General features: G+C 40.8%; 81 protein-coding genes, 7 tRNA genes and 2 rRNA genes. 46 read left to right on the forward strand and 44 right to left on the reverse strand.

Going from position 1 to position 93,757, the window contains the following annotated elements:
* A 5S ribosomal RNA gene (gene rrf / locus E4S40_RS16445) occupies positions 1-89 on the forward strand; the annotation flags it as partial.
* A gap of 295 nt (positions 90-384) precedes the next feature.
* On the opposite strand, the gene E4S40_RS16450 is transcribed toward rrf, so the two are convergent.
* The 6 genes from E4S40_RS16450 to lpdA all read right to left on the reverse strand — a co-directional run bounded on the left by E4S40_RS16450 (position 385) and on the right by lpdA (position 8,430).
* On the reverse strand, positions 385-2,427 hold the full coding sequence (locus tag E4S40_RS16450; RefSeq protein ID WP_135076841.1) for a M16 family metallopeptidase: 2,043 nt from the start codon (positions 2,425-2,427) through the stop codon (positions 385-387).
* A gap of 26 nt (positions 2,428-2,453) precedes the next feature.
* Positions 2,454-3,782 (reverse strand): M16 family metallopeptidase, encoded by a 1,329-nt coding sequence (locus tag E4S40_RS16455; protein WP_135076844.1) that lies wholly within the window; start codon positions 3,780-3,782, stop codon positions 2,454-2,456.
* A 240-nt stretch (positions 3,783-4,022) separates the two neighbouring features.
* Entirely contained in the window at positions 4,023-5,288 is a 1,266-nt protein-coding gene (locus tag E4S40_RS16460) for a replication-associated recombination protein A (protein WP_135076847.1), read from the reverse strand.
* 85 nt (positions 5,289-5,373) lie between these two features.
* The gene (locus tag E4S40_RS16465; protein ID WP_135076850.1) at positions 5,374-6,387 is read right to left on the reverse strand and encodes a threonine aldolase family protein; all 1,014 of its coding nucleotides are present in this window, start codon (positions 6,385-6,387) and stop codon (positions 5,374-5,376) included.
* 73 nt (positions 6,388-6,460) lie between these two features.
* The gene (locus tag E4S40_RS16470) at positions 6,461-6,913 is read right to left on the reverse strand and encodes a DUF2721 domain-containing protein (RefSeq protein ID WP_135076853.1); all 453 of its coding nucleotides are present in this window, start codon (positions 6,911-6,913) and stop codon (positions 6,461-6,463) included.
* 119 nt (positions 6,914-7,032) lie between these two features.
* Entirely contained in the window at positions 7,033-8,430 is a 1,398-nt protein-coding gene (gene lpdA / locus E4S40_RS16475; protein ID WP_135076856.1) for a dihydrolipoyl dehydrogenase, read from the reverse strand.
* 295 nt (positions 8,431-8,725) lie between these two features.
* On the opposite strand from lpdA, the gene fabG reads away from it, so the two are divergent.
* The gene (gene fabG, locus E4S40_RS16480; protein ID WP_135076859.1) at positions 8,726-9,472 is read left to right on the forward strand and encodes a 3-oxoacyl-[acyl-carrier-protein] reductase; all 747 of its coding nucleotides are present in this window, start codon (positions 8,726-8,728) and stop codon (positions 9,470-9,472) included.
* 176 nt (positions 9,473-9,648) lie between these two features.
* Here fabG and E4S40_RS16485 read toward each other — a convergent pair whose 3' ends face one another.
* From E4S40_RS16485 to E4S40_RS16505, 5 genes are all read right to left on the reverse strand, one after another.
* Positions 9,649-10,713: a DUF4221 family protein gene (locus E4S40_RS16485; RefSeq protein WP_237563212.1), complete on the reverse strand. Its 1,065-nt coding sequence runs from the start codon at positions 10,711-10,713 to the stop codon at positions 9,649-9,651.
* A gap of 89 nt (positions 10,714-10,802) precedes the next feature.
* Positions 10,803-11,810 carry a DUF4221 family protein gene (locus tag E4S40_RS16490; protein WP_135076865.1) on the reverse strand — a complete coding sequence of 336 codons (1,008 nt, stop codon included), beginning with the start codon at positions 11,808-11,810 and terminating at the stop codon, positions 10,803-10,805.
* A 292-nt stretch (positions 11,811-12,102) separates the two neighbouring features.
* Positions 12,103-13,737, reverse strand: coding sequence for an L-glutamate gamma-semialdehyde dehydrogenase (gene pruA, locus E4S40_RS16495; RefSeq protein ID WP_135076868.1), 1,635 nt, complete (start codon positions 13,735-13,737; stop codon positions 12,103-12,105).
* 71 nt (positions 13,738-13,808) lie between these two features.
* Positions 13,809-14,504, reverse strand: a complete 696-nt coding sequence (locus E4S40_RS16500) for a YjjG family noncanonical pyrimidine nucleotidase (RefSeq protein ID WP_135076871.1) — start codon at positions 14,502-14,504, stop codon at positions 13,809-13,811.
* A 5-nt stretch (positions 14,505-14,509) separates the two neighbouring features.
* The gene (locus E4S40_RS16505; protein WP_135076874.1) at positions 14,510-14,893 is read right to left on the reverse strand and encodes an ArsR/SmtB family transcription factor; all 384 of its coding nucleotides are present in this window, start codon (positions 14,891-14,893) and stop codon (positions 14,510-14,512) included.
* A gap of 161 nt (positions 14,894-15,054) precedes the next feature.
* Between E4S40_RS16505 and E4S40_RS16510 the strand changes: the two genes are divergently transcribed.
* Positions 15,055-15,645: a carboxypeptidase-like regulatory domain-containing protein gene (locus E4S40_RS16510; protein WP_135077072.1), complete on the forward strand. Its 591-nt coding sequence runs from the start codon at positions 15,055-15,057 to the stop codon at positions 15,643-15,645.
* A 44-nt stretch (positions 15,646-15,689) separates the two neighbouring features.
* On the opposite strand, the gene E4S40_RS16515 is transcribed toward E4S40_RS16510, so the two are convergent.
* Positions 15,690-16,073, reverse strand: coding sequence for a GxxExxY protein (locus E4S40_RS16515; protein WP_237563213.1), 384 nt, complete (start codon positions 16,071-16,073; stop codon positions 15,690-15,692).
* 46 nt (positions 16,074-16,119) lie between these two features.
* A complete protein-coding gene (locus tag E4S40_RS16520) occupies positions 16,120-17,718 on the reverse strand; it encodes an aminopeptidase P family protein (protein WP_135076880.1) in 1,599 nt (532 codons plus the stop codon).
* Positions 17,719-17,828: 110 nt separating this feature from the next.
* Here E4S40_RS16520 and pafA point away from each other — a divergent pair, with 110 nt between their 5' ends.
* Both pafA and E4S40_RS16530 read left to right on the forward strand, forming a co-directional pair.
* Positions 17,829-19,457 carry an alkaline phosphatase PafA gene (gene pafA / locus E4S40_RS16525; RefSeq protein ID WP_135076883.1) on the forward strand — a complete coding sequence of 543 codons (1,629 nt, stop codon included), beginning with the start codon at positions 17,829-17,831 and terminating at the stop codon, positions 19,455-19,457.
* A 122-nt stretch (positions 19,458-19,579) separates the two neighbouring features.
* Positions 19,580-19,993, forward strand: coding sequence for a transposase (locus E4S40_RS16530; RefSeq protein ID WP_161971821.1), 414 nt, complete (start codon positions 19,580-19,582; stop codon positions 19,991-19,993).
* 33 nt (positions 19,994-20,026) lie between these two features.
* On the opposite strand, the gene E4S40_RS16535 is transcribed toward E4S40_RS16530, so the two are convergent.
* Positions 20,027-21,190 carry a homogentisate 1,2-dioxygenase gene (locus tag E4S40_RS16535; protein WP_135076889.1) on the reverse strand — a complete coding sequence of 388 codons (1,164 nt, stop codon included), beginning with the start codon at positions 21,188-21,190 and terminating at the stop codon, positions 20,027-20,029.
* 112 nt (positions 21,191-21,302) lie between these two features.
* Entirely contained in the window at positions 21,303-21,500 is a 198-nt protein-coding gene (locus E4S40_RS16540) for a CsbD family protein (RefSeq protein WP_135076892.1), read from the reverse strand.
* Between the two features lie 69 nt (positions 21,501-21,569).
* Here E4S40_RS16540 and E4S40_RS16545 point away from each other — a divergent pair, with 69 nt between their 5' ends.
* Positions 21,570-22,385: a glycoside hydrolase family 16 protein gene (locus E4S40_RS16545; RefSeq protein ID WP_135076895.1), complete on the forward strand. Its 816-nt coding sequence runs from the start codon at positions 21,570-21,572 to the stop codon at positions 22,383-22,385.
* Between the two features lie 76 nt (positions 22,386-22,461).
* Entirely contained in the window at positions 22,462-23,115 is a 654-nt protein-coding gene (locus E4S40_RS16550; protein WP_202615385.1) for an MCP four helix bundle domain-containing protein, read from the forward strand.
* A gap of 64 nt (positions 23,116-23,179) precedes the next feature.
* On the opposite strand, the gene gcvP is transcribed toward E4S40_RS16550, so the two are convergent.
* The gene (gene gcvP, locus E4S40_RS16555; protein ID WP_135076898.1) at positions 23,180-26,074 is read right to left on the reverse strand and encodes an aminomethyl-transferring glycine dehydrogenase; all 2,895 of its coding nucleotides are present in this window, start codon (positions 26,072-26,074) and stop codon (positions 23,180-23,182) included.
* Positions 26,075-26,270: 196 nt separating this feature from the next.
* Between gcvP and E4S40_RS16560 the strand changes: the two genes are divergently transcribed.
* The gene (locus E4S40_RS16560) at positions 26,271-27,767 is read left to right on the forward strand and encodes a M28 family metallopeptidase (RefSeq protein WP_135076901.1); all 1,497 of its coding nucleotides are present in this window, start codon (positions 26,271-26,273) and stop codon (positions 27,765-27,767) included.
* Positions 27,768-27,799: 32 nt separating this feature from the next.
* On the opposite strand, the gene E4S40_RS16565 is transcribed toward E4S40_RS16560, so the two are convergent.
* The 3 genes from E4S40_RS16565 to E4S40_RS16575 form a co-directional block, all read right to left on the reverse strand.
* Entirely contained in the window at positions 27,800-28,933 is a 1,134-nt protein-coding gene (locus tag E4S40_RS16565) for a hypothetical protein (protein WP_135076903.1), read from the reverse strand.
* A gap of 2 nt (positions 28,934-28,935) precedes the next feature.
* On the reverse strand, positions 28,936-30,054 hold the full coding sequence (locus tag E4S40_RS16570) for a DUF4221 family protein (RefSeq protein ID WP_135076906.1): 1,119 nt from the start codon (positions 30,052-30,054) through the stop codon (positions 28,936-28,938).
* Between the two features lie 67 nt (positions 30,055-30,121).
* The gene (locus tag E4S40_RS16575; protein ID WP_135076909.1) at positions 30,122-31,471 is read right to left on the reverse strand and encodes a DEAD/DEAH box helicase; all 1,350 of its coding nucleotides are present in this window, start codon (positions 31,469-31,471) and stop codon (positions 30,122-30,124) included.
* A gap of 38 nt (positions 31,472-31,509) precedes the next feature.
* Between E4S40_RS16575 and E4S40_RS16580 the strand changes: the two genes are divergently transcribed.
* The 5 genes from E4S40_RS16580 to E4S40_RS16600 all read left to right on the forward strand — a co-directional run bounded on the left by E4S40_RS16580 (position 31,510) and on the right by E4S40_RS16600 (position 37,775).
* Positions 31,510-32,850, forward strand: a complete 1,341-nt coding sequence (locus E4S40_RS16580; RefSeq protein WP_135076913.1) for a dihydroorotase — start codon at positions 31,510-31,512, stop codon at positions 32,848-32,850.
* Positions 32,851-32,933: 83 nt separating this feature from the next.
* Positions 32,934-33,009: transfer RNA gene (locus tag E4S40_RS16585), tRNA-His, on the forward strand.
* 340 nt (positions 33,010-33,349) lie between these two features.
* The gene (locus E4S40_RS16590; RefSeq protein WP_135076917.1) at positions 33,350-35,266 is read left to right on the forward strand and encodes an amylo-alpha-1,6-glucosidase; all 1,917 of its coding nucleotides are present in this window, start codon (positions 33,350-33,352) and stop codon (positions 35,264-35,266) included.
* A gap of 11 nt (positions 35,267-35,277) precedes the next feature.
* Positions 35,278-36,567, forward strand: coding sequence for a glycosyltransferase family 4 protein (locus E4S40_RS16595; RefSeq protein WP_135076920.1), 1,290 nt, complete (start codon positions 35,278-35,280; stop codon positions 36,565-36,567).
* A complete protein-coding gene (locus tag E4S40_RS16600; protein WP_135076923.1) occupies positions 36,564-37,775 on the forward strand; it encodes a glycoside hydrolase family 57 protein in 1,212 nt (403 codons plus the stop codon). The genes E4S40_RS16595 and E4S40_RS16600 overlap by 4 nt, the downstream gene beginning before the upstream one ends.
* A gap of 16 nt (positions 37,776-37,791) precedes the next feature.
* Here the strand turns inward: E4S40_RS16600 and E4S40_RS16605 are convergent, their stop codons facing one another.
* The 3 genes from E4S40_RS16605 to E4S40_RS16615 all read right to left on the reverse strand — a co-directional run bounded on the left by E4S40_RS16605 (position 37,792) and on the right by E4S40_RS16615 (position 41,733).
* Complete coding sequence (locus E4S40_RS16605) at positions 37,792-38,235, reverse strand: DUF1569 domain-containing protein (RefSeq protein ID WP_135076926.1); 444 nt, start codon at positions 38,233-38,235, stop codon at positions 37,792-37,794.
* An 81-nt stretch (positions 38,236-38,316) separates the two neighbouring features.
* On the reverse strand, positions 38,317-40,713 hold the full coding sequence (locus tag E4S40_RS16610) for a ribonucleoside-diphosphate reductase subunit alpha (protein WP_135076929.1): 2,397 nt from the start codon (positions 40,711-40,713) through the stop codon (positions 38,317-38,319).
* Positions 40,714-40,752: 39 nt separating this feature from the next.
* On the reverse strand, positions 40,753-41,733 hold the full coding sequence (locus E4S40_RS16615; protein WP_135076932.1) for a ribonucleoside-diphosphate reductase small subunit: 981 nt from the start codon (positions 41,731-41,733) through the stop codon (positions 40,753-40,755).
* A gap of 603 nt (positions 41,734-42,336) precedes the next feature.
* Here E4S40_RS16615 and rplU point away from each other — a divergent pair.
* The 3 genes from rplU to E4S40_RS16630 all read left to right on the forward strand — a co-directional run bounded on the left by rplU (position 42,337) and on the right by E4S40_RS16630 (position 46,160).
* Positions 42,337-42,648, forward strand: coding sequence for a 50S ribosomal protein L21 (gene rplU / locus E4S40_RS16620; protein WP_135076935.1), 312 nt, complete (start codon positions 42,337-42,339; stop codon positions 42,646-42,648).
* A 34-nt stretch (positions 42,649-42,682) separates the two neighbouring features.
* Positions 42,683-42,943, forward strand: coding sequence for a 50S ribosomal protein L27 (gene rpmA, locus E4S40_RS16625; protein ID WP_135076938.1), 261 nt, complete (start codon positions 42,683-42,685; stop codon positions 42,941-42,943).
* A gap of 151 nt (positions 42,944-43,094) precedes the next feature.
* Positions 43,095-46,160 carry a WD40/YVTN/BNR-like repeat-containing protein gene (locus E4S40_RS16630; protein ID WP_135076941.1) on the forward strand — a complete coding sequence of 1,022 codons (3,066 nt, stop codon included), beginning with the start codon at positions 43,095-43,097 and terminating at the stop codon, positions 46,158-46,160.
* Between the two features lie 34 nt (positions 46,161-46,194).
* Here E4S40_RS16630 and E4S40_RS16635 read toward each other — a convergent pair whose 3' ends face one another.
* Genes E4S40_RS16635 through lipB form a run of 6 tightly spaced genes read right to left on the reverse strand, consistent with a single transcriptional unit; the run spans position 46,195 to position 51,926 of the window.
* Positions 46,195-46,824: a rhomboid family intramembrane serine protease gene (locus tag E4S40_RS16635; RefSeq protein ID WP_135076944.1), complete on the reverse strand. Its 630-nt coding sequence runs from the start codon at positions 46,822-46,824 to the stop codon at positions 46,195-46,197.
* A gap of 3 nt (positions 46,825-46,827) precedes the next feature.
* Positions 46,828-47,814 carry a polyprenyl synthetase family protein gene (locus E4S40_RS16640; RefSeq protein ID WP_135076947.1) on the reverse strand — a complete coding sequence of 329 codons (987 nt, stop codon included), beginning with the start codon at positions 47,812-47,814 and terminating at the stop codon, positions 46,828-46,830.
* A complete protein-coding gene (rnr, locus tag E4S40_RS16645) occupies positions 47,777-49,975 on the reverse strand; it encodes a ribonuclease R (protein ID WP_135076950.1) in 2,199 nt (732 codons plus the stop codon). The genes E4S40_RS16640 and rnr overlap by 38 nt, the downstream gene beginning before the upstream one ends.
* Positions 49,976-50,021: 46 nt before the next feature.
* Complete coding sequence (locus tag E4S40_RS16650) at positions 50,022-50,771, reverse strand: 3'-5' exonuclease (RefSeq protein WP_135076953.1); 750 nt, start codon at positions 50,769-50,771, stop codon at positions 50,022-50,024.
* A gap of 7 nt (positions 50,772-50,778) precedes the next feature.
* Positions 50,779-51,180: a hypothetical protein gene (locus E4S40_RS16655; protein WP_135076956.1), complete on the reverse strand. Its 402-nt coding sequence runs from the start codon at positions 51,178-51,180 to the stop codon at positions 50,779-50,781.
* A gap of 29 nt (positions 51,181-51,209) precedes the next feature.
* Positions 51,210-51,926, reverse strand: a complete 717-nt coding sequence (gene lipB, locus E4S40_RS16660) for a lipoyl(octanoyl) transferase LipB (RefSeq protein WP_135076959.1) — start codon at positions 51,924-51,926, stop codon at positions 51,210-51,212.
* Between the two features lie 80 nt (positions 51,927-52,006).
* Here lipB and E4S40_RS16665 point away from each other — a divergent pair, with 80 nt between their 5' ends.
* Complete coding sequence (locus E4S40_RS16665; RefSeq protein ID WP_135076962.1) at positions 52,007-52,363, forward strand: YraN family protein; 357 nt, start codon at positions 52,007-52,009, stop codon at positions 52,361-52,363.
* 11 nt (positions 52,364-52,374) lie between these two features.
* A complete protein-coding gene (locus E4S40_RS16670; RefSeq protein WP_135076965.1) occupies positions 52,375-52,902 on the forward strand; it encodes a YSC84-related protein in 528 nt (175 codons plus the stop codon).
* On the opposite strand, the gene E4S40_RS16675 is transcribed toward E4S40_RS16670, so the two are convergent.
* Positions 52,899-53,753: a toxin-antitoxin system YwqK family antitoxin gene (locus tag E4S40_RS16675; protein WP_237563214.1), complete on the reverse strand. Its 855-nt coding sequence runs from the start codon at positions 53,751-53,753 to the stop codon at positions 52,899-52,901. The genes E4S40_RS16670 and E4S40_RS16675 overlap by 4 nt on opposite strands.
* Positions 53,754-53,884: 131 nt before the next feature.
* Between E4S40_RS16675 and E4S40_RS16680 the strand changes: the two genes are divergently transcribed.
* Both E4S40_RS16680 and E4S40_RS16685 read left to right on the forward strand, forming a co-directional pair.
* Complete coding sequence (locus tag E4S40_RS16680) at positions 53,885-55,087, forward strand: pyridoxal phosphate-dependent aminotransferase (RefSeq protein WP_135076968.1); 1,203 nt, start codon at positions 53,885-53,887, stop codon at positions 55,085-55,087.
* Between the two features lie 78 nt (positions 55,088-55,165).
* Positions 55,166-55,876, forward strand: coding sequence for a glycosyltransferase family A protein (locus tag E4S40_RS16685; RefSeq protein ID WP_135076972.1), 711 nt, complete (start codon positions 55,166-55,168; stop codon positions 55,874-55,876).
* Here the strand turns inward: E4S40_RS16685 and E4S40_RS16690 are convergent.
* Entirely contained in the window at positions 55,873-56,706 is an 834-nt protein-coding gene (locus E4S40_RS16690; RefSeq protein WP_135076975.1) for an FkbM family methyltransferase, read from the reverse strand. The genes E4S40_RS16685 and E4S40_RS16690 overlap by 4 nt on opposite strands.
* 145 nt (positions 56,707-56,851) lie before the next feature.
* On the opposite strand from E4S40_RS16690, the gene E4S40_RS16695 reads away from it, so the two are divergent.
* The 7 genes from E4S40_RS16695 to E4S40_RS16725 all read left to right on the forward strand — a co-directional run bounded on the left by E4S40_RS16695 (position 56,852) and on the right by E4S40_RS16725 (position 61,412).
* Positions 56,852-57,568, forward strand: coding sequence for a hypothetical protein (locus tag E4S40_RS16695; protein ID WP_135076978.1), 717 nt, complete (start codon positions 56,852-56,854; stop codon positions 57,566-57,568).
* A 265-nt stretch (positions 57,569-57,833) separates the two neighbouring features.
* Positions 57,834-58,856, forward strand: a complete 1,023-nt coding sequence (locus E4S40_RS16700) for a DUF4421 domain-containing protein (RefSeq protein ID WP_161971822.1) — start codon at positions 57,834-57,836, stop codon at positions 58,854-58,856.
* Between the two features lie 67 nt (positions 58,857-58,923).
* Positions 58,924-60,468 carry an L-piperidine-6-carboxylate dehydrogenase gene (gene amaB, locus E4S40_RS16705; protein WP_135076984.1) on the forward strand — a complete coding sequence of 515 codons (1,545 nt, stop codon included), beginning with the start codon at positions 58,924-58,926 and terminating at the stop codon, positions 60,466-60,468.
* A 111-nt stretch (positions 60,469-60,579) separates the two neighbouring features.
* Positions 60,580-60,654, forward strand: a tRNA-Val gene (locus tag E4S40_RS16710).
* A gap of 24 nt (positions 60,655-60,678) precedes the next feature.
* Positions 60,679-60,753 (forward strand) — tRNA-Val (locus E4S40_RS16715).
* A gap of 36 nt (positions 60,754-60,789) precedes the next feature.
* A complete protein-coding gene (locus E4S40_RS16720; protein WP_237563215.1) occupies positions 60,790-60,978 on the forward strand; it encodes a GIY-YIG nuclease family protein in 189 nt (62 codons plus the stop codon).
* Between the two features lie 179 nt (positions 60,979-61,157).
* Entirely contained in the window at positions 61,158-61,412 is a 255-nt protein-coding gene (locus tag E4S40_RS16725) for a GIY-YIG nuclease family protein (protein WP_135076987.1), read from the forward strand.
* Between the two features lie 116 nt (positions 61,413-61,528).
* Here the strand turns inward: E4S40_RS16725 and E4S40_RS16730 are convergent, their stop codons facing one another.
* A complete protein-coding gene (locus tag E4S40_RS16730; protein ID WP_135076990.1) occupies positions 61,529-63,355 on the reverse strand; it encodes a TonB-dependent receptor in 1,827 nt (608 codons plus the stop codon).
* Between the two features lie 163 nt (positions 63,356-63,518).
* Here E4S40_RS16730 and E4S40_RS16735 point away from each other — a divergent pair, with 163 nt between their 5' ends.
* A complete protein-coding gene (locus E4S40_RS16735) occupies positions 63,519-65,474 on the forward strand; it encodes a M1 family metallopeptidase (protein WP_135076993.1) in 1,956 nt (651 codons plus the stop codon).
* 40 nt (positions 65,475-65,514) lie between these two features.
* On the opposite strand, the gene E4S40_RS16740 is transcribed toward E4S40_RS16735, so the two are convergent.
* Complete coding sequence (locus tag E4S40_RS16740) at positions 65,515-65,949, reverse strand: VOC family protein (RefSeq protein WP_135076996.1); 435 nt, start codon at positions 65,947-65,949, stop codon at positions 65,515-65,517.
* A 117-nt stretch (positions 65,950-66,066) separates the two neighbouring features.
* Entirely contained in the window at positions 66,067-67,719 is a 1,653-nt protein-coding gene (locus tag E4S40_RS16745) for a S41 family peptidase (protein WP_135076999.1), read from the reverse strand.
* Between the two features lie 163 nt (positions 67,720-67,882).
* Here E4S40_RS16745 and E4S40_RS16750 point away from each other — a divergent pair, with 163 nt between their 5' ends.
* The 5 genes from E4S40_RS16750 to E4S40_RS16770 all read left to right on the forward strand — a co-directional run bounded on the left by E4S40_RS16750 (position 67,883) and on the right by E4S40_RS16770 (position 72,817).
* Complete coding sequence (locus E4S40_RS16750; RefSeq protein ID WP_135077001.1) at positions 67,883-68,641, forward strand: hemerythrin domain-containing protein; 759 nt, start codon at positions 67,883-67,885, stop codon at positions 68,639-68,641.
* On the forward strand, positions 68,641-69,054 hold the full coding sequence (ruvX, locus tag E4S40_RS16755) for a Holliday junction resolvase RuvX (protein ID WP_135077004.1): 414 nt from the start codon (positions 68,641-68,643) through the stop codon (positions 69,052-69,054). Before E4S40_RS16750 ends, ruvX begins: the two co-directional genes overlap by 1 nt.
* A complete protein-coding gene (gene def, locus E4S40_RS16760) occupies positions 69,051-69,605 on the forward strand; it encodes a peptide deformylase (RefSeq protein ID WP_135077007.1) in 555 nt (184 codons plus the stop codon). The genes ruvX and def overlap by 4 nt, the downstream gene beginning before the upstream one ends.
* The gene (locus E4S40_RS16765) at positions 69,602-70,402 is read left to right on the forward strand and encodes an amidohydrolase (RefSeq protein WP_135077010.1); all 801 of its coding nucleotides are present in this window, start codon (positions 69,602-69,604) and stop codon (positions 70,400-70,402) included. Before def ends, E4S40_RS16765 begins: the two co-directional genes overlap by 4 nt.
* A 183-nt stretch (positions 70,403-70,585) precedes the next feature.
* Complete coding sequence (locus E4S40_RS16770; RefSeq protein ID WP_135077013.1) at positions 70,586-72,817, forward strand: NADP-dependent isocitrate dehydrogenase; 2,232 nt, start codon at positions 70,586-70,588, stop codon at positions 72,815-72,817.
* 50 nt (positions 72,818-72,867) lie between these two features.
* Here E4S40_RS16770 and E4S40_RS16775 read toward each other — a convergent pair whose 3' ends face one another.
* Positions 72,868-73,740: a S1 family peptidase gene (locus tag E4S40_RS16775; protein WP_135077016.1), complete on the reverse strand. Its 873-nt coding sequence runs from the start codon at positions 73,738-73,740 to the stop codon at positions 72,868-72,870.
* 255 nt (positions 73,741-73,995) lie between these two features.
* Between E4S40_RS16775 and gap the strand changes: the two genes are divergently transcribed.
* Both gap and E4S40_RS16785 read left to right on the forward strand, forming a co-directional pair.
* The gene (gene gap, locus E4S40_RS16780; protein ID WP_135077019.1) at positions 73,996-75,000 is read left to right on the forward strand and encodes a type I glyceraldehyde-3-phosphate dehydrogenase; all 1,005 of its coding nucleotides are present in this window, start codon (positions 73,996-73,998) and stop codon (positions 74,998-75,000) included.
* 102 nt (positions 75,001-75,102) lie between these two features.
* Complete coding sequence (locus E4S40_RS16785) at positions 75,103-75,711, forward strand: LON peptidase substrate-binding domain-containing protein (RefSeq protein ID WP_237563216.1); 609 nt, start codon at positions 75,103-75,105, stop codon at positions 75,709-75,711.
* A 4-nt stretch (positions 75,712-75,715) separates the two neighbouring features.
* On the opposite strand, the gene E4S40_RS16790 is transcribed toward E4S40_RS16785, so the two are convergent.
* The 5 genes from E4S40_RS16790 to E4S40_RS16810 all read right to left on the reverse strand — a co-directional run bounded on the left by E4S40_RS16790 (position 75,716) and on the right by E4S40_RS16810 (position 79,014).
* Positions 75,716-78,274 carry a M1 family metallopeptidase gene (locus E4S40_RS16790; RefSeq protein WP_135077022.1) on the reverse strand — a complete coding sequence of 853 codons (2,559 nt, stop codon included), beginning with the start codon at positions 78,272-78,274 and terminating at the stop codon, positions 75,716-75,718.
* 242 nt (positions 78,275-78,516) lie between these two features.
* Positions 78,517-78,589 (reverse strand) — tRNA-Lys (locus E4S40_RS16795).
* Between the two features lie 40 nt (positions 78,590-78,629).
* Positions 78,630-78,703, reverse strand: a tRNA-Arg gene (locus tag E4S40_RS16800).
* Between the two features lie 11 nt (positions 78,704-78,714).
* Positions 78,715-78,789: transfer RNA gene (locus E4S40_RS16805), tRNA-Pro, on the reverse strand.
* A gap of 152 nt (positions 78,790-78,941) precedes the next feature.
* Positions 78,942-79,014: transfer RNA gene (locus E4S40_RS16810), tRNA-Lys, on the reverse strand.
* Between the two features lie 121 nt (positions 79,015-79,135).
* Here E4S40_RS16810 and E4S40_RS16815 point away from each other — a divergent pair.
* Positions 79,136-79,861, forward strand: a complete 726-nt coding sequence (locus E4S40_RS16815) for a tetratricopeptide repeat protein (RefSeq protein WP_135077025.1) — start codon at positions 79,136-79,138, stop codon at positions 79,859-79,861.
* Positions 79,862-79,951: 90 nt separating this feature from the next.
* Here the strand turns inward: E4S40_RS16815 and E4S40_RS16820 are convergent, their stop codons facing one another.
* Genes E4S40_RS16820 through E4S40_RS16835 form a run of 4 tightly spaced genes read right to left on the reverse strand, consistent with a single transcriptional unit; the run spans position 79,952 to position 83,408 of the window.
* The gene (locus E4S40_RS16820) at positions 79,952-80,701 is read right to left on the reverse strand and encodes a 3-keto-disaccharide hydrolase (RefSeq protein ID WP_135077029.1); all 750 of its coding nucleotides are present in this window, start codon (positions 80,699-80,701) and stop codon (positions 79,952-79,954) included.
* A 4-nt stretch (positions 80,702-80,705) separates the two neighbouring features.
* Entirely contained in the window at positions 80,706-81,134 is a 429-nt protein-coding gene (locus tag E4S40_RS16825) for a c-type cytochrome (protein ID WP_135077032.1), read from the reverse strand.
* A 20-nt stretch (positions 81,135-81,154) separates the two neighbouring features.
* On the reverse strand, positions 81,155-82,207 hold the full coding sequence (locus tag E4S40_RS16830; RefSeq protein WP_135077035.1) for a sugar phosphate isomerase/epimerase family protein: 1,053 nt from the start codon (positions 82,205-82,207) through the stop codon (positions 81,155-81,157).
* A 31-nt stretch (positions 82,208-82,238) separates the two neighbouring features.
* Positions 82,239-83,408, reverse strand: a complete 1,170-nt coding sequence (locus E4S40_RS16835) for a Gfo/Idh/MocA family protein (protein ID WP_135077038.1) — start codon at positions 83,406-83,408, stop codon at positions 82,239-82,241.
* Between the two features lie 221 nt (positions 83,409-83,629).
* Between E4S40_RS16835 and E4S40_RS16840 the strand changes: the two genes are divergently transcribed.
* Genes E4S40_RS16840 through E4S40_RS16855 form a run of 4 tightly spaced genes read left to right on the forward strand, consistent with a single transcriptional unit; the run spans position 83,630 to position 88,021 of the window.
* Complete coding sequence (locus tag E4S40_RS16840; protein ID WP_135077041.1) at positions 83,630-84,865, forward strand: nucleoside permease; 1,236 nt, start codon at positions 83,630-83,632, stop codon at positions 84,863-84,865.
* The gene (locus E4S40_RS16845) at positions 84,862-85,740 is read left to right on the forward strand and encodes a hydroxypyruvate isomerase family protein (RefSeq protein ID WP_135077044.1); all 879 of its coding nucleotides are present in this window, start codon (positions 84,862-84,864) and stop codon (positions 85,738-85,740) included. The genes E4S40_RS16840 and E4S40_RS16845 overlap by 4 nt, the downstream gene beginning before the upstream one ends.
* A gap of 25 nt (positions 85,741-85,765) precedes the next feature.
* Entirely contained in the window at positions 85,766-87,445 is a 1,680-nt protein-coding gene (locus E4S40_RS16850; RefSeq protein ID WP_135077047.1) for a GMC oxidoreductase, read from the forward strand.
* Positions 87,446-87,463: 18 nt separating this feature from the next.
* Entirely contained in the window at positions 87,464-88,021 is a 558-nt protein-coding gene (locus E4S40_RS16855) for a gluconate 2-dehydrogenase subunit 3 family protein (RefSeq protein WP_135077084.1), read from the forward strand.
* A 62-nt stretch (positions 88,022-88,083) separates the two neighbouring features.
* Here the strand turns inward: E4S40_RS16855 and E4S40_RS16860 are convergent, their stop codons facing one another.
* Entirely contained in the window at positions 88,084-89,712 is a 1,629-nt protein-coding gene (locus tag E4S40_RS16860) for a M61 family metallopeptidase (RefSeq protein WP_135077050.1), read from the reverse strand.
* Between the two features lie 136 nt (positions 89,713-89,848).
* On the opposite strand from E4S40_RS16860, the gene rpmH reads away from it, so the two are divergent.
* The 6 genes from rpmH to E4S40_RS16890 all read left to right on the forward strand — a co-directional run.
* Entirely contained in the window at positions 89,849-90,007 is a 159-nt protein-coding gene (gene rpmH / locus E4S40_RS16865; RefSeq protein WP_135077053.1) for a 50S ribosomal protein L34, read from the forward strand.
* A 45-nt stretch (positions 90,008-90,052) separates the two neighbouring features.
* Entirely contained in the window at positions 90,053-90,442 is a 390-nt protein-coding gene (rnpA, locus tag E4S40_RS16870) for a ribonuclease P protein component (RefSeq protein ID WP_135077056.1), read from the forward strand.
* Positions 90,435-92,096 (forward strand): S41 family peptidase, encoded by a 1,662-nt coding sequence (locus tag E4S40_RS16875; RefSeq protein WP_135077063.1) that lies wholly within the window; start codon positions 90,435-90,437, stop codon positions 92,094-92,096. The genes rnpA and E4S40_RS16875 overlap by 8 nt, the downstream gene beginning before the upstream one ends.
* Positions 92,096-92,782 carry a tRNA (adenosine(37)-N6)-threonylcarbamoyltransferase complex dimerization subunit type 1 TsaB gene (gene tsaB / locus E4S40_RS16880; RefSeq protein WP_135077066.1) on the forward strand — a complete coding sequence of 229 codons (687 nt, stop codon included), beginning with the start codon at positions 92,096-92,098 and terminating at the stop codon, positions 92,780-92,782. The genes E4S40_RS16875 and tsaB overlap by 1 nt, the downstream gene beginning before the upstream one ends.
* Positions 92,779-93,288 (forward strand): DUF2480 family protein, encoded by a 510-nt coding sequence (locus tag E4S40_RS16885; protein ID WP_135077069.1) that lies wholly within the window; start codon positions 92,779-92,781, stop codon positions 93,286-93,288. The genes tsaB and E4S40_RS16885 overlap by 4 nt, the downstream gene beginning before the upstream one ends.
* A 351-nt stretch (positions 93,289-93,639) precedes the next feature.
* Positions 93,640-93,757, forward strand: a 16S ribosomal RNA gene (locus E4S40_RS16890); the annotation flags it as partial.

Raw genomic sequence — 93,757 nt, forward strand, 5'->3', positions numbered from 1 at the left:
CCACCTCTTCCCATCCCGAACAGAGAAGTTAAGCCCTGCAGCGCCGATGGTACTGGGGTTACACCCGGGAGAGTAGGTCGCCGCCTCATTGATTACAAGCCCCGATCACGGGGCTTTTTTTATGTTCTTACTTCTCAGACTACCAACGTCACATTCCTTACAGAATCCCTTTTCCAACTCTCAACAAGCCCTTCTCAAAAGTTTATTTTCTTCTTTACTATAAGCATAAGCTCAATTGTAAATTGGTTAGATAGGAATGGGAGATTTAATTATTTGAATTTATTGAGAGTCTATTTGAGGATTTTTGAATTATGACTTTCTAATTTGATATAAAAAAAACGGAGGTGAATGCCTCCGTTTTTTATTGATGGATAATCTTTCTATTTACTGGAAATCTTCATCCGTCAACTCAACGTTGATGTTTAAGTTGGTTACTTTAGCCTCCATTGGAACAGGAAGCATAGCTGATTTTATTGTCCAAGTCATAGGAAGCAAAACCCCATTCTTTTCCTGGTAATCAGAGTAGAAAGTATCTCCAGATGCTGCATTTTCATTTTTGATACGTAAACCAGTGTTTTGATCATAGTAGTTGACCAATTTTGCTCCTGAAGGAGCAGAAATGATCACCTTATAAGCAGGAGTTCCGTCTACATCTTTTAAACCTTCCAATTCAAGGCTGTATCCTAATTCCTCAACCCAAGCCTCAGGAATTAAGTAAGCATTGATTTTAGCATCCTCTAATTGCTGTCCGCTAAGCTGCATGCTTTGTCCTTGAACGCTTACTGAACCAGAATCTTTATTAATGACCGAGCTTTGCATCACGTTTCCACCTACAGATGTTTTTTGGGAGTAACGTCCGCTTGCATCGAACACCATATCCAAAGCTAAAGGCGTACCCATAATCTCTGCATTCATTGTCATGGAAGCAGTTTTGATTGCTTGCGCTTTCTCTTTTCCTCCTATTGCTTGCAAGAAATTAGCAACCACCTTTTCAGCGGTCATATCAGCATCAGCTGTCAATTCCTTAGCAGGGAATCCCATGTTGTCAAAAACTTTGACTTCGCCGAATTGAGCAAGTTTTTCCTTGATTTCATCACCATTTCCAACTGCAGTGATGTAAACTTTATCAGGGTTGATCAGATTCTTCGCAGTTGCATTGATTTCCTCAACAGATAACCCGTTTAGAGTCTGTAGATAATTCTTGTAGTAATCTTTCGGAAGATCATATCGCTCAATATTCAAAGCGAAGTTAGCAATGGTTGATGGGCTTTCTAGAGATCGTCCAAACGAACCTGACAAATTTGCTTTTGCCTTTTGAAGTTCTTCTATGGTCACTCCTTCGTCTACAATTTTATTGATCTCATGCAAAAATTCCACAACAGCTGAATCAGTAACCTCTGTTCTTACAGAAGCATTTGCTGAAAATCTTCCGATTAATTTATCAGAACTAATTGAGGAATAAGCCCCATAGGTGTAGCCTTTATCTTCACGAAGGTTCATGAAAAGACGAGAAGAAGATCCGCCTCCCAAAATTTGATTTAACAATCGGCTAGGAATATAATCCTCATCTCCAATGTTCAATTCAATAGGCTGAGTAACATTGATAACAGTTTGCACGGATGAACTTCTATCAACCAAGCCAACCATAGTCATGTCAGTTTTTTCAGGCTTGCTATATTCGAAAGTCGGTACATCACCCGGCTGCCACTTTGCAAAATACTTTTCTGCAATAGTTTTTGCCTCGTCCAATTGCATGTCACCTACAATTGCTAGGTAGGCAATATTTGGTTTGAAGAAGGTTTCGTAGTAATTCTTTACATCAGCTACGGTGATATTTTTGATTGTTTCCTCTGTCTCTACTTCTCCATAAGGATGATCTTTTCCATACACAAGCGCAGCTGCCAATCTACTTGAAATTGCATTTGGATTATCCTTGCTGGTTGCTAGACCGGTCAAGGTTTGCTTACGAAGTCTTTCGAGCTCTTCTTCTGGAAAGCTTGGATTATATAGGACATCCGTCATGAGTTCCAAAAGTTTATCCTGATGCTTTTTGAGAGAAGAACCAAACATGGAAGTGGATGAAGCAGAAAGGCTAGCGCCAATGAAATCTACCTCCTCATCGATTTGATCTTTTGTGCGGTTTGTAGTTCCAGAGGTCATCATTTCACCTACAAAACCGGTAAGCCCAGCTTTATCTCCTTCCAAAAGAGGATCTCTGTCCAAAATCAAAGAGAATGAAACTCTCGGTAATTTATCATTTTGAACCAGGATTACTTTAAGGCCATTTTCGAGTGTGAATACCTCGGCGTCACCAATGTTGATTTCAGGTGCTGGTCCGGAATCCGGTAATTTGCTGCGGTCAACTTGCGCCCATGCTGTGGCAGCAGTTAAAACCCCAAAGAAGAATAGTATTGCTATTTTTTTCATTTTTCGAAGTGATTTATTCTAAACAATTACTCAGTTGCGTCTTGTGGCTTAGGCAGGTAATACAAGACTACTCGTCCATCTAGGTTCAAGTACTCGTTAGCCACTCGCTTAATATCATCTTGGGTAACTTTGCTATAGTTGTCCATTACCTGATTGATATAATTGGTGTCACCAAAAATGACATGAGCCTCCGCAAGGTTCTGTGCGATTCCAGCTACAGACGAATTGCTGCTGACGATATTGTTTTCAATGATATTTTGAAGCTTTGCAAAGTCCTGATCAGAAATTCCTTCTTCCTGAACTTTTTGAATCAACTTGTCCACTTCAGATTCCAAGTCTTCAGGTGCTACACCCATATTGGCGATGCCGTACATGATGAAGATTCCTCCATCTTCCAACTCCAATGGAATGGCAGCTACTGCCAAAGCTTTTTGCTGCTTGTCTACCAATTCCTTGGTCATCAAGGAAGAATTCCCACCAGTGAGATAAGTAGAAAGCATGGACAATGCATAAGAATCCGGGTGGTTGCGAGGCGGAAGATTGTAGGCTTGAATTACTGCAGGGATTTGAATGTTATCATAAATCACATCCCTAACCTCAGCGGTTTTCTTTGGCTCTTCCACATTTGGACGGTAAATCTCGCCTTCTCCTCTAGGGATTTCAGTGAAATACTGACGAACCCATCCCTCTGTCTGCGCATAATCGATGTCTCCGGCAATCACCAAAGTAGCATTGTTTGGTACATAGAAGTCATCGTAGAATTGCTGGAATTCTTCGATGGTTGCAGCATTTAAATGATCCAAAGAACCGATTGGAGCCCAACGGTAAGGGTGCTCAGTGTATGCTCTTTTCAGCGTTTCTATCAAAATAGATCCATACGGCTGATTGTCATAGCGCTGTCTTTTCTCCTCTTTGACCACTTCTCTTTGTGTTTCTACACCTGTCTGATCCACCTTAGAATGAAGCATGCGCTCGCTTTCCATGTAAAGTGCCAATTCCAATTCATTGGAAGGGAGAGTTTCATAATAGAAGGTTATATCATTGGAAGTAAATGCATTGAGAGTTCCCCCTCTGCCTTGAATGATATTCATGAATTCCCCTCTTTCGATGTTTTCAGAGCCTTCGAACATCAAATGCTCGAAAAAGTGAGCAAAGCCAGTTCGCTCGGGGTTTTCATTTTTTGATCCTACATGGTAAAGAACCGAAGTGTTGACAATGGGTGTGGAATTGTCCTGGTGCATGATGACATGCAATCCATTGTCCAGAGTAAATTCTCTGAACTCAATTTTCTTTTGGGCTAATGCCGGGAAAATCGTCCAAGCCACTAGCAAACCTAAAGCAGTGAGTTTTTTCATAATTAAAGGTTAGGGTTAGTATTCTATATTGAATCGAATTGGATCTTGATTTTGTTTCACTTGTCCATTTTCGAACATTTTTATTGGGTGAAAATCAATTCCGAATTCGTCCTCCGAAAAAATTATTTTTCTCTCAAACAAAAAAATATTTCTTTCAATTAATTCTTATTTTATCTAAAAATATCCCTTATGATTATTCTAAAGTTTAATTAAAAAAAGAATCAATTGACTTTTTCTAATTTATTCGTAACCATATTTTCCTTTCCACCTTGCAGCAAGAAATTTTCGCAATTCACGCTCTCTGGCTGAGTCTCCAGGATCAAAAAGTATTGTTCCCTTTAATTCCTCAGGTAAATACTCTTGTTCTATAAAATTCCCGGCTCCATCATGCGAATATTGATAGCCTTTTCCATAATTCAAGTCCTTCATCAACTTGGTCGGTGCATTTCTCAAATGAAAAGGAACAGAGAGGTCTCCCGTTTTTCGAACCAATTCCTGAGCCTTCCCAATTGCAAGGTAGGAGGCATTACTTTTTGGCGAGCTAGCTAAATAGGTGACACATTGGGCAAGGATAATCCTTGCCTCCGGATAGCCTATCATTTTCACAGCTTCGAAGCAATTGGTCGCCAAAAGCAAAGCATTAGGGTTGGCATTTCCGATGTCTTCTGAAGCCAAAATCACCAAACGTCTTGCGATAAATTTGACATCTTCTCCACCTTCGATCATCCGGGCTAGCCAGTAAATGGCGCCATTGGGGTCCGATCCTCGAATGGATTTGATAAATGCCGAAATGATATCATAGTGCTGTTCTCCCGATTTGTCGTAAAGCGCAACTTTTTGCTGGGCAATTTGCATTACCTTTTCATCTGTGATCACGCATGGGTTTTCATTGATCCCATCAATGACTATTTCCAGCAAATTCAACAATTTTCTTCCATCCCCACCAGAAATTCGAAGTAAGGCATCTGTCTCCTTCAATTCAACCTGGATTTTTTTCAAATCCGAATCTTTCTCCAATGCCTGCTGAATCATGGCTATCATTTCAGCTTTTCCAAGAGGATTAAGTGTAAATACCTGACATCTGGAAAGCAAGGCTGAATTCACCTCAAAAGATGGATTTTCGGTAGTTGCTCCAATCAGCCGAATGATTCCCTTTTCTACCGCACCCAACAAGGCATCTTGCTGAGATTTATTGAATCGATGGATTTCGTCAATGAATAATACGACACCCATTTGAAATTTGGCCTTTTCGATCACCTCCCGAATGTCTTTGACACCGGAATTGATTGCACTTAAAGTGTAAAAAGGAGCCTTGATTTCATTCGCAAGGATATTTGCGATCGTGGTTTTTCCCACTCCCGGAGGTCCCCAAAGAATCAAGGAAGGTACATTTCCTGATTTGATGGCCTTGTAGAGAAAAGAGCTTGGCGAAGACAAATGTTCCTGCCCAATCAGATCTTCCAATCGGGTCGGGCGCATTCTTTCGGCTAAAGGGGTGGGATTCATAGATATGGTATCAAGATTTTAGATTCAAGACTTTAGATAAATGAACGGGAACCGAACTGCTATCTAATACCCTGAAACTTTCGTCTTAAATATTTTTGATTCTTTTTCCAAATTCTTCCAAGTGCTCGTCTCCAAAATCCAAATGGGTAACAAAGCGGACTAAATCTTTTCCGAATTTGACGGATTTGATGTTTTGATCAGATAATTTTTGCATAAACACTTCTGGAGTAATTCCTTCTAAGCGAGCAATTACGATATTGGTCGCTACAGGGAAAATCTCTGAAACGAAAGGTAATTCACCTAGCATTTCTCCCAAAGAACGGGCTCGAGAATGATCTTCTTTCAATCGATCTACATGATGATCCAAAGCATAGATTCCTGCTGCTGCTAAAAATCCTGCCTGTCTCATTCCACCTCCAAATACCTTTCTTACTTTCCTCGCTCGTTTGATATCGGCTTTCGACCCAAGCAATACAGAGCCCACGGGGCAACCTAGTCCTTTACTCAAGCAAATGGAAATCGTATCAAAATGTGCTCCCCATTCGGACGGACTTTCTCCGCTTTCTACCAAAGCATTGAAAAGTCTCGCACCATCTAAATGGAGCTTCAAACCTTTTTTCTGGCAAAGCTGATGGATAGGCTTGATTTCCTCAAGTGAGTAAATACTTCCACCTCCTTTGTTCATGGTGTTTTCCAACGAAACCATCGTCGTCTCGGGAGCATGCACATCATCAGGATTGATTGATTCAGCGATTTGAGATGCCGTGATTTTTCCTAAATCTCCATCCAATAATTTTACAGAAGCCAAGGAATTGGCCATAATCCCACCACCTTCATATAAATAGATATGGGAGTATTTGTGGCAAATTACTTCCGTTTGAATTTGGGTATGTAGCCGAATCGCAATTTGGTTGGTCATGGTACCGGAAGGACAAAAAAGGGCCGCTTCCATTCCGAAAAGCTTGGCGATTTTTTCCTCCAAAGCATTCACTGTTGGATCTTCCCCAAACACATCGTCACCAACAGGTGCTGAAAACATGGCTTCCTTCATTCCTGGAGTAGGGCGAGTAACGGTATCGCTTCTTAGATCAATTAACATATTGGATATGAGTGATTAATGACGTTAAATTGGCCTTTGTTCTTTATTCAATTGAGCTTTAGGATCAAGGCTTTTATTCCTTTTTGTTTTCTTTTTTGAAAATGAAGTCCAAGCTGCTTTTTCGCTTTTCGAAAATATCTTCCATATCGGACAATTCCAGGTTTAAGGCTTTGGTGGAAATTAAGATTTCGATCAGGGATAAAGCCAAGGCTATCAATAGAGAGCCCATGCTGCTTACAAAAACCCAATTTGCTGCAGATGTATAGCCTTGAAAGAGCAAATACATACAAATGACGCATAATAAAAAGCTGAAAATTCCGAAAAGCTGCATGTTTTTGATTAGTGACAGTCTTCGACGGAGATTGTGGATTTGTTCTACCAAAATTTCCTCACCCGGTTCCTCCAAGAATTTCTTATGCAGCCCACGGATCAAACTTGCAATGGCTAAGAAGCGATTGGTGAAGGCCAGCATCAAAAGGGTTATTGCAGAAAATAAAAGAGCTGGAGTGGAAAGTTGTAATTCCATGGTTTCTTAATTCAATCAAACAAGATAAAGTTTTTGGAAGCTTTTTGCCACGCTTCAAAGGCATAAAAAAACCGGATCAATTTGACCCGGTTTTATTTATATGGACTTTATTTTAATAATTACAAATGAATCACCTCGTCATAGGCGGCAGCTGCAGCTTCCATCACAGCTTCTGACATGGTTGGGTGTGGATGAACTGTTTTGATCAGTTCATGTCCGGTAGTTTCAAGTTTGCGGATAGCTACGATTTCAGCGATCATTTCGGTAACATTTGCTCCGATCATGTGTGCACCCAATAGCTCTCCGTATTTCTTATCGAATACCAATTTGACAAATCCATCCTTAGCACCCGCTGCAGAGGCTTTACCAGAAGCCGAGAAAGGAAATTTACCCACTCGTACTTCATAACCAGCTTCTTTGGCTTTTGCTTCAGTATAACCCACAGAGGCAATTTCAGGAGAGCAATAAGTACATCCCGGGATATTGTTGTAATCCAATGGATCAGGATTGTGTCCGGCTATTTTTTCCACGCAAATAATTCCTTCTGCAGAAGCAACGTGCGCCAAAGCAGGTCCTGGAACCACATCACCGATAGCATAGTAGCCTGGCATGTTTGTTTTGTAATATTCGTCTACCTTGATTTTTCCTTTTTCAACCAAGATACCTACATCCTCAAGGCCGATATTTTCCAAATTGGAAACAACTCCTGCAGCAGAAAGAACCACATCACACTCCAAAGTTTCTTCACCTTTGGCAGTTTTCACTTTCACTTTGCATCCCGCCCCTTTGGTATCTACTCCAGTCACTTCGGAAGAGGTCATGATCTTCATGCCTGCTTTTTTGTAGATTTTTTCCAAGGCTTTGGAAACTTCTACATCTTCTACTGGTACGATACGGTCCATGTATTCCACGATAGTGACTTCAGTTCCAATAGAGTTGTAGAAATAAGCGAATTCTACACCGATAGCACCGGAACCTACCACAACCATTTTCTTAGGCTGCTTCTCCAAAGTCATAGCCTTTCGATAACCAATGATTTTCTCACCATCCTGTGGCATAGAAGGTAGTTCTCTTGATCTTGCTCCGGTTGCGATAATGATATTGTCTGCGGAATAGACAGTTTTCTTTCCGTCCTTATCAGCTACTTCTACTTTTTTACCTGGCTGGATTTTACCCCAGCCGGAGATGATTTCGATTTTGTTTTTCTTCATCAAAAACTGAACACCTTTGCTCATGCCATCGGCCACGTCCCGGCTACGCTTGACCATCCCTGTGAAATCAGCTTTTGCGTCTTTCACACTGATGCCGTAGTCGTTGGCGTGATTGATGTATTCAAAAACTTGCGCGCTTTTCAGCAAAGCTTTGGTAGGAATACAACCCCAGTTGAGACAGATTCCGCCGAGTTCTGCTGCTTCTACAATGGCAGTTTTCAGTCCGAGTTGAGAAGCGCGGATCGCCGCTACATACCCTCCAGGTCCGCTTCCCAGCACGATCAAGTCAAATTTAGATGAAGACATATCTTGTTGGATTTTAGTACGATTTTCAAACTATGCAAAAATAGGCCTTTTGGTTTCAGAAAAAAATTGAAAGAAAGGGGCTTAGTTATTGAAAATTAGGAGCGGTAAAAGGCCTTTATTTTAGTTCAGAAATTAGTTTGGGTCTTTTTAAAATTTGCATTCAAAAATTTCGTCTACCTCCAAATTCACCGTTTTTTGAAAGGTCCAAAAGGGCTTGTCCGACTAGCTGAAAAGAATCTCCTGATTCTATCGGCTTTTTTTCTAATTTTGAAACCAAACAAAAATCACGAAATCCATGGGATTACTTTCAGGAAAAACCGCTTTGGTCACTGGTGCATCTAAAGGAATCGGCCGGGCCATTGCAATTCGATTTGCTCAAGAAGGGGCGAACGTTGCATTTACCTATTTGTCCAGTGTTGAAAAAGGTCAGGCTTTGGAAGCGGAACTTGCACAATTTGGGGTAAAAGCCAAAGGTTACCGTTCCGATGCTTCTGATTTCAATGCAGCCGAACAGTTGATCAATGATGTGGTAGCTGAATTTGGAGGATTGGATATTTTGGTCAATAATGCCGGAATTACCCGAGACAACTTGTTGATGCGAATGACTGAGGAGTCTTGGGATGAAATCATGAATGTCAATCTAAAGTCATGCTTCAATACAGTTAAAGCTGCTACCCGAACTATGATGAAAGCGAAATCCGGTTCTATTATCAATATCACCTCTGTGGTGGGAGCAAAAGGAAATGCCGGTCAGGCAAATTACGCGGCTTCTAAGGCTGGAATTATTGGCTTTACCAAGTCGGTTGCTTTGGAATTGGGTTCTAGAAATATCCGATGCAATGCTGTAGCTCCTGGATTTATTGAGACAGAAATGACGGATGTTTTGGATGAAAAAACCGTTCAAGGTTGGAGAGATGCGATTCCAATGAAGCGGGGAGGAAAGCCTGAAGAAGTAGCAGATTGCTGTGTATTCTTGGGATCCGACATGAGTACTTATATCTCAGGTCAAGTACTTCATGTGAACGGAGCAATGTATACTTAAAGATCTTAGAATTACGAATTACGATTTACGAGCGGCTGGGGAGACTTAGCCGTTTTTTTGTTTGGTCCCACAGATAAGCACAGATTAAAAACACAAATTTTCACAGAAATTCTACAGCACTTCTATCCGTAGAAATCTGTGACTTTTTCTGTGTGAATCTGTGGGAAACTATTAACTCAATTCCGAAACTGACTTAAATCGATCTTGTATAGCTCATACTCATCTTCTGACTTTTGCTCAGGTTTTGGAATGAAAACTCCCTCTGGAGTAGGTATTAAATTTCCAATGGTTTGTCCCACGTCATATACAATTTCTAACTCGGCCTTTAATTCCCAATTTAAGTCATAAATCAACATCAAATAAGTGTTTCTATTTAATCCTTGACGCAGCCTTATATCAGTTACTTCTGGTTGACTTTCCTCAGTCTTCACCTTCACCATTCGAAGATATAATTTATTTACTGGGTCATAGGCTAGGTCTGAGTTTGCTGCTGACTTTGGATTTGATCTCCATGAACTATTTCTACCCGTTTTCTCGTAAATACCCGGTAGGTATTCAAACTTGGTAAGACTTGTCAATTTTAATTTTTTGATAACCTCACAATCCCTTATTTGATATAGAAAATCTGAGGGCTCAAACAATACGTAGAACTCATCTCTTTCGTGATTATACACCGATATTAAATGTGCCGCTGAGGCGCTTTTTGAATATTCCTCACCCAAGCCAGAACTAAAATCAGAAATACAAATCCAACCTTCTTGCAGATTGAACTCAGCAACCCATTCTCCGTAGTTGATATCCACATAGTCTTCAGCAAATGGATTAATAGGTTTATTTATTATTTGATAGTGACTATCTCCTATTTTTCTGAAATTATCCTTTTCATCAGCCATTTGAATTAATGCAAGGTTATCATAGGTTGACCATTCCAAATCTATTTCTGCGATCTGTTTGCCATTAACATATTGCTTTACATTGCCCAATGAGCTAATCGCTAAAAATTCTCCTGCATCAAACCCCTGAGTGGCTATTGGATATCCTTTAAGGGAAAGAGGTCCATCATCTGGAATTGTAAAGGAATAGTGTTTTTTACCACTTGATTTACTAAACAGAGAGTATCCTTTTTCTTCTTTGGAAAGAAATAAATGCTCCCCATCATACTCTACTAGCTTCTGGAGCCTAATACGTCTAGTGGTTGAGTCTTTTTCAAGACTACATTCACCCACAACAAATTCTTCCAAATTTCCTTGGTAGACTTTCTGGTTGTCTTTTTTAGAACAGGAAAAAAAAATACTGACAACAAACAGGTTAAAGAATATTCTTCTCATAATTATTTAAATCGACTCAAATCAATCTTATAAAACTCATACTCATCTTCGGACTTTTGCTCGGGTTTATTAATAAAAAGACCTTCAGAAGTCAAGAACCAATTCTCTAAATCTAATTCGGAATCAAAGTCAAATAAATACTCTCCTAAAGGATTCCATTCACCAGAGTAAATAGACAGTACATAATGTTTAGTACGCTCAAATTTAGTTTCTCCTGCTCCAGATTCATTGATTTTGGTGCATTTCAATATCAAGTCTCTATCCTCATCGTAAATCAAAAATATATTTCGAGAAGCCTCTTTGGGCAAAGCCCAGACCGTAAATTTATCACCCCATGGAATGGTTTCAGCTGGTAAATAGTTGAATTCTTGGCTAGTCATTGGAATCAATTTTTTCTTTAATGCAAAACCATCTAGCAAATAAATTTCTGGAGAGCCTGGCCAGGCTAAATAAAAAAGATTTCGCTTTGAATCTCTGTCACCAAAAAGTGTTGTTGCGGTTAGGTCATTTTTAAATTGCTCATAACCTGTAGGAATTGCAAAATCACTTTTCTGTATTTCTTCAGTTTCCAAATCCACCAAGATAATCCACTCCCGATAATTAACGGGAAATTCAGACCTCATTTCTCCAGGGCCTGGTAAGTCTTTCCAATTGGTTACTGAGTTTGGACTTAGTGAAAATTGAATTTTTGATTCATATAGGTAAATAACTCCAGCACTTCTTGACAATGGGAAAATAGAGGCTTTTTCTCCATAATTTTTTAGTGAATGGAATTCATTGATTTTTTCGCCTGACTTAGGATATTCTCCAATTTCTCCCTTTGTATTTGCTAATAAAATTCGCGAAGGACTATCAACATAATTGATATAGATTCCTCCTTTCATTGAATTTGGGCCCTCATCGGGGATTTCTATTCGGTAAACCTCTTCCCCTGTTTCAGTACTACGGAAAATGAAGGCCCATCCTTCGAATTGACGAGCAGAGGAAGTCGTAACGATAAATTCATTCATTTCATCTTTTACAACTCGAACATTATTAATCGATGTGGTCAATGAATCTTTTATAATTGAAAAATCACCTTTAATTAATTCACCAAGTTCACCAAGAAAAATTGCCTGGTCATTTTTAGAACTACAGGAAAAAAAACTACAAAGGAAAATCCAAAAAATTATTCTTTTCATATATCTATTTATATAAAATAAGAGAACTAATTTATTGTAAAAATATCAAAAGAAAAAGCCCCAAGATTATTCTCAGGGCTCATAAAAACTTTGAAGTCTTGAAAACCTCGAAGATCATTTATTAATCCTCTCCCAAAAACGGATACCTGTAGTCAGTTGGAGAGACAAAGGTTTCCTTGATTGTGCGAGGAGAAACCCAGCGCAACAGGTTGATCATAGAACCGGCTTTATCGTTGGTTCCGGAAGCTCTCGCTCCTCCAAATGGCTGCTGACCGACTACTGCGCCGGTAGGCTTGTCATTGATGTAGAAATTCCCCGCAGCATTTCTCAATTTGCTTGTTGCCATCTCAATCGCATAGCGATCCTGAGAGAAAATAGCTCCTGTCAAGGCATAAGGGGAAGTTTGATCTACTAATTCCAAGACGGTTTCGAAATGCTCAGCATTGTACACATAAATGCTCAATACCGGACCGAAGATTTCCTCACACATGGTGGTATACATTGGATCTTGAGTCAACAAAACGGTTGGCTCAATAAAGTAGCCTTTAGATTTGTCATAGTTTCCGCCTGCGATGATTTCCACCCCTGATGCATTCTTTGCATTGTCGATGTATTTGGAAATTTTATCAAATGCTTTCTCGTCGATGACCGCATTGATGAAGTTGGTGAAGTCCTCTGTTCCTCCCATTTTCATGGAGGCCAGGTCTTCTAGCAAATATTTCTTCACGTCTTCCCAAATATTGGATGGGATGTAAGCTCGGGATGCGGCAGAACATTTTTGACCTTGATATTCAAAAGCACCTCTCGAAAGCGCTACGGCAACAGCTTTTGGATCTGCGGATTTATGTGCCAAGACAAAATCCTTTCCTCCAGTCTCACCGACAATTCTTGGGTAGGATTTGTACAATTTGATGTTTTCTCCGATGGTTTTCCAGATAGTTTGGAAAACACCTGTAGATCCTGTGAAATGAATTCCTGCGAAGTCAGGATGTTTGAAAATGACATCTCCTGCGGTAGGTCCATCCACATAAATCAAGTTGATCACACCATCAGGTACTCCAGCCTCTTTGAATACTTCCATCAACACATTGGCTGAATAAATCTGCGTGTAGGCAGGCTTCCAAACGATGGTATTTCCCATCATGGCTGCTGAAGTTGGAAGATTTCCAGCGATTGCCGTAAAGTTGAATGGAGTCAAGGCAAAAACGAAGCCCTCCAAAGGTCTTTGTTCTACTCGATTCCAAACTCCATTTCCAGAAACAGGCGGCTGCTGGGAATAGATTTCAGTCATGTATTTGACATTGAAGCGAAGGAAATCAATGATTTCACATGCTGCGTCAATTTCTGCCTGGAAGGCATTTTTGGACTGGCCCAACATGGTAGCTGCATTGATTTTGGCTCGGTAAGGTCCTGCCAACAAATCAGCCGCTTTTAGGAAAATTGCAGCTCGCTGTTCCCAAGCTAAGTTTTCCCAAGCTTCCTTAGCTCCCAAAGCTGCATTGATAGCCTGTGCCACATGAGAAGCATCTCCTTCATGGAAATGACCCAAGATATGCTGATGATCATGCGGAGGGGATAAAGTTCGGGTTTTACCGGTCCGAACTTCCTCGCTTCCTATGTACATAGGTACATCTACCTGGTTGGCTCTCAATTCGGCGAGTTTTGCCTGAAGCTCCTTTCGCTCAGGGCTTCCAGGTGCGTATGATTTTACCGGCTCATTGACTGGAGTCGGAACGTTGAAAAATCCTTTTAACATGCTATTTGGAGTTTATGTGATTCTGAATGGCCAAAGATAAGATTTCCAGCCCGATTAGGCAGTGATTTAGCTTACAAAAGCGACTCTAATTCACGGAGATGTTTAATTTCATAAGTAGGGGTTAGGTCTATTTTTTTTCCTTCTGGGTTGAAAAAGACCTGATCGATTTCTGCTCGTTGCGCACCTAAGATGTCAGAAAGCGGATTGTCCCCGATCATCAGGCAGTTTTCAGCGCGGGTATTCAATTTTTCCAAGGCATAAAAAAAGATTCTCGGATCGGGCTTTTTATGTCCAGTTGTTTCTGATGTGACAACAAGCTCAAAAAACACATCCAACCCGGATGATTTCATCTTTTTGGCTTGAGATTCATTAAATCCATTGGTGATAACGTGGATTTGATACTTTTCTCGGAGATAGGTCAAAATTTCCTTTGAATAAGGAAAAACATGTGGCTTACTGGAAGTTCGATGCATGAAATCTTCTTCAAATTCAGCAGGAATTGCATCTGATCTTCCTCCGGCATAATCAAAAATTCGAGGGAATCGCTCTTTTCGAAGATTTTGTTTATCGATTTTTCCCTCATTGTACCAGTCCCAAAGTTGGAAATTGACTGCGTGAAATGACTCGAAGAATTTTTCAAAAGAAGGAATGCCTAAGTCATGCAAACCGTAAATCTCATAAAGTTCTTGAAGTGATTCGGTGACATTTCGATCATAGTCCCAGAGTGTATGGTCTAGATCAAAGAATAGGTGTTGGTACGTTTTCAAAGGAATTAGCGTCGGTATTGATTGTTTTGGATTTTGTTGATTGCCAGCTCTCGGTTGGATTTGAGAATTTCGTAGGTCTCTTGATCTTTGAGAAGACTGGGATCCTTTTGGATAAACTTAAAAATCTGCTGAATGATTTCGAGATACTCCTCCAAAATGTAATAAAATACCCACTGATCCACTCTTCGGCTGCCGAGAAGGCCTGCGTTTTTTAGGGAAATTAAATGTCTGCTAGTTTTGGTTTGGGTGAAATCCAAAATCAGCTCAAGATCTGAGATGCTCAACTCCTTGTTGAGTAGTAATAAATGGATAATTCGAATTCGAGCTTCCTCTCCTAAGGCTTTGAAAATTCGCAATCCATAATTTAAACTGATATTTTTAAGCCTCATTTGTAAGTTTTAACGCTGATTTGCTGGTGAAATTAAAAAATCAAGCGAAATTTCAGGTATTAGAATTTGTATTCAGCAAATTAGCTGAGAATTTAAGAGACAGATTTGTGAAAAAGACCGCCTTACTTTCCTCCTTTATCTTCATCCTTTTTCTTTTTGGATTGGGAAAATTACAAGCCCAAGACCGACAAGATAGAAAAGTCATTCAACTCTCAGGTATTATTTTGAATGCGGATAGTACTGATGCGGTGGCTGGGGTAAATATCTATGTGCCTAAAAAGGGTAGAGGAACGAGTAGTGGACGCTTTGGTTATTTTTCCATGCCGGTTTTGGAAGGAGATAGTGTAGTGTTCAGTTTCATTGGTTTAAAGCGACAGTCCTTCAAAGTTCCTGAGAATGTCGAGGATGATAAAATCAGCTTGATTCTGACGATGGAGGTGGATGAAATTGCCTTAGCTGAAGTGGAAGTGATGCCTTATCCTTCTGAGAAAGAATTCAAAGAAGCTGTATTGGCCATGTCGGTAGTGGACCCTATGACCATCAGTAGTTCAAATATGAGTCCAGAAATGCTACTTCGTTGGGCCGAAGCTATGCCGGCTTCTGGAAATGAAAATTTCCGTTATTTCCAACAAGGGCTCATGCAGCAAAATCAGGATCTTTATGGACCTAGGCCTTTACGACTCCTAGATCCATTTGCCTGGGCTCAATTTATCCGGTCTATCAAAAGGGGTGACTTGAAGAGTAGAGATTAGTTTGGCGCTCGCAAAGACGCAAAGGCGCTACGAATTAGGTATTTTCATAAGCCATTAACGATCCTTTTGATCCCATCCTTTAATAGGGCCTCATTAAAATTTAGAAGGAGCCCAAGTTTCAAATTTGTTAATCGGAGATAAGTTAATAATTGCTTCGCATGAACAGGAGCTAAAAGCTGGACAGACTTGATTTCAACAATTACTTTATTGTTAACAATTAAATCTGCTCTGAAACCTTTTTCGAAAACAATTCCATCCCATTCAAAGGATATTGGAATTTGACTTTCCACAGTTAGGTTCAACTTTTTTAGCTCGTGAATTAAAACTTTTTCATAGATAGACTCTAAAAGACCAGGGCCTAAATCTCGGTGAATTAAAAAGGCCCTGTCCAGAATTATTTTTGCAATATCATTTTCAGAATAATTCATTCTAATCATTCAAAACCCGTTGCGTCTTTGCGTCTCTGCGAGCTCATTAATCAATTTCAGGCAGAACCCAGTTTTCTAGCACGCTAGGGATACGCATCATCTGTTCGATGGCGGCAACTGTTCGAGGGGCATCTCCTGAAAGATTGAGTGGACCATCTGAGGAAACAAGAATATCATCTTCAATTCGTACGGCGATTCCCCACCATTTAGGATCGCAATCGCTTCCTTCCGGTATGTAAATACCCGGCTCCACCGTCAATACCATTCCTTCTTTCAAAGCCCCATAACCACCCCGGTCATGAACATCCAATCCTAAGTGATGGCTCGTTCCATGAGGAAAATAATTATGACGTTGTCCCGGCTTGATAATTCCCAATTCTGCAAGTCCTTCATTGATAATTTCACGGGTTACTCGACCAATTTCACTAAACTCAACGCCTGGCTTGCAAAGTGCAATTCCCGCTTCCTGAGATTTCAATACCAATTCATAAATAGCTTTTTCTTCCTCGTTGAATTTTCCACTTACTGGAATTGTACGAGTCACATCAGCAGTATAACCACGCCATTCGGCTCCCAAATCCATTAGGATCAATCGGTCATTGATGTGCTCCATGTCATTTTCGATATAGTGAAGGATGCATCCATTATTACCTCCTCCCACGATGGATGGATAGCCAATATCCTCAGCACCATAGCGCTTATAGATGAATTCATGAATACCTTGAATTTCCCGCTCAGACATTCCTGGCTGTGCAGCTTTCATCACCTCAATTTGGCCTACTGCTGAGATTTTTGCCGCTTTTGAGAGGAGTTTGATTTCTTCAGGAGTTTTGACTTCCCGGAGTTGATCCATCATTTGTGAAAGTGCAAAAACGTCGGTTTTATTCTCCGGTACTTTGTTTTTTACCTCCATTCGTTGTTCTGGTGTCTCAGCTTTTAAGAAATCCTGAAGAACCGGGTCATTTTCAATTTCCGGATAGCGCTGTCTGTAGCGACCGATGATTTGGGCAACATTCGCGGAATTTTCTACATCAGTAGCACGTATCAGATTGTACATCTGCAGTGCAACCTCGCTTTTATCATCTGGATAGTTTGCGTTTTTCTTAAAGGTATTGACCATTTTCCGAAGCGGAGCATTGGCAGAACTTCCCTCGATATCATTACTCAGACTAAAACTTAAAATCTTATCAAAATCCGATACTCCTAATTTGGGTTCCTTCCCGAAGTCCTCAAATAAATACACCTGATCGAATCCGAGAATTTCACGAACACCTTCCTGGCCCAAGCGTTTACCGTTCCACATTTCAGCTCGAGGATCCCGAGGCTGAACATAGATTAATTCGTCTGTTTTAATGTCTCCAATTTGTCGCTCTTCCGAAAAAATAATTAAAGCAGCATTGGGCTCGCGGAAACCGGTCAGGTAAAAGAAATCTGGATCGGGATGATAGATGAAATCAACGTCGTTGGCTCTGTTTTTTACTGGGTTATTAAAAAAGATAGCCATGCTATTCGCGGGCATCAAGTTCCGAAGAGCATCTCTTCGTTCTCTGTGCCATTCTGCTGAAAGCCCGTCTTTGAAATAAGATTGGCTGAAACTAGGGGCAATGACTAAAAATAGGATAGAAAATAATAGGATTCGTTTCATCGGTTTATGGTGAGTTTTTGTTCTAAGATGTGGGCTTTCTTCCATTTAACAAAGTATTAATAATTCAAACGGGGGATATGCTTATCTTTGACATGCTAAAAATTCTAAAAATGAAAAGATATAGCCTTTTAGTATTCATCACTTCCTTACTGTTCACCGGGCTACAAGCTCAACAAACTCCCGAAAAACCAAAACTGGTAGTAGGAATTATCGTAGATCAGATGCGCCAGGATTACCTCTATAAATTTGCCGATCGATACTCCGACGGGGGATTCAAGCGCTTGATGCGTGAAGGATTTATGATGAAAAACGGGCATTATAATTATATCCCAACCTACACAGGACCAGGACATGCTTCGGTTTACACAGGCACCACGCCTGCAACGCATGGAATTATTGCAAACAGCTGGTATGTTCGATCATTAGACCGATCTATTTATTGCGCTGAAGATTCTACGGTGTATAATATTGGAGGAAGCCTTAGTGCCGGAAAGATTAGCCCTCGGAATCTTTTGACAACAACGATTACAGATGAACTTCGTTTTTCCACCAATAAGCGATCTAAGGTTGTCGGGATTGCTATCAAGGACCGTGGAGCGAGCTTGCCTGCAGGCCACACGGGGGATGCTTATTGGTTTGATAGTGGAACGGGAGAGTTTATGACATCTTCTTATTACATGGAGGATTTGCCTACTTGGGTAAAGCAATTCAATGAAAAGCAATTGGCTCAGGAATATCTTCAAAATACATGGGAACCACTTTTTCCGGCAGATAGCTATGTCAATAGCATTGACGATAATAATGATTTTGAAGCGCCATTCATTGGAAAAGAAACACCTACTTTCCCTTACGAACTTCCAAGTTTGATGGAAAATAACGGAGGCTATGGATTGATTGCTTCAACGCCTTATGGAAATACCCTGACCTTGGATTTTGCCATGGCAGCTATTGAAGGAGAAAACCTTGGAAATGGAGAGGTGACCGACTTCTTGGCAGTGAGCTTTTCTTCTCCGGACTACATTGGGCATAGATTTGGTCCTACTTCAATGGAGCTAGAGGATAATTATTTGCGCCTGGACTTGGAGTTTGAGCGGTTCTTAAATTATCTGGATGAGAAATATGGAAAAGGCAATTATTTGATTTTTCTTTCTGCTGATCACGGCGTGGCTGATGTAGCTACCTACATGCAAAGTGAGAATGTGCCAGCAGGCAATCTCAATATAGGGTATGTGAGAGGCCAATTGATGGGATTTGCTAATCAAGCATACGGAGAAGGAAATTGGATTGAAAATGTCTCCAATGAACAGATATTTCTAAACCATACTCTGATCCGCGAAAAAGGACTTGAATTGAGCAAAGTACAAGATGACATTGCGAATTTTGTCTTGCGTTTCAAAGGTGTCAAGGAGGCTTACACAGCCTACTCCATGAAAAATGCCGAGTTTGAATCTGGCCGACCTCACCTCTTACAAATGGGCTACAATCATAAGGCTTCAGGAGATGTATTATTAGTTCTTGAGCCGGGTTGGTTGACGGGAGGAGCAAGGGGAACTTCCCATGGAACTGGCTTTACTTATGATACACATGTACCAATCTTATTTTTTGGTTGGAATGTCCCTTCAGGAAGTAGTAGCCGATATGCCACGGTGACGGATATCGCTCCGACGCTATCGATGATGCTTCAAATCCGCTTACCTAATGGAGCTACCGGGCAACCTATTCTCGAAATTTTGGAATAAAATAATTTAATCAAAAATTGAAATTCCCAAGCCTGACGAGGTTTGGGAATTTTTTTTGAATTAAGTACTGATAGTGCCCGGGATAATTTTTATACTTAAATTGAATGCTTTCATTGATGAAAATGAGCCATTCAAACTCGGAAATATGGATTCATTGGGTTTTTGTAACCAAGGATTGGAAGCCTTTAATTGATTCTTCAAAAAGAGAAGTGCTTTCCCAAACTTTAGGAAATATCATTCAAGAATTAGGAAATTCTCATGGTACGTTTTCCGTTCTGAATGATCATTTTCACTTGTTGATCAAGCTTCCATTTAATATTTCTCCCAAAGATTTTGAAAATCACCTCAAGCTTCAAATCCAAGAAAACCTAGAAAGCTCAGGTGATAAGGATGGTTTTTTGGATTGGGAAAGAAAGCCATATGCGTACTCTGTAAGTTTAAATCAATTGACCGCGGAAAAAAATAGCATTCAACGTCAGGATTTCAAACATCAAAAAGTCAGTCTATTGGAAGAGCTCAAATTCTTTGGAATGTAAAAAAGGCCGGATTTTCACCGGCCTGTAATCTTATTAATCAGTCCAACTCATTGGATAATTTTTATCTACAAATTCCAAAGCATCAGTAGTGATTTGGAGAGGTCTGAATGTATCAAGCATCACTGCATATTCCTCAGTAGCTTTTGCTCCAATGGATTTTTCAACTGTTCCAGGATGCGGACCATGAGGAAGACCACCCATGTGTATAGTAAAGGATCCTCGGTCGATTCCTCTTCGACTCATAAATTCACCCTCTGCGTAATAAAGGACCTCATCCGAATCAATGTTGGAATGATTGTAGGGTGCCGGAATTGCCAAAGGATGGTAATCGAATAAACGAGGTACAAAAGAACAAATCACAAATCCCCAAGCTTGGAAGGTTTGGTGTACTGGAGGTGGTTGATGAATGCGACCTGTAATTGGTTCAAAGTCATAAATCGATAGGGCATAAGGATATAAATACCCATCCCATCCCACAATATCCAATGGACTATGCGCATAGGAATACTGATGAAGCATCCCCTGCTTTTTGATTTGAACCAAATAGTCTCCCTTTTCGCGTTCAATATGAAGTTCATGAGGAGGACGAATGTCGCGTTCACAGTAAGGGGAATGCTCCAGCAATTGGCCTACCTCATTTCGATAGCGCTTAACCGTTTCGATTGGCCCGTGCGATTCAATGATCAACAAGCGAAGTGGACCCTCTTCTTCAAATTCAAAGCGGTAAATGGTCGTTCGGGGTATCACGATATAATCCCCTTTTCTAACTTCTAATTTTCCAAACTGAGAATAAAGTGTTCCAGCACCATCATGGATATAGATCAATTCGTCTCCATCAGCATTTTTGAAATAATAATCCATTTTTCGCTGCTCTGGAGAACAGATACCCATCATCACATCATTATTCATCATAAGCATTCGGCGTGCAGAGAGGTAATCCTTTCCCGTTGTTCCTACACCCGAAGTTTTGAGATGGGTCTGCTGCAATCCATGATCTTTAGCAATTTCCCATTTGTAGGGTTTGGGTTCACCGATGGATTTGACTTCGTTTGGATTATAGATGTGATACAAGTTGGAATAGATTCCTGAAAAGCCTTTGGAGCTGACCAATTCCTCTTTATAAAGGCTTCCATCAGGTTGACGGAATTGTGTGTGTCGCTTTGGTGGAATCTGACCTAATCTATGATAATATGCCATGTTTATTTGGGTTTATGTGGCTAATTTACAATTAGCATGTGAGACAAAAAAAGCCTAAATAAAAAGGCTGGATATTTACATAACCAGCCCTTCTATTAAATGTTAGCTCTAATTAATTGCTTTCATCTTCTGTCTCAAAAATCATTTTCCGGAGCTCTTCAATTTTTTCTCCGGTTTTTTCCTGCAACAGTCCAAGAAGTTCATCTTCCTGACCTTCTTTGAATGTTAAATCATCCTCTGTCAGAGAAGCATATTTTTGTTTTAGTTGACCTTTGAGTTGGTTCCAGTTTCCTTTCAATTGTAATGACATAAAATGTATATTTTTGATAAGATTAAAAGATTTACAATTCAATAACCTTCTCACATATAAAATAGTTCCATGATTAAAAATTTAAAAATCAGATATCTTCTTCATTTCTTTATCCTTGGCTTTTTAGCCTTTTCAAACTTAGAACCTTTGAAAGCTCAAAATCTAATTTGGTCTGATGAGTTTGACTATATGGGATTGCCGGACTCTTCCAAATGGACCTATGATGTGGGAGATCATGGTTGGGGCAATCAGGAGCTCCAGTTTTACACTGAAAAAGAACTTCGAAATGCACGGGTTGAAAATGGACATTTAATTATCGAAGCACATGCTGATGCTGAATATCCAAAGGGTTACACCTCCGCTCGTTTGCTTACTCGAGGAAAGGCTTCTTGGCAAAATGGATACATTGAAGTTCGGGCAAAACTACCAGCGGGAACGGGAACCTGGCCAGCAATTTGGATGCTCGCTGAGGAAAATCGTCATGGAGGTTGGCCAAAAAATGGAGAAATCGATGTCATGGAGCATGTGGGATATGATCCTGGAGTAGTTCATGGTACCGTACACACAGAGGCCTTCAATCATGTAAAAGGAACACATAAGGGAGCTCAGATTCAAGTGGATGATTTTGATGAGGCTTTCCATACTTATGCTATCAATTGGACAGAAAAAGGCATAGAGTTTTTGATGGATGGGGAAAAATATTTTGAATTTGAGAATACTGGAGGGGATTATTCAGAGTGGCCATTCGATCAGCCTTTCCATCTGATTTTGAATATTGCTGTTGGAGGAACATGGGGCGGTCAAAAAGGAGTAGATACTTCAATTTGGCCTCAAAAAATGATGGTGGATTACGTTCGGGTTTATGATGGCCGTCCAAATCCATAAGAACTTGCCTGAATTTTGGCAAACTGTCCAATATTGCCTAAAATAAGAAAGAAATTTAGTTAGTCATACTTACCACATGTCCGGTCAATCCATCAAACGAAAAAAAATCCAGGCGCTCTTTATCATTAGTGTGCTTTTGTTGCTGATCTATGCCAAGAACCTTATTGAAAGGAGGTCATTCCGGGAAATTAGTTCCACATTCACCGAAGTTTACAATGACCGATTGGTGGTGGAAAGCTATATTTTTGATATTTCTGAGCGGCTTTTCCAAATTCAGAAACTCATAGACCACTGCAATTTAGACTATGATTACTCCAAGGTAATTGATGAAATAGATGCACAGGAAAAAGAAATCCTAGCCATTGTCGAGGAGTTCGAAAAAACGAAACTAACCGATCAGGAGTCTAGTTATTTAGCGGATTTTCGTGCGATTATTGAAAATGACTTAGCGATCAAAAGCTATGAATTATTGTATACGGATTCTTCGGGTGTCAATATTGATCAAGTAAAGCTATACGATAATAAGATTTCACAGGCTAGAAAAGACCTTGACGACCTAAGTCAGATTCAGTTGGCAGAAGGGGATAGGCTAATTAAAAAAGCGAAAAAATTAATCAACCGATCTCAGATTTGGGCTCAGTTTGAAGTAGCCCTTCTGATTATTTTGATTGTGGTAATGTTCTGGTTGATTTTCAGAAAATCAAAGGATACCAAGGGAGTTATTTCCTAAGATATAAGCAAAAAAAGACCCAGAGGAATCTGGGTCTTTTTTTGACTTTATGTTTAGAAAGCAATTAAACTGCTTCGCTTTCTTGAGCATATTCTTCAACTGGAATACAGCTGCAGACTAAGTTTCTGTCTCCATAAGCAGAATCGATTCTTCGGACAGAAGGCCAGAATTTATGTTCTTTTACATAAGCTAGTGGATAAACTGCTTTTTCTCTGGAATAAGGTAAATCCCATTCACCAGTTAATACCATCTGAGCTGTATGAGGTGCATTTTTCAAGACATTGTTATCCTTGTCAAACTTACCTTCTTCAATCTCGCGAATTTCCTCTCGAATAGCGATCAAAGCATCACAGAATCGATCCAGTTCTGCTTTTGTCTCAGACTCTGTAGGTTCGATCATGATAGTTCCTGCCACAGGGAAAGAGACAGTCGGTGCATGGAAACCGTAGTCCATTAATCGCTTGGCGATATCCTCTACTTCTACTCCAAATTCCTTAAATCCACGACAATCAACGATCATCTCGTGTGCTGCTCTTCCCTTGGTTCCGGTATACAAAATCGGATAGTGGCCTTCCAAACGTTCCTTAATATAGTTTGCATTGAGGATGGCCATTTTGGTAGCATTGGTCAAACCATCTCCGCCCATCATTTCGATGTAAGCATAGGAGATTGGTAGGATACTCGCGCTTCCATAAGGAGCTGCAGAAATGGAAGAAACTGCCTGAGCACCTCCTGTTTTTACAATTGGGTTTCCTGGAAGGAATGGTGCCAAATGACTGGCAACACAAATTGGCCCCATGCCAGGTCCACCACCTCCATGAGGGATACAGAAGGTTTTGTGAAGATTGAGGTGACAAACATCAGCTCCGATTCTACCTGGAGATGTCAATCCCACTTGAGCATTCATGTTCGCACCATCCATGTAAACCTGTCCGCCATACTGATGAATGGTTTCGCAGATTTCCTGAATAGCCTCCTCAAATACTCCGTGAGTAGATGGGTACGTCACCATCAGGGCAGAAAGGTTCTCTGCATGCGTAGCCGCTTTTTCTTTCAAGTCAGCTACATCAATGTTTCCTTTTTCGTCGCACTTCACCAAAACGACCTTCATTCCTGCCATCACAGCAGATGCAGGGTTAGTTCCGTGGGCAGATGTAGGAATCAAAGCCACGTCACGATGTCCCTCTCCTCGACTTAAGTGGTAAGCTCTGATTACCATCAAACCGGCATATTCACCCTGAGCACCAGAGTTTGGCTGAAGGGAGGTGTCAGCAAATCCAGTGATCTCGGTTAGCCAGGTACGTAGGTTAGAGAAAAGCTCTTGATAGCCCAAGGTTTGGTCCATCGGCGCAAATGGGTGAATCTGCCCAAATTCAGGCCAAGTTACTGGGATCATTTCAGCAGTGGCATTCAGCTTCATGGTACAGCTTCCTAAGGAAATCATAGAATGTACCAGCGAAAGGTCCTTGTTTTCCAATCGCTTAATGTAGCGAAGCATTTCATGCTCGGAATGGTAGTTATTGAAAACTGGATGAGTCAGGTATTCAGATTTTCTAACTAGTGCTTCTGGAAGCTCTAGGTTTAGGTTTTCCACCAATTCATCCAAATTTAAGGTATGCTTACCTTCCTCTGAAGCAAATATGGAAACGATGGTTTTGACATCTTCCAATGTTTTGGTTTCATCAAAAGAGATGAAAATGGAATCATTCTCATAGCGGAAGTTCATCTCAGCGGCTAATGCCAAACCTTTCACTCGCTCTCTGGAAACATCGCTCATTCGGATTTGAATGGTATCAAAGAAAGAGTGTCCGGCCACATTCAATCCTAAGTTTCTCAAAGCTTCAGCTGTCAATTTAGCTAGGCCATGAGTTCTTAAGGCAATATTTTTCAACCCTTCTGGTCCATGGTAGACTGCGTAGAAGGAAGACATGACAGCTAAAAGAACTTGTGCTGTACAAATATTTGAAGTAGCCTTTTCCCGCTTGATATGTTGTTCGCGGGTTTGAAGTGCCATTCTGTAAGCTTTATTTCCAGCTCTGTCTACGGAGACACCGATTATTCTTCCTGGAATTTGCCGTTTGAAATCTTCTTTGGTTGCAAAAAATCCCGCATGCGGCCCGCCATATCCCATTGGTACTCCAAATCGTTGTGCAGAACCAACCACCACATCAGCTCCCATTTCTCCCGGAGGAGTCAATAAGGTTAATGCCAACAGGTCGGTAGCAAATGCAGTCAACACCTTGTTTTCTTTCGCAGCAGCAACGATGGCAGAATAATCGCGAATGGCTCCGTCCGCATCCGGATATTGGAACATTACCCCGTAAAGTTCCGGGTCAGTCAAATCCAAGTCTTGGATAGAACCGAAGACCAATTCAATCCCTACTGGCTCTGCTCTTGTTTCAAGGACAGCTTTTGTTTGAGGGAATATTTTTTCGTCTACAAAAAACTTATTTGCATTCTTCTTGTCTCTTGGCTTGACAGAATGAAGCATAGTCATTGCTTCGGCAGCAGCTGTGCCTTCATCCAACAAAGAGGCATTGGCAAGTTCCATACCGGTAAGTTCCATCACCACCGTTTGGAAATTGATCAAAGCTTCCAATCGTCCCTGAGCTATTTCAGCCTGATAGGGAGTGTATGCGGTATACCAACCTGGGTTTTCAAGGACATTTCTCAAAATCACCCCCGGAACGAAGGTGTCATAGTAACCCATCCCGATGAAGGATTTGAATACTTTGTTTTTTGAGGCTAATTTCTTGAAATCAGCTAAAAACTCAGACTCTAATTTTGCTTTTGGGAGGTCCAATGGTCGCGTGAGGCGAATGGATTCAGGGACCGTTTGTTCGATGAGTTCCTCTAAGGAAGTGGCACCGATTTTTTCCAACATCTCTGCGATCTCCGCTTCAGTCGGGCCATTGTGTCTGCTCTCAAATTTGACAGCATTCGATAGGTTGATTTTCATACGAATTGTTTGGAAGCTGTGATTTTTATTTGGGTTAGAAATCCTTTCAATTTCTGGCGGCAAAGGTACAATTTCTTGTAAGATAATCTTTGCTTAACACACAGAATTTCACCCTCTCAACACTCCTTTCCTGTAAACGGTTTGTGGCTGGGATAAAAAAATGTATAGCTTAGGGGCCAAAATAAAAATTGATCCTATGAATAAACGATTTCTTTTGACCTCTGCGCTGGCTTTAGGGCTCTCTTGGGGCACTTTTGCGCAGAATCCCGTACAGGTAAAATATGCCAATACCATCACTGCGGATGACCTGAAAGAATACTTGACCTTTTTGGCTTCTGATGAAATGAGAGGTCGGGATACTGGTTCTCCTGAGGGCTTGATTGCAGCGAATTACTTGGCTGACTTCTACAAAGAATTAGGCTTGACAGGTCCTGTGGATGGAAGCTATTTTCAGCAGGTACCTTTAGTAAGTTCTAAGTTTGAAAAAGTGACCTTGAAAGTCGGAAAAACCAACTTGGTTGAAAATGAGGATTTTGTATTCACCGGTGATGGTGATATGAAAAAAGCCGCAAAAACCGACTTGGTTTTCTTGGGTCTTGTAAATGATGAGAACCTAGCAAAAGTAGATGTGACCGGTAAATTGGTTGGTATCTGGGCTGTAGGAGAGCGAAGCAATGGTTTGATCAACAAAGTGATGGATGCCGGTGCTGCTGGAGTAGTGATCGTGAGCATGGAAGGACAAGCTAATTTTGACCGTATTGCTAATCGCTATAAGTCTTTAGCTGGAAGAGGTAGAATCGGATTTGAGCGGGAAATCTCTCAGCGACCTGTTTTCATGGTGAGCTCTGATAAAATGGGCGAATTGTTTGGTACTCCGGTAGAAGAACTGAAGGAAGCTGCCAAATCCAATCCAGAGTCTATCAAATCTCAAAAAGCTTCTTATCTCGTTCAGAAAAGTGTAACGCCTGTGGAGGCGTACAATGTGATGGGCTTTTTGGAAGGAACCGATAAGAAGGATGAAGTATTGGTGATTTCCTCTCACTATGACCACGTAGGAGTGAGCTCTACAGGTGAGATTTTCAATGGAGCAGATGATGACGGTTCAGGAACTGTTTCCGTGATGGAAATAGCTCAGGCTTTCGCTACTGCTGCTAAAGAAGGACATAGACCTCGTAGATCTATTTTGTTTTTGAATGTGACTGGTGAGGAAAAAGGTCTTTTAGGGTCTCAGTATTATTCTGAAAACCCGATTTTCCCTATCGAAAATACTGTCAATAACATCAATATTGACATGGTGGGACGAATCGATTATGAATACCAGAATGCTGAAAACAAGGACTATGTCTATGTAATCGGTTCAGAAATGTTGTCTACTGATTTGAAAAAAATCAACGAATACAACAACATCACCTATACAGACTTGATCTTGGACTATCGATATGATGCTGAAGATGATCCAAACCGATTCTACTACCGATCAGATCACTACAACTTCGCGAAGTTCAATATCCCTGTGATTTTCTTCTTCAATGGAGTACATGATGATTACCATCAAGTGACGGATACGGTCGATAAAATCGAATTCCCACTAATGACCAAGCGGGCGCATTTGATTTTCCATACAGCTTGGGATCTAGCCAACAGAGAGAAGCGAACTCGAGTAGATGGCACGAACACTCGCGGAGAGCGATAAAATTGGAAAAGGATCTCAGCTGAGATCCTTTTTTATTTTCCCACTCTTATGGAATTGTAATTTTTTTCCTGGAACAATAATTCTTGTTCTTGCAATAACTTAAACAATTCAATCTTGGCCGAAACATCATTTGAGCATAAGCTTGAAATCAATGCTTCCCATATCCCGCGCTTTCGAGATTCCGAAAAATCATACCCATCTCTTAGATAATGTACAGAAGCATTGGGATAAAACTCTCCAATAACATCAAAAGACTTAGGGTCTAAAAGCAAATTGTAAACGCCCCCTACCAAAATTATTTTGGAAGAAAATAATTTCCCACGATCATAATTGGTCCCGTTGAAGTATTCCAAAGACATTGTATTCGATCGTAAGTTTAAAGAGAGCAAGTCTAAAAAATGGCCAAATGGCCCTAAATCATAGATTCCAATATCCAAATAATGCTCAAATGCCCTTGCTTCTAATCCGAGACTTATTTCATTTTGTGTTTCTGAAAAAGTAGTATTTATGAAATCTTTAATTTTTACTTCTATTGTGCTATCTCGAATGGGCTTATCCATGAAAAAATAGGGTTCAGAAGATTGTGCTGAGAATCTTACAATTTGATCTGTTGAGTATTCTTCGATTATTGAATCAAATCCTTCCAAAAGATCCCAAAAGCGTAGATTTTTTGGAATATCTAGAAGTAGTGGATTTAAACTAAGCGCCTTTTCAACTCTATCAGGAAATTCATGAAGATAGTAGTGAATAAGGACCGCGCTACTTCCAAACCCTATTAAAATTACTGTATCATCCCCTAAAATTTCTTTGCGGACCAGTTCTATATCTTTGATTATTTGACCTCGACTTAACCAGCGATATTTTTTATCAGAATCAATTCTGATATTTTCTTCAATAAATCGGTTTAAATCCGGGGAAGCATACCTTCCTTGGATTTTAATAAGATTGAACTCAGTCAACTCCAAATCTAGCAAATCTCCTAATCCTAAATATTCATCAAATGGATCAGCATGAGTAATGATTGTTTTCTTTTTCGGGTCAAAAGGTTGTCGAATAGAGTAATCAATTTTGATTTTTTTGGAATAGGGGTCATCATGATCTAGGGGAACTTCTATCCAATTTGAATGACCAAAAGATAAAAGGAATATAAAACCAAAAAGACTCATGATTAATTGTCTTCAATCTTAAATACATCAAACATCAAAAAATCCTCATTTAACAAAGAGTCTCCCGGGTGAGCTTTATTGAGATAAAGTCCATTTTCATTGACAAACCAATTATTAATTTGATAAGTACGATCAGGAAGAGGGATAGTCTGAATTAACTCCAAATCTTTATTAAAGACTCTCAGAACCTGGCTTTTATCCAAATAGGTTTTGTAAGAATTAGCATCGCTTGGACCATCCCAAACAATACTGTAAATTAAGTTTCTCCAAGGGTCTGGGATTGGGGATAAATAATATGGGTTTTCAATGGCATGCTGATCATAAGCTTGAGGATCATTGGTTTGAGGAATACTGGGTACAAACTCCACTTTAGAACTTGACGTGGTAGTCAATCTTTCATCATTCAATTGAAACCCATAAATCGTTGACTCATACTGATAATTGAAAATCAATTGATTGTCAAGCTTTCCATAAAAGCCCAAATACGTCATAAATCCTACCTGGCCCGAGACAGATTTAAAATACTCTGAATGGTAGATGGGTAGTACAATTACTTCATTAGTCTCCAAATTCAAAGATGTCATCAACGGTAACTTAGCTATTTCCAAAGGGCTTACTCCCATTTGATTCATGAAAAAGTAAACAGATTTATGATTGCTGTCATAGTATAACTTGAAGTAAAAATTACAATGTGGAACCCCTAAATTCAAATTCCCATAAATCTGAAATAAATCCCAGGATTGCCTTTTACTCAAATCACTATTTAAAAGATGAAGTTTACCTAATTCATAGACGAAAATGGAATCTGAAGATTGAACAAAAATTGACTCAATTTTTCCAATCCCGCTTGGGCCCTCAAACTCTAATTTTTTTGATACTATAACTTCACCTTGATTCAGATTAAAAAAATCCAAGCTATGCCGTTTGTCATTATATCCCATAAGGATAGAATTTCCCTTTTGAGAGAAGTTTGATTGAACAGGATAACTACTTAGTTGATTTGGTGATACTGGGATTTTTATCTCATTTATTGAAAAATGAATTGGGTTTTCTCTTTTATCCGGTTTTGTGCAGGAGAAATAAAGGGGAATTATAAATAAAAATAGAATTGCTTTTTTCATAATTTGAAAAAAGAGCACCCAGGAATAACAACCAAAACACTATAGTTAATTTAACTTAAAGTCCTTTTTATTTCCTTCTGTTCTTTGTCTTCAGCTGATTCCGATTCTTTTTATTTCCGGATTTTCGAGCTTTGACTTTTTCTCCTTTTCCGATATTCCGTTTTGGGCGGGCTTTCTTTTCGTGGAATGCACCTTTGTAATCTGGGTTTTCCTTTTGCTTGAGCTTATCCAATTCACGTGCGTAGATCTGCTTTTCAGCAAAAGGTGTTTCCGTTATTGTTACTGATTTTGGAATACTCACCTCAGGTACTTCCATCCGGATCAACTCCTCGATTTTCTCAAAATGCCAGGCCTCTGCCGGATTGATAAAAGTGATGGCCATCCCTTCATTTTCCGCTCTACCAGTTCGACCAATTCGGTGCACATAATCTTCATAAATCAAAGGAACATCGAAGTTGATCACATGAGAAACCATCGTCACATCCAAGCCTCGTGAGGCTACATCAGTCGCCACCAAAATCCGTACATCGCCTGCTTTAAAATCCTCCATGGAATTGATTCGGGTGTTTTGTCCTTTGTTGGCATGAATGACTCGAATCTCGCCGACTTTTTTACGTTGAAGAAAATTGGACACCTCCTCTGCATTTTTTCGACTTCGTGTAAAAATGATGGCTCGGCTGACCTCTTCGCTCTCCAAGAGATGCTCCAATAAATTGATTTTGGTTCGGATGTTTGGAACAAAATATTTGACCTGATCGATGGTTTCAGCTGTAGTCGCAGAGGGAGTGATTTCCACCCGCTCCGGAAACTCCAAGAATTCAGTCGAAAGCCGCTCTACCTTAGAAGAAAAGGTGGCAGAGAAAAGGAGGTTTTGCCTCTTCACCGGAATAACCTCTAAAATGGACCGAATTTGTGGCATGAAGCCCATGTCCAGCATTTTATCCGCTTCATCCAAGACCATGGTTTTAAGTTCTTTGGTTAGGATGACACCTTTCTTATACAAATCCATAAAGCGACCCGGTGTAGAAATAATCAGATCTACACCAGCTTCGATTTGCTCTATTTGGGTCTTCGGACCAATTCCACCATAAAGTGAGACTACTCGGATATCCGTGTATTTGCCCAGTTGACGACAGACTTCCTCAATCTGCATGACCAATTCCCTGGTAGGGGCCAAGACCATTGCTCGGGGATGCATGCCTTGGGCGTATTTTACTTTCATCAAGATGGGAAGCACATAAGCTGCTGTTTTCCCAGTTCCTGTCTGTGCAATCCCCAACACATCATGTCCAGCCAAAGCCAAAGGGATCCCTTTTTCCTGAATTGGTGTTGGATGAGTATAGCCTGCTTCTTCGACAGCGTTTAGTAATTGCCTATTGAGTTTAAAAGCTTCAAAACCTTCTGCCTGATTGGCCATGATTGCTTAATTTAGCGGGAACATATAACAGTAAAACGATGAAAAGTATTCTGATCACCGGTGCAAATATAGTTAATGAAGGCCGGATCTTTCGGGGAGATGTCTTAGTGGCAAACGGCCGTATCGCTAAAATCGGAGAAAATCTCTCTGGGGAGTCTGCTGATAAGCGGATAGACGCTGAGGGAAAGTATCTTTTTCCCGGAATCATTGATGATCAGGTACATTTTAGAGAGCCAGGGCTAACTCATAAAGGCGATATCTACACGGAGTCCAAAGCTGCTGTAGCTGGTGGTGTGACTTCTTACATGGAAATGCCGAATACCGTTCCTCAGGCTGTGACCATTCCTTTGTTGGAAGAAAAATATGCTCGAGCAAAAGAAGTATCGCTCGCCAATTACTCCTTCTTCTTTGGAGGAACGAATGACAACCTCGAGGAAATCCTCAAGTTGGATTTAAGAAATGTTTGTGGTCTGAAGGTTTTCCAAGGTTCCTCCACTGGCAACATGGTGGTGGACAATATCGAATCTTTGGAAGGGATCTTTAAATATTACAAAGGCCTATTGGCTATCCACTCAGAAAATGATCACATCATCGCCGAGAATCTGGCTGAATACAAAGCCAAATACGGGGATGATATTCCGGTGAAATTCCACCCTAAAATCCGATCAGAAGAGGCTTGTTACAATGCTTCAAGTCGAGCAGTAGCCATGGCTAAGAAGTATGGAACCCGTCTCCATATTTTGCATATAAGTACTGCCAAGGAATTGGAATTATTTGATAACAGTATTCCTTTGGAGCAAAAGCACATTACCTCCGAGGCTTGTATCCATCATTTGTGGTTTTCTGAGGAAGATTATGATACCAAAGGCACTTTGATCAAGTGGAACCCGGCAGTCAAAACTGCTCATGATCGGGATGAAATTTTTAAAGCTGTTTTGGATGATCGAATCGATGTGATTGCTACCGACCATGCTCCGCATACTTTGGAGGAAAAAGCACAGGTTTACACCAAAGCACCTTCAGGTGGACCTTTAATCCAACATTCTTTGGTTGCGATGTTGGATTTCTATCATCAGGGAAAAATCAGCTTAGAGCGAATCGTTGATAAAATGGCACATAATGTAGCCAAGCTCTTCAGAATCGAAGAAAGAGGATTCATTCGTGAAGGATATCATGCTGATTTGGTTTTGGTGGATTTGAATGATCCATGGACCGTTTCTAAGGAAAATATCCTAGCAAAATGCGGTTGGTCTCCATTTGAAGGTCATACTTTCCAATCCAAAGTCACTCATACGATTGTGTCCGGACATTTGGCTTTTGAAAACGGACAGTTTGATGAAAGTAAAAAAGGAGAGCGGATGACTTTTTCTGTAAATTAATTTGAAAAGGCTCTTGCGCAAAAAAGTACTTCTATCTACCTTTGCAATCCAATTGAGGGAGATGTCCTCAAAAACTTATAAATGGTGATTGTAGCTCAGCTGGTTAGAGCGCTGGTTTGTGGCACCAGAGGTCGCCGGTTCGAATCCGGTCTTTCACCCTTAAAACCCCTCATTCTGAGGGGTTTTTCCATTTTAAAGGAATCCTTTGGCATTAATATTGAGCCAGAAAATCGAAACTAAACCAACGTCAGATGTTTACACTGTTTAAAAACTCCCCGAAATTCCCGGTGATCAAACCGGTGAATATTTCACTTGTAAGAAATTACATGACGAAGTTTGAAGAATCTCTTAAAAATTTCGAAGAAGTCCAAAAAGAGCTTTTTCACTCGTAAAAGATCAAGTTTTCTAAAGGTTATGGCGACATAACCTTTATTTTTTTGCTTTTGATTTTTCTTTACATCCCAATGTTATATTTTAACGGGATGCAACTTTTAGACCCATGAGTTATATTCATTTTGACAAAACACAACTAGTCAATCTCAACTATTCCTTGGATCGGGAGATTATCCGAACCAATCGGTCTGGGACTTATACTAGTACCACAATTATAGGGTGTAATACCCGAAAATATCACGGGCTTTTAGTAGCTCCGCAACCTCAAATTGATTCTCAAAACCATGTTTTCTTGTCCACTGTCCATGAGACGGTGATTCAGCATGGAGCTAGCTTTAACTTGGGGATTAGCAAGTTTCCAGGAAATTATTTTCCTCGAGGGCATAAGTATTTGGAGGATTTCGACTCTGAGCCAATTCCAAAATTGACTTATCGAGTAGGAGGAGTCCTTTTACAAAAGGAATTGATCTTGGATACGAATCGGGATCGGGTAATGATTCGGTATACCTTGCTGGAAGCTCACTCTCCGACAAAGATTCGAATCCAACCTTTCTTGGCATTTCGAGGATACCACACCCTTTGTAAGGAAAATGACGATATCCAAAAGGATTTCGAAAAAGTACCCAATGGAGTAAAATTCCGGCTTTATCCGGTTTATGATCCTTTGTATTTGCAGGTTTCGAAGAAAAATAAATTCAATTCCAATCCTAACTGGTATCATAATGTAGAATACATTCTGGAGAGGGAGAGGGGATATGAATACCAAGAGGATCTTTATGTTCCAGGGTATTTTGAATTTGATATTGAAAAAGGGGAGTCGGTCATTTTCTCTGCTGGTTTGACTGAGGCGGATCCAAGTACCCGTCAGCGGGCTTTTGAAAAAGAAGTTGCTAGACGTATTCCACGAAGTAATTTTGAAAACTGCCTAATCAACTCTGCTACGCAATTTATTAGAAATAGGGACGGAGAGACTCGGATTATTGCAGGCTATCCTTGGTTTGGCTGGTGGGGAAGAGATACCTTCATCGCCGCGCCAGGATTAACCTTGGCGAGAGGAGATAAAGAGACCTTTTTGGAAATCATGGATACCATGTCCAAAGACCTAAAAGGCCCACTTTTCCCGAATGTGGGAAGCGGGGATTTCACCAATATGAATTCCATTGACGCTCCACTTTGGTTCTTTTGGTCTCTTCAGCAATACATCTATTTCACAGGAGATACTAAGACTGTCAAAAACCGATACCTAGCTAAGCTCAAAGGAATTTTGGACGGGTATCAGCAGGGAACAGATTTCAATATTCACATGCTTTCCAATGGGTTGATCTATGGTGGATATGAGGGAGTAGCTTTGACTTGGATGGATGCCGTAACCGTAGATGGACCTGTAACTCCAAGAACAGGCTGTCCTGTGGAAATTCAAGCCCTTTGGTACAATGCCTTGAAGTTTTATCATGAGTTGTCTGGAGAGGAGCATTATGGAAATCTTGCAGATAAAGTGAAAGATTCCTTTCTGGAGGAATTTTGGGATGAGAAAAAAGGCTATTTAGCTGATGTGGTAAATGGCTTGGAAAAAGATTGGGCAATACGGCCGAATATGGTCTTTGCCACCTCCTTGCCCTATACTATGTTGGATGAGAATCAGCGAGATAAAATTCTCGATCTGGTTCGATCCAATTTATTGACAAATCGAGGATTAAGAACCTTGGCTCCCGATGATCCGGCTTACAAGGGCTATTATTTCGGCGATCCGATCAGCCGAGACAATGCCTATCACAACGGTACGGTTTGGGTTTGGCCAATGGGACATTTCGTGGAGGCTTATATCAAACTCCATGGAAAATCAGCCAAGAACTTTATCGGTCGAATTATCAAAAGCTTCGATGGAGTAATGACCCAATATGGGGTCGGAACGGTGGCAGAAATTTATGATGGAGATCCTCCTCACAGACCAAAGGGTTCTGTCTCTCAGGCTTGGTCTGTAGCAGAACTATTACGCATGATGGAATTAGTAAAACGGATATAAAACTTTTTTCTATGAGGGTATTAATGTTTGGGTGGGAATTCCCGCCACATATTTCCGGAGGATTAGGCACAGCCTGTTATGGTTTGGTCAAGGGGATGGTTCATCATGATCAGGAAGTGATTTTTGTTGTTCCCAAGCTTTGGGGTGATGAAGAGCCTTTGGCTGATTTTGTCAATGCAAGTGATGTCACCATAGATTATCGGGAGAAAAAGTTTAAAAGCATTTGGAAAAATCTGACCTATCTAGAAGTATCAAGCTTTTTGGTGCCTTACCTAGGTCCTGAAGAATATCAGAAATTTACGGATTATGCGATCCACGATCGGGCAGATGTGGATGAGAGTATTTTTACCAACAAATACCAATTCAGTGGAAAGTACGGTAAAAATCTAATGGAAGAGGTAAGCCGCTATGCCCTCACCGCGGCTCAGATTGCACGAGATCGAAAAGACTTTGACATCATCCATGCCCACGATTGGTTGTCATTTCCCGCGGGAATTGCGGCAAAAGAAATCAGTGGAAAGAAACTGGTAGCCCATGTTCATGCAACGGAATATGACCGATCCGGTGAATCAGTTAACCCTCCTGTATTTGAGATTGAAAAAGCGGGAATGGAAGCTGCTGACCATGTGGTGGCAGTAAGTCAGTTAACCAAAAATATCATTGTTAACCGATACGGAATTCCTGCTGAAAAAGTAAGTGTGCTTCACAATGCAGTATTGGATGCGAGCATAATTAAATCAAAATATGAGAAGAAAGTACCTGAGAAAATCGTGACTTTCTTGGGTCGGATTACTTTCCAAAAAGGGCCAGAATATTTTGTGGAGGCAGCCAAAAAGGTAATGGACCGAGATGATAATGTTCGCTTTGTTATGGCTGGTTCGGGAGACCTCCTTAACCGGATGATTGATCGGGTAGCAGAGCTCCGAATGGGACATAAATTCCATTTCACAGGTTTTTTGAAAGGAGATGATGTGGATCATATGTATGCCATTTCAGACGTCTATGTGATGCCGTCTGTCTCCGAACCATTTGGAATTGCCCCGCTAGAGGCTGTTAGACATAATACTCCAACCATTATTTCGAAGCAATCCGGAGTAGCAGAAGTTCTTCAAAATGCCATCAAAATTGATTTTTGGGATGTAGACGCCATGGCGGATGCCATGTTTGCTTTGCTGCATTATCAAGGGATTTCCAAGATGTTCAAAGAGCTGGGCAGTGAAGAACTTAAAAATTTGAAATGGGAGCATGTAGCTGCCAAACTCGTCAAGATTTATGAAAAAACTTTAGCGCAACAACCATGAGAACGATTTGCTTTTACTTTCAGGTCCATCAGCCCTATCGGCTTAAGCCATATCGCTTTTTTGATATTGGAGACGATCATTATTACTGGGATGACTTTCTAAATCGAAGTGTCATGAGAAGGGTCGCACAAAAGTGCTATCTGCCAATGAATGCTCTTTTGTTAGAATTAATCGAAAGACATAAAGGAGCTTTCAAAGTGACTTTTTCTTTTTCCGGAACTTTTATGGACCAAATGGAGGCCTATGCTCCTGATGTGTTGGAAAGTTTCCAACGATTAGTTGCCACAGGTCAGGTAGAAGTTCTCAGTGAGACCTATGGACATTCCTTAGCTTCTTTGAGGAGCAAGGAGGAATTTGCTAGAATGGTGGATCAGCACCGAGATAAAATCAAGCAATTGTTCAACGGTTATACTCCAAAAGTTTTTAGAAACACCGAGTTGATCTATTCTGATAGAATCGGAGAAATGGTCCATGATATGGGCTATACTGGGATTTTGACAGAAGGTGCCAAGCACGTTTTGGGATGGAAGAGTCCCAACTTTGTCTATCAAAACAGCATTAGGCCAGAACTAAAAGTATTACTAAAGAATTTCCGTCTTTCGGATGATATCGCTTTCCGTTTTTCCAATAAGACTTGGTCGGATTATCCATTGACGGTTGATAAGTTTATCAGTTGGGTAAATGCGATTCCAAAGTCTGAGCCTGTCTTAAATCTCTTTATGGACTATGAGACTTTTGGGGAGCATCAGTGGAAGGAAACCGGGATTTTCGAATTCATGAGAGCTTTACCGGAAGCAGTTCTTTCTAAAACTGATTTTGGATTTTCTACTCCATCGGAGGTATTGGGTCAGGTGGATGCAATTAGCCCAATTCATGTTCCGATACCGATCAGCTGGGCTGATGAAGAGCGTGATTTGACAGCTTGGTTGGGAAATGATTTGCAGGATGAAGCATTTGATCGCCTATATGAATTGGAACAGACTGTTCGGCAGCTGGATGATCCGGATTTGATTCGGGACTGGAATTACCTGCAGACTTCGGATCACTTCTATTACATGTGTACCAAGTTCTTTTCTGATGGAGATATACACTCCTATTTTAGTCCTTATGATACGCCATACGATGCGTTTATCAATTATATGAATGTCCTGAGTGATTTTGTCCTCCGGATTAAGCAAAAGAAAAAAGAAGTAGAATCAGTCGAATAACGGCTGATTCTTTTTTTTACCAGATTCCGAATTGGGAGAAGTGGTGCTTGAAATGCTTTTGATGAAATCTTTCCCATTCTTCCTTATCTAACTCTCCTAGTACAGGATGCATCGTTTTAGCTGTAGGGTTTTGGTTAAAAAACTCTTCAAACTCTTCTAGGCTTTGAAGCAATTTGGTTTTGGCTGTTTCCAAATCTGGAAATCGTAAAGGCAATAATTTCCCTGGATCATTAGGGAATTTGATCTCTTTTGGAAAGTCCATCCCAGTTTCTAAAAGCATCCGTTTCATTTCTAACTGTTTTCTGTTTGGTTCGAAGAAAGGGATTTTAATTCGGCTAGATGAAATCTTGACAGTTAGCGTAAGATGTTCCACCATATGTTGCGGAGTCATTCTTCCGAATTCAGGCTCTTGATCTGCTTGTAATTTTTCTAGATTGGTTTTGGTTGAAATTGAATTCATAAAATGAAAATTTGAATGCTATAGACTAAAAAAGCGCCCAGAACAACTAGGCGCTTTTTCCAATTGACGAACTCTAAAATTTTAACTTCCGCACATTTCGCAGTCATCCGGATTGTCCAATGAACAAGCGATGGCTGCTTGCTTGTCTTTAAGTTCTTGAGCTGTAGGTGCTTCAGCTTCTTCTTTGTCCACCAAGGCACTCTTGTCCAAGGTGAATTTAATTGCTGAAGCAGCTGCTTGAGAGCGTAGGTAATACATGCCAGTTTTAAGACCTTTTTTCCAAGCGTAGAAGTGCATGGATGTCAATTTTCCAAAGTTTGGATCTTGCAAGAAGACGTTCATACTTTGAGATTGACAGATATAAGCTCCTCGGTCAGCTGCCATATCGATGATGACTTTCTGAGAAATCTCCCATACAGTTTTGTATAGGTCCTTGATGTTTTGAGGAACATTTGGAATATTTTGTACAGATCCATTTGCTGCAATCAATCTGTTTCTCATCGTATCATCCCAAAGGCCCAAGCTGATCAAATCTCTCATCAAGTGCTTGTTCACGACGATAAATTCACCGGAAAGCGTTCTTCTTGTGTAAATATTGGAAGTGTATGGCTCGAAGCACTCATTATTTCCAAGGATTTGAGAAGTAGAAGCTGTCGGCATAGGAGCTACCAAGAGAGAGTTACGCAAACCGAACTTCTTCACTTTCTCTTTCAAATCTGACCAATTCCATCTTCCGGACTTTGGAGTTACTCCCCACATATCAAACTGGAGGATTCCTTGGGAAGCTGGAGATCCTTCATAAGTTTCATAGGTACCTTCGATTTTAGCCAATTCCATGGAAGTTTCTACAGCTGCATAGTAGATGGTTTCAAAGATATCCTCGTTAAGACCTTTTGCCTCAGGAGAATCAAATGGCATTCGAAGCATCAAGAAGGCATCTGCAAGTCCTTGAACACCCAAACCAATTGGTCTGTGTCGGAAGTTGGAGCGACGCGCTTCTTCTACCGGATAGTAGTTGACATCAATTACCTTGTTCAGGTTACGAGTTGCGACCTTGGTGATTTCATAAAGTTTTTGATGGTCGAAATAGCTTTTGCCATCAGGTCCTGTTGTAACGAATTTTGGAAGGGCGATAGATGCCAAATTACAAACCGCTACTTCATCAGGAGAAGTGTACTCGATGATTTCAGTACAAAGGTTGGATGACTTAATGGTACCCAAGTTTTTCTGGTTGGATTTACCATTTGCTGCATCCTTATAAAGCATGTAAGGGGTACCTGTTTCGATTTGAGATTCTAAGACTTCAAACCAAAGTTCCTGAGCTTTGATTGTCTCTCTAGCTCTGCCCTCACGCTCATACTTTTCATACAATCTTTCGAATTCTTCTCCGTGGCAATCTGACAAGCCAGGAGCTTCATTAGGACAGAATAGGGACCAATTCTCGTTAGACTCGACGCGCTTCATAAATAAATCCGGAACCCAAAGCGCATAGAACAAATCACGGGCACGCATTTCTTCCTTACCATGATTTCTCTTAAGCTCCAAGAAATCCTTAATATCAGCATGCCAAGGTTCCAAGTAGATAGCGAAAGATCCTTTTCGCTTTCCTCCGCCTTGATCCACGTAACGCGCTGTCATGTCGAAGTTACGGAGCATAGGTACAATGCCATTTGACACTCCGTTAGTGCCTTTGATGTAGGAGCCTTTTGCCCGTACGTGATGGATAGAAAGACCAATACCCCCCGCAGACTGGGAAATTTTAGCACACTGCTTCAGCGTATCGTAAATTCCGTCTATGCTGTCTTCTTTCATGGTAAGTAGGAAGCAAGAAGACAATTGAGGTTTTGGAGTACCTGCATTAAAGAGGGTAGGAGTCGCGTGTGTAAACCACTTCTCAGACAGTAAATTGTAAGTCTCAATTGCTGCATCAATGTCCTCCTTGTGGATTCCGACAGATACCCGCATCAACATATGTTGCGGACGCTCAACCACTTTCCCGTCCAATTTTATAAGGTAACTTCTTTCTAAAGTTTTAAACCCAAAATAATCGTATCCGAAATCTCGCTTGTAATCGATTGCGGCGTCAAGACGCGCAGCATTTTTCTTTATAACTCCATACACTTCTGTATCCAAAAGCTGTGCATTTTCACCTGTTTTTGGATTTACATAAGTGTAAAGCCGCTTCATCGTATTGGAGAAAGACTGGCTAGTAGTTTTATGTAAGTTGGAAATCGCAATGCGGGCTGCAAGAATGGCATAATCAGGATGTTTGACTGTGAGTGACGCACAAACCTCAGCGGCTAGATTATCCAGCTCGGAGGTGGTTACTCCATCATACAATCCATCAATTACTTTCTTTGCAACTTCGATTGGTTGGATAAACTTCGGATCCAATCCATCGCAAAGGTTTTCAATTCGTGCTGTGATTTTGTCGAATCTTACCGATTCGCGTCTTCCATCTCTTTTTATTACTAGCATAGTCGGATAAGGTTAAAGTGGTTGGGTTGAAAATTGATATTAAAAGTCTTCTCCAAGAGAGAATCGTGGGGAATCTGATGCTTCGGTGGTTTTCATTACACCTGCCTTTTGGTAGTCACCAACTCGCTTCTCAAAGAAGTTGGTCTTTCCTTGTAGGGAGATCATATCCATGAAATCAAATGGGTTGGTGCTGTTCCAAATTTTTTCACAGCCAAGCTCAACCAATAGTCGGTCGGCCACAAACTCAATATATTGACACATCAAGTCAGCGTTCATTCCGATAAGACGAACGGGCAAGGCATCGGTAACAAATTCTTTTTCGATTTCTACCGCGTCCAGAATGATTTCTCGTACTGTTTCTTTTGGAAGCGGGTTAACCACGTGCTTCGTGTAGAGGTGACAAGCAAAGTCGCAGTGAAGTCCTTCATCTCGTGAGATCAATTCATTTGAGAAAGTAAGTCCAGGCATCAATCCCCGCTTCTTCAACCAGAAGATAGAGCAGAAGGAACCTGAGAAGAAAATACCTTCTACAGCCGCGAATGCAATTAGTCTTTCTTGGAAGCTGCCATTGTCAATCCATCGAAGTGCCCACTCAGCTTTTTTCTTCACGCAGTCGATGTGCTCGATTGCATTCAATAAGCGGTCCCGCTCTACCGGATCCTTTATATAAGTGTCAATCAACAAGCTGTACGTTTCAGAGTGGATATTCTCCATTGCAATCTGGAAGCCATAGAAAAACTTAGCTTCTGTATATTGTACTTCAGCTACGAAATGCTCTGCAAGATTTTCATTAACGATTCCATCACTTGCTGCAAAGAATGCTAATACGTGGGATATAAAGTGACGTTCACCATCATTGAGATTTTTCCAGTCAGTCAAATCTTGTCCCAAATCGATTTCTTCTGCAGTCCAAAAGCTAGCCTCAGCCTTTTTATAAAATTGCCAAATGTCAGGGTGCTGGATAGGGAATAAAACAAAGCGATTTTTGTTCTCTACTAAAATGGGTTCCTCTTGCATCATTCTCTCGTTTTTATTTTTGGTAGAAATTATTTTCGGCTTAATAGATTGACTTATTGCTGGGGATAGAAAAGGCTGCCTTTTCAGAACAGCCTTGAACAAATATGTAAACCAAAAATCAGAAATAAAACCCCTAAAGAGCTGCTTCAAGTAAGATTTTGAATTAAGTTCAAAAAATATATAAATCTCAATAATTCAATTAATTATAGATCTTTAAATCATGTAAAAGTTTAAAAAAATACGCCATTTTAAGCCCTTGAAAGTTTTTTCAATTTTTTTCAAAAAATTTTTTTTAACTCAGTTCAAGCTAAAATTTGAACTCTGGTCAAAAACTATGATTGCCCTTGATATGGGTTTAAATGATTGGAAATCAGCTATTAAAAGGATTTTATCGAATTTTAGAGACTTTTTTTGAGGTAGGTTTTGGTTTTTAAATTAAGATGTTTTAAACAATTTTAAGCATTCATTCCTTATCTACTCGAGGAGAGGAAATGAGAGTGTTAATTTTTTAAGCTTTAAATAGTTCGATTTTTAAAGGATGTTTTTTTGTTCAATAAGAGTTGCCTATATTTGCACTCCGATTTTCTCAAAGAATCAATTTATAACATGTACGCAATTGTAAACATCGCTGGTAAGCAGTTCAAAGTAACTAAAGATCAGTCTATCTACGCTCCTAAATTGAACGTAGAAGCTGGCGCTTCCGTGGAATTTGACCAAGTACTATTGGCAGAAGCTGATGGGAATGTGTCAGTTGGTGCACCATTAGTAGCAGGTGCAAAGGTATCTGGCAAAGTGCTAGATCATGTAAAAGGTGATAAAGTGATTGTCTTCAAGAAGAAGCGAAGAAAAGGCTACAAGAAGAAGAATGGTCACAGACAAGACTTCACTAAATTGTTGATCGAAAATATTACACTATAAGTTTTCTCCAAGAAAACCATAAACGTATAAAACCATGGCACACAAAAAAGGTGTAGGTAGTTCCAAAAACGGTAGAGAGTCCCATTCCAAACGATTGGGCGTTAAGAAATTTGGTGGTGAGCAAGTGATTGCTGGTAACATCATCGTAAGACAAAGAGGTACTAAGCATCATCCGGGAAACAATGTAGGTCTAGGGAAAGATCATACTTTGTTCGCCTTGACTGACGGTGTTGTTTCCTTCAGAAAAAAACCTGATGGGAAATCCGTAGTCAGCGTTGTTCCTGCTGAAGCTTAAGGTTAATCGAACGTACTCAAGAGCCCCGTCTGTTTTCAGACGGGGCTTTTTTTTGCCAAGCATTTTTTCGACCATTGATCATTTTTTTGTTAGGCATTCTATTTACATCAGCTAATTTTTTATCTTCAACAAACCACCAAATAAAAACCTTATGAGAAGAAGAAATAATTGGGTGATATGGGTTTTTGGGATATTGACTTTATGGCTCTCTCCCAACTCATACTCTCAGGAAATTGCAGACCCCGAGGTATACAAGGCGCTGGAATGGCGTCTCGTTGGACCTTTTAGGGGTGGTCGATCTGATGCTGTTACAGGTGTGGCAGGCTCAGATCATACCTATTATTTTGGAAGCACCGGAGGAGGTGTTTGGAAGACAGTTGATTCAGGAAAAACTTGGAAGTCTGTCTCGGATGGATATTTCGGAGGCTCCATTGGATCAGTTGCTGTTGCTCAAAGTGACACCAGTGTAGTTTATGCTGGCGGAGGCGAGAAAACAGTCCGAGGTAATGTCTCTTTTGGATATGGTATTTGGAGAAGTTCCGATGCCGGAAAATCTTGGGAGCGTGCAGGTTTGGATAAATCCCGCTTTGTAGCAAGACTACGGATTCACCCAGAAAACCCAGATGTGGTTTATGCCGCCGTATTGGGAGATATTTTTAAGCCCGATCCAACTCGTGGTGTTTATAAAACGACTGACGGCGGAAAGAATTGGGAACAGGTTCTTTTTGTAAGTGATGTAGCAGGAGCGGTTGATTTGATTTTGGATCCGAATAATCCGGATGTGGTTTATGCCACTACTTGGGAAATCAAGCGTACACCTTATTCTCTAGAAAGTGGAGGTCCTGGCTCGAAGATGTTTAAATCTACAGATGGAGGAAAGACTTGGGAAGATTTGACTACTAAGGAAGGCTTTCCGGAGGGAATCCTAGGAATTATGGGGATTTCGGTTTCTCCTTTGAATTCCAATCGACTTTATGCAATCATCGAAAATGAAAATGGAGGAGTTTATGTATCTATGGACGCTGGAGAATCCTGGAGTCGAACCAATGAGGACAGAAGCTTGCGTCAGCGTGCTTGGTACTATTCCAGAATTTACGCTGATCCACAGGATGAAGAAACAGTCTATGTGCTCAATGTGAGTTACCATAAATCAACTGATGGTGGAAAGACCTTCAAAGGAGCCAATGCTCCTCATGGAGATCACCATGATCTTTGGATAGATCCAAACAACAATCAACGAATGGCTATTGCTGATGACGGAGGTGCCCAAATATCTGAGGATGGAGGAGCTTCTTGGTCTACTTATATGAATCAGCCAACTTCTCAGTTTTACAGAGTCACTACAGATAATTCCTTCCCTTACAGAATTTATGGGGCTCAGCAGGATAACTCCACCGTTCGAATTCGTCATCGGATTGACGGGCGTGGAGGAATTACCGAAGAGCATTGGGAGCCTACAGCAGGGGGAGAATCAGGTTGGATTGCACCAGATCCTGACAATAACGATATCGTGTATGGTGGGTCTTATGGAGGTTATTTGACTCGAGTAGATCATGAAAATGGTATTTCTCGCTCAGTAAATGTTTGGCCGGATAATCCAATGGGTCATGGAGCCGAAGACATGAAGTATCGATTCCAATGGAATTTCCCGATTTTCTTCTCTCCTCATGATTCTGACCTTCTGTACACCACAAGTAATAGATTCCATCGCTCAAGAGATGAAGGACAAAGTTGGGAGGTCTTTTCACCTGATTTGACCAGAAATGATGCAAGTAAGCTGGGTCCATCTGGTGGACCTATTACCAAGGACAATACTTCCGTAGAATATTATGCAACGATTTTCACTGCAGCAGAATCGCCTGTTAAGCAAGGAGTAATTTGGGCTGGGTCGGATGATGGTTTGGTTCATGTAACCATCGATAATGGAGCAACTTGGCAAAATGTAACTCCTTCGGATATGCCGGAATGGCTTCAAATCAATAGTATCGAGGCAAGTCCTTATGATCCTGCAGAAGCGTATTTTGCTGCAACCGGATACAAGACAGGAAACTATGAACCGTATCTGTATAAGACTAAGGATTATGGAAAAACCTGGACCAAGATTACTTCCGGAATCGATCCTGAGCATTTTACCCGGGTAATTCGTGCTGACCCTGTTATGCGTGGAATGCTCTATGCCGGAACTGAAACAGGCATGTATTATTCCAAAGATGACGGGGCAAGTTGGCATTCATTGCAGATGAATCTTCCCATTGTTCCGATCACGGATTTGACAATAAAGGAAAATAACCTGATCGCAGCCACCCAAGGACGAGCATTCTGGATTATTGACGATTTGACTGTCTTGCATCAAGCAGAACCTGGAATTGAAAATAAAGCTTTGCATTTGTTCAAGCCGCAGGATTCTTACCGAATTGATGGAATGAGCAGAAAGTCTACTACAGCCGGTACCAATCGTGCTGGTGGAGTTTTGGTTTATTACTTTATAAAAGAGAAGCCTCAGGACGAATTGAAAATCGAATTCTTAGATAATAAGGATAATGTATTGCGCACCTTCTCGACCAAAGGCTATAATGGCGATACCTTGAAAGTGAAGACAGGAAGTAATGAGTTCAACTGGAACCTGAGAGTAGAAGATGCTGAAGGGTTTGACGGTTTGATTATGTGGGCTGCAAACTTGAGAGGTCCAAAAGTGGTACCAGGAGATTACAAAGTTCGAATGACTTTGGACGGTCAGGCTCAAGAGCAAATGTTCAAAGTTCTAGCAGATCCACGTTATCCAAGTACTCAAGAAGATCTGGAGAAACAGTTTGAGTTCTTGATGAAGGTAAATCGAAAACTGACTGAAACACATCAGACGATAAAGTTGATTCGACAATATCGAGCTGAATTAGACAGCATGGAAAATAAGCCAGCGAATCTGGAGGAAATCCAAGCTGAAATGAAGTCTATTGAAGAAACTCTTTATCAGACAAAAAACAGAAGTAACCAGGATCCACTCAATTTCCCTATCAGATTGAATAATAAGTTGGCACACCTTAATTCCATTGCTGGAAATGGAGATTTCAAACCAACGGATCAGGCTGAGGAAGTTCGTATGGAACTGACCGAACAAATAGATGTACAATTGGCAAAATTCAAGCGCCTCGAGCAGGAGGAGATTTCGAAGATCCTCAATATCGATGAGCTGAGGACCAAATTGGATATCAAAAAATAAAACCAACCTCCCGGAGAAATCCGGGAGTTTTTTTTTAGAAAATTCTAAAACTCTTGATTTGCTCTATGAAGTCTAATGCACTGGAAGGAGAAATAATCAGGATGAAAATTATTCCAAACAAGGCTCCAAAAAGGTGAGCGTCATGATTGATTCCGTCGCTATCCTGTTTCCCTTTGGTGTAGGAATAAATCAGGAATAAAGCCCCAAGTATAAATCCTGGCAAACAAAAAATTCCAAACAAGCAGATATCGGCAAGAGGCAAAATAATAATGCTTGCAAAAACGGTTGCTGCTGTGCCTCCTGATGCTCCCAAAGCCCGATAATAGGCATGATCCTGATGCTTAAAATAAGTTGGAATATCGGCTATGATAATTCCTGACAAGTAAAAAAGAACAAATACAATTCCTCTAGTAGTTGATCCGAACTTATAAGCTAAGAATTGCTCGACCACTCCTCCAAAGAAATAAAAGGTGAACATGTTAAAGAGGAGGTGGATATAATCCTTGTGAATAAATCCAGATAGGAGAAAACGATCCCATTGATTTCTTCTTTTTATAAGGTAGGGAGTAAACATCCAGCGTTCTACCAAAGAGGGATTATTGAAAGCTAAGAAACTACTGATCGCCGTGAGGATGATCAGAATGACCGTGATAGAAAGATTCATGGTTTATTTTTCTCGATGAACCAAAGCTTGGGTTATTTCATACAAGCTCTGATAATAGGGTTCATTGACTTTTTGGATTTCTTCCAATTGTGAAAATCCGGTGCTGAAAAACTCGTTCATCTTGTCCTCAGCAAGCTTCTTGACGCCTATCTTTTCATACAAGCTCTTGACTGCCTGTACTTTTTCATGAGGATCAAACTCTTCCATTTGTAGCCAATGATTTAATGTTTTGGCATCCTCTCCTTGAGCCAATTCTAAAGCTTTAATCAATAAGAAAGTCTTCTTGTTGGAAATGATATCTCCACCTACTTGCTTTCCGAATTTTGCCTGATCTGCGAAAACATCCAAAAGATCATCTTTCAGCTGAAAGCCCACTCCAATACTGACACCAAAGTCATAAAGTCGTTCCTGATCTTCTTTGGAAGCATTTCCAAGTAAGGCCCCAAGTTTCAGGGCAAATCCTAATAAAACCGCAGTCTTCAAGCGAATCATTTCCAGATATTCTCCTTCTGTGACATGATCTCTAGTTTCGAAATTCATGTCTAGTTGCTGCCCTTCGCATACCTCTGCTGCAGTCTGATTAAATGCTTGAATTATTTCTCCTAATTGCTCGGCCGGACTCGGGAGAAAAAGCTCGTAAGCTTTTACCAGCATTACATCACCTGATAGTATGGCCACATTGGGATTCCATTTTTCATGGACAGTTTCCTTTCCTCTCCGGAGAGGAGCTTGGTCCATGATATCATCATGCATCAAGGTGAAGTTGTGAAAAACTTCCACTGCTGCCGCTTGGCTTAGGATTTTCTCAGGATCATTCTGATAGAGCCCATAGGAGAGCAAGCTCAACAGGGGTCTGATTCGCTTTCCTCCTAATTTTAAAATGTAGCGGATGGGATCGTAAAGTTCATCTGGCTTTTGGCCGAATGGGTAGGTACTCAGAAAGGATTCTAACTTATCTAGAAGTTCTGGAGCGAGTTGGTTTTTCGTCATTTTCTGCAAATTCCAGGTCGATGGTTCGTCGGTCAATATCGGTATTAACTACACGAACCCAAACTTTGTCTCCTAAGGTGATCATTTTTTTTGATCTGGATCCGACGAGTCGCATGTTTCGCTCGTCAAATTCGTAATAATCGTCCGTCATATCTGATACCCGAACCATGCCTTCGCATTTGGTTTCGGTGATTTCCACAAATACGCCCCATTCAGTCACACCTGATACAATGCCCTCGTAATCTTTTTCTTCAGCCAAAGACATGTATTCTACCTGCTTGTATTTGATGGAAGCGCGCTCAGCATCTGCTGCTCTTTTTTCCCGATCCGAAGAATGAATACATTTCTTTTCCCAAGGTTCTGCTTCAGGGGATTTGCCTCCATCCAAATAATGCTGAAGTAGTCGATGGACCATCATATCGGGATAACGCCGGATCGGAGAGGTGAAATGGGTGTAATGAGGAAATGCTAGGCCGAAATGTCCTTTTGGTTCGGTCGTATACTTGGCTTTGGCCATGGATCGGATAGCTAATTGCTCCAAAACGTTTTGTTCGGGTTTTCCCTGTATCTCATCCATGAGCTTGTTGAGGGAAGATGATACTTGGCGCTCACTGTCTAATTTTAGTTGATGCCCAAAACGCTTGGCAAAGCCCGAGAAAATTTCCAATCGGTCCATATCAGGAGCATCATGAGTACGGTACACAAATGTATCAGTCCCATTATGCTTTTTATAAATGAATTCAGCCACATGTTTATTGGCTAATAGCATGAATTCTTCGATCAGCTTGTGAATATCTTTTCGTTCCTTGACCATCAGTCCAAGTGGAGTTCCTTTTTCATCCAGCTTGAATTTGACTTCAACGGTTTCAAAATTCACCGCTCCATTTTGGAATCGGCGCTTTCGGATCTTTTTAGCTAATTCATTGAGATGGGTTAGCTCTTCGTAAAAGTCTCCCGATTGTTTATCGATATTTTCTTGAGCATCATCATAGACAAAGCGTCGATCAGAATGAATGATGGTTCTTCCAATCCAATGATTCAGGACTTTGGCATCCTCATCCATCTCAAACACACAAGAGAATGTCAGTTTATCTTCATTTGGGCGAAGAGAACAAAGCCCGTTACTCAAATGCTCTGGAAGCATTGGGATTGTTCGGTCTACCAAATAGACAGAGGTAGCCCGGTCATAGGCCTCCTTTTCTAAGGCAGTTTTTGGCTGGACATAGTGCGTTACATCAGCGATGTGAACTCCAATTTCCAGATTTCCATTTTCTAATCTTCGATAAGAAATGGCATCATCAAAGTCCTTGGCATCTGCCGGGTCAATCGTGAAAGTAGTGATATTCCGGAAGTCTTTTCGAGCTTTGATCTCCTTTGGGCTGATGGTGTCAGCAATGGCATTCGCTTCTGCCTCGGCCTCTTTTGGGTATTCGAAAGGAAGGCCGAATTCAGCCATGATAGAGTGAATTTCAACTTCATGAACTCCGGCTTTACCAAGGACTCGAGTGACTTTTCCAGTAGGATTTTTATCTCCTTCACGCCATTCGGTCAATTTGACCACAACCTTCTCATTATGCTGTGCTCCCTTCAAATCGCCCCTATGCACGAAGATGTCTTTGTGCATTTTTTTAAAATCGGGGACCACGAAGGCAAATCTTGGGGAAATTTCTACCCGACCTACAAATTCATCACGAGCTCTTTCCAAAATTTCCAATACTCGTCCTTCGCTCCGTCCACTTCTTCCTTTGGTAGGATAGACCATGACTCGCACTCGGTCATCATCCAAGGCTTGCTTCAGGTCGACTTCTTTGACTAGAATATCGCCATCTGTCGCCTCAGGGTCGTCTGGAATGATGTAGGCAAATCGAGGATTGACATAATCAACCTTCCCTAAGATAAACTCAGGATCCTTTTTGGAGGAATAATAGTTCCGGGGACTTTTCGCTATCGTTCCATTTTCAACGAGTTTGATTAAGATAGGCTCAACGGCTCCTTTTGAAATCGCGTCTCGAATTTCTAGTTTTTTGATTATTTGCTTGGAGGAAAACTCCTCTCCGTAATGATTGTCTAAAAATGATTTGATTTTCCGGGCAAGCTGTGAAGCTTTTGGAGATTCACCTCCGGAATGTTTCGAATTTCTTCTGTTTGATTTTCTTCCCATACTGGGTTAATTGATTTTTTGAAAAGTCCCAAAAAGCTTCAGGGCTTTAGTTATGTTCTTTTTTTAAGTTTTCGAGATGAACAACTTCTATGTCCATTTCATCTATGCCAGGGTTCATTGCTAAATAAACTCGAGCAGTCACTTCGACATCTTGGAGGCAGTATTTTTTGATACGCCCCATGTCCTTTTCCAAATGAAAGGTGGTATTCACCTGACTTCCATCAAGGTCGTCTTTCGAAGTAGGAATACCAAAAACTGAAGCCAATAATTCGAGCCGAGTGTAATATTTATAGTCCCCGAATTTCCAAAGTTCCATCGTGTCTAAATGGCGGATTTCCCATGGTTTCTTTCCGGCAATCTGAAGTGGTTCGGGTAAAGGAACTCCCTGAATTAGCATCCTTCGGCATAAATAAGGAAAGTCGAATTCCTTTCCATTATGCGCACAGAGCACCCATTTTTTCTTTTGCAGCAACTCTGATAGTTCAACTAATAGGTCACGCTCATTCTCATGTTCGAAAACTTTTGAGCGGAAAATCAACTTTTTGTCTTTCTTTTTCCATTGGAAATATCCAACTCCTACACAGATTACTTGCCCGAATTCAGCATGGATTCCCGCTCGGTCAAAGTAAAGGGAGCCTGGTTCTATAACTCCATCAGGATCTTTTTGGAGGTGTTTCTCTTTTTTAAGCCATTCCTCCTTCAGCCGCTCATCCAATTCCTCAAATCGCTCCGTGAGGGAGGCGGTTTCAATATCTAAAAACAAAATATCTCCTAAATGATTGAAAAAATCTGCCATGATAAATCTAACTATGTAAAACCCCTACCAATCCAAGTTCAGGGATCATTTGCTGCAGTGAGGGGTCAAAACTGCCAGGAGTAAATATAAACTTTTTGTCAAAAATCTGATCGAGGATGTAATAACTCACCCAAAACTCATTGGTCAGACAAAATACTGCTGGATCAATAGGTTCTACTTTGGCTACGCATTGTGGGCCAAGTTCCTTAATCAAATGGCGAAGTGTGGAGGTTTTTCGCTGTTCTCCATCCAGCTCTCCATATCCGCGAGAAGTAATCATCACAGTGTTGAGCTCGATCAAATTCAAATTGATGATATAAACGCCCCATTCCGTGCCGGATTCTGTTTCTTCTTTGGCTATGGCAAGTTTTACTCCTGTGACAGGAGCAAAATCAATATCTTTTTTCATGGGTGATTCTGATTATTAGCTGCGTAAAGTTAAATGAGTTCCATTTCAAATAACTCCACCAAATGACTTTTGACTTTTTCCTTGACTTCTGATTCATCTATCGGTCGACCTAACTCTAAATGCAGGGAGGTGACGGCCTTGTCATCAATTCCGCAAGGAATAATATGTCCGAAGTAATTCAAGTCTGCATTGATATTGAAGGCAAAACCATGCATGGTTACCCATCGGCTGGATTTGACACCCATGGCGCAGATTTTTCGAGGATTTTCCTGTTTAATAGGATCAAGCCAAACGCCTGTCAGTCCTTCGATTCGACCTGCTTCTATGCCATATTCTGCAAGTGTTCGAATGATAGCCTCCTCCAAAAACCGTAAATATTTATGGATGTCGGTAAAGAAATTTTCAAGATCTAAGATAGGATAGCCCACTAATTGCCCCGGTCCATGATAAGTAATGTCACCTCCCCGGTTGATTTTATAAAATGTAGCCTCATTGGTTTTTAGCCCTTCCTCATCCAGTAGGAGGTTTTCCAATTTTCCGCTTTTCCCTAAAGTATATACATGGGGATGCTCAACAAAAAGCAGGTGGTTTTCAGTAGGTTCCTGTTCCTCGGTTGGCTTTTTTCGGTTATCGATTTTGGTAGCAACGATATCAGCAAAAAGCTGCTCTTGATAATCCCAAGCTTGCTGATAATCCATGCGGCCTAAGTCTGTGAATTTTACTTTTTTGTTGATAAATTCATTCATAGTTGGAAGGTGCCAGATTCTTATTCAAACTAACGGGAAGAGGCTTTCGTTCGGATTTTTCAAAATTAAACAATTCCTACATGGCAGAACATCTTGATTCAGGAAAGCGTGCCGAAGAACTAGCTTGTCAATGGTTAGAATCAAAAGGCTACGAATTTTTAGAGAAGAATTTTCGCTACAAACATGCGGAGATTGACCTTATCATGAAACATCAAGGCTTGTTGATTTTTGTGGAGGTAAAGTTTCGATCAGGGACAGGTTTTGGTTTTGCGGAAGAGTTTGTGGATTATGGGAAAAAGAAGTTAATCATCAAGGCTGCGGATGCTTACATTCATCAAATAGATTGGCATCAGGATATCAGGTTTGATATTGTAGGCGTTTACAAAGACAGACACGGAAATATAAATTTCAGGCATTTTGAAGATGCTTTTTACTAAAATTCAAATTCATGAAAAATCTACTAATCACCCTATTTTTTCTGCTTATAGCGGGAGTCGTTTTTGCACAAAGCGATAAAAAAGACCAACAAATCATTCAAGATACTGCGGAAGCAAAAGCAGCATTTTTGGAGGATGACCCAAGTATGAGTCAACTTTTCAACTCGGCTTACGGCTATATCATTTTACCGAATGTGGGAAAAGGAGGGCTAGGTGTCGGAGGAGCAGCTGGAAACGGTGTGGCTTTTGAACAAGGGACTCAGGTTGGCTTTGCTCGGATGACACAGGTGACCATAGGTTTTCAGGCTGGAGGGCAAGCTTACAGCGAAGTGGTTTTCTTCGAAGATAAAGAAGCTTGGGATCGATTTAAAAATGGAAAAATTGAAATGGCTGCCCAAGTGTCTGCTGTGGCGGCGGCATCGGGTGCTTCCGCCAATGCCAAATATGTGGATGGTGTAGCTGTTTTCACCCGGACTAAGGGAGGCTTGATGTATGAAGCCTCAGTGGGAGGTCAGCAATTCAAATTCAGGGAAAATTAATTGGCTCGATCGCTACGGTATACGAGGTTTCCTTCTTTATCCCATTCGGCTCGAATATAAGGTTTGAATTCGTCCATGTAGGGTTCTTCCTGATATTGGATCTCCCGCTTACGAATGGCACGAGTATTATTAGTGTCCCAGTATTCTGTCCAAAGCCCAACTTTCTGTCCGTAGCGATATTCTCCTGTTACAGCTACTTGGCTGTCTTCATAAAAATGGTAAAAATTACCTTCTTCCAGTCCGTATTGAACTGGGATGATCTTCTCTATGGATTTGGAAGTGCGGTTATAATAAGTGATCCTGGATTCTTCGGGCCAGCCTTCTTGGAAATGACTTTTATCCTGAAGGACATTTCGATTGTCGAAAAGCATCCAAGTTTTATGTTTCATCCCATAATAATACATTCCGCTTTCGACTACTACATCGTTGATCCTTCGCTCATAAGGACCATGTAAGAGATAGCCCTCCCCGGATTGGTAGTCTTCCCGCTTAATAGCTTTTTCACTAGGATCGTACCAATAAACATCCCGAATATATGGGTCCGGTTGACGAGTGGCGTCCGTATAGTTGAAGAATTCAAAAATTTCTTGATTTCGAAGTGTCTGCCTTATGAATCCTCTTCGGGTTTTGATGCCGAAATAAATGTTTTTACGTTCCTTTTTTTTGCGTTCTTTTTTTTCTTCCTTTTCATCCCGATCGTCAAAAAGAAGTAAAGGCATTGTGGTGGGCAGGACCGAAGTATTGACAATGCCAGTACTGTCTGGGTCAGCTTGTTTTTCGCCCGTTGTTTGCCCCCAGCTTTTGGAGAGGAAAAAAGTAAATAGGAAAATAGGAATGAGGATACGCTTCATATTGGAAAAACGGGATTTTTTCATCCGTATTTTACTCAAAAATAACATTTCAAGATCAATTCTATCAGTTTGTTTAGAATTTATAATCTTCTCCCTATTTTTGAGGAATTTGTAAAAAAATCAATCAAAAAATGAATTCTATTCTATCAGATCGCATCTTGAATATGGAGGAATCAGCAACCCTAGCCATGGCCAAAAAGGCCCGGGAGCTGAAATCTCAAGGAATCGACATCATCGGACTCAGTTTAGGTGAGCCGGACTTCAAGACTCCAAAGCATATTCAAGAGGCTGCAAAGGCGGCCATCGACGAGGGTAAATATTTCTCTTATCCTCCCGTATCTGGCTATCAGGATCTGAGAGAAGCAATTGCAAAAAAACTTCGAGAAGAGAATAACATCCAACAAGCCAAAGCTGAGAATATTGTTGTTTCTACTGGAGCAAAACATTCCATCGCCAATACTTTTATGTGCCTTTTGAATGAAGGAGATGAAGTAGTGATTTTTTCTCCCTATTGGGTGAGTTATGCCGAAATCATCAAGTTGGCAGGAGGGGTTCCGGTATTGATTGAAGGGACTTTGGAAAATAACTTCAAAGCAACGGCAGCTCAATTGGAGGAAGCAATTACAGATAAAACCAAAGCCGTAATTTTCTCATCCCCATGCAACCCTACAGGTTCGGTATTCAGCAAGGAAGAGTTGGGGGCAATTTCAGATGTAGTAAAAGCACATGAGGGAATTATGGTGATTGCTGATGAGATCTATGAGCTTATCAATTTCACAGGAAAGAACTTCAGTATCGCTTCCTTACCGGGGATGTTTGAGCGGACTATCACAGTTAATGGTTTTTCAAAAGGATATGCCATGACTGGCTGGCGTGTAGGATATATCTGTGCTCCGGTAGAAATTGCAAAGGCAGTAGAAAAAATTCAAGGCCAGTTTACATCTGGAGGTACAGGTATTGCCCAGCGGGCAGCCTTAGCAGCTATTGCTGGAGATCAGACTCCTACCAAAGAAATGGCTGATGCCTACTTCAAAAGAAGACAGCTTGTTCTAGAGTTGCTCCAAGAAATCCCAGGAATAAAAACACATATTCCTGAAGGGGCCTTTTATTTCTTTCCGGATGTAACTTCCTATTTTGGAAAATCCGCGCATGGTCATACCGTAAATAATGCGGACGATTTGTGTTTGTATTTGTTGGATGTAGCGCATGTTTCCTTGGTGACGGGGTCTGCTTTTGGTGCTCCAAATTGTGTGAGATTGAGTTATGCAGCTTCGGAAGAAGAACTGAAAGAAGCCTTAAAACGACTGAAAAAAGCTCTGGGCGATCTCGCTTAATTCTTATAAATCCTGGCCAAGCGGCCAGGATATTTTTTTGCCCCTTTGGAAAGGCTTACTTTTGAGAAAATTTCTGTCATGGAAAAGGTCCTAGTAATTACTCCGGTTAAGAATTCTATTGAAACGACTTTGGATACTGCAAAGGCGATATCGGAGTCGGATGTGCAGGTTAAGCATATTATTTTCAATGATTTTTCAAGTGAGGAAACCAAGAAGGAGCTTGAACGGAATCAGAAAAAGTTGGGCTATGAACTAGTTCATTTGGAAGATATCACGGACCATCCTTCTCCTAATTACAAATTGGTTCTGCAGATTTCCCAGAAAAAAGCCCTCGAATTTGGATTGCCATTATTAGTCGTTGAATCAGATGTGGTGGTACAAAAGGATACTATTCGAAAATTGCTGGAATATCAAAAGGAAAAAGAAAATTCTGGCTTAGTGGGATCGGTGACAGTGGATGATAAAGGAGAGGTAAATTTCCCTTATTTGAAATTTAAAAATGTCAACGAGCCCATTATCTCAACCAAACGGAGTTTGAGCTTTTGTTGCACGCTGTTTTCAGAGGATTTCCTGAATTCTTATGACTTTGCCGGATTGGATGATGCCAAAGATTGGTACGATACTTTTATTTCATCAAAGGCTTTAGAGCAGGGGTTTGAAAACTATGTGCTCATGAATGCCCCTGTTTGGCATAGGCCCCATGGAAGCCGTCCTTGGAAGCAATTGAAATATAAAAATCCGTTGAAATATTACTTTTTGAAGTACTGGAAGGGATTGGATAAGATTTAAACTCCGGATTCGAAAAAACGCTCAAATTCTTGAGGTGGATTTAACATTGCCAAAGTGTCTCTTCCGAATTTTTGAAGACGGTAATTGTTGCTTTTTAACAATTGATAGCATTCCTCCAATTCTTCTTTTGGTAAATTTTCATTTTCGAAAATGATTGTCCTAGGCTTGGTTTTTCCAATATCGAAAATTTTAATCACCTCTAAATCATATCCTTCAGCATCGATTTGCAAGAGGTCGATATGAGATACATTATATTTTTTGATGAGGGTTTGAGGAGAGATGACTTCCACATCTACTTCAACGATTTGTTTTTTAGGGTCTTTTGGGATTTCAAGCCCATATTTTTTGCAATTCAATGCTACAACCCCATTTCGAAAATGATCCTGGATTTGTTCTAAAGAAAAGGAAGCTAAACCCGTGGCCCACCTCATGGTGGAGAAGCCTATTTTGTAGAGTTTTTGGGTTCCGTCTTCTTTGCCGATAGCAGCACAAATGGGATGAAGCCCTTCATTGAATTGATAGATTTTTTTCAATTCTTGATTATAAACATCAGGTTGAGGTTCCAGTAGTACACCTTTCCATCTATCTCGTTTGATGAATTTATGGATTGGATCGTGGGTAATCCCATCATTTGCACCGATTTGGATTACATAAAAGTCGCCTTTTTTTGATAAGGAATATTCGGAAATAAATTCTGCCAAACTGCCTTTCTTCGGTTTGTAAAAGTATTTGTAAAAGCCGATAAAGACTGGATTATCACTAGCGCTGAGATTGAATCGAAGATTTTTCCAAAAGGCTTTGAAGCTGGCCTTTAGTTTATGTTTTAGCATGCAGGGTTATTTTTCCTATTTTGTGGAAAAATCCACAGAGGTCCTATAAAGTCAAAAATAAATAAATCTATTATCCTCAGGCGATTTTTATTCAAAACTTGAACCCAAGGCCCAAAATTACAAATCCAAAAAGAGAATTTGACTTATGGCTAAAAGCTTGATTTATTCTGTAGTCACCAATAATTATGACAATATAAAACCCGTAAAACCCATTGAGGGATTTGATTTTTGGCTGTTTACTGATCAAGAGGATATGAAAGTAGAGGGATGGGAAACCAAGTTGATTCCCAAGTCCGATGATCCTATAAAACAGCAGCGAACTTATAAAATCAAGAGTTGTGAATTTACTGCTCCCTATGATTTGACTATCTATATGGACGGAAATATGGAGATCATCCAAAGTCCCAAGGAGTTTTTGGATAAGTATTATCGAGGGGGATTTTTGACTTGTAAACATCCAAAAAGATCTTCATTAAACGAAGAGGCCAAAGAGATTGTAAAGAGGAAAAAGGATTTTCCTGAAAATGTGGAGAGAGCATTAGGATATGCAAAAGAAGTGGGCTATAAGGATGACTTGGGGTTGTTTGAAAACATGGTTTTAGTAAGAGATAAATCTCCGGCAGTTAAGGCTTTGGAGGACAAATGGGCAGAAATTCTTTCCAAATATTCTCATAGAGATCAATTGAGTTTACCAATTGCTTCATTTCTCACCAAGGTGCCGGTTCATACACTCCTAAGAGAAGATTTGTTTAAGTATATAAAGAGAAACCGAGGTCATCATATTTCTCTGAAATTTCGAAATAAGGGGAAAGGTCCTTCCACTAAGCGGAATTTTTTCAAGTGGCTAGGCTTAAAAAAGTAAGGTCAATTCACTGTATTTATTTCTTTATTTTTTTGCAACTGATTAGTTTTTGTTTATGTGTTGATAGGAAAATCCAAATAAAAATTTGCATTAATAAAATATCTCAGTAAATTTATTTCGGTGATTAAACAACTTTTGTCAGTTATTCTTTAAAAAAACAGAGGGTAATTCCTTTATTTTCGATTTATAAGTTTTAAAAAATCCGGATTAGCCATCCGGATTTTTCTTTTATTTTGAGCACTTATCTTCTAAAAACAATCGACCGTTGAGACTCCATTTAGCCCTTTTTTTTGCAGGTATCTTTTTTTTATCAGGAATGAAAGGTAATGCTCAGACATCGGAATATGATTCGAATTATGTCGAGGTCCATCCGGAGCTATTTGGCTTGAGGTTATATTTTTCAAAAAAGTATACAAATGTAGCTATCAATGTCCCTGATCAGGATAGGAGGCTGGTATTTCGTCCGAATTCAGGGAATAATTTAGGAGTAGGGTTTACCTATCAAAAATTCACTTTGAATATTGCCGGGCCACTTTCTTTTTTGAACCCAAATCGGCAAACGGATTTTCCGAAATATTGGGATCTTCAAGCCCATATGTATCCCAAGAAAATGATTATTGATTTTTTTGGGCAGTTTTATGATGGATTTATCCTAAGTAAGGATCAGTTACAAAATTCTGATCAAGATTACTTACGGGAAGATATCAAGCTTCGGAAATACGGTTTAAATGTGAATTACCTGTTTCATGGAGACAAGCTTTCTCTTCAAGCGGCTTTTAATCAATCCCATATTCAGAAAAAATCTGCCTTTTCTCCCTTTGTGGGATTTGAGGTGTATGGTGGAAAAGTAACAGGGGATTCATTGTTGATTCCTACCACGGAGCAGCTCGAATCTGTCAATTTTCAACGAGTCAATTATTTTCAATTTGGTCCAAAAGTGGGAGGAGCAGGAACTTTGGTATTTGGGAAAGGATTTTTCCTGACGGGTGTTGCAGGGATCAATTTAAGTTTGGGCTATGCAGAATGGCAGAATGGCTCAACCGAAGAAAAATGGGGTGCTTTCCCTACTTTTTTCCTAAGGGGATTCGCAGGATATAATTCCAGAAGGTTTTCGATAAATGCGAATTATGTGTGGAAAAATCTGGCACTTGTACAAGAGGAACCATTCGACCAGGCTATTAATACTGGCAATTACCGCATCAATTTCGTCTACAAATTTGGTGTCGGTAAGTCATTTGAAAAGAAATTTCAAAAATTCAATCCTATTCGTTTGATCAGTAAAGATTGATTGTTTTTGCCTTGGGCTTTCTTTGATTTCATTTAGCTTTGAATAATCAACGAAAACTACTAGCAACATGGACAATCGATTTGGTATCGCTGAATCTTTGGAAAGATTAGGAGTAAAATCCAAAAATTTAGGATCTTCTACCGGGGAATCTTGGTTGGATTCCGGAAAAGACTTTTTCTCTTCTGTCTCTCCAGTTGACGGCTCGATTATCGCACAGGTTCAGGAAACGAGTGCGGAGACCTATGAATCAGTTATTTCCACCGCACAAATGGCATTTGAAAAATGGCGCTTAGTGCCAGCTCCCAAAAGAGGAGAAATAGTTCGTGAAATTGGCAATGCCCTACGGGAAGTGAAGGCGGATTTGGGCAAGCTTGTTTCCTTTGAAATGGGGAAGTCCTACCAGGAAGGGTTGGGAGAAGTTCAGGAAATGATCGATATCTGTGATTTTGCTGTAGGTTTATCTCGACAACTTTATGGCCTAACCATGCCATCTGAGCGTCCAGGACATAGAATGTACGAACAATGGCATCCTTTGGGAATCGTAGGGATTATTTCTGCATTTAACTTTCCTGTTGCTGTCTGGTCTTGGAATGTTGCTTTGGCTTGGGTTTGTGGAGATGTGACTGTTTGGAAGCCTTCCGAAAAGGCTCCGCTTTCCGGAATTGCTTGCCAGCATATTGTCAGCCATATATTCAAAAAACATGGGATGCCAGAAGGTATTTCAAGCTTGATTGTTGGAGACTATAAAGTAGGAGAGCTGCTTTCTCATGATCCAAGAGTACCATTGGTTTCTGCTACCGGTTCTACCCGAATGGGTAAATTGGTGGGGAAAGCCGTTGGTGAACGATTAGGAAGAGCCCTTTTAGAATTAGGAGGGAATAACGCTATCATCATTACCGAAAATGCAGATTTGGATATGGCTATTCGTGGTGCACTTTTTGGAGCAGTAGGCACGGCAGGTCAGCGTTGTACCAGTACAAGAAGGTTGATTATTCATGAGAAAGTATATGATGAGGTAAAAAACAGGTTGGCTTCTGCTTACAGTAAATTAGTGATAGGAGACCCATTGGATGAGCGAAATCACGTTGGTCCTTTGATTGACAGAGCCGCTGTGGAGATGTATTTGAAAGCTATTGAAAAAGTGAAGGAAGAAGGGGGGAAGGCTGTGGTAGAAGGTGGAGTTTTAAGTGGAGCAGGTTATGAGTCCGGGTGTTATGTCAAACCGGCGATCTATGAGGCTGAAAATCATTTTGAAATTGTACAGCATGAGACCTTTGCCCCGATTTTATATTTGATCAAATACAAAACTTTCGCTGAAGCAATCGCTCTGCACAATGGCGTGCCTCAAGGACTTTCTTCTGCGATCATGACTACCAATATGCGTGAAGCAGAAACTTTCTTGTCCGTTGCAGGCTCTGATTGCGGAATTGCCAATGTGAATATTGGTACTTCAGGCGCAGAAATCGGAGGAGCATTTGGTGGTGAAAAAGAAACCGGAGGTGGTCGCGAGTCAGGTTCGGATGCTTGGAAGGCTTACATGCGAAGACAAACGAATACCATAAATTACTCTACAGAATTGCCATTGGCGCAAGGAATCAAATTTGATATTTAAAGAAGAAAAAATATTTAACTCATTTTCAATGGGTTGAAAAATTTGTTTTTCTTACTATTTGGTGATTCAAAAATTGCATTTACATTTGCAGTCCCATTTGGGAAGGAATTTGGGAGCTTAGCTCAGTTGGTTCAGAGCATCTGCCTTACAAGCAGAGGGTCGGGGGTTCGAATCCCTCAGCTCCCACTTCAATTTCCTCCCTACTTTAATGGGAGCTTAGCTCAGTTGGTTCAGAGCATCTGCCTTACAAGCAGAGGGTCGGGGGTTCGAATCCCTCAGCTCCCACATCAGCCTCAGAGGAATCTGGGGCTTTTTTATTCAATGGCTTGTTATTTTTATATACTTCATTCCGCCTCACTTGCTAAATTTTATTTGGGGCATACCTGTGATGATATACAAGAAAGGATGCGGAGACATCTTTCAGACCATCATGGTTTCACCTCTAAGTCAAAAGACTGGGAGTTGGTTTATTCAGAAGAATATGCTGATAAAAAAAGCAGCATATGCTAGAGAACGACAGGTCAAATCTTGGAAAAGCAAGAAAAAGATAGAGGAGCTAATTAATCAAAAAAGCTAGCTCAGTTGGTTCAGGGCATCCCGATACAATCGGGAGGGTCGGGGGTTCTCCCGATATGAATCGGGATCAGCTCCCACACCAGCCTCAGAGGAATCTGGGGCTTTTTTATTCAATGGCTTGTTATTTTTATATACTTCATTCCGCCTCACTTGCTAAATTTTATTTGGGGCATACCTGTGATGATATACAAGAAAGGATGTGGAGACATCTTTCAGACCATCATGGTTTCACCTCTAAGTCAAAAGATTGGGAGTTGGTTTATTCAGAAGAATACGCTGATAAAAAAGCAGCATATGCTAGAGAACGACAGGTAAAATCTTGGAAAAGCAAGAAAAAGATAGAGGAGCTAATTAATCAAAAAAGCTAGCTCAGTTGGTTCAGAGCATCCCGATACAATCGGGAGGGTCGGGGGTTCTCCCGATATGAATCGGGATCAGCTCCCACATCAGCCTCAGAGGAATCTGGGGCTTTTTTCATTTTTGACTACTCCAGATTTAGCATAAAGCCAGCTCTAAACCAGCGTCCTGGCATTTGGACCGTCCCGGCTTCGATGTAATCAGTATTTGTGATATTGGAGGCTTCTGCAAAAAAACCAATTTTTCCAGCTCGATTATAGTCAACTCGCATATCCAAAAGGAAATAGGGGTCTTGTCCCATTCGTTCGATATAACGCATTTTGGTATTCCATTCCAACTTATTTCCTAAGCCCAAAAGCACTCCGCCCAACAGCTGATTTTTAAGGGCGGTTAAAGCATACCTGGTTTCTGTTCCCGGTTGCTCAATCAAATCAGCATTGATGTAATTGTAGGAAAACATAGCCTCTTTGACAGAAAAAAGTCTAGATCCATTTGTCCACCGATATGTGAAGGCTAGTTCGATTCCATCAAAGTTCACTTGGTTAAAGTTTTGAGGTTGCCAAGGAGTGTCTGCGTCAGGTCGGGTCCATTCAATGAGATCATCCGTTTTCCGAATGAAGTATACTGCCTCTGCAAAAAATCTTCCTTCAATCCACTTTGCTCCAACTTCAAAATTTTGGGCTTCTTCAGGTAGAAGATTTTCATTACCAATGTTTGTTGGGCCGACGTAGAATAAATCTGTATAGGTTGGGATTCGAAAGCTTTTTCCCAAACTGGAATATAATCGAAGGGCTTTGGTTGCCTGGAATCCTGCTTCCAATCCTGGGAAGTGTTTCCATCCCCAGTCATCAAAATAATTGGAATAAATCCCTGCTCTGAAATCAATTCGATCTCCCAAAGGAATAAACTGTTCCAAAAATATTCCCCCAAGCGTTCGGTTTCTTTCGCCCAAATTGTTGCTTTCTAGTTTTTCTTCCCGGATTTCAGCTCCAAAACCAGTTTTTCCCCAACTAGACTCCAAGCTTCCGTTTAGTTCCAGAGCATAGGTGTTGGAAGTATGGTTGTTTTGATAGAATTCAGGTTCATTTCTTCTGAGTCGGTACTCATCATCATTTTTTCTCCAGTATGCTCGTGTATTTAAATAAAGGTTTCGATTGGAGAAAGTGTGGCTTATAGCTCCTAAGCTTGTCTGAATGTTTTCCCATTGGTCAGGGAAAGCGCTGGTATAAAAACCATTTGCTCCGAAAGTTCTATCGGTATAAGCAATCATTCCTCGGATAGAATGGTTTTTATTTAAATCCAATCCTCCTTCATAAAAAAGGTTGCTGACTTGATAATCTGAGTTATACCAATGTCCATTGGATTTATCCCGGGAAAGACTCAAGTTTTGCTTTAATGAACCTAAAGGAAGCGAACCGGCAAAGCTTAATCCCTGCATTCCAAAATCCCCTGCATAGCCTTGCAATCTCAAGCTACGTTGATCACTCAATTCAGTGATGACATTTACTGCTCCGGCATAGGCATTTTGCCCAAAAATCCTTGCTCCCGGGCCTTTTAAAACTTCAACTCTGTCAATATTGATAAGTGGAACAGGGATATTCATCATATGATGCCCTGTTTGAGGATCGGTAAGTTTGATCCCATTCAGAAGCATGAGGGTCTGATTGAACGAGCCTCCCCTAATTCCGATATCCGCTTGAACTCCTGTTACTCCCCGTTGGCGAACATCTACTCCGGGAACGAAAGAAAGGGCTTCTTGAAGGCTTCTACCGGGGGTAGTTTCCAGCTGAGGTTTGGTTACTACAGATATGTTTCGATTCTGTTTTGAGAAAGGAATTTGAAGTCTGTTTTCCTGAATAATGATTTCTTCCAGGTTTTGGGATACAGTATCCACTTGCCCCCAAGCATAGGCCGACGCCAACAATGCTGTGAAGGTCAAAAGTACTTTTCTCATAAAGATCAATGCGTAATAGTGGGGCAAAGTTGGAGTGTAAAAATTCCTTATCCAATTTTTAGATGGATGTAAAAAATGGTTAATGCTCTATGCACTTGTGTAAAATAGGCTTGATAATACTCTTCTTGTCCGTACTTTTAAGGAACAAACAAAAAATAGAAATATGATTAGAAAATTAGCTTTTGGACTGTTGTTTTCGATCAGTGTTGGGGTCGGTGCCAGTTTAGCCCAACAGGGTTTAGCAAATAATCAGGCAGATTTTGGTGAATTTATTGACCGTAAAGGGACCTACACCCGAACAGCTTCCGGCAAGCCAAGTGAGAATTACTGGCAAAATGAAGCTGATTATCAAATTGAAGTTACGCTAAATGAAGAGGAGCATGTTCTCAGTGGAAAAGTGACTATCGATTACACCAATAATAGCCCCGAGGAATTGGAGTTTGTTTGGCTTCAATTAGAGCAAAACCGATTTACCGAAGATTCCCGAGGAGCTTTGACTACGCCTATTCAAGGTTATCGCTACAACGGGGATGCTGATGGAGGTTTTGATATTTCTGCCGTTCAGGCCAAAGTCGGATCAAAGGGTTCGATTTCTTCCAAATACTTAATTAATGATACTCGTATGCAGGTTTGGTTTAATGAACCTATTCCGGCAAAAGGAGGGAAAGCCACCATTTCTATGAATTTCTCATTCAAAGTACCGGAGAAAGGGATGGACAGAATGGGAAGATTGAAAGTAGAAGACGGATGGATTTATGCTTTTGCCCAGTGGTATCCTAAAATGTCTGTATTCGATGACATTGAAGGATGGAATGTCGAACCTTATTTAGGAGCTGGTGAGTTCTACTTGGAATACGGTGATTTTGATTATAAAGTGACCGTTCCATACGACCACATTGTGGTAGGATCAGGTAAGTTGATGAACCCAAAAGAGGTTTTATCAAAAGAACTTCAGGATCGCTATGCAAAAGCTCAAGCGAGTGATGAAACGGTTTATTTGGTTTCTCCTGATGAAATCCAAAACACAGAACTTACCCGTCCTAAGCAGGAGGGAATGATCACTTGGCATTTCCAGATTGAAAATTCTCGTGATGTAGCTTTTGCTACTTCTAAAACATTTATTTGGGATGCGGCGAAAATCAATTTGCCTAGTGGTAAAACAATTCTGGCTCAATCAGTATATCCTAAAGAATCGGATGGGGAAGGAGCTTGGTCTAGATCTACAGAATACTCCAAAGCTTCCATCGAGCACTATTCGCAGATGTGGTTTGAATTTCCTTATGAGACTGCTACTAACGTAGCAGCAGATATTGGGGGAATGGAATATCCTGGCTTGAACTTCTGTAGGTATACTTCCAAAGGTGAAGGGCTTTGGGGAGTGACTGACCATGAATTTGGTCATAACTGGTTCCCGATGATTGTCGGAAACAATGAGCGCCGTTATGCTTGGATGGATGAAGGCTTCAATACCTTCATCAATCACTATAGTACCTTAGCTTTCAATGATGGGGAGTACTCTTCTAATCTGAATCAAACCCGACGATACAATAATTATTTCCTCAATGACAATCGAGAGGGAATTGATACCTATCCTGATGTGGCAAGAACCTCCAATTTGGGAATGGTTGCCTACATGAAGCCAGGAATTGGATTGATTATGCTACGGGAGTATATTTTAGGTCCTGAGCGTTTTGACAATGCTTTCCGATCCTATATCAAGACATGGGCTTATAAGCATCCACAGCCTTCTGATTTCTTTAATCACATGGAAAATGTGGCAGGAGAAAATCTTTCTTGGTTCTGGAAAGGCTGGTTCTTTGGAAACGGGAATATTGACCTAGCAATTAATGGAGTGGTTCCTTATGCGGGAAATTACGTGGTTGTTCTAGCAAATAAAGGTGATATCCCAATGCCGGTGTTATTGGAGATCGAGTTTGAAGACGGAAGCAAGGAGCGTCAAATGATTCCTGTAGAAATCTGGCAGCGAGGCGATACCTGGAATCACATGATTAAGACTGATAAAAAAGTTACCTCCGTTACTATTGACCCGGATAAAATACTTCCTGATATCAACTTAGGAAATGACCATTGGCCACAGCCTATTTACGACGAAGACTAAAATGAAAACCCGATCAAACTCCATTGATCGGGTTTTTTTATTAAAAATCATCGTTGATTTCCAGCCAATAACCATCCGGGTCTTGGATGTAAATTTGTCGCACCCCATCTGGTCTGGTCGTGATTTTTCCTTTTTCTCCCGGCCAGTCTTCAAATGGATAATTGGTTGACTTCAGCCTTGCTACAAAACTATCCATGTCTGCAATACTGAAACATAAATGGTTTGTCTTGGAGATTTCTTTAGGGACCTTATTAGCCTCGATTAAATGCAAGGCCGCACCTCCACCTATATCATACCATGCATGCAATCCATCTTTGAAGGGTTCTTCAATTTCTACCAGATTCAGGATTTTTTCATAAAACTCCATGCTTTCCTCCAGATTAGAAACATGGACTGCTATGTGATTGACTTTTATTTGTGCGGATAAGGTTTGGGATATCATAAGGATACAAACTGTGAAAATGAAATGCTTCATGTGATTTTGCTCGATTTTTAAACAAAGAAGGTACAGCTTTTTGCTAAAAATCTCCTTGAAATAAAACAAAAAAGCTGACCCGATTAAGAGTCAGCTTTCATGTAAAGTAGTATCTGTTTATTCTTCGTTCATGCGACTGAGGTCAGCAGCCATTGCGATTCGGTCTGCTTCATCGAAAAGCTTAATGGCTTGTTGGTAAACCTCATTGATGTCATTGATTACCATGTAAAAGGCATCATCGTCATACAATTGTCTACCCAAATGTGCTTTGATCAAAATTTTCAAATAGTCTTTGGACTGATTGAAGTCTTCTTGGTCAAACTTTACTTTATTTTTCTCTCCGATAGCAATCAAATCTCGTAGCATCGCATCGCTAACTTCATAGCTTCTGTAATATTCCTCAAGACTCATATCGGCAAAGTCATCTTTGTGTTTGTTGCTGAAGTCTAAAACAAACTCTCTTGAAGAATCTGAATTGAACAATCGAGTAACATACGCCGAGCTGTAGGTTGTATCTAAAGGAACAAAGTAATCTGGCATGATTCCTCCGCCACCATATACGATTCGGCCTTTCTTAGTCTCGTATTTTAGGCTATCGTTGAATTTGATGCTATCCGCTGAGAAAAATTCCCCATGTTCGTAGCGCTCAATCCAATCACGCTCGTAAGCTTCATAATTGGAGTCGTAAGGTTTTTGGATGGATCGTCCAGATGGAGTGTAATAGCGAGCAATGGTCAATCGGAGTTCTGCGCCATCAGATAGATCAATTGGCATTTGTACCAAACCTTTTCCAAAGGTTCGACGACCTACGATTAAGCCACGGTCATTATCCTGAATGGCTCCCGCCAAGATTTCAGATGCAGAGGCAGAACCCTCATTTACCAATACGATCACTGAACCATCTTCGAATAGTCCCGGACGGAAAGCGTAAGCCTTTTGACTATACTGTTGAACTTTTCCTTCTTGAGAAACAATCAAATCACGATCACCCAAGATTTCATCTGCGATGTTAATAGCGGCTCCCATGTACCCACCAGGATTGCCCTGAAGGTCAATGACTAGCTTTTTCATTCCCTGATTCTTCAAATCAGTGACAGCTTCCTGGAATTCATTATAGGTTGTGGCAGCAAATCGAGTGACTTTTATATAACCGATTTCATCATTGATCATGTAAGAAGCATTGATGCTGTATTGAGGAATCTTGTCACGGGTGATCTCATAAGTGATCAATTCAGGCTGATTTTTCCGTTTGATGTCGACAATCACTTTAGAACCTTTCGGTCCTCGAAGAAGGTCGAATACATCCCTGTTGGTAATTCCAATCCCTGCAACCGTCTCTCCATCCACATTAATAATTTGGTCTCCAGATTGGATGCCTAAAGCCTCAGATGGCCCTCCTGTCAAAGGGGCAACGACATAGATTGTATCGCGAATGATTCCAAACTCCACCCCGATACCATCAAATTCTCCATCAAGTTGAGATTGTGCTAAAGAAGCGTCCCTTGCAGGAATATAGCTGGAGTGAGGGTCAAGGTTTTCGAGCATTTTGGTGATCCCATATTCAACCAATTCGGTGGTATTGACACTGTCCACATAATCACGGTTGATGTAGGTCATAATCTCCTGCATTTTATACAAAGCTGCTCGGAGATCGTTCTGGTTTTTTTCAGGCTCTGCAAAAGTGGCTCCTATCCAAATACCCGCTGAAATTGCAAGGGCTAAAAAGATAGGAAGGCGAATTTGAGCTTTGGAATTTTTTGTATTACTCACAATGATTTGGTTTATAGGAAATTTAAACAGCTAGACAACTTAGATGAAAACCTGAGGCTTTCCCAGAAATTTTGGATGGGGCCTAGCTTTCTTTATACGAATGTAACGGATAAAGGTCTGTTTTTGTCTCCTGAATTCTGTTAAAAATAATTATTTTTGCCCAATGCAGGTTCCCCAAAATTTTAATAAAACCTCCGTGGCTGACCTAGTGTCCCACAATTATGTTTTTGCTTCGGTCCTGCATTACTTCGGGATCAGTTTTTACCAATATCCCACTGATTCTCTGGAGCAAGTTTGCAAGAAGCATCGGGTGAAGCCCAATCAGCTGATTTCTGAACTGGAATCCTGGGCTGCTCGAAAGGAACCGACACCGGAAGATCTTTACCTGAATCCAATTGAAGTTTTGGTGGCTTATTTGAAAAAGAAACACTATTACTTCGTTCGCCAAGAGCTTCCGTTTTTATCCAATATGATTTCTGGTGTTCAGGCCGAAAAAGGATTCGAGCAATTGATGGCAGATTTGAAAATCATGTTTCCGCTTTTTGTGGAGGATTTTATCCATCATATCCACGAAGAAGAAAGCCGTCTTTTCAAGCGAATTGAACTACTGCAGGATATTGAGGATGGTAACTTTGCTTTGCATGATGCCTTGACCATTCTGGAGAAGGACCCTGTTCGTCTTTTAGCTGATGAGCATGAGATCCATGACGATGAAATGGAAGGCATCCGAAAATTGACAAATAATTATTCCCTTTCGGATTCTGCTCCTTTGACGATGAAGGTACTTTTTCATGAGTTACAGAATTTTGAGCGAGAATTGTCCATTCATGCACAAATTGAAGATGAATTACTATTTCCCAAAGCGGTAGAGCTTGAGAAGGAAGTTCTTCGAATGATTCATCAAAAAATCCGTACCAACTAATGGCTAGAATTTTGGCGATTGACTTGGGCACCAAAAGGACCGGTCTGGCTGTTACTGATCCCATGCAGATCGTGGCAAATCCGCTTGAAACTATACCGACTGAAGATTTGTTGAACTTTCTGAAAAAGTACTTCGAAAAAGAAAACGTGGAGGATATCGTGCTTGGTCTCCCGAAGAATTTACAGGGAGAATCAACTGAAATGACCGAGAAAGTCTACCAATTGAAGGAAAAGCTCGCGAGCCTTTTCCCAGCAAAAAAGATTCATTTGGTGGATGAACGATTTACCTCCAAAATAGCCATGCAGTCTATGATTAGCATGGGAAGCAAGAAAAAAGACAGGCGTGAAAAATCCGGAAATCTGGATAAAATCAGTGCTACCATAATCTTACAATCCTTTCTGACACAACGATGATTTACCCAATCGTAGCCTACGGTAACCCCATATTGAAAAAAGAAGCTTTGGACATTCCTGAAGGAGAAAATATTCAGGAATTGATTGATTCCATGTTTGCTACCATGGATCGGGCAAATGGGGTTGGTCTTGCCGCTCCGCAGATTAATCAAGGAATTCGACTTTTTGTAATCGATAGCAGCTTGATGCTAGACGAGGAGGATCAAGAAAAAGGGATTCGTCGGGCTTTTATCAATCCAATTATCCTAGATGAATACGGTGATGATTACGGATTTGAAGAAGGTTGCTTAAGTATTCCCGATGTTAGGGCAGAAATTATTCGCCCGGAAAAATTGACCATCGAATACTACGATGAGAATTGGAATCTAAAAGAGGAGGAATTCTCAGGGATGACGGCCCGGGTAATTCAGCATGAGTATGATCATTTGGAAGGAATTCTCTTCATTGATTACCTAAATGGATTGAAAAAACGCCTGATCAAGTCCAAATTGATCGATATCAGTAAAGGAAAAGTTCCGACGGATTACCGCATGATTTATCCTCTTAAATGAGTCCAGCTTCAACCCTTCAAATTGCTCTAGTACAGACTGATCTATTTTGGAAAGATCGGGTTGCAAACTTGGCTATGCTGGAGGAGAAATTGTGGCAAATTCAGGGCCCGGTGGATTTGATTTTACTTCCGGAAATGTTTCCGACTGGATTTACCATGGATGTAAAAGAGGTCAGCGAGCCTATGAATCTCCATGTATCGAAGTGGATGCAGCAAATGGCAAAACAAAAAAAAGCTGTTGTTGCGGGAAGTGCTATTATTCAAGATTCAGGTCATTTTTATAATCGTATGTTTTGGGTAAGTCCTTCCGGAAAAATTGATTTTTATGATAAACGCCATCTTTTCCGGATGGCTGATGAGCATCAGTTTTTTTCGGCTGGGAATCAATTACCCATTTTTGAGATAAAAGGTTGGAAAATCTGTCCCCAGATTTGCTATGATCTTCGATTCCCCGTTTGGTCTAGGAATAAAATTCAGTCTGAGGGGCAATTGGCTTATGATCTAATTTTTTATATCGCCTCCTGGCCAGCAGCTCGAGCATCTGCTTGGGATGCTTTGCTTCCAGCCCGTGCAATCGAAAATCTAGCTTACTCCATTGGAGTAAATCGAGTAGGTACGGATGGCAATCAAATACCTTACAATGGGCATTCTGCTGCATATGACTTCAAGGGTGATTGCTTGCTCAATTTAGGTGAGGAAGAAAGTATTCAGGTTGTGAGCCTTGATTTTGGGAAATTAATGCAATACCGAGAAAAGTTTCCTGCGTGGAGAGATGGGGATTCATTTCATTTGGAATAAAGCTCATTCATAAGGTTTGATTTATTTGATTGGGATTTGAAACCCGTATAAATTCTGTATTTTAGCCCCGCAAAATTCATCCTGTCTTTCCATTTTTCTTCTTAGACCTATTTTCATGCTCTTTGTGGTTAGTGTCTTTGTTTGGATCCACAGGATTTCTTTCAATTTTCAGTTTTGATAATCATGAGTAATTCGACTCCAAAAATTCTTTACACCCTAACTGATGAGGCTCCAGCCTTAGCGACTTATTCATTTTTACCCATTGTGCAGGCTTTTACAAGCTCTGCTGGTATTGAGGTAGAAACGAGAGATATTTCTTTATCAGGAAGAATAATTGCCAACTTTCCGCAGTATTTGAAACCTGAGCAACAAATCTCTGATGCATTGGCTGAACTGGGTCAAATAGCAAAAACCCCAGAGGCAAATATTATCAAACTGCCAAATATTTCCGCATCTGTTCCTCAGTTGAAGGCTGCAATCAAAGAACTTCAAGGAAAAGGCTATGCGCTTCCGGATTATCCTGAAGAGCCAAAGACGGAGGAAGAAAAAGCGATCAAGGCTACTTACGATAAAATCAAAGGTTCTGCGGTGAATCCGGTTTTGAGAGAAGGAAACTCTGATCGGAGAGCTCCGCAGGCTGTAAAAGCTTACGCTAGAAAGCATCCTCATAGCATGGGGGCTTGGAGCCCTGAATCCAAAACGCAAGTGGCGAGTATGTCTTCCGGAGATTTTTACGGAAGCGAACAATCCTGTACCCTTCCACAGGAGGATGAGGTAAGCATTCTTTTGGAAGGAAAAGACGGAAGCAAAAAAGTATTGAAGGAGGGTTTGAAACTACAAAAAGGAGAGATCATCGATGCCTCCACTATGAGTATTTCTGCCTTGAGTGAATTCTTTCAAAAAGCCATAGCAGAAGCTAAAGAGGATGGGGTTTTGTTCTCTATTCACATGAAGGCAACGATGATGAAGGTGTCTGATCCTATCATTTTTGGCCATGCGGTAAAGGCTTTCTTTAAGCCTGTTTTCGATAAGTATCAGCAGGAATTGGAAAGCGTAGGAGCAGACCCAAACAACGGTTTCGGGGACGTGCTTGCTGCGATCGAAAAACTTGACGAGACTACTAAAGCCGCTATCCTACAAGATATCGAAACCTGCTTCGCTGAACGCCCCGATTTGGCAATGGTGAATTCAGATAAAGGGATTACAAATCTGCACGTGCCTTCTGATGTGATTATTGATGCATCCATGCCGGCAATGATCAGAAGTTCAGGTAAAATGTGGAATAAAGCCGGTAAACTACAAGATACCTTAGCGGTAATTCCTGACCGAAGCTATGCAGGTGTTTACCAAGCAACCATTGACTTCTGTAAGAAGCATGGTGCATTTGATCCAGCAACCATGGGTTCTGTGCCAAATGTTGGTTTGATGGCTCAAAAAGCGGAGGAATATGGTTCTCATGATAAAACCTTTGAAATTCCTTTTGCTGGCACTGTTAAGGTAGTGGATAAGGCTGGTGAGGTATTGATGTCACATGAAGTAGAGCAAGGAGATATCTGGAGAATGTGCCAGACTAAGGATGCTCCAGTTCAGGATTGGGTGAAATTGGCTGTTACCCGTGCTAAGCAATCTCAAACTCCGGCTGTTTTCTGGTTGGATCCTGAGCGGGCTCACGATGCCGAATTGATCAAAAAAGTGAATGAATACTTGCCTCAACATGATTTAGAAGGTGTTGAAATTCATGTTATGGATCCTGTCGAGGCGACCAATTTCTCTTTGGCTAGAATTAAAGAAGGGTTGGATACCATTTCGGTAACAGGTAATGTGCTTCGTGACTACTTAACCGACCTTTTCCCGATTTTAGAATTAGGAACTAGTGCCAAAATGCTTTCCATCGTTCCTTTGATGAATGGTGGAGGTCTTTTTGAAACAGGTGCCGGAGGTTCTGCACCAAAGCATGTGGAGCAATTTGTAACGGAAGGACACTTGAGATGGGATTCCCTGGGTGAGTTTTTGGCATTGGCTGTTTCCTTGGAGCACTTAGGTCGAATGTATGGAAATGAGCGGGCCATGTTGCTTGCAGAAACCTTGGATCAGGCTACCGGAAAATGGCTTGAAAACGACAAATCTCCAGCTCGCGTGGTTGGTAAATTGGACAATAGAGGTAGTCATTTTTATTTGGCATTGTACTGGGCCGAAGCTTTGGCAGCACAGAATAAAAATGCTGAGTTGAAAGAGAAATTCACTCCGGTAGCTGCTGCTTTATCGAGTCAGGCAGATGCAATTGAAGCTGAGTTAAATGGATCTCAAGGACATTCAGTTGACATCGGAGGTTACTATAGACCAAATGCTGAAAAAACGGCAAAAGCCATGCGGCCAAGTCATCTTTTCAATGAAATCATCAACAATTTGGCATAATTGAAAATTATAGCGAAAGTAAAAGCTGCGTAGAAAAACGCAGCTTTTTTTTATTCTTCATCAAAACTGATTTGATGCTGATTTAGAAATTCCTTGATCACCTTGACATGAATGCATTCTCCCAAATGGATAAAAGCGTAATCGTTGATTTTTTTACTTTTTCCATGGACTATAATTTCTTTGTCCTCAATATCAAATCCCAGATGAAGGTGCTTGGTCCGGCTTTGCATACCGATAATTCTTCCTTCTGTATCAAATAATGGTCCGCCGCTTTGCCCTCGTAATCCGGGAGTACTCATTTCGATCCCATAGATTTTTCCATTTGGATCACCCAAAAAGCGGGTAAGCATTCCTTCAATTGGGAATCGGGGTGACCGGGCAGCTCCTTGCGAGGTCCATTCCAACAAATTTTTTTCAGGGTTGTATTTGAAGTTGGAGAATTCCGGGAAAGGAAATCCCAATCGACAAAGCATAGCTCCAGGTTGCGCAGATTGATCATCTTTCAAGAACTTGGCTCTTCCTTGAAAATGATGTTTGTGGAATCCCTCAAATTTGATCAAAGCCAAATCATAATTGGGGTGGAGGACGAATCGGATGTTTTTGATTTCATCCACACAATCCACAAATGTAATCCGCATTTCGCAGGCTTTGTCTTGAGATAAGTTGAGGGATTTTGCCAAAATATTTTGCTGCTTTCCACTAAGCCCCGGACTTTGATCCAAGAAGGCTCGGTAGTTTTTGTTGATGGCGTCAGCCTGCATAATCCATTGTGCTACATGGCGGCAGGTGAGCGCCCAGCCCTCTTCATTGACGAAAAATAAGGTGGCCGAACCCCTTTGGATGCTTTTCCCTCCAAAATTTCTGGATATGGAATGGATTGCTCGGGTATAACCGGCAACTTCTTGAATGGCTTTTACAAACATGATTTTGATGGTAGTGGATGGTTTAAAATAGTGATTCAGAAGGCAAAAAATCAGTTTTTAGGAAATTTCTTGAAAAAAGTTTTTTCCGAAATCGATTGAAAATTGGCTTAAGCTTGGTTCTGGTTTCTCGAGTGCCTTTTCGTTTGGGCTAGCCAAAAAATTGTAATAACTTTAACCAAATTCTAACATTTTGACCGAATAAGGGACAGAAAAAGAAGTTTTTAGAATCAAACCTATACGTTAATCAATAAAATTATGAGCAAAATTAAAGTCGGAATAAACGGATTCGGAAGAATCGGAAGACTTGCCTTTCGCGCAGCCCAAGAACGAAATGATATCGAAGTAGTAGCTATCAATGACCTGATCGATGTGGACTACATTGCCTACATGCTAAAGTATGATTCTACACACGGCCGTTTCAAGGGGACTGTTGAAGTAGAAGATGGAAAATTGATAGTTAATGGTAAAGCTATCCGAGTAACTGCTGAGAAAAATCCTGCTGATCTAAAATGGGGTGAGGTAGGAGCTGACTATGTCATCGAATCTACTGGTATATTTTTGACCAAAGAGAAAGCACAAGGTCATATCGACGCGGGAGCTAAAAAAGTAATTATGTCTGCTCCTTCAAAAGATGATACTCCAATGTTTGTAATGGGGGTAAACGAGGAGGCATACACTCCAGATATGACTTTCGTGTCTAATGCTTCTTGTACTACCAACTGTCTTGCTCCTATCGCGAAGGTTTTGCATGACAACTGGGGAATTGAAGAAGGTCTGATGACCACTGTGCATGCTACTACTGCTACTCAGAAGACAGTAGATGGTCCTTCAGCTAAGGACTGGAGAGGTGGACGTGGTGCAGGACAAAACATCATTCCATCCTCAACTGGTGCAGCAAAAGCAGTAGGAAAAGTAATTCCTGAATTGAATGGTAAATTGACAGGTATGGCATTCCGAGTGCCAACTCCTGATGTTTCTGTGGTTGATTTGACCGTTCGATTGAAAAAGCCGGCTACCTATGAGGAAATCTGTGCAAAAATGAAGGAATATGCAGAAGGACCTATGAAAGGAGTATTGGGATACACTGAAGATGCAGTGGTTTCCAATGACTTTGTGGGTGATCCTCGCACTTCCATCTTCGATGCGGGAGCAGGAATCCAACTTTCTGATACCTTCGTGAAGGTTGTTTCGTGGTATGATAATGAATGGGGATATTCCAATAAGGTCCTTGACCTGTTGGCATACATCGCCAATAAATAATTTTAGAAAGCTCCGGAAACGGAGCTTTTTTATTTCCTTAAATTAAAGGAATCAATGTTTCCCGAATAGGGTTCTTCTTATGTGATGGGTATGTACCTTCCTATGTTTCCTTTGAAATTGGTTGTTTTTCCCGGAGAGCAACTCAATCTCCATATTTTCGAACCTCGATACCGGCAATTGTTGGCAGATGTGGAGGAAGGAAAACTCAGCTTTGGGATTTGCACATATTTGGATAAGTTGACAGGCTTTGGAACAGAGGTAGTTTTAGATAAGGTTTATAAACGCTACCCGGATGGAAGGCTAGATATCAAAACAAAAGGAATGCGCGCCTTCCGAATCCTAACATTTGAAAATCCCATGAAAGGCAAATTATATGCAGGGGGAGAAGTTGAATTTTTAGAAAACTCCCCTGTTGCCACGGCGGTGCAAAATCATGAGTTTCTTTTTTACCTGAAGGAGTTATTGTACTTATTGCATTTCCCGGAAGAAATAAAACCTGAACATACCAGTTCCTTTACCTATGCCCACAAAATTGGGTTAAAAGTGGAGGAGGAGCTTGAATTACTCCAAATTCCAGAGGAAGGTAAGCGGATGGAATATTTGATAAAGCACTTTAAGCGTATCATTCCGGTAATCAAGAATATTGAGCGTGCCAAGGAGATCATTAAGCAAAATGGTCATTTTAAAAACTTGGATCCCTTGGATTTCTAGCGGCTTATTCCAAGATCTTTTGTGCTCTACTCAAGTTGTCTGTTGCTTGAAGGATTTTGTTCTTTAAAACAGGATTGAAATCTGGTCGTGAATCGAGAAAATCCCGAACCATTTGTTCGGCTTCAGGAGAATTGTATTGCCCGACTATATTGGAAGCCCAACCTTTAGGAAAGAAAATATCTCCTGTTCGCTGAATCTCTTCCATCAGTTCCAATGCAAGGGGAACATGCTTAATACTTTCTTTTTGCCTTAATGGATGATGAATGAAATCACAGGCAGCAAGGACCCAAGATTCTTTTTCTCGATTCTGAGCATCTTGAAAAGATAAAAATAACGCATCCCTATCTTCCGTTTTGCCTGAAAGAGCTGGTCTTAGAAAATCAAATCTTGCCAAACGATCAGAATTAGTAATTCGGGATCTTTCTTGGTCCAATATCTCCTCTGATTTTGGATGTCCAAAAAGTGCTAGGTTCATTGCCAGACTGGTGAAATTATCTGGACTCAAATTCAAGTTTTGAATAACTAGGTCCTTATTCCAGATTTTATAGAGTTTGCTTTGTCCTTCTTTCGTAAAAGCTATTCCGCTGTAGAGATTATAGAGGGACTTCTTTACGTTTGGTATGAGGTCCTGATTTAACCTTTCCCAAATCAAGGCTTCCATCTTTTCGGCTTGCATCAGTCTTGATTCTTCACTCAAAAATGTCCAGAATAGCGTACTTGCCTGTCCAGCTATCAACCGAAGGATGATCTCGTTATTTTCCTGCATCAAACCGGCCCGAATTACTTCAAGATTTTTTGATGGCTTAACACCTCCATTCAGGGTATTCTCAAAAAGATTAAGATAAGCACTTGCGCGACTGACTTCATTTTCGATACTTGGGATTTGATCTAAATAGGCTTCATCCATCGGAAATACACCATATCCTAACCCATCGCTGTTATAGAGGATTGCCAAAGGCTTGGTCAATCCTTTTGCCTCTTGAATCTCAGTTGAACGGCTTTTCACCGATAAAGGAATCACTTTATCTCCGTCTTCATAGACCAAGGTCACTTCAAAAAGTTGAGGCCAGACTTTATCGCTTCCGTCTTCAGCCTTTTGAGAAATGATAAGCGATTCGATTTTTCCTGCCTCATCCAGCTTTAATTCTTGCGAAAATATTGGTCTGCTTGACTGATTTACCCAAACCTCACTCCAAGCCATCAGATCTTCGGGTGTTTGCTGATCGAGTAATTGTACTAGGTCATTCCATTCTGCATTTCCATTTGCAAAATTTTTGATATAAGCCTGAATTCCTTTTCTGAAAGCTTCTTCACCCATCAAAGTCTCCAACTGTCGCATCATGATCGGAGCTTTGTTGTAGATGATTCCTCCATAAAGCGATCCTGCATTCTTAAGATTTGAGAGATTCTGACGAATTGGATTGGTGCCTTTGGTTCGATCCTCGGCATAGGCACCAGGATACAAAGAGGTCAAGAAAAGCAAGTCATGGTTAATTTCAGGAAAAGCCGGATTTGCGATTTTCCCAGCCATGAAATTGGCAAAAACCTCTTTCATCCAGACATCATTAAACCATTTCATGGTGACCAAATCCCCAAACCACATGTGAGCCGTTTCATGTCCAATCAACTTTGCCCGGCTCAGTAACTCCGAATCTGTGGCGTTGGGGTCTAAAAACAAAGTTCCCTCTCGATATTGAATAGCGCCGACATGCTCCATACCGCCATATTGGAAAATCGGAATAGTTGCAAAATCAAGCTTTTGAAATGGGAATTTATAATCTGTGTAATCTTCCAAAAATGAAACCGATTGCTGATGAAGTCTGAAAATCTCAGGAATACTAACCTTTATTTTTTCTTCATTGGTTTCCCGATAAAGCATGTGTAAGGAAAATCCATCTGTAGAGCTAGCTTCTTCAAATTTGCCCGCAACAAAGGAAAACAAATAAGTGCTCATCAAGTCAGACTTCGCAAACTCATGAATAGAAAAGTCTCCATTCTCCGTCTTCTGTATCAAAGGTGCTCCAGCCAAAACTTTCCAGTCCTTTGGAGCGGAGATTTTCAGCGTGTAATTCGCTTTTAGATTTGGTTGGTCAAAACAAGGAAAAAGTGTACTAGCCCGATCGGGTACTAATAAGGTATAGAGAAACTCATCATTCCTATTCAGGGACAAATCACCTGCAATGAATTCAATCTCAATTTGATTTTGTCCCTTTTTTAGGTAGTCATTCGAAATTATTAAATGCTCCTTTTCATAAAGGATATCTGCTGAATTTCCATTCACCTTCAAGGTTTTTACTTTATCCGAAGACTCATTGAAATCTAAAATCAAGGGATGTTGAAGATCCGAAAGAACAAGATCAAGAATCAAACTGGCGGGAATAGGTTCTTCTTTCTTTTCAGGAATAGAAAATTCTAATTGGTAATGGATCTTATTAATCTGCTGACTTCGGTAATCGGCAAGTTCTTTTGAAATACCCGGATCATAAAAATGATCATCAGAAACAGTTTTGGAACAACTGAACAAGATCAAAGTCAAGCAAAGAATAGGTAGGATGTTTTTCATTCCGAAACCTTATGAAAAAGCATTTGAATAGCAAGAGGAATTTTTTCAGAATGAAGTCCAAACCTTTAAAAACAAAAAAGTAGGCCGATTGACCTGCTTTATGTGATCCCGCTGGTCCCGATCTTTTTCGGGACGATATCCACTTGCTTCGCTTCGTGTCATCGGGACAGGCTTCTCGCCCCGAATGTGGTTGACTATTATTTCCTGAAAACAAAAAAGCAGGCCGATTGACCTGCTTTATGTGATCCCGCTGGGGCTCGAACCCAGGACCCTAACATTAAAAGTGTTATGCTCTACCAGCTGAGCTACGGAATCAGACTACCAAATAAAAAGCGGATTGACTCCGCTCATAAAGTGATCCTGTCAGGACTCGAACCTGAAACCTACTGCTTAGAAGGCAGTTGCTCTATCCAGTTGAGCTACAGGACCTGGAAAATAAGTCGGGGTGGCAAGATTCGAACTTGCGACCTCCACATCCCAAATGTGGCGCGATAACCGGGCTACGCTACACCCCGAACTTTTTAACTCCTCAATGTTGATTCAGGAAATTTTCCTGTTTGAATACCCAATCGTTATTGGTGATTCTATGTGATCCCGCTGGGGCTTCCCGATATTATTTCATTCATCGGGACAGGCTTCTCGCCTGATTTTCCTTTGAGATTCTATGTGATCCCGCTGGGGCTCGAACCCAGGACCCTAACATTAAAAGTGTTATGCTCTACCAGCTGAGCTACGGAATCAGATTGTTTGAATTTCATCGCTGAAATTCCTTGTGAAAACTTGTCAAATAGAGCTCCTTACCTTGCTTTTTGGTAGATCATTGCCGTAATTGGACTGCAAATTTATGACTCTGGATTTTAAATGCAAAACGACAAGTCAATCTTTCTGGTAAAAGTTTCATTGTTTTTTATTTTCCTTTTGCAAGTTACTTGTAATCAAGTCTTTGCAAATGATCTTATTAAAGCAGATTCTCTTTTTGAGAACAGAAGCTATAAAGAAGCGATGGAGATTTACGTGCCAAATTACCAGAATGGCCTCTTTTCGCCCGCCATGCTTTTAAAAATGGCCTTTATTGCTGAGGGTATGGGAGACAAAGAACAGGCTACACTTTACCTGGGTAAGTACTATGATCTCAATCCAAATCCACAAATCATAGAGAAGATTAAGAACTTGACAGGTCAGACTTCCCTTAGTGGATATGAGGTGAGTGACAGGGATCGATTTATTCTTTTTTTGGTGGAGTATAAGGAACCAATTTTGCTTGTACTTTCAGCCCTTTTGTTGATTTCATTGGGAATGACTATCTGGACCAAATGGAAGAAAAATACTTCCACCAGCTATTGGCCAGTTGTCTCCTTGGTGTTCGTGATTTTTTTAGTCAATAATTTTCTGGTGGAGCCTCGGTCAGGATTGGTGACACACAGTCCTTCTTACATCGTTTCGAAGCCGACTGCTGGCGGGGATTTATTGGAACAAATAGAACCTGGACATCGCCTAAAGATCCGTTCATCCAAGGATATTTGGTATGAAATCGAATGGAAAAATCGGGTAGCTTATATTCGAAAAGATCAGGTTACCAGGATGTAATAAAGTTTCGAAAAGACATAAAAAATCCTTCCCAAATTGGGTTGAAGCTGAGATTTCAGCTGTCAACTGATTCAGGAAGGATTTTTCTTTTTATAGTTCTTTGATACGGATGTTTCTATAGTAAACTATATCTCCATGGTCCTGAAGGGCGATTTTTCCCTTTTTGAATTTTCCGAATCCAGGCATATCCTTGAATTTGCTGTCCGCAATTAAAGCTTCCCACTCTGGAGTCCACATGGTAGTTTTTACTACATCAACACCATTCAATCGGAGGGTTAGATTCCCGTTATCAGCAATGATTTCGGCCAGGTTCCACTCTCCAACAGGCTTAACCGTCTCTTCGCTACTCACGATAAGATCATATAAGTCGCCAGCACGATGGCTTATGATTTGAGCATCTGGATGACCATCATTGTCAAGTACCTGCATTTCTGGGCCGGTTTGCCAGCAATAATCATATTCAGGTGATTCATTGACAAAGAAGATAATCCCGCTATTTCCATTCGGAGCAATTTTCCACTCAGCTTGGAAATGGAAGTTTTCAAACTCTTGATCAGTTACGATGTCACCACCGTCACCAGTTTGCCATCCATCTTTATTAGCAGCATCAAGGTAAAGTTCTCCATTTTCAATTTTCCAGGCATTTCCTACCTTACCTCCACCGTATTTATGCCATCCGTTAAAGGTTTGTCCATCGAAAAGAGAAATCCACTCACTTTCTGGTTCCGTAGTGGTTTCCATCTGTGTTTCGGTTTCTTCTGCTGTTTCAGTTTTAGGTCCTGAACAAGCTCCTGCCATCAAGATAGCTAGGCCTCCAATAACATATCTGAATTTAAGCATGGTTTTATTTTTTAAGCAGTAATACATATCGGACCATGTCCTTAGCATCTTCCTCGCTTAGTCCAGGATGGGCAGGCATAGGAACTTCACCCCAAACACCAACTCCTCCTGCAATCACTTTTGCAGCTAGCATCTCTACATTTTCTTCTGTGTTTTCATATTTAGCCGCCACTTCTGCATAAGAAGGTCCTACGATTTTTCGCTCAACCATATGGCAGGATTGACAATCAGAACCTTTTACTTTTTCAAGTCCCTTGATGTAAATAGGGTCGTCCTGATATTTTTCTTCTAAGCTCACCTCTTTTGCTGGTGCAGGAGCACTTACTGTTTGTTCGGAAGTGGATTCACTAGAAGTGGATCCGCCGCCTCCACAAGCAAAAGTTACACCGGCAAGCGCCAATAGGCTGAGGCTAATTTGATTTTTGATTTTCATGGATTTTAGATTGATGATAATTAGATTCCTAAGATTTTTTTGTTGAAGGCTTCATCAGCACCTGTACCGGCGAAGTCATCAAATGCTTTTTCAGTCACCCTAATAATATGAGACTGAATGAATGGAGCGCCTTCTGCAGCTCCTTGTTCTGGGTGCTTGATAGCGCACTCCCATTCCAAGACTGCCCAGCCATCGTAATCGTATTGCGAAAGTTTGCTAAAAATTCCGCCAAAATCAACTTGGCCGTCTCCTAATGATCTGAATCTTCCTGCGCGGTCTACCCAGCCTTGGAAACCTCCATAGACACCTTGTTTCCCGGTTGGATTGAATTCAGCGTCTTTTACGTGGAACATTTTGATCCGCTCATGATAAAAGTCGATAAACTGCAGGTAATCCAAACATTGTAGGACGAAGTGACTTGGATCATACAAGATATTGGCTCTCTTGTGGTTGTTTACTTTCTCCAAGAACATTTCAAAAGTAATCCCATCGTGCAAGTCTTCTCCTGGGTGTAATTCATAGCAAACGTCCACTCCGTATTTGTCAAATTCATCCAAAATAGGAGTCCATCTTTTCGCTAATTCAGTAAATCCGGTATCCACTAAACCGGCTGGTCTTTGAGGCCAAGGGTAAACTGTGTGCCACATCAAAGCTCCGGAGAAGGTGGCATGTGCATTTAACCCTAAGTTATGAGAAGCTTTTGCAGCGTATTTCAACTGCTGGGTAGCCCACTCGCTTTTGGCTTTTAAATCACCTGCCATAGAGGCTGGAGCAAATCCATCAAACAGTTCATTGTATGCTGGATGAACTGCCACCAATTGGCCCTGTAAATGGGTGGAAAGCTCTGTGATGACTAATCCAGCTTCTTCAACAGTTCCAGCAATTTCGTCTGCGTAATCTTTGCTTTCTGCAGCTTTTTGAAGATCGATCATTCGTGAATCCCAAGAAGGAATCTGAACACCTTTATAGCCTAAATCAGCCATGTAATGGCAGATGTTTTTCAGGTTGTTGAAAGGCTCTTTATCATCTGCAAACTGAGCCAGGAATATGGCAGGTCCTTTAATAGTTTTCATGGTTGGATTGAATTTTAGGTTTAATAGTTAATTACTTCTCCACAATAAATGGAGTCCATTTGTAATCAGTTTCAGTACTTCGCAATACATGGTCGATAAAGGCCATGCCTCTGATGCCATCTTCGATGCCAGGATAATCTTCCCATTCTGGTTTTGGTGTTTCTCCTGCGCGCTCAGCATAAATGCAGCGAGCAAAATTTCGATACAAATTGGCAAAGGCCTCAACATATCCTTCTGGGTGACCAGCTGGTGTCCGGGTGTTTTCCTGTGCAAGAGAACCAAGATACCCAGTTCCGGCTCTGAAAATTTGCGCAGGCTGACCAGGGAAGCGGACGATCAAGGAATTATTGTCTTCCTGCTGCCATTCGATTCCACCTTTATCTCCAAATACTCGAATTTTCAAATTGTTTTCTAGCCCTGTATCAGTTTGGGATGCCATCAAGACTCCGGAGGCGCCATTATTAAATCTCATCAATACCACTCCATCATCATCAATTGGACGGCCCTCTACTTTGATGTAAAGGTCGGCACATACTTTTTCTACTTGGAGTCCTGAAACATATTCGGCTAGATGAAAGGCGTGTGTTCCGATATCACCCATACACCCCGCCAATCCATTTCGCTTGGGATCAGTTCTCCATTCAGCTTGCTTGTTGTTTTCGTTTTCAAGGAGTTTGTAAAGCCATCCTTGTGGATATTCCACATAGACTTTATGGATTTTCCCTAGCTGCCCTTCAGCGATCATCTGCTTGGCTTGCTTGATCATCGGGTACCCACTGTAAGTGTGGGTAAGTAAGAATTTCCGATCGCTATTTTTTACGATATGGTAGAGTTCTTTGGCCTCTTGATAATTCAGCGTCAAAGGCTTGTCCAAAACCACATGGAACCCGGCTCGGATTGCTTTGGCGGTCGGATCAAAATGGACATTATTTGGGGTTACAATTACTACTACATCGATACGCTCTGATTCCGGGAGTTGAAGTTCTTTTTCAAACATCTCATCGTAGCTTGAATATACCCGGGATGGGTCAAGCATGAGTTCTTCCCCTCGTTGTTTTGATTTCTCAGGGTTGGACGAAAATGCCCCCGCAGCAAGTTCGAAAAGTCCGTCCATCAAGGCTCCATTCAGGTGAATAGCACCGATAAATGAACCCGGACCTCCTCCCACGAGACCGATTTTGAGTTTCTTGTTTGTCGACATAGGTCTTTAGGTTATTTTGGATTGAAAATAGATGATTCAGTCAAAAAAAGCCATTTTCAAGATTCGTAATTCGATTTTCTTGATCAAGTGTAACATCCCGTTATGAATGGCTTTGCTAAAATAATTTTTGGCCTAATTTCACAAATTCAACTGACTTGCTTAAAATACGGTAAATTCACCGAATTCTAAATTTTAAATCTTTTTTATCCACTCCGATTCTCATGAGCTTATTAATCCGCATTCGACTTTCCTTAATGATGTTTTTGGAATTCTTCGTTTGGGGATCTTGGTATGTGACAATGGGGACTTTTTTGGGTGCGAATTTGGCTGCAAAAGACCAAGAGATTTCTTTGGCATTTTCTACTCAATCACTGGGTGCCATCATAGCTCCTTTTTTGGTTGGACTAATTGCCGATCGATACTTTCATGCCCAGCGAATATTGGGTGTAATTCATTTGGTTGGGGCTGGGTTAATGTATTTACTATACACAAGCAGCGATTTTTCAGCCTTCTTTCCTATTCTTCTGGCATATATGATTTTATTCATGCCAACCCTGGCCTTGGTAAATTCCATTTCATTCAATCAAATGAAAGATCCTGCAAAGGAATTTTCCACAGTAAGGGTTTGGGGCACCATAGGTTGGATTGCAGCAGGTATTTTGATCAGTTCTTTTGCCTGGGATAGTCAGGAAGGGTTGTCTAATGGCTTGTTGGAAAATACCTGGTTGATGGCGGCCATAATGTCTTTGATCTTGGGGGTTTTCAGTTTTACACTTCCAGCGACTCCTCCCAAAGCCAAAAGCAGCGAAAAAGTCAAACTTTCAGAGTTATTAGGGCTGGATGCACTTGCCTTGCTGAAAAATAAAAACTATGCGATTTTCTTTTTGAGTTCAGTATTAATCTGTATCCCCTTGGCATTTTATTACCAAAATGCCAGTCCGTTTTTGACTGAGATTGGAGTAGAGAATTCCACAGGGAAAATGACTATCGGGCAGATTTCAGAGGTTCTGTTTATGCTCGCCTTGCCGATCTTCTTTTCGAGATTTGGGATTAAGAAGACCTTGATTGTCGCCATGCTTGCATGGGCAGTTCGCTATGTGTTTTTTGCCTTCGGAGATGCTAATGAAGGAGTTTGGCTCTTGCTGGTAGGAATTGCGCTCCATGGAATTTGTTATGATTTTTTCTTTGTAAGTGGACAGATTTATACCGACGCACATGCAGGTGAAAAATTCAAATCTTCCGCACAGGGACTTATTACCTTGGCCACTTATGGAGTAGGGATGTTGATTGGATTTTGGGCAGCAGGCCAAATTTCCAATAATTTCTTAATAGGCGACCGAATGCACGACTGGCAGTCAATTTGGTTGATTCCAGCTGGTATTTCCGTGATCGTTTTACTATTTTTCACATCCTTTTTCAAAAAAGAAGAAATTAAAACCCCAAATAACCCATCATGACCAAACCTATCAACCCCGGCCGAAGAGAGTCCTTCAAGAAAGTTTTGTTGGGAGGAGCTGCTCTTGGAACACTCAGTTCCTTTGACTTTGAGGAAAAGAAAGCTCCCTCTCTAAAAGGTAATATCAAACATGGAGTATGCTTATGGTCCATGCGCCCACTTTCTTTGGAAGAGCTTTGTATTGGAGCCAAAAAGTTGGGGGTTCAAGGTGTTGATATCGTTGGGCCTGATGCTTATCCCACTTTACAGAAGTATGGACTGCATTGCTCCATGTCTAATGGAGCTGAAATTTCCATCGCAGATGGCTGGAATGACCCTCAATTTCATGATCAATTGGTGAAAAATTATGAGGAGGTAATTCCTATTGTAGCTAAGAATGGCTACACCAATTTGATAGCTTTTTCAGGAAACCGAAGAGGAATGGATGATGAAACGGGTCTGAAGAATTGTGAAGCGGGATTGAAGCGAATTCTACCCTTAGCTGAAAAGCATGGGGTTGTTATTCAGATGGAATTGCTCAACAGTAAGGTAGACCATAAAGATTATATGTGTGATAAGTCCCCTTGGGGAATTGAACTTTGCAAGCGAATCGGTAGTGAAAACTTCAAATTGCTTTTTGATATCTACCATATGCAAATTGATGAAGGAGATATTATTCGCACGATCAAAAACAATCACCAGTACTTTGGGCATTATCATACTGCAGGAAATCCGGGAAGGCATGAATTGGATGATGAACAAGAGATTTATTATCCGGCCATCATGAAAGCGATTGTAGAAACAGGGTATAAGGGATTTGTTTCACATGAATTTGTTCCCAAACAAGAAGATAAAATTGCTGCTTTGCAGCAGGCAATAGAAGTTTGTGATGTTTAATACTAAATAACCAAAAACCATATTTATGGCAAACGAGAAGTATGATGCGATTGTAGTTGGGTCAGGAATTAGCGGCGGATGGGCTGCTAAAGAGTTGACAGAAAAGGGGCTGAAAGTATTGCTCTTGGAGCGGGGACCAAACGTCGAGCACGTCAAAGATTACAAGACTGCAACACTCCCCCCATGGGAGGTTCCTCATAGAGGACGAAGAACTCAAGAAATGCTTGAAAACCATCCTAATTTGCGAAGGGATTATGTGTTGAATGAGTTGAATTTGGATTGGTGGGCACATGAGTCTGATTCGCCATATGTTGAGGAAAAACCATTTACATGGTTTAGAGGCTATCAGGTAGGAGGTCGTTCGCTTCTTTGGGGAAGACAGTCCTATCGATGGGCCGATGTTGATTTTGAAGCTAACGCGAAAGAGGGGATTGCTGTAGATTGGCCAATTCGATACAAGGATTTAGCACCTTGGTATTCGTATGTGGAAAAATTCGCTGGGATTTCTGGAAACAGAGATGGATTAGATATTCTTCCTGATGGTGAATTTATGCCTCCTATGCCAATGAACTGTGTTGAAAAAGATGCAGTGGAAAGGATCAAAAACCATTACAAAGGTGCCCGTAATTGGATTATGGGTAGACCTGCCAATATCACCCAACCACTTCCTGGACGAGTTGGATGTCAATATCGAAATAAGTGTTCGCTAGGTTGTCCATTTGGAGGATACTTCAGTACGCAAGCTTCGACCTTGCCTGCTGCGGTGGCTACAGGAAATTTGACACTTCGTCCATGGTCTATCGTTCGTAGATTGATTTATGATAAAGACACGCAGAAAGCTACTGGGGTAGAGGTTTTGGATGCTGAGACTAATCAGACTATCGAATATGATGCTCGAATCATTTTCCTTTGTGCTTCTGCTTTCAACTCTACGGCTATTTTGATGCGTACAGCCACTGATATCTGGCCTGGAGGTTTGGGTTCAAGTTCTGGAGAGCTGGGACATAACGTCATGGATCACCACTTTAGACTTGGAGCAAGAGGAACGATCGAAGGATATGAGGATAAGTATTATTTCGGTAGAAGACCTACTGGATTGTATATTCCTCGATTCAGAAATCTAAATGGAGAAAAGCGGGATTACTTACGTGGATTTGGATATCAAGGAGGTGCAAGTAGAAGCGGTTGGAACCGTGATGTGGCTGAATTGAACTTTGGTGCTCCGATGAAAGAGGCACTTACTAAGCCAGGGCCATGGAGCATTGGTTTCACTGCATTCGGTGAAATTCTTCCTTATCATGACAATCACATTCGCTTGAGTGATACGGTTAAAGATAAGTGGGGAATGGAAGCTTTGGTCATGAACGCTGAGATCAAGGAGAATGAGCTTAATATGCGGAAGGATATGATGACTGATGCTGCTGAAATGCTGGAAGTTGCCGGATTTAAAGATATTCAGACCTATGATGCTGGATATACTTTCGGGCAAGGCATCCACGAAATGGGTACAGCTAGAATGGGTCGTGATCCAAAAACTTCGGTTTTGAATGGTAATAACCAAGTTTGGGATGCGAAAAACGTATTTGTTACAGATGGAGCTTGTATGACATCTGCAGCTGCACAAAACCCATCTTTAACCTACATGGCCTTGACTGCTCGTGCAGCCAATTTCGCTGTGGAGGAAATGAAAAGACAAAATCTCTAACCGTTGAAAAAAGAAACCATGAATATGAATAGAAGAGAAGCACTCAAAAGTGTAGTGCTCATGATGGGCGGAACTATGGTCGGAGCAACTGCTATCCTGACCGGATGTGCCCCTGAAAATCAAATTGAAGGGCTCAATTTCAGCCCTGACGATATTGCTTTCTTGGATGAATTAGGGGATACTATCATTCCTGAAACCGATACGCCTGGAGCAAAAGCTGCTGGAATTGGTGCCTTTATGGTTATGATGGTAAAAGATACCTATGATGAATCCCAGCAAAAAGCATTTGTAGATGGTTTGAATATGATTCGCAAAGAGTTCAAAGCATCAAAAGGTGCAGATTTTGTGGAAGCAAGTGCTGAGGATAGATTAGCCTATCTGAATGATTTATATGAGCAATATAAATCTTCTTCTCAACGAGAGCCTCAGGTAATCAATATGCTTCGGGACTTGACTGTTTTGGGTTACTTTTCCTCTGAAATTGGTGCTACCCAAGCTTTAAATTATGTGGAGGTGCCAGGAAGATATGATGGATGTATTGACCTGAAACCTGGCGACAAAGCTTACGCTATTTAAACAGGTCAGATATTTTAACAAAAACACCTCTCAATTTGAGAGGTGTTTTTGTTTGTGGTGATTTATGCTAGCCAAGCCTCTCGGATAGGGGTAGCTTTTGAAACTTGGATATGGTAAGTGGGGAAAAACTGATTCTCTGATTTTTTGATATTGAAATGATGGTCGACTCCGTTCAGACGATAAATGTCCAGAGTTCCATTGGTGTTTATTGATTTGATTTGATCACCTAGCATTAATACCTGGTAGGCAAAGCTATCCGGATGGATTTTCTTGATTTCGGAATCTTTGACAATTATACCCAAGGTGTTCCGTAGAAAATCATCTTCAAATCTCTCTTCTAGATTTAGTCCCAAGGAGGGGAGATTTTCTTTTAGATATGGGATTATGGAATTTTTTCCTGAGATATAGGTGGTATAAAAGTCATTTTCCACACCGGTTGATAATTCCAATAAGATTAAATTCCAAAAAGAAGATTCGTGGTATCCTCGATTATTTTTCCCAAAACGAATCCAAGCTTTTTGCATAACTGCTGCCAAAGAGGAACCATTTGCAAGAAGCATCAAGTCTATGCCTAGAGCAATTAAAGCTCCATTGGCATAAATATTTTGTTTCCGGTCTGGAGCACTTGCATGATATCCATCTACCCATGTGTCAAAGGAAGATTCTAGGATGCTGGAATTTCTCCATCCAAAATCCTCTGAAACGCGCTGAATGGTATTTTGAATCTTCTTCGCAAAGTCTTGAATGGAAACAACGCCTGACTTTAGAAGGTATAAATCCCCCATATAAGAGGTGATTCCTTCCAAAATCCATCCAGCTGTTGTGTGGTCTTCGGAAGAAAAATCATAGGGCAGTAAATCTTTTGGTCTAATTCTACACACATTCCAAGCATGGTAGAGTTCATGGCTGGATACTCCTAATAATTCCATAAGATGCTTTTTCTGCTTGAGCTTTTCTGCAGGACCATAGGTGATGACTGTTCCTCTTTTATGCTCAACTCCGTGATAGTGTTGATAAGGAAGAAGCTGGAAAAGAAAATGGTATTCAAGCTCCGGAAACACTCCAAAGTCTTTAATCTGAGAGATAGCAATTCTTTTCAAAGCATCCAGGAATTCTTGCTTTTCAAAATGAATAGCTCCATGAATCCAGCAATGAAAAGTGTAATCGTCCACCGCAAACTTCCAATGGATAACATCCTTGCTCGCTAATAAGGTGGAGTCAGCTACCTCTTGAAAGTTATTTGCAAAATAAGTTCGCTCTCTTTTTTCAGGGAGGGTGCAGACTCGAATAGGATAGGGGAGTTTGAACTGGAACTCATAAGAGAAGTGTCGAGTTCCTGAAATTTCCATACAGCAATTCACTAGGTTGAGGTAGATCTGTTGATCGTCTACCCAAGCAGAACCCGCATCCATGGTCCCGGCAAAGAACTCATAGAAAACCTCGTACGTCCCGCTTTTTTCAACTTCGATTGCCCATAGGGATTTGTTTTTTTTGAAAAAAGGCATCGATTCATTCTCAAATCGAACGGAAAAATTTCGAACAAACTGTGCGTAATTCGAAGGGAAATAGCGTCCGGCTCGCCAGATTGGAAGCTGTAGCTTAACCTTTCCTGGGTAGGAAACAGGGATTTTAACCTGAATTTGTAGATATTGCGAAGCGGGGTTTTTACAGGAGATTTGGTATTGAAACATCAAATAGTCAGCTAGTTTCAAACAATTATTTCACTACTTTTTGTAATTCGGATTTGGCTGCATATCTTTGCAGTCCTTTTTGGAGGGTAAGTCCAGAAAGACCCAATAGAAAGCAATAATATAAAGATATTCGATCATGAAAAGAACATTTCAGCCTTCCAGAAGAAAAAGAAAGAACAAGCACGGCTTCAGAGAAAGAATGTCTACTGCCAATGGTAGAAGAGTATTGAAGGCCAGAAGAGCTAAAGGAAGAAAGAAATTGACCGTTTCTTCTGAAAAAACTCTGAAGAAATAATTCTTGTCTAGAATTTGTATGTTGCATGTGATTTGATTCCTTGCAATGAATTTCAGACTTCCGAAAACTGAAAGGCTTTACAGCCAAAAATCTATCAAGGAACTTTTTGACGAAGGTTCCTCTTTTTTTTTATACCCCTTCAAGGTCTTGTATCTGGTAAAGGAAGGGGAGTCGCATACTTCAAATCCAAATCAAGTTCTGTTCTCTGTTTCAAAGAGGAAAATCAAAAAAGCAACAGGAAGGAATTTGATGAAGCGTAGAATGCGGGAAGCATATCGGATTAACAAACATTTGCTTTCAAATTCTTCAAGACAATTATTTATTGGTTTACTTTATGTCTCTTCCGAGGCTATGGATTTTAAGTCCCTAGAAGAAAAGACCAAGAAAGTTCTTGAAAGAATTGAGTCAGAGGTAAAAAATCAATCACATGAATAGAATAAATAAGTCACGGTGGATCCCAGTTTTGGCTGTAGCCTTTCTTTTGACTGCCACAGTAGCTTTTTCTGTAAAAAACGATCGGCTTTTCCAGATCGCTAAGAACATAGACATTTTCGCGACACTAGTAAGAGAATTGGATTCTTACTATGTAGATGAAATCGATCCTGATCAATTGGTTGGGGTTGGGATTCAGGCTATGCTTGAAGAATTGGATCCCTACACTGAGTACATTCCAGAAGAAGAATCCGATGAATTCAGACTGATGACGACCGGGGAGTATGGTGGAATTGGGGCATTGATTGGTTCACGAGGTGAAGGGAGTATGATTTTAATGCCCTATACTGGTTTTCCTGCACAAAATGCCGGACTCAAAATCGCAGATAAAATATTGATGGTTGATACCACTGACGTGGTTGGTAAAAACACCTCCCAAGTTTCGGAATTATTGAAAGGCCCAGAAAATACGCCTGTTAAGGTAAAAGTGCTCCGAGATAAGGATACTTTAAGCTTTGAATTGGTTCGTAAGAAAATTTCCCTGAAGAATGTGCCATACTATGGGAAACTTGATGAGAAAACCGGCTACATCAAACTTTCTGATTTTACAACCAATGCTTCTTCGGAAGTTCGTAATGCCCTGGTGAATCTTAAGGCACAAGGAATCGATAAACTTGTTTTAGATCTTCGTGATAATCCAGGAGGATTGCTTTCTGAGGCGGTAGAAATTGTGAATCTTTTTGTACCGAAAGGAAAAGAGGTAGTCAAAACCATCGGGAAAATTGAAAGTGTAAATCATACATATAAAACAACCAAGACTCCTGTTGATAAGCATATCCCTTTAGTGGTTTTGATTAATGAGCGAAGTGCCTCGGCATCTGAGATTGTTGCTGGAGCCTTGCAAGATTATGATCGGGCGGTTTTAGTGGGTAGGAAGTCTTTTGGTAAAGGTTTGGTTCAGACTACCATCCCTTTGACTTACAATGCACAGATGAAAGTGACCACTGCTAAATATTATATCCCGAGCGGGAGATGTATTCAGGCCATTGATTATGCCTTAAGCCGTGAAGAGGGAGAGATTTATTCAGTACCAGATTCTTTACGCAAGGAATTTAAAACCCAAAACGGTCGGACTGTTTTGGATGGGGCGGGAATTGAACCTGATGAGACTATCCCTGCTCCAAAGTATGCCCCAATTACTTACAGTTTGGTAGCGGGAAATCATGTATTTGATTATGCTACCGAATTCTTTTATCAGCATAATGACATCGGAGAGATAGAAGAATTTGATTTAGCAGATTCAGAGTACAATAAGTTTGTGGCTTGGTTGTCCGATAGGGATTACGATTACACCACTTATTTAGAAAAGTCGGTGGAGGATATGAAAAAATTGGCAGAGCAGACTCCTTATTATGATGAGATAAAAGGACAAGTTGAGGCACTTGAAGCTAGAATCATGCATAGTAAGGAACAAGACCTGATCAATTATAAAGAGGAGATTGAAAAAGTCCTTCGTGAAGAAATTGTGTCAAGATATTATTTCCAAGAAGGAATGATTCAGGCAGGTCTTCAAAAGGATGCCGTGGTTGAAAAAGCGAAGGAGCTTTTAGCAGAACCGAGAAATATCCAGTCAATCCTAACGGCAAAGTCTGAATAATGGCCTTAATCCTTTCCTTGGAAACCAGTACCGATATCTGCTCGGTAGCTTTACACAAAGAAGGAGTATTGCTCTCTGAGCAAACAATCCAAGAAGAAGGAGCTCATTCTAAAATGCTTCCGCAGTTAATCGAGGACGTAATGAAAGAGGGGGGATATCAACTAAAGGATTTAAGCGCGGTTGCGGTTTCGGGGGGTCCAGGTTCCTATACAGGTTTGAGAATCGGGGCATCCACTGCCAAGGGATTGGCATTTGCCTTGGAAATACCTTTGATTTCTGTGGATACACTACAAGCTATGGCTGTTCAAGCATGGAGACAGAATCCAAACGCAATTGTCGTATCCATGTTGGATGCGAGGCGAATGGAAGTTTTTCGAGAGGTTTTTGGTCCATCCGGAGAAGTTTTGGAACCTATTGCTGCGGAAATCTTAGATGAGAATTCGTTTTCTTCTTGGATAAGCAGGACAGAGTTGTTTTTCGTAGGGAATGCCAATCAAAAAGCTAAAGAGGTGATCACGAGTTCTCGAGCCATCTTTTTGGATGTATTTCCAAATGCAAGTTCGGTAGGAGAAATTGCTTGGGGAAAATATCAAAAAGAAGATTTTGAAGATGTGGCTTATTTTACTCCGAATTATTTAAAGGAGTTTCGGCTTTTGAAGAGTAAGAAAAATCCTTTTGCCTTATGAGTGAAATTATCAATAGAGTAGCCCAAAGTTCATTGGTTTCTTTAAACCTTGAGGAATTCTATCCAAAGGAGGAGCGTGTACTATTTGATTTGCAGGATTTTTTGTTTCAGGGATTGGTCTTGAGGGAGAAGGATTTCAGACAATCTTTAAAGGAGTATGATTGGGAAAAATATCGTGGAAAGTGGGTGGCTATTTATTGTAGTGTGGATGCGATTATTCCTACTTGGGCCTATATGCTAGTAGCTACATATCTTCAGCCAGTGGTTTTAGGTTTTGTAGTAGGAGATTTAGAATCTTTAGAGCAGCTTATTGTAGATCGAGTGGTTGATTCTTTGGAGCAGGAAAATTTTAAAGACAGACCGGTTGTGGTTAAAGGTTGCAGTTCGGTTGAAATCCCTTTTTATGCTTATGGGAAGCTGGTGGAGAAACTTCAGCCAGTGGTAAAATCATTAATGTTTGGTGAGCCTTGTAGTACAGTTCCGCTTTTCAAAAAGCCAAAGAACTGATAATTAGAAAGAAGGAAATTTTTTAAAAATTATTTCAATTTTTTGCGTCTTCGGGTCTTGTGTTTTCTCCAGATCTGCGCTATGTTTGCACTCCCATTTGAGAAAAAGTCTCAGCGGAAGAAAGCTTGAAAAATTTTTTCAGAAAAATCTGCAAATTTTGAATTCGATGTTTTGTCAGTTAAAAATATTCATCGATATTTGCAGTCGCTTTTGGGAAGGGTGCTTCTCACTACCTCTTGAAAATGTCAAGAGAAATGTTCTTTGAAGTGTTGTAAGGCAAATAACCTGAGATCTAGACAGGCCGAATTCTACTATTTTAAATAGTAAAGAATCGGAAATTATAGTCAATATACAATGGAGAGTTTGATCCTGGCTCAGGATGAACGCTAGCGGCAGGCCTAATACATGCAAGTCGAACGGTAGGGTTTACTTCGGTGAACCTGAGAGTGGCGCACGGGTGCGTAACACG

Source organism: Algoriphagus kandeliae (genome assembly GCF_004571135.1).
Taxonomy (GTDB): Bacteria; Bacteroidota; Bacteroidia; order Cytophagales; family Cyclobacteriaceae; genus Algoriphagus; species Algoriphagus kandeliae.

Coding starts and splice junctions, on each gene's coding strand:
- E4S40_RS16750 (WP_135077001.1), top strand. CDS start 67,883: ATGCAGGTTCCCCAAAATTTTAATAAAACCTCCGTGGCTGACCTAGTG.
- E4S40_RS16675 (WP_237563214.1), bottom strand. CDS start 53,753: ATGAAGCGTATCCTCATTCCTATTTTCCTATTTACTTTTTTCCTCTCC.
- E4S40_RS16610 (WP_135076929.1), bottom strand. CDS start 40,713: ATGCTAGTAATAAAAAGAGATGGAAGACGCGAATCGGTAAGATTCGAC.
- E4S40_RS16875 (WP_135077063.1), top strand. CDS start 90,435: ATGAATAGAATAAATAAGTCACGGTGGATCCCAGTTTTGGCTGTAGCC.
- E4S40_RS16640 (WP_135076947.1), bottom strand. CDS start 47,814: ATGACGAAAAACCAACTCGCTCCAGAACTTCTAGATAAGTTAGAATCC.
- E4S40_RS16720 (WP_237563215.1), top strand. CDS start 60,790: ATGGCTTGTTATTTTTATATACTTCATTCCGCCTCACTTGCTAAATTT.
- E4S40_RS16465 (WP_135076850.1), bottom strand. CDS start 6,387: ATGTTAATTGATCTAAGAAGCGATACCGTTACTCGCCCTACTCCAGGA.
- ruvX (WP_135077004.1), top strand. CDS start 68,641: ATGGCTAGAATTTTGGCGATTGACTTGGGCACCAAAAGGACCGGTCTG.
- E4S40_RS16845 (WP_135077044.1), top strand. CDS start 84,862: ATGACCAAACCTATCAACCCCGGCCGAAGAGAGTCCTTCAAGAAAGTT.
- pafA (WP_135076883.1), top strand. CDS start 17,829: ATGAAAAGATATAGCCTTTTAGTATTCATCACTTCCTTACTGTTCACC.
- E4S40_RS16840 (WP_135077041.1), top strand. CDS start 83,630: ATGAGCTTATTAATCCGCATTCGACTTTCCTTAATGATGTTTTTGGAA.
- E4S40_RS16575 (WP_135076909.1), bottom strand. CDS start 31,471: ATGGCCAATCAGGCAGAAGGTTTTGAAGCTTTTAAACTCAATAGGCAA.
- rplU (WP_135076935.1), top strand. CDS start 42,337: ATGTACGCAATTGTAAACATCGCTGGTAAGCAGTTCAAAGTAACTAAA.
- E4S40_RS16655 (WP_135076956.1), bottom strand. CDS start 51,180: ATGAAAAAAGATATTGATTTTGCTCCTGTCACAGGAGTAAAACTTGCC.
- E4S40_RS16735 (WP_135076993.1), top strand. CDS start 63,519: ATGATTAGAAAATTAGCTTTTGGACTGTTGTTTTCGATCAGTGTTGGG.
- E4S40_RS16580 (WP_135076913.1), top strand. CDS start 31,510: ATGAAAAGTATTCTGATCACCGGTGCAAATATAGTTAATGAAGGCCGG.
- E4S40_RS16455 (WP_135076844.1), bottom strand. CDS start 3,782: ATGAAAAAACTCACTGCTTTAGGTTTGCTAGTGGCTTGGACGATTTTC.
- E4S40_RS16515 (WP_237563213.1), bottom strand. CDS start 16,073: ATGAATTATTCTGAAAATGATATTGCAAAAATAATTCTGGACAGGGCC.
- E4S40_RS16850 (WP_135077047.1), top strand. CDS start 85,766: ATGGCAAACGAGAAGTATGATGCGATTGTAGTTGGGTCAGGAATTAGC.
- E4S40_RS16740 (WP_135076996.1), bottom strand. CDS start 65,949: ATGAAGCATTTCATTTTCACAGTTTGTATCCTTATGATATCCCAAACC.
- gcvP (WP_135076898.1), bottom strand. CDS start 26,074: ATGAAAATCAACCTATCGAATGCTGTCAAATTTGAGAGCAGACACAAT.
- E4S40_RS16725 (WP_135076987.1), top strand. CDS start 61,158: ATGGCTTGTTATTTTTATATACTTCATTCCGCCTCACTTGCTAAATTT.
- E4S40_RS16785 (WP_237563216.1), top strand. CDS start 75,103: ATGTTTCCTTTGAAATTGGTTGTTTTTCCCGGAGAGCAACTCAATCTC.
- E4S40_RS16685 (WP_135076972.1), top strand. CDS start 55,166: ATGGAAAAGGTCCTAGTAATTACTCCGGTTAAGAATTCTATTGAAACG.
- E4S40_RS16490 (WP_135076865.1), bottom strand. CDS start 11,810: ATGAATGAATTTATCGTTACGACTTCCTCTGCTCGTCAATTCGAAGGA.
- E4S40_RS16770 (WP_135077013.1), top strand. CDS start 70,586: ATGAGTAATTCGACTCCAAAAATTCTTTACACCCTAACTGATGAGGCT.
- E4S40_RS16820 (WP_135077029.1), bottom strand. CDS start 80,701: ATGCTTAAATTCAGATATGTTATTGGAGGCCTAGCTATCTTGATGGCA.
- E4S40_RS16860 (WP_135077050.1), bottom strand. CDS start 89,712: ATGTTTCAATACCAAATCTCCTGTAAAAACCCCGCTTCGCAATATCTA.
- E4S40_RS16815 (WP_135077025.1), top strand. CDS start 79,136: ATGCAAAACGACAAGTCAATCTTTCTGGTAAAAGTTTCATTGTTTTTT.
- E4S40_RS16535 (WP_135076889.1), bottom strand. CDS start 21,190: ATGGCATATTATCATAGATTAGGTCAGATTCCACCAAAGCGACACACA.
- E4S40_RS16830 (WP_135077035.1), bottom strand. CDS start 82,207: ATGAAAACTATTAAAGGACCTGCCATATTCCTGGCTCAGTTTGCAGAT.
- E4S40_RS16885 (WP_135077069.1), top strand. CDS start 92,779: ATGAGTGAAATTATCAATAGAGTAGCCCAAAGTTCATTGGTTTCTTTA.
- E4S40_RS16550 (WP_202615385.1), top strand. CDS start 22,462: ATGTCCGGTCAATCCATCAAACGAAAAAAAATCCAGGCGCTCTTTATC.
- fabG (WP_135076859.1), top strand. CDS start 8,726: ATGGGATTACTTTCAGGAAAAACCGCTTTGGTCACTGGTGCATCTAAA.
- E4S40_RS16450 (WP_135076841.1), bottom strand. CDS start 2,427: ATGAAAAAAATAGCAATACTATTCTTCTTTGGGGTTTTAACTGCTGCC.
- E4S40_RS16635 (WP_135076944.1), bottom strand. CDS start 46,824: ATGAATCTTTCTATCACGGTCATTCTGATCATCCTCACGGCGATCAGT.
- E4S40_RS16765 (WP_135077010.1), top strand. CDS start 69,602: ATGAGTCCAGCTTCAACCCTTCAAATTGCTCTAGTACAGACTGATCTA.
- E4S40_RS16520 (WP_135076880.1), bottom strand. CDS start 17,718: ATGAAACGAATCCTATTATTTTCTATCCTATTTTTAGTCATTGCCCCT.
- E4S40_RS16605 (WP_135076926.1), bottom strand. CDS start 38,235: ATGAATTCAATTTCAACCAAAACCAATCTAGAAAAATTACAAGCAGAT.
- E4S40_RS16790 (WP_135077022.1), bottom strand. CDS start 78,274: ATGAAAAACATCCTACCTATTCTTTGCTTGACTTTGATCTTGTTCAGT.
- E4S40_RS16670 (WP_135076965.1), top strand. CDS start 52,375: ATGAAAAATCTACTAATCACCCTATTTTTTCTGCTTATAGCGGGAGTC.
- E4S40_RS16595 (WP_135076920.1), top strand. CDS start 35,278: ATGAGGGTATTAATGTTTGGGTGGGAATTCCCGCCACATATTTCCGGA.
- E4S40_RS16460 (WP_135076847.1), bottom strand. CDS start 5,288: ATGAATCCCACCCCTTTAGCCGAAAGAATGCGCCCGACCCGATTGGAA.
- E4S40_RS16545 (WP_135076895.1), top strand. CDS start 21,570: ATGATTAAAAATTTAAAAATCAGATATCTTCTTCATTTCTTTATCCTT.
- E4S40_RS16565 (WP_135076903.1), bottom strand. CDS start 28,933: ATGAGTCTTTTTGGTTTTATATTCCTTTTATCTTTTGGTCATTCAAAT.
- gap (WP_135077019.1), top strand. CDS start 73,996: ATGAGCAAAATTAAAGTCGGAATAAACGGATTCGGAAGAATCGGAAGA.
- rnr (WP_135076950.1), bottom strand. CDS start 49,975: ATGGGAAGAAAATCAAACAGAAGAAATTCGAAACATTCCGGAGGTGAA.
- pruA (WP_135076868.1), bottom strand. CDS start 13,737: ATGTTAAAAGGATTTTTCAACGTTCCGACTCCAGTCAATGAGCCGGTA.
- E4S40_RS16695 (WP_135076978.1), top strand. CDS start 56,852: ATGGCTAAAAGCTTGATTTATTCTGTAGTCACCAATAATTATGACAAT.
- E4S40_RS16825 (WP_135077032.1), bottom strand. CDS start 81,134: ATGAAAATCAAAAATCAAATTAGCCTCAGCCTATTGGCGCTTGCCGGT.
- E4S40_RS16615 (WP_135076932.1), bottom strand. CDS start 41,733: ATGATGCAAGAGGAACCCATTTTAGTAGAGAACAAAAATCGCTTTGTT.
- E4S40_RS16680 (WP_135076968.1), top strand. CDS start 53,885: ATGAATTCTATTCTATCAGATCGCATCTTGAATATGGAGGAATCAGCA.
- E4S40_RS16630 (WP_135076941.1), top strand. CDS start 43,095: ATGAGAAGAAGAAATAATTGGGTGATATGGGTTTTTGGGATATTGACT.
- lipB (WP_135076959.1), bottom strand. CDS start 51,926: ATGAATGAATTTATCAACAAAAAAGTAAAATTCACAGACTTAGGCCGC.
- E4S40_RS16650 (WP_135076953.1), bottom strand. CDS start 50,771: ATGGCAGATTTTTTCAATCATTTAGGAGATATTTTGTTTTTAGATATT.
- amaB (WP_135076984.1), top strand. CDS start 58,924: ATGGACAATCGATTTGGTATCGCTGAATCTTTGGAAAGATTAGGAGTA.
- E4S40_RS16470 (WP_135076853.1), bottom strand. CDS start 6,913: ATGGAATTACAACTTTCCACTCCAGCTCTTTTATTTTCTGCAATAACC.
- E4S40_RS16665 (WP_135076962.1), top strand. CDS start 52,007: ATGGCAGAACATCTTGATTCAGGAAAGCGTGCCGAAGAACTAGCTTGT.
- E4S40_RS16590 (WP_135076917.1), top strand. CDS start 33,350: ATGAGTTATATTCATTTTGACAAAACACAACTAGTCAATCTCAACTAT.
- def (WP_135077007.1), top strand. CDS start 69,051: ATGATTTACCCAATCGTAGCCTACGGTAACCCCATATTGAAAAAAGAA.
- E4S40_RS16775 (WP_135077016.1), bottom strand. CDS start 73,740: ATGTTTGTAAAAGCCATTCAAGAAGTTGCCGGTTATACCCGAGCAATC.
- E4S40_RS16855 (WP_135077084.1), top strand. CDS start 87,464: ATGAATATGAATAGAAGAGAAGCACTCAAAAGTGTAGTGCTCATGATG.
- E4S40_RS16540 (WP_135076892.1), bottom strand. CDS start 21,500: ATGTCATTACAATTGAAAGGAAACTGGAACCAACTCAAAGGTCAACTA.
- rpmH (WP_135077053.1), top strand. CDS start 89,849: ATGAAAAGAACATTTCAGCCTTCCAGAAGAAAAAGAAAGAACAAGCAC.
- E4S40_RS16835 (WP_135077038.1), bottom strand. CDS start 83,408: ATGTCGACAAACAAGAAACTCAAAATCGGTCTCGTGGGAGGAGGTCCG.
- E4S40_RS16600 (WP_135076923.1), top strand. CDS start 36,564: ATGAGAACGATTTGCTTTTACTTTCAGGTCCATCAGCCCTATCGGCTT.
- E4S40_RS16730 (WP_135076990.1), bottom strand. CDS start 63,355: ATGAGAAAAGTACTTTTGACCTTCACAGCATTGTTGGCGTCGGCCTAT.
- E4S40_RS16505 (WP_135076874.1), bottom strand. CDS start 14,893: ATGAGGCTTAAAAATATCAGTTTAAATTATGGATTGCGAATTTTCAAA.
- E4S40_RS16530 (WP_161971821.1), top strand. CDS start 19,580: ATGAGCCATTCAAACTCGGAAATATGGATTCATTGGGTTTTTGTAACC.
- tsaB (WP_135077066.1), top strand. CDS start 92,096: ATGGCCTTAATCCTTTCCTTGGAAACCAGTACCGATATCTGCTCGGTA.
- rnpA (WP_135077056.1), top strand. CDS start 90,053: ATGAATTTCAGACTTCCGAAAACTGAAAGGCTTTACAGCCAAAAATCT.
- E4S40_RS16690 (WP_135076975.1), bottom strand. CDS start 56,706: ATGCTAAAACATAAACTAAAGGCCAGCTTCAAAGCCTTTTGGAAAAAT.
- rpmA (WP_135076938.1), top strand. CDS start 42,683: ATGGCACACAAAAAAGGTGTAGGTAGTTCCAAAAACGGTAGAGAGTCC.
- E4S40_RS16570 (WP_135076906.1), bottom strand. CDS start 30,054: ATGAAAAAAGCAATTCTATTTTTATTTATAATTCCCCTTTATTTCTCC.
- lpdA (WP_135076856.1), bottom strand. CDS start 8,430: ATGTCTTCATCTAAATTTGACTTGATCGTGCTGGGAAGCGGACCTGGA.
- E4S40_RS16560 (WP_135076901.1), top strand. CDS start 26,271: ATGAATAAACGATTTCTTTTGACCTCTGCGCTGGCTTTAGGGCTCTCT.